This is a genomic window from Pseudoalteromonas luteoviolacea DSM 6061, from assembly GCF_001625655.1.
GTDB classification, from domain to species: domain Bacteria; phylum Pseudomonadota; class Gammaproteobacteria; order Enterobacterales; family Alteromonadaceae; genus Pseudoalteromonas; species Pseudoalteromonas luteoviolacea.
Genome location: NZ_AUYB01000081.1, coordinates 1 through 113,935, shown reverse-complemented (window position 1 = coordinate 113,935; position 113,935 = coordinate 1). Strand labels below are relative to the sequence as shown.

General features: G+C 41.1%; 89 protein-coding genes and 1 tRNA gene. 51 read left to right on the top strand and 39 right to left on the bottom strand.

The window, feature by feature from the left end:
- Positions 1-91 (bottom strand) — tRNA-Ser (locus N475_RS04590).
- An 86-nt stretch (positions 92-177) separates the two neighbouring features.
- Positions 178-549, bottom strand: coding sequence for a hypothetical protein (locus tag N475_RS04585; RefSeq protein ID WP_063364753.1), 372 nt, complete (start codon positions 547-549; stop codon positions 178-180).
- A gap of 456 nt (positions 550-1,005) precedes the next feature.
- Here N475_RS04585 and N475_RS04580 point away from each other — a divergent pair, with 456 nt between their 5' ends.
- From N475_RS04580 to N475_RS04570, 3 genes are all read left to right on the top strand, one after another.
- On the top strand, positions 1,006-3,270 hold the full coding sequence (locus N475_RS04580; RefSeq protein ID WP_155732538.1) for a TonB-dependent siderophore receptor: 2,265 nt from the start codon (positions 1,006-1,008) through the stop codon (positions 3,268-3,270).
- A gap of 278 nt (positions 3,271-3,548) precedes the next feature.
- Entirely contained in the window at positions 3,549-5,153 is a 1,605-nt protein-coding gene (locus tag N475_RS04575) for a trypsin-like serine protease (protein WP_063357200.1), read from the top strand.
- 92 nt (positions 5,154-5,245) lie between these two features.
- Positions 5,246-6,445, top strand: coding sequence for a hypothetical protein (locus N475_RS04570; protein ID WP_063357201.1), 1,200 nt, complete (start codon positions 5,246-5,248; stop codon positions 6,443-6,445).
- On the opposite strand, the gene N475_RS04565 is transcribed toward N475_RS04570, so the two are convergent.
- The 13 genes from N475_RS04565 to gyrA all read right to left on the bottom strand — a co-directional run bounded on the left by N475_RS04565 (position 6,446) and on the right by gyrA (position 21,469).
- A complete protein-coding gene (locus tag N475_RS04565; RefSeq protein ID WP_063357202.1) occupies positions 6,446-8,017 on the bottom strand; it encodes a cryptochrome/photolyase family protein in 1,572 nt (523 codons plus the stop codon).
- On the bottom strand, positions 8,017-8,166 hold the full coding sequence (locus tag N475_RS25055) for a DUF2256 domain-containing protein (RefSeq protein WP_081215924.1): 150 nt from the start codon (positions 8,164-8,166) through the stop codon (positions 8,017-8,019). The genes N475_RS04565 and N475_RS25055 overlap by 1 nt, the downstream gene beginning before the upstream one ends.
- 5 nt (positions 8,167-8,171) lie before the next feature.
- Positions 8,172-9,620, bottom strand: coding sequence for a cryptochrome/deoxyribodipyrimidine photo-lyase family protein (locus tag N475_RS04560; protein ID WP_063364752.1), 1,449 nt, complete (start codon positions 9,618-9,620; stop codon positions 8,172-8,174).
- Between the two features lie 4 nt (positions 9,621-9,624).
- Entirely contained in the window at positions 9,625-10,947 is a 1,323-nt protein-coding gene (locus N475_RS04555; RefSeq protein WP_063357204.1) for a DASH family cryptochrome, read from the bottom strand.
- Between the two features lie 161 nt (positions 10,948-11,108).
- A complete protein-coding gene (gene pyrF, locus N475_RS04550; RefSeq protein ID WP_063357205.1) occupies positions 11,109-11,813 on the bottom strand; it encodes an orotidine-5'-phosphate decarboxylase in 705 nt (234 codons plus the stop codon).
- A 36-nt stretch (positions 11,814-11,849) separates the two neighbouring features.
- A complete protein-coding gene (locus N475_RS04545) occupies positions 11,850-12,986 on the bottom strand; it encodes a lipopolysaccharide assembly protein LapB (protein WP_063357206.1) in 1,137 nt (378 codons plus the stop codon).
- Positions 12,983-13,198 carry a LapA family protein gene (locus tag N475_RS26015; protein WP_227008406.1) on the bottom strand — a complete coding sequence of 72 codons (216 nt, stop codon included), beginning with the start codon at positions 13,196-13,198 and terminating at the stop codon, positions 12,983-12,985. The genes N475_RS04545 and N475_RS26015 overlap by 4 nt, the downstream gene beginning before the upstream one ends.
- Before the next feature lie 69 nt (positions 13,199-13,267).
- On the bottom strand, positions 13,268-13,558 hold the full coding sequence (gene ihfB, locus N475_RS04535) for an integration host factor subunit beta (protein WP_063357208.1): 291 nt from the start codon (positions 13,556-13,558) through the stop codon (positions 13,268-13,270).
- 60 nt (positions 13,559-13,618) lie between these two features.
- Positions 13,619-15,286, bottom strand: coding sequence for a 30S ribosomal protein S1 (gene rpsA, locus N475_RS04530; RefSeq protein WP_063357209.1), 1,668 nt, complete (start codon positions 15,284-15,286; stop codon positions 13,619-13,621).
- A gap of 97 nt (positions 15,287-15,383) precedes the next feature.
- Positions 15,384-16,091 (bottom strand): (d)CMP kinase, encoded by a 708-nt coding sequence (cmk, locus tag N475_RS04525; RefSeq protein ID WP_063357210.1) that lies wholly within the window; start codon positions 16,089-16,091, stop codon positions 15,384-15,386.
- A gap of 152 nt (positions 16,092-16,243) precedes the next feature.
- A complete protein-coding gene (gene aroA / locus N475_RS04520) occupies positions 16,244-17,524 on the bottom strand; it encodes a 3-phosphoshikimate 1-carboxyvinyltransferase (protein WP_063357211.1) in 1,281 nt (426 codons plus the stop codon).
- Positions 17,524-18,606, bottom strand: coding sequence for a 3-phosphoserine/phosphohydroxythreonine transaminase (gene serC / locus N475_RS04515; protein ID WP_063357212.1), 1,083 nt, complete (start codon positions 18,604-18,606; stop codon positions 17,524-17,526). The genes aroA and serC overlap by 1 nt, the downstream gene beginning before the upstream one ends.
- 184 nt (positions 18,607-18,790) lie before the next feature.
- Complete coding sequence (gyrA, locus tag N475_RS04510; RefSeq protein ID WP_063357213.1) at positions 18,791-21,469, bottom strand: DNA gyrase subunit A; 2,679 nt, start codon at positions 21,467-21,469, stop codon at positions 18,791-18,793.
- Between the two features lie 181 nt (positions 21,470-21,650).
- Between gyrA and ubiG the strand changes: the two genes are divergently transcribed.
- The 3 genes from ubiG (at position 21,651) to nrdA (ending at position 25,626) form a co-directional block, all read left to right on the top strand.
- Entirely contained in the window at positions 21,651-22,361 is a 711-nt protein-coding gene (gene ubiG, locus N475_RS04505) for a bifunctional 2-polyprenyl-6-hydroxyphenol methylase/3-demethylubiquinol 3-O-methyltransferase UbiG (RefSeq protein WP_063357214.1), read from the top strand.
- Positions 22,358-23,005 carry an HAD family hydrolase gene (locus N475_RS04500; RefSeq protein ID WP_063357215.1) on the top strand — a complete coding sequence of 216 codons (648 nt, stop codon included), beginning with the start codon at positions 22,358-22,360 and terminating at the stop codon, positions 23,003-23,005. Before ubiG ends, N475_RS04500 begins: the two co-directional genes overlap by 4 nt.
- A 335-nt stretch (positions 23,006-23,340) precedes the next feature.
- Positions 23,341-25,626 carry a class 1a ribonucleoside-diphosphate reductase subunit alpha gene (nrdA, locus tag N475_RS04495; RefSeq protein ID WP_063357216.1) on the top strand — a complete coding sequence of 762 codons (2,286 nt, stop codon included), beginning with the start codon at positions 23,341-23,343 and terminating at the stop codon, positions 25,624-25,626.
- 296 nt (positions 25,627-25,922) lie between these two features.
- Here nrdA and N475_RS04490 read toward each other — a convergent pair whose 3' ends face one another.
- The 4 genes from N475_RS04490 to N475_RS04475 all read right to left on the bottom strand — a co-directional run bounded on the left by N475_RS04490 (position 25,923) and on the right by N475_RS04475 (position 30,569).
- The gene (locus tag N475_RS04490; RefSeq protein ID WP_063364751.1) at positions 25,923-26,711 is read right to left on the bottom strand and encodes a PhzF family phenazine biosynthesis protein; all 789 of its coding nucleotides are present in this window, start codon (positions 26,709-26,711) and stop codon (positions 25,923-25,925) included.
- Between the two features lie 130 nt (positions 26,712-26,841).
- Positions 26,842-27,837, bottom strand: coding sequence for an L-histidine N(alpha)-methyltransferase (locus tag N475_RS04485; RefSeq protein WP_063364750.1), 996 nt, complete (start codon positions 27,835-27,837; stop codon positions 26,842-26,844).
- Positions 27,837-29,111 (bottom strand): ergothioneine biosynthesis protein EgtB, encoded by a 1,275-nt coding sequence (gene egtB, locus N475_RS04480; protein ID WP_063364749.1) that lies wholly within the window; start codon positions 29,109-29,111, stop codon positions 27,837-27,839. Before egtB ends, N475_RS04485 begins: the two co-directional genes overlap by 1 nt.
- Before the next feature lie 396 nt (positions 29,112-29,507).
- The gene (locus tag N475_RS04475) at positions 29,508-30,569 is read right to left on the bottom strand and encodes a DUF4331 family protein (protein WP_063364748.1); all 1,062 of its coding nucleotides are present in this window, start codon (positions 30,567-30,569) and stop codon (positions 29,508-29,510) included.
- Positions 30,570-30,947: 378 nt separating this feature from the next.
- On the opposite strand from N475_RS04475, the gene N475_RS04470 reads away from it, so the two are divergent.
- A complete protein-coding gene (locus tag N475_RS04470; protein WP_063357221.1) occupies positions 30,948-31,922 on the top strand; it encodes an AraC family transcriptional regulator in 975 nt (324 codons plus the stop codon).
- A 174-nt stretch (positions 31,923-32,096) separates the two neighbouring features.
- On the opposite strand, the gene pssA is transcribed toward N475_RS04470, so the two are convergent.
- Complete coding sequence (gene pssA, locus N475_RS04465; protein ID WP_063357222.1) at positions 32,097-33,422, bottom strand: CDP-diacylglycerol--serine O-phosphatidyltransferase; 1,326 nt, start codon at positions 33,420-33,422, stop codon at positions 32,097-32,099.
- A gap of 256 nt (positions 33,423-33,678) precedes the next feature.
- Between pssA and trxB the strand changes: the two genes are divergently transcribed.
- The 4 genes from trxB to infA all read left to right on the top strand — a co-directional run bounded on the left by trxB (position 33,679) and on the right by infA (position 36,446).
- Entirely contained in the window at positions 33,679-34,629 is a 951-nt protein-coding gene (gene trxB, locus N475_RS04460) for a thioredoxin-disulfide reductase (protein ID WP_063357223.1), read from the top strand.
- A 95-nt stretch (positions 34,630-34,724) separates the two neighbouring features.
- On the top strand, positions 34,725-35,441 hold the full coding sequence (gene aat, locus N475_RS04455; protein ID WP_063357284.1) for a leucyl/phenylalanyl-tRNA--protein transferase: 717 nt from the start codon (positions 34,725-34,727) through the stop codon (positions 35,439-35,441).
- A complete protein-coding gene (locus tag N475_RS04450) occupies positions 35,434-36,138 on the top strand; it encodes an arginyltransferase (RefSeq protein ID WP_063357224.1) in 705 nt (234 codons plus the stop codon). The genes aat and N475_RS04450 overlap by 8 nt, the downstream gene beginning before the upstream one ends.
- Before the next feature lie 89 nt (positions 36,139-36,227).
- Positions 36,228-36,446, top strand: coding sequence for a translation initiation factor IF-1 (infA, locus tag N475_RS04445; protein WP_023401681.1), 219 nt, complete (start codon positions 36,228-36,230; stop codon positions 36,444-36,446).
- A 328-nt stretch (positions 36,447-36,774) separates the two neighbouring features.
- On the opposite strand, the gene clpA is transcribed toward infA, so the two are convergent.
- Together clpA and clpS are read right to left on the bottom strand one after the other, a co-directional pair.
- A complete protein-coding gene (clpA, locus tag N475_RS04440) occupies positions 36,775-39,039 on the bottom strand; it encodes an ATP-dependent Clp protease ATP-binding subunit ClpA (RefSeq protein WP_063357225.1) in 2,265 nt (754 codons plus the stop codon).
- A gap of 28 nt (positions 39,040-39,067) precedes the next feature.
- Positions 39,068-39,385, bottom strand: a complete 318-nt coding sequence (clpS, locus tag N475_RS04435; protein WP_063357226.1) for an ATP-dependent Clp protease adapter ClpS — start codon at positions 39,383-39,385, stop codon at positions 39,068-39,070.
- Positions 39,386-39,586: 201 nt separating this feature from the next.
- Between clpS and cspD the strand changes: the two genes are divergently transcribed.
- The 8 genes from cspD (at position 39,587) to N475_RS04395 (ending at position 48,149) form a co-directional block, all read left to right on the top strand.
- Complete coding sequence (cspD, locus tag N475_RS04430; RefSeq protein WP_023401678.1) at positions 39,587-39,805, top strand: cold shock domain-containing protein CspD; 219 nt, start codon at positions 39,587-39,589, stop codon at positions 39,803-39,805.
- 355 nt (positions 39,806-40,160) lie between these two features.
- Entirely contained in the window at positions 40,161-42,383 is a 2,223-nt protein-coding gene (locus tag N475_RS04425) for an NADP-dependent isocitrate dehydrogenase (protein ID WP_063364747.1), read from the top strand.
- Between the two features lie 113 nt (positions 42,384-42,496).
- Complete coding sequence (locus N475_RS04420) at positions 42,497-43,144, top strand: pseudouridine synthase (RefSeq protein WP_063364746.1); 648 nt, start codon at positions 42,497-42,499, stop codon at positions 43,142-43,144.
- Positions 43,145-43,222: 78 nt separating this feature from the next.
- Positions 43,223-44,323 carry a tRNA 2-thiouridine(34) synthase MnmA gene (mnmA, locus tag N475_RS04415; RefSeq protein WP_063357229.1) on the top strand — a complete coding sequence of 367 codons (1,101 nt, stop codon included), beginning with the start codon at positions 43,223-43,225 and terminating at the stop codon, positions 44,321-44,323.
- Positions 44,323-44,925, top strand: coding sequence for a high frequency lysogenization protein HflD (gene hflD / locus N475_RS04410; protein ID WP_063357230.1), 603 nt, complete (start codon positions 44,323-44,325; stop codon positions 44,923-44,925). Before mnmA ends, hflD begins: the two co-directional genes overlap by 1 nt.
- A 35-nt stretch (positions 44,926-44,960) precedes the next feature.
- Positions 44,961-46,331 (top strand): adenylosuccinate lyase, encoded by a 1,371-nt coding sequence (purB, locus tag N475_RS04405; protein WP_063364745.1) that lies wholly within the window; start codon positions 44,961-44,963, stop codon positions 46,329-46,331.
- Positions 46,332-46,408: 77 nt separating this feature from the next.
- Entirely contained in the window at positions 46,409-47,563 is a 1,155-nt protein-coding gene (locus tag N475_RS04400; protein WP_063364744.1) for a cupin domain-containing protein, read from the top strand.
- A gap of 127 nt (positions 47,564-47,690) precedes the next feature.
- Positions 47,691-48,149: a GNAT family N-acetyltransferase gene (locus N475_RS04395; RefSeq protein ID WP_063357233.1), complete on the top strand. Its 459-nt coding sequence runs from the start codon at positions 47,691-47,693 to the stop codon at positions 48,147-48,149.
- On the opposite strand, the gene N475_RS04390 is transcribed toward N475_RS04395, so the two are convergent.
- Entirely contained in the window at positions 48,133-48,576 is a 444-nt protein-coding gene (locus N475_RS04390; RefSeq protein WP_063357234.1) for a DUF4826 family protein, read from the bottom strand. The two genes, N475_RS04395 and N475_RS04390, sit on opposite strands and share 17 nt — an antisense overlap.
- Before the next feature lie 148 nt (positions 48,577-48,724).
- On the opposite strand from N475_RS04390, the gene N475_RS04385 reads away from it, so the two are divergent.
- From N475_RS04385 to N475_RS04340, 10 genes are read left to right on the top strand one after another with little or no spacing between them, the layout of a single operon-like run.
- Complete coding sequence (locus tag N475_RS04385; RefSeq protein WP_063357235.1) at positions 48,725-49,870, top strand: methyl-accepting chemotaxis protein; 1,146 nt, start codon at positions 48,725-48,727, stop codon at positions 49,868-49,870.
- Positions 49,871-49,877: 7 nt separating this feature from the next.
- Complete coding sequence (locus N475_RS04380; protein ID WP_039608997.1) at positions 49,878-50,246, top strand: response regulator; 369 nt, start codon at positions 49,878-49,880, stop codon at positions 50,244-50,246.
- 10 nt (positions 50,247-50,256) lie between these two features.
- Positions 50,257-50,532, top strand: coding sequence for an STAS domain-containing protein (locus N475_RS04375; protein WP_063357236.1), 276 nt, complete (start codon positions 50,257-50,259; stop codon positions 50,530-50,532).
- A 9-nt stretch (positions 50,533-50,541) separates the two neighbouring features.
- Positions 50,542-52,653 carry a chemotaxis protein CheA gene (locus N475_RS04370; protein ID WP_063364743.1) on the top strand — a complete coding sequence of 704 codons (2,112 nt, stop codon included), beginning with the start codon at positions 50,542-50,544 and terminating at the stop codon, positions 52,651-52,653.
- A 20-nt stretch (positions 52,654-52,673) separates the two neighbouring features.
- Positions 52,674-54,656 (top strand): methyl-accepting chemotaxis protein, encoded by a 1,983-nt coding sequence (locus N475_RS04365; RefSeq protein WP_063357238.1) that lies wholly within the window; start codon positions 52,674-52,676, stop codon positions 54,654-54,656.
- Between the two features lie 5 nt (positions 54,657-54,661).
- Positions 54,662-55,267, top strand: coding sequence for a chemotaxis protein CheW (locus N475_RS04360; RefSeq protein ID WP_081215925.1), 606 nt, complete (start codon positions 54,662-54,664; stop codon positions 55,265-55,267).
- Positions 55,260-55,805 (top strand): chemotaxis protein CheW, encoded by a 546-nt coding sequence (locus tag N475_RS04355; protein WP_063357239.1) that lies wholly within the window; start codon positions 55,260-55,262, stop codon positions 55,803-55,805. Before N475_RS04360 ends, N475_RS04355 begins: the two co-directional genes overlap by 8 nt.
- A gap of 9 nt (positions 55,806-55,814) precedes the next feature.
- Positions 55,815-56,618, top strand: a complete 804-nt coding sequence (locus N475_RS04350; protein ID WP_063357240.1) for a CheR family methyltransferase — start codon at positions 55,815-55,817, stop codon at positions 56,616-56,618.
- The gene (locus tag N475_RS04345; protein WP_063357241.1) at positions 56,615-57,688 is read left to right on the top strand and encodes a protein-glutamate methylesterase/protein-glutamine glutaminase; all 1,074 of its coding nucleotides are present in this window, start codon (positions 56,615-56,617) and stop codon (positions 57,686-57,688) included. The genes N475_RS04350 and N475_RS04345 overlap by 4 nt, the downstream gene beginning before the upstream one ends.
- 2 nt (positions 57,689-57,690) lie before the next feature.
- Entirely contained in the window at positions 57,691-59,313 is a 1,623-nt protein-coding gene (locus tag N475_RS04340; RefSeq protein ID WP_063364742.1) for a bifunctional diguanylate cyclase/phosphodiesterase, read from the top strand.
- A 1-nt stretch (position 59,314) separates the two neighbouring features.
- On the opposite strand, the gene N475_RS04335 is transcribed toward N475_RS04340, so the two are convergent.
- From N475_RS04335 to N475_RS04325, 3 genes are read right to left on the bottom strand one after another with little or no spacing between them, the layout of a single operon-like run.
- Positions 59,315-60,544: a lipoprotein-releasing ABC transporter permease subunit gene (locus N475_RS04335; RefSeq protein WP_063364741.1), complete on the bottom strand. Its 1,230-nt coding sequence runs from the start codon at positions 60,542-60,544 to the stop codon at positions 59,315-59,317.
- Positions 60,537-61,244 carry a lipoprotein-releasing ABC transporter ATP-binding protein LolD gene (lolD, locus tag N475_RS04330; protein WP_063364740.1) on the bottom strand — a complete coding sequence of 236 codons (708 nt, stop codon included), beginning with the start codon at positions 61,242-61,244 and terminating at the stop codon, positions 60,537-60,539. Before lolD ends, N475_RS04335 begins: the two co-directional genes overlap by 8 nt.
- Positions 61,237-62,439, bottom strand: a complete 1,203-nt coding sequence (locus tag N475_RS04325) for a lipoprotein-releasing ABC transporter permease subunit (protein WP_063357245.1) — start codon at positions 62,437-62,439, stop codon at positions 61,237-61,239. Before N475_RS04325 ends, lolD begins: the two co-directional genes overlap by 8 nt.
- A 156-nt stretch (positions 62,440-62,595) precedes the next feature.
- Here N475_RS04325 and N475_RS04320 point away from each other — a divergent pair, with 156 nt between their 5' ends.
- Positions 62,596-64,260, top strand: a complete 1,665-nt coding sequence (locus N475_RS04320; protein WP_063357246.1) for a SulP family inorganic anion transporter — start codon at positions 62,596-62,598, stop codon at positions 64,258-64,260.
- Here the strand turns inward: N475_RS04320 and N475_RS04315 are convergent.
- Positions 64,257-65,132 carry a LysR family transcriptional regulator gene (locus N475_RS04315; protein ID WP_063364739.1) on the bottom strand — a complete coding sequence of 292 codons (876 nt, stop codon included), beginning with the start codon at positions 65,130-65,132 and terminating at the stop codon, positions 64,257-64,259. The genes N475_RS04320 and N475_RS04315 overlap by 4 nt on opposite strands.
- Positions 65,133-65,229: 97 nt before the next feature.
- Between N475_RS04315 and N475_RS04310 the strand changes: the two genes are divergently transcribed.
- Positions 65,230-66,351 (top strand): S-(hydroxymethyl)glutathione dehydrogenase/class III alcohol dehydrogenase, encoded by a 1,122-nt coding sequence (locus N475_RS04310; RefSeq protein ID WP_063364738.1) that lies wholly within the window; start codon positions 65,230-65,232, stop codon positions 66,349-66,351.
- Between the two features lie 81 nt (positions 66,352-66,432).
- A complete protein-coding gene (fghA, locus tag N475_RS04305) occupies positions 66,433-67,281 on the top strand; it encodes an S-formylglutathione hydrolase (RefSeq protein WP_063357249.1) in 849 nt (282 codons plus the stop codon).
- Between the two features lie 100 nt (positions 67,282-67,381).
- On the opposite strand, the gene N475_RS04300 is transcribed toward fghA, so the two are convergent.
- The gene (locus tag N475_RS04300; RefSeq protein ID WP_063364737.1) at positions 67,382-69,283 is read right to left on the bottom strand and encodes a beta-ketoacyl synthase; all 1,902 of its coding nucleotides are present in this window, start codon (positions 69,281-69,283) and stop codon (positions 67,382-67,384) included.
- A 122-nt stretch (positions 69,284-69,405) separates the two neighbouring features.
- On the opposite strand from N475_RS04300, the gene N475_RS04295 reads away from it, so the two are divergent.
- The gene (locus tag N475_RS04295; protein WP_063357251.1) at positions 69,406-70,395 is read left to right on the top strand and encodes a GlxA family transcriptional regulator; all 990 of its coding nucleotides are present in this window, start codon (positions 69,406-69,408) and stop codon (positions 70,393-70,395) included.
- A 3-nt stretch (positions 70,396-70,398) separates the two neighbouring features.
- On the opposite strand, the gene N475_RS04290 is transcribed toward N475_RS04295, so the two are convergent.
- The 5 genes from N475_RS04290 to N475_RS25345 all read right to left on the bottom strand — a co-directional run bounded on the left by N475_RS04290 (position 70,399) and on the right by N475_RS25345 (position 77,761).
- Positions 70,399-70,875, bottom strand: a complete 477-nt coding sequence (locus N475_RS04290; RefSeq protein ID WP_063357252.1) for a hypothetical protein — start codon at positions 70,873-70,875, stop codon at positions 70,399-70,401.
- A gap of 63 nt (positions 70,876-70,938) precedes the next feature.
- Positions 70,939-72,828 carry a hypothetical protein gene (locus N475_RS04285; protein WP_063357253.1) on the bottom strand — a complete coding sequence of 630 codons (1,890 nt, stop codon included), beginning with the start codon at positions 72,826-72,828 and terminating at the stop codon, positions 70,939-70,941.
- A gap of 9 nt (positions 72,829-72,837) precedes the next feature.
- Complete coding sequence (locus N475_RS04280; RefSeq protein ID WP_063357254.1) at positions 72,838-73,914, bottom strand: hypothetical protein; 1,077 nt, start codon at positions 73,912-73,914, stop codon at positions 72,838-72,840.
- A gap of 57 nt (positions 73,915-73,971) precedes the next feature.
- Positions 73,972-77,046, bottom strand: coding sequence for a YhgE/Pip domain-containing protein (locus N475_RS04275; protein WP_063364736.1), 3,075 nt, complete (start codon positions 77,044-77,046; stop codon positions 73,972-73,974).
- A gap of 445 nt (positions 77,047-77,491) precedes the next feature.
- Positions 77,492-77,761, bottom strand: coding sequence for a hypothetical protein (locus N475_RS25345; protein WP_142048100.1), 270 nt, complete (start codon positions 77,759-77,761; stop codon positions 77,492-77,494).
- 504 nt (positions 77,762-78,265) lie between these two features.
- Between N475_RS25345 and ccoN the strand changes: the two genes are divergently transcribed.
- The 11 genes from ccoN (at position 78,266) to N475_RS04215 (ending at position 91,783) form a co-directional block, all read left to right on the top strand.
- On the top strand, positions 78,266-79,699 hold the full coding sequence (gene ccoN, locus N475_RS04265) for a cytochrome-c oxidase, cbb3-type subunit I (RefSeq protein ID WP_063364734.1): 1,434 nt from the start codon (positions 78,266-78,268) through the stop codon (positions 79,697-79,699).
- 12 nt (positions 79,700-79,711) lie between these two features.
- Positions 79,712-80,332, top strand: a complete 621-nt coding sequence (ccoO, locus tag N475_RS04260; RefSeq protein WP_063357258.1) for a cytochrome-c oxidase, cbb3-type subunit II — start codon at positions 79,712-79,714, stop codon at positions 80,330-80,332.
- Positions 80,333-80,338: 6 nt separating this feature from the next.
- Positions 80,339-80,524 (top strand): cbb3-type cytochrome oxidase subunit 3, encoded by a 186-nt coding sequence (locus N475_RS04255; RefSeq protein ID WP_046355371.1) that lies wholly within the window; start codon positions 80,339-80,341, stop codon positions 80,522-80,524.
- Complete coding sequence (ccoP, locus tag N475_RS04250; RefSeq protein WP_063357259.1) at positions 80,521-81,486, top strand: cytochrome-c oxidase, cbb3-type subunit III; 966 nt, start codon at positions 80,521-80,523, stop codon at positions 81,484-81,486. The genes N475_RS04255 and ccoP overlap by 4 nt, the downstream gene beginning before the upstream one ends.
- 130 nt (positions 81,487-81,616) lie before the next feature.
- A complete protein-coding gene (locus N475_RS04245) occupies positions 81,617-82,108 on the top strand; it encodes a FixH family protein (protein WP_063357260.1) in 492 nt (163 codons plus the stop codon).
- Between the two features lie 5 nt (positions 82,109-82,113).
- The gene (locus N475_RS04240) at positions 82,114-84,486 is read left to right on the top strand and encodes a heavy metal translocating P-type ATPase (protein ID WP_063364733.1); all 2,373 of its coding nucleotides are present in this window, start codon (positions 82,114-82,116) and stop codon (positions 84,484-84,486) included.
- Positions 84,483-84,656, top strand: coding sequence for a cbb3-type cytochrome oxidase assembly protein CcoS (ccoS, locus tag N475_RS04235; protein WP_063357262.1), 174 nt, complete (start codon positions 84,483-84,485; stop codon positions 84,654-84,656). Before N475_RS04240 ends, ccoS begins: the two co-directional genes overlap by 4 nt.
- Positions 84,643-85,314, top strand: a complete 672-nt coding sequence (locus N475_RS04230; protein ID WP_063357263.1) for a sulfite exporter TauE/SafE family protein — start codon at positions 84,643-84,645, stop codon at positions 85,312-85,314. The genes ccoS and N475_RS04230 overlap by 14 nt, the downstream gene beginning before the upstream one ends.
- A gap of 190 nt (positions 85,315-85,504) precedes the next feature.
- Positions 85,505-86,233: an FNR family transcription factor gene (locus N475_RS04225; RefSeq protein WP_063364732.1), complete on the top strand. Its 729-nt coding sequence runs from the start codon at positions 85,505-85,507 to the stop codon at positions 86,231-86,233.
- Positions 86,234-86,328: 95 nt separating this feature from the next.
- Positions 86,329-87,249: a universal stress protein UspE gene (uspE, locus tag N475_RS04220; protein ID WP_063357265.1), complete on the top strand. Its 921-nt coding sequence runs from the start codon at positions 86,329-86,331 to the stop codon at positions 87,247-87,249.
- A 439-nt stretch (positions 87,250-87,688) separates the two neighbouring features.
- Positions 87,689-91,783 carry a GEVED domain-containing protein gene (locus N475_RS04215; protein WP_063357266.1) on the top strand — a complete coding sequence of 1,365 codons (4,095 nt, stop codon included), beginning with the start codon at positions 87,689-87,691 and terminating at the stop codon, positions 91,781-91,783.
- Positions 91,784-92,235: 452 nt separating this feature from the next.
- Here N475_RS04215 and ccoG read toward each other — a convergent pair whose 3' ends face one another.
- The 6 genes from ccoG to dapB form a co-directional block, all read right to left on the bottom strand.
- Positions 92,236-93,618 carry a cytochrome c oxidase accessory protein CcoG gene (ccoG, locus tag N475_RS04205; RefSeq protein ID WP_063357268.1) on the bottom strand — a complete coding sequence of 461 codons (1,383 nt, stop codon included), beginning with the start codon at positions 93,616-93,618 and terminating at the stop codon, positions 92,236-92,238.
- 139 nt (positions 93,619-93,757) lie between these two features.
- Positions 93,758-95,197 carry a sigma-54 interaction domain-containing protein gene (locus N475_RS04200; RefSeq protein ID WP_063357269.1) on the bottom strand — a complete coding sequence of 480 codons (1,440 nt, stop codon included), beginning with the start codon at positions 95,195-95,197 and terminating at the stop codon, positions 93,758-93,760.
- 280 nt (positions 95,198-95,477) lie between these two features.
- Positions 95,478-95,954, bottom strand: coding sequence for a transcription elongation factor GreA (gene greA, locus N475_RS04195; protein ID WP_063357270.1), 477 nt, complete (start codon positions 95,952-95,954; stop codon positions 95,478-95,480).
- A 46-nt stretch (positions 95,955-96,000) separates the two neighbouring features.
- On the bottom strand, positions 96,001-99,219 hold the full coding sequence (carB, locus tag N475_RS04190) for a carbamoyl-phosphate synthase large subunit (protein WP_063357271.1): 3,219 nt from the start codon (positions 99,217-99,219) through the stop codon (positions 96,001-96,003).
- 18 nt (positions 99,220-99,237) lie between these two features.
- Positions 99,238-100,374, bottom strand: a complete 1,137-nt coding sequence (gene carA / locus N475_RS04185) for a glutamine-hydrolyzing carbamoyl-phosphate synthase small subunit (protein WP_063364754.1) — start codon at positions 100,372-100,374, stop codon at positions 99,238-99,240.
- Between the two features lie 210 nt (positions 100,375-100,584).
- Entirely contained in the window at positions 100,585-101,385 is an 801-nt protein-coding gene (dapB, locus tag N475_RS04180; RefSeq protein ID WP_063357272.1) for a 4-hydroxy-tetrahydrodipicolinate reductase, read from the bottom strand.
- Positions 101,386-101,775: 390 nt separating this feature from the next.
- Here dapB and N475_RS04175 point away from each other — a divergent pair, with 390 nt between their 5' ends.
- The 7 genes from N475_RS04175 (at position 101,776) to N475_RS04145 (ending at position 113,812) form a co-directional block, all read left to right on the top strand.
- A complete protein-coding gene (locus N475_RS04175) occupies positions 101,776-103,089 on the top strand; it encodes a Na+/H+ antiporter NhaC family protein (RefSeq protein ID WP_063357273.1) in 1,314 nt (437 codons plus the stop codon).
- 109 nt (positions 103,090-103,198) lie between these two features.
- Entirely contained in the window at positions 103,199-103,978 is a 780-nt protein-coding gene (locus tag N475_RS04170; RefSeq protein WP_063357274.1) for a hypothetical protein, read from the top strand.
- A gap of 166 nt (positions 103,979-104,144) precedes the next feature.
- Positions 104,145-104,639, top strand: coding sequence for a hypothetical protein (locus N475_RS04165; RefSeq protein ID WP_142048080.1), 495 nt, complete (start codon positions 104,145-104,147; stop codon positions 104,637-104,639).
- 689 nt (positions 104,640-105,328) lie between these two features.
- Complete coding sequence (locus tag N475_RS04160; protein ID WP_063364730.1) at positions 105,329-109,402, top strand: TOMM system kinase/cyclase fusion protein; 4,074 nt, start codon at positions 105,329-105,331, stop codon at positions 109,400-109,402.
- Positions 109,402-110,295 carry a BMA_0021/BMA_0022 family TOMM bacteriocin gene (locus tag N475_RS04155; RefSeq protein ID WP_063357277.1) on the top strand — a complete coding sequence of 298 codons (894 nt, stop codon included), beginning with the start codon at positions 109,402-109,404 and terminating at the stop codon, positions 110,293-110,295. Before N475_RS04160 ends, N475_RS04155 begins: the two co-directional genes overlap by 1 nt.
- A gap of 60 nt (positions 110,296-110,355) precedes the next feature.
- Positions 110,356-111,561, top strand: coding sequence for an amidohydrolase family protein (locus N475_RS04150; protein ID WP_063357278.1), 1,206 nt, complete (start codon positions 110,356-110,358; stop codon positions 111,559-111,561).
- 181 nt (positions 111,562-111,742) lie between these two features.
- Positions 111,743-113,812: a YcaO-like family protein gene (locus tag N475_RS04145; protein WP_063364729.1), complete on the top strand. Its 2,070-nt coding sequence runs from the start codon at positions 111,743-111,745 to the stop codon at positions 113,810-113,812.
- Positions 113,813-113,935 lie beyond the last annotated feature (123 nt).

Genomic DNA, 113,935 nt, shown 5'->3' with positions numbered 1-113,935 from the left:
TGGCGGAGAGATAGGGATTTGAACCCTAGATACGCTATTAACGTATGCCGGTTTTCAAGACCGGTGCTTTCAACCACTCAGCCATCTCTCCGTTGTTGGCGCGCATGATAAGTGTAAATAATACCTATGTAAAGTATTTTTTTGACTAATTCACAATTATCATGTTACCAACTTAACTTAGTAATACTGTTTAGGTCGTTTTGCCAACAAAGCACACAAAACACACACTGTTAAAAGAGAAATTAACAATGTGCCTGAATCAACTGCCATATGAATTAGCTGATCCCAACTATGCCAGCGTTGCTCAAACAGCGGCAGCATAGAAATTACACCAACTAAAATAAATATTTTCAGTGCTCTGATAAAATCAAAACGGCGGTTAAAGTTCATCCAAGCTGCTAACATCAGTAATATAAATATAGGTGCCAACATTACCCACCATACGTTATTCAATACCGACATCAACAGTTTGCTGGCAACAAGCCCCACAATACCCCATGCGACCCACACCCACCAATTTTCGCGTTGCTTTAGAAAAAGATCTCCCATAGCCTATCTTCTTATAATTATTGTTAGGTAACGATTTAGGTACTATACAAAGTAGCATTACAAGACTAACAAAAAGAGTTCAAAAAACAACCGAAAAAGGTAAAAATTGGGTATTTATTGCAATAATTCTACTGCGCCGTCGTCAAGCCAAAAATCAAAGTGTACAACCCCTACCTCAAGCCAATTTTTAAGCCAGAGATCTTCTAAGACGAATATATACAAGAAAAATTTAATTTAAAAAACCTATATTTATTAAAAACTTAATATGCATGCATTATTTTTCAATGACCATCATGTAGCCCTTGACTTTGCCCTCCTCACAACGATAATGCAAACCATTATCAGTTAAGGACCTAGATTGGTACAATCACTCTAAATCTGACTTGGTCTAAGACTACCAACGATTGCGCTGTATATATTTGCACAGCTTTTTTTGTTCTTCTGGAATAGGATTTTATGGACAATTCTAATTTGCTTTCTTCATGTAATAGACGCCCGACTCTTCGCCTAGCCCCCTTGGCTCTTGCTTTAACTGCTGCATTTACTGGGTCTCAAGCTTTTGCCAGTTCAATAGACACTGACAGCAACGCACAGTCAGCAAACGAAATCGAGCGTATATACGTTACAGCTTCGACTACTGGTAATTACTCAGATGCAGCGACAAAGTCCGCAACTAAAATGATTTTATCTCTAAAGGAAACACCGCAATCTGTTTCAGTTATAACCCAACAGCAATTAGAAGATTGGAAGTCGGTTAACATTAAAGATGTTTTACAGCATACGACTGGGGTCTACGCCAATAGTGGACGAAGTCATGATCGCACTCAATTTATTGTCCGTGGCGACAATGTAAACCTTATCCAAATTGATGGTGTACAGCAGTTCCCAGGTGGTCGAAGGGCTGACGTCAATGGAGACTCTATTGCTTATGAGCGTGTTGAGATATTACGAGGCGCTAATGGCTTGATGACCGGAGTTGGCTCCCCCACTGCCACAATCAACTTAGTCAGAAAGCGGGCCGTTAGTAAAGAGGTAGACGGTCACGTTGGTGTATTAGCTGGCCGCTGGAACAATAATCGCGTAGAACTCGATGTTTCTGCACCTCTTAACAGCGATGGCAGCATTCGCGGACGTGTTGCGGCTGCACATTATGATAAAGATTCATTTGTCGATAGATATGGTCAAGAAAAGACCTCAGTTTATGTCACGGCAGAAGGTGATTTGACTGACACAACGCTTATACGCGTTGGTTATGAATATGCAGATACTGCTTCTAGAGGGGTAATCAACTCCCATGCTGCGCCATACTATTTTGCCGATGGCAGCTTGTTTAATCCGAAAAGAAGTGACACAGGCTTAACAGCAAAAAACAGCTCTTGGCCTCTTGAAGAAAACACTTATTTTGCATCTATTAGTCACGGTTTTGACAATGGGTGGCAACTCAATTCAATTGCCACTTATAACACTATAGACATGGAAGGTGGAAAACTATTCTTCCTGTATGAAAACGGTTATTACAATCAAGACGGCTTCACTGATGACGGGTTTGGCATGAGTGCCGTCATCAGTAGCTCTAACGATGTTCAAAGAACTTTTGATATTAACTTACAGGGTAGTTTTGAATTTTTGGGTCAAGAACACGACCTAATTGTCGGTTACAATAGTTTTGACAGGGAAAGAACATATATTGGAAACAGTCATGAACAAGAAAAAGTACAAATCGGCGATATCGAAAAGATAAATTACTTTACTTGGAATGGCGATATACCGCACTACCCTTTCAGTAACACTGATCCAAATCGTCTTGAAACACATATCAGTAGCGGTTTTTACTTCGCGACTCGTTTAGCTATTACAGAAAATTTAAAAACCATCATCGGCGCGAGAAGAACCGATTGGGAATACAAAGAGTATGGCCAAAATGCAGAGAAAAATGGTGTAGATGTAAGCAGTCATTTAGTCAATCAAATTGAGAAAGAAACAACCCCTTACGCAGGGGTAATATATGATATTAATGACGAGTACAGCATCTACGCGAGTTACTCGGATGCCTTTGAACCTCAACTTGAATATGACAAGAATCAAAAGCTCCATGGGCCGATCATTGGAGACAGTTTGGAAGCTGGTCTTAAAGCCGAAATTGGCTTGTTAAACTTCTCATTTGCGGTATTTGAATCTAACAAAAAGAATGAAGCAATTGACGACCCAGCTTTTGATCGCCGCTATAGAATTGAAGGCACTCGTATCAATCCAACTATTGTGGTCGATACAGGCACTACTAGAGGTTTAGAATTTGAATTAAGCGGCGAAGTATCACCTGGTTTCAACATATATACCGGTTACTCTTATGCAAAAACTGAAGACCAAGATGGCTTGCAATTAAACACCGACGTACCCAAACAGCTTTTCAATTTTTACACCACGTACCAACCTTCGGATTACATTGAAAACTTAACAGTAGGATTTGGTATGAATTGGAAAGACGGTTACTGGGTTGAAAGTGGTAGGCCAAACCTACAAGGTAGAGAACGTCGAGATCACGGCTCAGTTACTTTATTTAACTTAATGGCGAGATATTACGTGACGGAAGAGCTCAGCATTTCAGTAAACATCGATAACGTGTTTGACAAGAGCTATCACAACGATATAGCACCATGGAGTGGTTCAGTAACTTGGGGAGAACCTCGTAATTGGAAACTGTCTGCTAGATATAGTTTTTAATAATTAAAATACAGTTCAAGCACTAGCGGGCAAAACGGCCCGCTTTTCATGATTAAAGATCAATAAATTATGTTTAGCAGAACTCTCAACAAATAAAAATTACTGTAAATTTTTTGTTACACTAAAACACCATTGAAAACAACTCACTACTCTTTTTGCTCTTAGTAAACCAAGAGCTCCTACCAGTGATTATTTTTCACTCAACTCTTGAATCAAAGGTGTATCTCAGATTATTCCTATAACAGCTCATTTTCGAGCCAATAAAGGAAAGATACATCATGAAAAAGGTTAAATTATTACTATCTGCACTCGCTGCTGCAAGCACATATGGGCAAGCAACTCCCGTTGTTGATGTTACCCCTAGTGTCGTAGGTGGCATAGAAACACCAGCATATTCAAGACCATACCAAGTAGCATTACTCATGAATGGCCGTCAAGGGTGTGGCGGCACATTGATCAGTTCAAACTGGGTTTTGACTGCTGCGCATTGTTTAGATAGCGCTTCTACTTCCAGTTTAACTGTTCGAGTCGGTGCACACTCAATTAGTCGTGGAGATGGTCAGACCCTGAGAGTATCTCAGATTATAAACCACGAGCGCTGGCGCGGTGCGAATGGGATCCGCTCTGGTTATGACATTGCATTATTAAAACTCGCCTCACCTGCTCCTAGCCAATACACCCCCGCAAAACTGCCCACTAGCGCTATTGAGTCTCAATATGCGAATGTCGGTAATTATGTAACAGTATCGGGCTGGGGGCTTACCTCTAATCGAGGGCGTCCAAGCGATGTGTTAAGAGAAGCTGAGCTCCCCGTAATTAGCAACAATAGTTGTAGCTCATTGCTAAACTTCTCCATCCCAGGGTCTGTGATATGTGGCGGGGGCGAAGGTGGTCGCTCAGCGTGTAATGGAGACAGTGGTGGTCCATATGCGGTGAAAGTAGGCAACGATTTTTATAGCATTGGTACAGTGAGCTGGGGTATTGCTTGCCAAGGCGCAACTGCCTTTACTCGTACAACGAGTTACTTAGATTGGATAAAACAAAAAACTGGGATCGGCGACATTCCAACGGACAATCCCCCTGTTGCTAACTTTACTTACTCAGTAAACGGCACAACTGTCAGTTTCGTTAACCAATCTGCGGATGACAACGCTATTACTCAATATGAATGGGATTTTGGTCAAGGCAATGCAACATCGTCTGCTCAAAACCCCAGTTTTGACTACGGCATAGCTGGCAATTTCAACGTAACGCTAACTGTAACAGACACAGTTAACCAAACAGGCACTGTTTCTAAAGTTATTATTGTTGGTACGCCGCCCGATTGTGCTCCTGGCTGGGATGCACAAAAAAGTTATGAACCAGGAGAAAAAGTGTCATTTATTGGTTCGGTCTATGAGGCTATTTGGTGGTCACAAGGAGCTCAGCCAGATCGATACAGTAACGTTTGGCGAAAAGATTCTGATTGCGATGGCTCTACCGATGTCAAAGCCGATTTTTCAGCTTCAACAAATGGTTTGAGCGTTTCACTTCAAAATACAAGCTCAGGTAGTACAAGCGCTGCATGGGATTTCGGTGATGGATCAACAAGCGCTGAAAACTCACCGAAACATACTTACAAGCAATCTGGCCAATATACGATAACTTTGGTCGCCAGCGATAGAGACGGAAATTCAGATACCATCAGCAAAACGGTTACTGTGAGTGACGATTCAACTGGTTGCAATGGATTACCTGCTTGGTCTTCAAGTGCCGTTTATTTGCAAGGTGATAGAGTTGCTCACAACGGTAACATTTATGAAGCCAACTGGTGGGTACAAGGCGAAGACCCTGCTCAGTCTGGTCCTTGGGGTCCTTGGAAGAACTTGGGTGCTTGTAACTAATTTAACTACAAATTTAGTTAATTGAGGACTTTCAAAACCCTTCAGTCCCATGTAATCTAAGGCAAATTAGGAAAGAGAACGCTTTTTAGAGCATGGGACTGAATCAAGAAGAAAAAACAGAGTTAACTCGCTTGGGTGAACGAATCCAAAAGACATTTATCGCAGTTAAATCGAGTTTAGCACACGAAGCCAATTCCATAGGTGGGTTTTCAAAACTGTTAGATTACAACAGGTCGAACAGCCAAAGGTTTTTTGCCGCTTGTAAGGCCAGTAACGGGTTAGAAGTTCTTCTTGAGCTTCCAGGAACACAAGCTTTGGCACTTTTAATAGAAAAAGTCACACATTTTATACCGACTTCATTACTAGGCCAGCTGAATCAAGTAGTACGCCTATTTAGCCAGTGTTTGAAAAGGCACGCAAAAAGTCATGCTCAGTTAAAGCGCTTAATCTCAGACGAAATTAAAACACCGCAAATACATCCTCAAGAACAAGACAAAAAGGCGCAGTTATATTATGCAGCTAAGTCACTCTTAAAGTTCAGTGTAAACGAAGTGTTTTGCATCTATATTTTACGTCAAAATAAGAACGATCCAAGATTCCTTCAAGAAACAGCGTTGATAAGCAAGTCTGGTATTCAAAGAGACGCCGGTGCTATACCGTTTGTGCAATTTTACACGCACCCTCACCCAGAAGACTTCGAGCCCCCTGTAAACATCACATGCCGTAGTAAGCTCAACTCACAAGCTTTTACGCTTGGAGTATCTAAGGAGTTTTCTACTAGTGGGTTTTTAGAGTCTTTTAGTACATATTCCCCCAGTAATTCTGGGCTCGTATTTGACCCATTGCCAAAGCCCAATTGTGATGTCACCTTTGTTTTTAATAACCCTGACGAAGTCGTCAATCCGCTAAACCAGAATAGTCCCTGCAGCTCTACCAGTTTATCAATCAAAAACCCGGTTAAAAAGCTCACAATGTTGGTGTTATTAGAAAAGCAGATTGATCGCTGTAGTACCGTTAACATTGGTTGCTATCACAATAATCAGAAAGTTGAAGAAGGTAAACTCAGGGCCAGTGATATGTGGACAGAACGGTTTCCTGAGTTTCCAAATCTAAGCATTACCTCTGTTGAAAACAACTTTGCACATAGTCAGCTAGACCAAAAACAGATCGATAAGCTACGCTATTTACTCGAGGTAAGTGATACCAAAATACAAGATTTTATCTGTTATATGACTAACGTTGATTTTCCAATTTGGTCGAGTACTTATAGGATTTACTTTGAACACCAGTAATCATATATCATCTAACACACTGAGGTAGTGCTGTGCCTTAGCAAGGATATTTTCTCTTTCCTCAGGCTGCTTCTTATGCCAGCTTGAGTAAATCATCTTATTGCGAGGATTATTAGAGAACTGCTCCTCATATTTACTCATAAAATGCCAATACATAGAGTTCATTGGACAAGCATTGTTACCATCTACAGACTTAATGTCATATTGGCACTCTGAGCAATAGTCGCTCATTTTATTAATATAGTTACCACTAGAAGCATACGCTTTGGAACCTACAATGCCGCCATCTGCAAATTGGCTCATTCCCCTTGTATTTGGCATTTCGACCCATTCAATCGCATCGACATAAACGCCTAAGTACCAATCGTCTACTTGATTTGGGTCTATGCCTGCTATTAGGCAAAAATTACCAGTGACCATTAACCTTTGAATATGGTGGGCATAAGCAAAATCTAAAGATTGTTTGATTGCATGTTTTTGGCAATTCATTTTAGTTTCACCATCCCAGAACCACTTTGGTAAATTCCGCTTCGCCCCTAATTGGTTTAACCGTGCATACTGTGGCATGTTGACCCAATAAATTCCGCGAACAAATTCTCTCCAACCAATGATCTGCCTAACGAACCCTTCTATTTGTGCAATATCCACTTCGCTTGAGTGCTTGTAATAGTAGTCAACAACTGTATCAACTACGTAAGCTGGACTTATTATTTTACTGTTTAAAGCAAACGACAACCTAGAATGATATAAACTCCATTGCTTTTTTGTATACAAATCATCAGCTTTACATGTCATCGCATCTTGGAAAAAGCCAAATTTAGACAACTGTGTTTCACAAAAAGCCGCTACTAAGTCCTTCGCCTGCTGTTTATTTATTGGCCATAAGAGCCGTTCATGGTATTCACCAAACGTAGTAATATTGTGTCGCTTAAGCCTTTCGAAAATATCTGCCACATCGTTCGCAAATACAAGTGGCTCTGGTATTTCAGGCAAGTCTTTTTGCTTCAATTTATTTCGGTTATTACTGTCAAAATTCCAAGTGCCTCCCAACGGTTTGTCACCGTCCATAAGAACATTAAAGCGTGCTCGCATTTTCCTATAAAACGCTTCTAGGCGATGTTTCTTACCTACTGTAAAATAATGACTTATCTCGCTATCTGAAAGATAAAAATGCTCTGTCTCAAAGACATTTGAAGCAATACTTAACTGATTTCTATATGCACTTAATTGAGCGCGAAGCCTATATTCATCAGGCAATTGGTACTCGAACAACTCTATTTGATGGTCTTTTATTAGACTGTTAAGAAGCTCAGGTAACTGCGAATAATCTTTGGTGTCATCCAGCGTTAAATACTTAACATTATGGCCTGCTGTTTGTAACGCCTTGCTAAAGGCTTGCATCGCTGCAAAAAATGCACAGACTTTTTGTATGTGGTGCTGCACATAATTTGCTTCTTGATGAAGCTCTGCTATTACGTAAAGCGTGTCATCATTTTTACTGGTATACCATGAATGACCGGCGTTGAGCTGGTCACCCAGAATAAGCCTTAGTGTTTTAAATGTGCTTGCCATTAAGTGGTTACCTTTAATTTACTATTTGTAGAACAACGTCTAGAGCAATACTTAACGTTCTCCCAGTCTCGCTGCCATTTTTTACGCCATGAAAATGGTCTTCGACAAACAACGCATATTTTCATCGGTAATTTCTGTTTTTTGTGCATGGCGTTTACCTAACATGGATTGATAAAACTCGTTTAGCCTCACGTGCAACATCGTCTCGATTCTTCCACTGCCAAAGCAGTTCCTGTGCTTTGGTATAACTTTCCTTTAAATCGACTATCGGCATGGGATAATCTACGCCAAGTTCAATCCCGAACATCATCTGCTCCATTTCGGTCAAATTCCATGGGCTGTGCACCAAAGGGGCTGGGATCTCAGATAGCTCTGGCACCCACTTTTTGACAAAAAGACCTTCTGGATCTTTGTCTTCTCCTTGTTTAACTGGGTTGTAGATGCGGATTGTATTGATTCCAGTCACGCCCGCTTGCATTTGAAATTGGCTGTAATGTATGCCTGGTTCAAAGTCTAAAAATAGCCTTGCTAAATGAGCAACGCCAGCACGCCAATCCAAGGACAAATGATGACACAGAAAACTGACTAGCATTGCCCTCATCCTAAAATTCAGATAACCCGTTGCAATCAAGCTCCTCATGCAGGCATCTATCATAGGAATGCCTGTGTTCCCACTCTTCCAAGCTTCTAACCTAATTTTTGCTTCTTCACCAGTAACTCTAGGCATATTTTCATAGGCGCGATTAACACATCTAAACTCAATGTCACATTCGCTTTCGAATTTTTGAATAAAATGGCAGTGCCAGTGTAGCCTCGAAGTGAAAGCAACCAGCGATTTGCGCCAATGTGGTTTGTTCCAGTTTTTCAGAACTTCTTGGTATACTTGTCGTAGGCTTAAATTGCCCCATGCGAGGTAAGTTGAAAGCCGTGAGCAATGTTCAGTGGCTTTATCGGGACTCGATAAAGAGTACGCATATGACTTGCCTCTTGAATCAAAGAAAGAATTGAGTACTTGCCACCCAACACCTTCACCACCCAATTGAAACGCTTCTTTATTCTGCACTCGAACAAAAGATAGTAAATCTAAATGCCTATTAAACATCTGATTTTCTGTAAAGAATTGAGTGCTTTCAATTTCAACGTCAATCAACTCATCACGCATCGTTTTTTGCCAGTTTTTGTCCCAATCGACTCTATTTTTGAGTCCTCTTATTACGGCACCTTGAGGAAATTCATGCCAAGGCACATTTTTCAACTTACACCAATTTGCAACCTGTTTGTCTCGTTTAAAAGTATATGCCAAACCAATTTCTTGATGGCTGAATAGCCCGCTTATCCCAACCATTTGGTGTATCTGTTCAATAACATCAATACATTCTCCATAGGCACAGTAAAGTGCTCCATCGGGTACTCGGTTCTTAATGTCTAATAAAGATTCACTGATAAACTTAAAATGACGCAGTGAAGAGTGATTATCTCTCAATGCAGAAGGTTCAAAACAATATAATAGAAGAACTGGATTTCCATTTTGAGCCGCAGTGAACAATGCCTGATGGTCAGACAGTCTTAAATCTCTTTTCAGCCAAACAAGATTTAAAGCCACTTGTTTATACCTCTTGGGGCCAATCGGCTATGTCCGTTTCTGAAATCCAGACAGACTTATTCGGGGACCATTTACGTACAAAGGCCCCATTTGGGTCATACATTTCGGCCTGCTTATTGATGTTAAAGTGTCTTCCACCTTTTGGGTCATCGCCGACCCCAGCAATATACTGCCAATTTCCCCAATTTGAAGCGACATCATAATCAACCAGTTGTTGTTGGAAAAACGCTGCGCCGTACCGCCAATCTACCTGTAACTCATTTACGAGACAACTTGCAACAATTTGCCTCCCTCTGTTAGACATAAATCCGGTCGCATTCAATTCTTTCATCAATGCATTTACCAGAGGGTAAGAAGTCTCTCCATTGCACCAACTTAAAAAGCGTTGTGGATAATATGTTGTTAGAGGGCGTTTACCTGACTCACCAGAAAATTCGAACAGTTTACTTCCTTTCAAGATGGCTTTGTGATGGAAAAACTCCCTCCACAATATTTCAAAGAATATCCAATATGTAGAGTCATTTGCGCCATGCTGATGTTCAAACCGTTTAAGGTTTGCAACTATTTCTCTTGGCGAGATATTTCCCAATGCCAAATAGGGGCTAAATTTAGTAGAGTTTGTATGCCCTTCCAATTCATTACGTGTTTGCTTGTAACTAAGCGCAGCATCAGTGTTAAAATAGCTTTCGACTTCTAATAACGCTTTGCGCTCACCGCCGCAGAAGACGCTTGGCCCTTTGCTACTATTGGACTCAAGATAAAATCGCCAGTGCTCTAATCTCTCCCCTTCATAGCTCAAAGGTCTTGGTAATGTGTCAGTTAGCACACTCTCTACTGGCTCATATACTGCTGTTTGTGCCGTTTTTTTTCGAAACTTGGAAAATGAACCATTCAATACATTTGGCTCGACCTGCTTGCTACCAAATAACAGATTATTGTTTTGGCATATAAACCGCTTATCAGGAAGCTGTGATTGCAAGATTGATAAGTTTCGCCTTTCGTATAACCCAACTGAATGATGACAGCCGATGATATCTACGTCATTTGTGGTTACAAGGTTTTTCAAGACGGTATTAGTCTCACCCCGAAATACTTGCAACTCATATCCCAACTGTTGTAACTGATCTGACAGGTCGGCCAGAGACTCTTTGATAAACTTTAATCGAATGTCGCCCACATGCACATGATTGTAGTTAGTCGGCTTTAAAAGGTATTCATCTAATACGTAGACAAATATGATTTCGTCACATGCATACAATGTGGAATTTAATGCAACGTTATCGTGTAACCGCAAATCTTCTGTAAACCAGTAAAGGGCTGTTTTCATTATTCAGCAATACCCTATTAGATAAACCTATAGAACAATGCTCAATACGTATAAAAAGAGTATTCAGATTAGTTGCGTATAAAAATTGAAGAAGGGAAGTAAGGCAAGAGAAGAAAGTGCCAATGCGTGATGTTACACATCGGCAATCATAAACGCATTTATTAAGCGATACTCAAGTTTATCGCTCTAAGTGCTTGTGCCGGGTCTTCAGCTTTTGTGATTGGGCGCCCAATAACCAAATAATCGCTGCCAGCAGCAATCGCTTTTTCAGGTGTCATGATGCGCTTTTGGTCACCAGCATCGCTTCCTGCGGGTCTAATCCCAGGTGTTATTAGCTTAAACTCGCTGCCAAGCTCTGCTTTTAACGATTCAGCTTCTTGTGCAGAACAAACGACACCGTCAAGGCCAGACTCTTTTGCTAGCTTAGCTAGATACAACACTTGCTCTTGTGGTGTTTTTTCAACGCCTAATTTTGATAACTGTGCCTGATCCATACTTGTTAGTACCGTAACAGCAATCAAAAGCGGCGCTTTGTCACCATACTGAGCCAACGCTTCTTTTGCCTTGCTCATCATTTCTGTTCCACCGCTGGCGTGCACATTCACCATCCACACACCTAACTCAGCCGCAGCCGTTACTGCTTTTGCTACCGTATTAGGAATGTCATGGAATTTTAGGTCAAGAAATACGTCAAAACCAAGATCCACAAGCTTTTTAACAAATTGAGGTCCAAAGTAGGTAAACATTTCTTTGCCAACTTTTAGACGACATTCATTTGGAGACAGCTGGGAAACAAAATCTAATGCCGCACTTTCGTCATCATAATCCAACGCAATCAGCACTTTTTTTAGTTCAATGTTTGACATAATTACCTTACTTTTATTCAAAAGAATCAATAAATACTAGTATCCATCTAAGCCGCGATTTGGAACAACCGATTCCCATGTTTTGCAAGATGGGCACAACCAGTACAGTTTATGGCTTGTAAAGCCGCATTTATGACACTGGTAGTCTGGTTTAGTCGCGATGTATGAAGTTACCAAATGATCAATCTCATTTAGTACATCCTGTATTTTGGTGTTTTTAGTACTTAGCAACTGGAGCAAGTAACTAAAGCCTCTAATAGATGGCTCTCGTTTTAAGCTATCTGTTAGAAACTCTATCGCAGCCGCTGTTTCGCCCGCTTCTACTAAGCCTTGGCAGTGCTTGATCTTTATAGTCACACCGCTAATTGGTAACAGCTCTTCTATCAGTTCATAGTATTCTAGTGCAATGTTAAGAGATTTATAGCAAGTTTGTAGGTCATTAATTATGAGCGGTGAAATTTGAGGATATTCAGAAAGAAGTTTACGCCAGTAATAAATAGCCTTTACGTTGTCTTGGCGTGTATAGGCATCTAAGCCCAGTTCATATAAAGGTCTGATTGCTTGATGGGCAAGTTTAGTCGCTTTATCTAACAGGAGTAGATCATCCGATTCTAACGCTGCTTCACAATAAAAATTGGCAATTGCTGCACAGCTATTTTTATCAATGAATAAATCTGAATAGGCTTCATACATGTTGATGCCCTTTTCCCAGTCCCTTGTTTGAGAATAAAGCTGAATAATTGGTTCTCTTGCATCTTCAAACCCTGCTTTTACAAGCACAACTAGATTAGATTCAGCACTATCTAGCAACCCTGCCATAACATAATCTTGTGCTAATTCTAGCCGACAAGACTTAACCAACTCAGTATCTAAGCTTGGTTGTTCAATCAATAATTCATGGATTTTAATTGCTCTATCTAACTCTCCGCGTTTTCTAAAAAGCGTTGCGAGTGTCAAATAGTGCTCTACGGAGTCGGCGGATACTTCAAGTAATTGAATTAGGTGTTCTAGACCTTGGTCTTCCTCACGATCCAGGAGAAATTTTAGGCCTTTACTGTATTCTGATGTGATCTTTCTATTTTGCTCATGCGCTAAATTTTTAGCACTATTTTTACCCATTACATAGCCGTAAGCCGCAGCAACAGGAAGCAACAAGAACAAAAGCTCTATCATGACTGGTTTTGATTTTTAGTCAGTAGTAAGTTGTTTGCCTTATGTAATTGACGATTTTTTTGCTTTAGCCTTAACAATGAAGTTAGGTTAAACAAAAGTCCTACCAAAATACCAGTAAAAAGACATAAGCTTAATAGTGTCGCCAAAGGCATTTCGGCACTCGCAACAATAAAGTTGACCTGTACAAGGTTTGGATTTTGGGTGCCTACCACAAAAGCCAAAAACAGCAACACTAACAATAGTCCTTTTTTTACAACTCGAACCAAACTAGGTTTCTCCAATTAACCTTCAATACTAGCGTTTACGCGATCTCTCAACTCTTTGCCAGGCTTGAAGTGTGGTACATATTTACCATCTAACTCTACTGTCTCACCCGTTTTAGGATTGCGACCCGTTCTAGGTGAACGGTAGTGTAGAGAGAAACTGCCAAAGCCACGGATTTCAATTCTATCTGAGCCAGACAGCGAACCCGCCATTTGTTCTAAAACTTCTTTTACTGCATTTTCTACATCTTTAACAGGAACATGCGCATGCTGTTCAGCAAGTTTTTCTATTAATTCAGACTTTGTCATAACGTTTCCTTAAGGTAAAAAAGAAGGGCAAAAGTGCCCTTCTTGTTTAGACTTTAAAAATTAGTCTTTTTGAGCGTTTTTGAAAGCCGCTGCCATTGCATTTTCAAATGCTGGCTCTTCTTTCTTAAGCTTCTCTAGCGCTTCTTTCTCTTCAGCTTCGAAGATAGCTTTAACAGATAGGCTGATCGCACGGTTCTTACGGTCAACACCTACAAATTTAGCTTCAATCTCGTCACCTTCAGAAACAACAGAAGTTGCATCTTCTACGCGCTCTTGAGCGATGTCAGCAACACGGATGTAGCCTTCAACGCCTTCGATAAGCTCAACAGTTGCGCCTTTCGCGTCAACTTCAGTCACTTTACCTTTAACAATAGCACCTTTTTTGTTTGCGTCTAGGTAGTTATTGAAAGGATCAGCTTCGATTTGCTTAACGCCTAGTGAGATACGCTCACGCTCAGGGTCAACCTGTAGAACGATTGCAGTGATCTCGTCGCCTTTCTTGTACTCACGTACAGCTTCTTCACCTGGAGTGTTCCAAGAGATGTCAGAAAGGTGTACAAGGCCGTCGATGCCGCCGTCAAGACCGATGAAGATACCGAAGTCAGTGATAGACTTGATCTTACCAGTAACTTGGTCGCCTTTGTTTTGTAGACGAGCAAATTCCTGCCAAGGGTTAGCTTTACACTGCTTAAGACCTAGAGAAATACGACGACGTTCTTCGTCGATTTCAAGAACCATAACTTCAACAGTATCACCTAGTGAAACAACTTTTGAAGGGTGGATGTTCTTGTTAGTCCAGTCCATTTCAGAAACGTGAACTAGGCCTTCAACGCCTTCTTCGATCTCAACGAAACAACCGTAGTCTGTAAGGTTAGTTACGCGACCAGTAAGCTTAGCGCCTTCTGGGTAACGACCAGCGATTGCTGCCCAAGGATCTTCGCCAAGTTGCTTAAGACCTAGAGAAACACGAGTCTTCTCTTTGTCGAACTTAAGTACTTTAACAGCGATTTCGTCACCAACATTTACGATCTCAGATGGGTGCTTAACACGTTTCCAAGCCATATCAGTGATGTGAAGTAGACCGTCAACACCACCTAGATCTACGAATGCACCGTAGTCTGTAAGGTTCTTAACGATACCTTTAACTTCTTGACCTTCAACAAGGTTAGCAAGTAGTTCTTCACGCTCTTGAGAGTTTTCAGACTCGATAACTGCACGACGAGAAACAACAACGTTGTTACGCTTCTGGTCAAGCTTGATAACTTTGAACTCAAGCTCTTTACCTTCAAGGTGAGCAGTGTCACGTACAGGACGAACATCAACAAGTGAACCAGGTAGGAAAGCACGGATTGAATCAACTTCAACAGTGAAACCGCCTTTAACTTTACCGTTGATAACACCGATAACAGTCTCTTGCTCTTCACATGCTTTCTCAAGACGGATCCAAGCTTCGTGACGCTTCGCTTTCTCACGAGAAAGGATAGTTTCACCGAAACCGTCTTCGATTGCATCTAGTGCTACGTCTACTTCGTCGCCAACAGCAACTTCTAGTTCACCAGCAGCATTTTTGAATTGCTCTGCAGGGATTGCACTTTCAGACTTAAGGCCTGCGTCAACAAGAACAATGTTGTTCTCGATTGAAATAACAGTACCTTTAACGATAGAGCCTTGCTCTGCTTCAAAACCCTTTAGGCTTTCTTCAAATAACTGCGCAAAATTTTCTGACATACTAAATACGTCTCATATATAAATGTACCAATAAGCGACCATGCTGCATGGGGTAGTTAAAAAAACACCGGCAGCCTTGCCAGTGCTATGAAATAAATTAGCTAACTTTTGGAAGTTTTCCTGCCAATACAGCATCTTCAATAAGTTTTAAAACTTTATTGAACACCTGCTCAGCATTTAGCTCCGTTGTATCAATATGAATAGCGTCTTTTGCTGGCACTAAAGGCGCAACAGGTCTATTCATATCTCTGTCATCACGAGCTTTAATATCTTCTAAAAGGCCCTCTAGTTTAACACTAAGGCCTTTATCCTTCAACTCATTAAAGCGTCTCTGGGCACGTTCTTCTGCACTTGCAGTCAGATAAATTTTAAGCTCGGCTGAAGGAAATACAACTGTGCCCATATCACGACCATCTGCAATCAGGCCATTTTCAGTGCTAAATGCTCTTTGCCTTCTTAAAAGCGCTTCTCTAACACGAGGAAGCATCGCAATTTTCGATGCAGTAGCGCCGACCTCTTCGTTTCGAATCGTATTGGTTACATCTTCGCCTTCAAGTACAATTCTAGATTTTTTAGTCTCACTATCAATCATAAATTGAACATCAAGGTTAGCAGCAAGTGGCACTAGTGCCTCTTCGTTATCTAACGCGATTTGATGATGTAAAACAGCAATAGACAGCACGCGATAAATTGCACCACTATCTAAAACATCCCAATTTAGCTTCTCAGCCAACAAACGACAAACAGTTCCTTTGCCAGATCCGCTTGGGCCGTCTACGGTGATTACGGGCATTGCAGCCTGCATTAATACCTCCTGAAATGCACACCTTATATAAATCGGCGCCTATTATACGCAAGTTTAATGAATAGATCCTTATCAACATGTAACTTTTTGTTCTGTTGATACATTTGTTTTCTTTTCAGGTAAGAGGTGTGCAATTGCACACCTTTATTTGATTAGTGTTCAGAGATAGAAGCAAGTACTTCAAAATAGGTAGGGAACGTTTTTGCAGTGCAGCCTGGGTCATTGATAACAACGGCTTTTCCACCTACTGCAACCATTGAAAAGCACATTGCAATACGATGGTCGTTGTAAGTATCAATTTCTGCAAGCTTAAATTCTGCTGGTGGTGTGACTTCAATAAAGTCTTCACCTTCAACAACTTCTGCACCTACTTTGCGAAGCTCTGTCGCCATCGCATATAACCTATCAGTCTCTTTAACTCGCCAGTTATAAATGTTTCTAATTGCCGTTTTACCTTCAGCAAATAGAGCGACTGTGGCCAATGTCATAGCTGCATCAGGGATAGCGTTGGCGTCTATATCAACCCCTTTCAACTTCCCTTTTCTAACAACAAGTTTTTCGTCAAACCAGTCTATTTGCGCACCAACTTGTTCCATCACTTTTGCAAAACCAATGTCGCCTTGAACACTAGATAAACCCACGCCATTTATTTCAATTTCTCCACCAGCAATCGCTGCAGCCGCAACAAAGTAAGATGCTGAAGATGCATCCCCTTCTACCATAATACTGCCAGGAGATTGATAACCTTGTTTGCCTTTTACATAAAACACTTGGTAGTTATCATGCTCAACAATGACCCCGAAGTGCTTCATTACACCTAAGGTAATGTCGATATACGGCTTGGAAACAAGCTCACCAATGATTTTTATCTCACTATCACCTTCAAACAAAGGAGCAGCCATTAACAATGCGGTTAAAAACTGACTTGAGATACTGCCATCAATTTCCACTTTGCCACCAGCAATCTTCTTACCAGCAATTTCTAATGGTGGGTAATGCGCATTCTTGAGATAAGTAACATCTGCCCCTAGCGCGGCCAAGGCGTCAACAAGATGACCTATTGGTCTTTCTTCCATTCGCGGTTCACCCGTTAATGTGAACTTGCCTTGGGTGGCAGCCAATACTGCTGTTAGAGGACGAAATGCCGTGCCTGCATTGCCAAGAAACAAAGGCTCCTTAGGCGTCAATAATTTACCGCCTGTGCCGTTCACTGTGGCTATTGTTTTGTCGTCGTTAAGCTGGACTTGCACGCCCATTTCACTCAATGCACCTAGCATATGACGGATATCATCACTATCTAATAAGTTTCGAACTTCCGTAACGCCGTCGCACAAAGCTGCGAGCAATAAAATTCGGTTAGACAGGCTTTTTGAACCAGGTAATGTTACTGATCCAGATACTTTTTTAATTGGTTCTAAAGAAAGTTGTTCCATCAGCTATTCTCCTGCGCAAAGCGTTTCATAAATGAAATCAATGCTTCAATACCTTCTTTGGGCATTGCATTGTAAATACTTGCACGCATCCCACCTACAAAGCGGTGCCCTTCTAATGCCATTAGGCCGTTTTGCTCTGCTTCGGTTAAAAACTTTTCATTTAAAGCGTCATCTTTTAACCAAAAAGGTACGTTCATCAGAGAGCGGCAATCTGCTGTAACCTTGTTGAAATAAAACTCTGAACTATCAATATAGTCATATAACAATGCTGCTTTTTCTCTATTGTGCTTTTCCATCGCTGGTACGCCACCGATTGATTCTAGGTACTTGAACACCTCCGCAGCTAGATACCAAGCATATGTCGGTGGCGTATTGTACATACTGTTTTGCTTGGCTTCGATTGCGTAGTCTAAGATGGCAGGCTTAGGCAGACCTTCTCTCTCCAACAACGACTTACGCACAATTGCGATGCTAAGCCCTGAAGGGCCTATATTTTTTTGCGCACCCGCATAAATCAGATCAAAATCGTCTACATTAATTTCGCGTGACAAAATCATAGAGGACATATCTGCAACAATCGGTGCTGTTGGGTGCTTAGGCACGTCAAAGATTTCTATTCCGTCAATGGTTTCATTTGGGCAGTAATGAATAAAGGATGCCTTTTCAGGTAACTGCCACTTGTCTACTGGTAAAATGTCAAATTGGCCATCTGTATCTGTCCTGATATCCAAAGACTCAACAGTTGTAAACTTAGCACCTTCTTTTGTTGCGCCAATTGACCAAATACCATTCTCCACATACACACCTGGCGCATCATCTAGATGCAAATTAAGTGGTACTGCCGCAAAATGGCCGCGGCCACCACCATGCATAAATAGCACTTCAAATTCATCTGAAATATTCATTAGCCTTCTTAGGCTAGCTTCACACTCATTTGCCAACTCAAGAAACGGCTTTGAACGGTGGCTAATCTCCATTACCGAAACACCTAAGCCTTGCCAATTAATGAATTCAGCTTGGGCTTTTTCCATTACGGCTGGAGGCAACATAGCTGGCCCCGCACAAAAATTATAAACGGTCATTTTTTCCTCATTCCAAATAAAAGACGTTATATAAGACGAATGCTCCGCAAGTTATACGCGCCGAACATAAAATAGTAGTCTATGAATTTACATCAAATACGATGATTGATGAAACAAAATTATCTGCTAAATAATTTAAATTAGTTGAATTTTTTTAATAAAAAAGCGGCCTAAGCCGCTTTTATTATTCTTCTGAACCTTGTTCAGGCGTATTTTCTGGTGTTTCCTCGCCAGTAGCCTCGTCGGTGACACCTTCTTCGATATCGTCGACTTCGATTTCTTCAATACGCTGAAGTCCGACAACTTGCTCATCTTCGATGGTACGGATCAAGATAACACCTTGCGTGTTACGTCCAACCGTAGATACTTCATTCACACGCGTTCTTACTAAAGTACCGCGGTTAGAAATAAGCATGATTTCATTGTTGTCTTCTACTTGAACTGCACCAACAACACTACCGTTACGCTCAGTTACTTTGATAGATACAACACCTTGCGTTGCTCGGCTCTTCGCTGGGTACTCTTCAAGTGGTGTACGCTTACCATAACCATTTTCTGTTACAGTTAAGATCGCACCATCATTTTTAGGCACAATCAAAGAAACCACTTTTACGCCGTCTGGCATTTTTATTCCGCGAACACCTGTTGCTGTACGACCCATTGGACGTAGCGCCAACATTTCTTCGCCAGTTTCTGGATCTAGTTTCACTTCACCAGTTTCAGAATCACGCAGTTTCTCATTAAAGCGGACAACTTTACCATGGTCTGTAAATAGCATGATGTCATTGCTGCCATCAGTAATATCTGCACCTATCAGGTTGTCACCTTCATTTAAATTGATAGCGATGATACCACTTGCACGCTGGCGACTATATGCTGTTAATGGAGTCTTCTTAACAGTACCGTTGGCAGTAGCCATCAACACATACTTGTCTTCTTCGTACTCTCGAACAGGTAAGATTGTTGTAATTCGTTCGTCAGCTTCTAGTGGCAATAAGTTAACGATTGGCTTACCACGTGCCTGTCTTGATGCCAGAGGTAACTGATATACCTTCAACCAATACAATCTACCAGCAGTTGAGAAGCAAAGAATTGTGTCATGAGTATTGGCAACAAGTAGACGCTCGATGAAATCTTCATCCTTCATCCTAGTCGCTGCTTTACCTTTACCACCACGGCGCTGTGCTTCGTAATCAGATAACGGCTGATATTTTACATAACCTTCGTGAGATAGTGTTACCACTACATCTTCTTCGTTAATAAGATCTTCTAGGCTAATGTCGTGTGCAGCAGCTGTAATTTCAGTACGACGTTCATCGCCATATGCTTCTTTTATTTCAACTAGCTCATCACGGATAACTTCCATCAAGCGCTCTGGAGATGAAAGAATGTGTAATAGCTCAGCGATCAAGTCTAGTAGTTCTTGGTACTCACCTAAGATCTTTTCATGCTCTAGACCTGTTAGCTTGTGTAGGCGTAAGTCAAGAATTGCCTGTGCTTGTTGCTCAGAGAGATAATATTGACCATCTCTGATCCCAAGCTCGTCTGCTAACCAGTCTGGTCTTGCCACATTTTGTTCACCAGCACGTTCAAGCATTGGTGCAACAGAGCCAAGCTCCCATGCACGCGCTGTTAATGCCGCTTTCGCTTCAGATGGCGTTGGTGACTTTCTAATTAGCTCAATGATCGGGTCAATATTAGCAAGTGCAATTGCTAGACCTTCAAGTGTGTGGGCTCTGTCGCGCGCTTTGCGCAAGTCGAAAACAGTACGACGTGTAACAACTTCACGGCGGTGAATAACAAACGCTTCTAGCATTTCTTTTAAGTTGAAACACTTAGGCTGATTGTTATCCAGTGCAACCATGTTCATACCGAACACAGTTTGTAACTGAGTTTGCGCATATAGGTTGTTAAGTACAACTTCACCTACTTCGCCACGTTTAATCTCAATAACGATACGCATCCCGTCTTTATCAGACTCGTCACGTAGTGCACTGATCCCTTCAACCTTTTTGTCTTTAACTAACTCAGCAATCTTTTCAATCAATCTTGCTTTGTTAACTTGGTAAGGGATTTCATTAACGATAATCGTTTCTTTACCGGTTTTCTCGTCAGTTTCTATCTCTGCACGAGCGCGGATGTAAACTTTACCACGGCCAGTTTTATAGGCTTGTTCAATCCCTTTTTTGCCACTGATGATAGCAGCTGTTGGGAAATCTGGGCCCGGAATATACTCGATTAATTCCTCTATGGTGATATCTGGATTTTGAATAATAGCCAGACAACCATTGATGACTTCTGTCAGGTTATGTGGTGGTATGTTAGTTGCCATACCTACCGCAATACCAGAAGAACCATTCACTAACAAGTTAGGTACTTTAGTCGGTAGTACATCTGGGATCTGCTCTGTACCATCATAGTTAGGTACATAGTCTACCGTTTCTTTTTCTAAGTCTGCTAAAAGCTCATGAGACATTTTAGCCATACGAACTTCGGTATAACGCATCGCAGCTGCTGAGTCACCATCAACAGAACCGAAGTTACCCTGACCATCAACTAACATGTAACGTAGTGAGAAAGGCTGAGCCATACGAACAATAGTATCGTATACCGCACTGTCACCATGAGGGTGGTATTTACCGATAACGTCACCGACTACACGAGCTGATTTTTTATATGGTTTATTCCAGTCATTGCGTAATTCGTTCATTGCGAAAAGCACACGGCGGTGAACTGGCTTTAAACCGTCACGTACGTCTGGCAATGCACGCCCTACGATTACACTCATCGCGTAATCTAGGTATGAATTTTTCAATTCATCTTCAATGTTGACTGGGAGGATTTCATTGGCGAGATCAGTCATTTGATACCACTTTCCTTCAGAGTCTTGCCCTTTTATGTCACACTATTGGTGCCAAAGGGTTAAGTTATTATTTATTCGGCTGTCGATATTAACACACATAAATCTAATTTGCAGTCGTAAAATGTCTGGTATTTTTATAAATAGCCAATACAATGCGCCCAGATAAACGAGGAAGCTTTTTATGACCGAACATCAAAATGTAGACCACGAAGAAATCGCAAAATTTGAAGAAATTGCCGAAAGATGGTGGGATACAGAGGGTGAATTTAAACCTCTACACGACATCAATCCATTACGCCTAGATTTTATAAATGATAAAAGCGCCGGGTTATTCTCAAAAAAAGTACTCGATGTTGGCTGTGGCGGTGGTATTTTAACCGAGAGCATGGCAAAGCTTGGAGCCGAAGCTACTGGCATAGATATGGGGCAAGAGCCGCTCAATGTAGCTAAGTTGCACAGCCTTGAAAGCGGTATTTCTGTAGAATATCGAAAAATCCCAGCAGAATTGTTTGCTGAAGAAAACCCAGAACAGTTTGATGTAGTGACGTGCATGGAAATGCTTGAGCACGTGCCTGATCCTTCTGCAATTATTGCTGCGGTGGCAAAGGCCGCCAAGCCAGGTGCAAGTGTATTTTTCTCTACTTTAAATAAAACGCACAAAGCATATTTATTAGCCGTTGTCGCTGCTGAGAAATTATTAAAGATGGTGCCTGAAGGCACACATGACCATAACAAGTTCATTCGACCCTCAACTTTAATTGGCTGGGCAGAGCAACATGGACTAAAAGTGCGTCACTGTGCTGGGATCAGTTATAACCCATTTACTAAAACATTCACATTGAGTGATGACGTCAGTGTTAATTACTTACTTCATTTCGAGAAGCTAGCATGACTAAAGCCGTTATTTTCGACTTAGATGGAACCTTGTTAAATACAAGTGATGACTTAGGTGGTGCTCTAAACCACGTGTTGCGCATTCACAATAAACCAACGGTTTCTAAAAGTGAGTATAGTCCTGCTATCTCTAATGGCGTAAAAGCATTACTTGAGGTGGGATTTGGTGAGGAACTTCAAAATTACGATGTAGAAACGCTCAGACAACAAGTCTTAGACAGTTACGCAAAAAACATTGCGGTGCACTCTCATTGTTTTGAAGGCATTGCCGAATTATTGCAAAAACTTAAATCAATGAACGTATCTGTTGGTATCATGACCAATAAACCAGGTTTCTTAACAAGACCTCTTTTACAACAGATCCCAGATCTTGCCAATATTGAAGTTGTTGTATGTGGAGATACACTAAAAGTCGCCAAGCCACACCCAGAACCTCTGCTTTTGGCGGCAGAACAACTTGGCGTAGAACCGACTCAATGTATTTACGTGGGTGATGCGCAAAGGGACATTGAAGCCGCCCACGCTGCCCAAATGCGTTCAGTGTCTGCACTATGGGGGTTCATACCGTCACTAGAAGACGCCATTTCATGGGGTGCTGAACTAAACCTAGAACACCCAATTGATATAATTTCGCACATATAGTGAAAAATTATAATTTGAGACACTACATATTGTGTCTTACACTTAATTGAGAAAGAAATTGAACATAAAAAAATCACTCAGGTTTTTTGCCAAAAAAAGACAAAAATCCTTGTATTGAAGTTGATTTTTTTAAGGGCGCAGACAACGTGGATAATTGAAGGTTAGTAAACACTAACGCTGTGAATTTATCCCAATGTTATCCACAATCTGGGCTCATTTGTTCTATTGCAAATTACAAATAACCACACTATCTTGTGATGCACTTTCAAATAGGCACCATATCTAGTGGTGATTTCCTAACCAATATAAAGAACTTGGGAATACAGGCATAGCTTATGAACCAACAATTATCTGTCAGTAAAAGAAACGGTCGTAAAGAACCGCTTGATTTAGATAAAATTCATCGTGTGATAACTTGGGCCGCAGATGGTCTAGATAATGTCTCAGTCTCTCAAGTAGAGTTAAAATCTCATATCCAGTTTTATGATGGGATCCGTACTGAAGATATTCATGAAACTATCATCAAAGCAGCTGCTGACTTAATCTCTAAAGATACTCCGGATTATCAATACTTAGCTGCTCGCTTAGCAGTATTCCACCTAAGGAAAAAGGCATACGGTCAATTTGAGCCTCCACACCTTTACGATCACGTTGTAAAGCTTGTGGAAGAAAAGCGTTACGATGAACACCTATTGAAAGATTATACGCGCGAAGAGCTCAATGAACTCAACGAGTACATTGACCATAGCCGCGATATGACTTTTAGCTATGCCGCAGTAAAACAATTGGAAGGAAAGTACCTAGTTCAAAACCGTGTTACAGGCGAAATTTACGAGAGTGCTCAGTTCTTGTATATGCTTGTTGCGGCAAGTTTATTCTCAGATTACGACAAAGAAACGCGCCTTGACTACATCAAACGTTTTTATGACGCTGTTTCTCAATTTAAAATCTCACTACCAACGCCAATTATGGCAGGCGTTCGTACACCAACACGTCAGTTTAGTTCTTGTGTATTAATCGAATGTGACGATAGCCTTGATTCAATCAACGCGACCTCTTCTGCTATTGTAAAATACGTTAGCCAACGTGCAGGTATCGGCGTAAATGCAGGTAGGATCAGAGCTTTAGGTAGCCCTATTCGCAACGGTGAAGCATTCCACACAGGTTGTATCCCGTTTTATAAACATTTCCAAACGGCAGTAAAAAGCTGTTCGCAAGGTGGTGTACGTGGTGGCGCAGCTACCCTATTCTACCCACTTTGGCATCTTGAAGTTGAAAACTTACTTGTCCTTAAAAACAACCGTGGTGTTGAAGAAAACCGAGTTCGTCACTTAGACTATGGCGTTCAGTTCAACAAAACAATGTACACACGTCTTTTAAAAGACGACTATATCACTTTGTTCAGCCCTTCAGACACTCCAGGTCTATATGATTCATTCTTTGAAGATCAGGAACTGTTCGAAGAGCTTTATACTAAGTACGAGCAAGACGAATCAATTCGCAAGAAGCGTATCAAAGCAATTGAGCTATTTTCAATGTTTGCCCAAGAGCGCGCAAGCACGGGCCGTATTTACCTACAAAACGTTGACCACTGTAATACACACAGCCCGTTTGATTCAAAAGTAGCACCTATTAGGCAATCAAACCTTTGTTTAGAAATCGCTTTGCCAACTAAGCCTCTAAACAATGTGAACGACGCTGAAGGCGAAATCGCACTTTGTACCCTCTCTGCATTCAACTTAGGGGCAATTAAAGATTTATCTGAGCTAGAAGAGCTGGCTGAGCTAGCTGTTCGCGCACTTGATAACCTACTTGATTTCCAAGATTACCCGGTACCAGCAGCACACACTGCAACAATGGGTCGTCGTACTTTAGGTATTGGTGTAATTAACTTTGCATATTATCTTGCAAAGAATGGTAAAAAGTACTCTGATGGTAGCGCTAACGCACTAACACACAGAACATTTGAAGCGATTCAATACTACCTGATGAAAGCGTCAAATGAACTTGCTAAAGAGCGTGGCGCATGTCCTAAGTTTAATGAAACTACTTACTCACAAGGTATTATGCCTATCGATACATATAAGAAAGATGTCGATAATATTTGTGATGAGCCGCTTCATTTAGATTGGGATGCACTAAGAGCAAGCATTAAAGAGTTTGGCATGAGAAACTCTACCGTTTCTGCACTAATGCCGTCTGAAACTTCTTCACAGATTTCAAATGCAACAAATGGTATTGAGCCACCTCGTGGTCACATCAGCGTTAAGGCAAGTAAAGATGGGATCTTGAAACAGGTTGTTCCAGAGTATGAAAAACTAAAAGAGCAATATGAGCTACTGTGGGATATTCCTTCAAACGATGGTTATCTTGGCCTTGTAGGTATCATGCAAAAGTTCATCGACCAAACAATTTCAGCTAACACAAACTACGACCCAACGAAGTTTGAAGGTGGAAAAGTGCCAATGAAGTTGTTGTTGAAAGACCTACTGACAGCGTACAAACTTGGTGTTAAGACACTTTATTACCATAACACTCGAGATGGCGCTGCTGATGCCCAAGATGAGTTAAAGCCAGAAGCTGAAGACGATGGCTGTGAAGGCGGCGCTTGTAAGATTTAATCAAGCTATAATTATTGAAAAAGCCCAGTATATACTGGGCTTTTTTACAATGGTGCCAACGCTTTCACCATACTAATTGTTTATAGACAATAAATATCAAACATCAGAAATTATGTCGTGCCCTATTTTTAAGCACTAAATATTGTCACCAATAAAGCGAGTACAGCTCCTGCACAAACCTACTTATTATTTTCCTCACAATTAATTTTATCCAAAATAACTATTAAACTGCGGATTATATTTTGGAAAATACTAACACCAGACTTATTTATACAGTGGGCTAAAAAAACTTGGAACTACCGTGGCTGCCTCACATGTCCATAAATACATACTGTACTTTGATTGTGTGAAACTTGATAGTAAGCACCTTTGGAGGATAGCTGATAGCAATTATAGATTTGATTAACTGGCAATCTCCAAAACGCAGCCAAAAGAGGGCCTGCGGACCCTGTGGCAGGATCTTCTTTTTTACCATATTGAGGTGCGAAATATCGAAAATACACACTCTTTGGCTCTTGTGCCTCGACAGATGTTACCAGTAATGCCCTACGGGTGAGTTGACTAAACTTAGCCTCATCAAAATCAAAGTTAAGTATTTTATCTTTATCCTGCAATTGCACAATGAGATATCCATCTTTAGGCTGTGTTTGTTTCAAGCTAATGGCTTTTGCATTAAGAGTTTCTAATATAGCGTCTGATGGACTACTAGGTTCAAGCTGGGCTTGGGGTAAATGCATAACGTATTGTTCTGCCGTTTTATGTGTAATGCAAATTTTATGATTTTTGGCCTGAAAATATTGTTTATTTTGATGAATGCTTAAGAGTGACTTTAATACGTCGGCTGCTGCGAGCGTCGCATGTCCACAAAATTGAATTTCACTATGTGGTGAAAACCAACGGATCAGGTGTGGGCCTGTGTCATTAACAAAAACGAAAGCTGTAGCCGGTGATGCGTTGCTAATTGCGACTGCTTGAAGAAATTTAGTATCTTCATACTCTGTAAGCCGAGTACATAAGTAAACAGAAGCTAAGTTGCCAAGGTAGGGGTCTAAGCTAAAAACTTGTCGAACAAAACACCTATCCATATAAATCCCTATCCCACACAGTTAACAAAGGTGTAAAGCCCTAAATATTACAAATATACCTAGACCCATACACCTATTGGCGTACCCATTCTGTTGCTAGGTTTATAGCTAATAAAGAAAGAATAAATGATTATTCGTCTTTATAAACCTGCCAAAGTGAGTCTATAAAGTGCTCATTGGCATCAGTAAAGTTCTTAATTAATTTAAATCCAGTTTGTTCACACAGGTCCTCGATATCTTTTTTGGTAAACTTAAATGAATACTCCAAGTGGATTGCTTCATATGCATCAAATTGAAATGTGCGTTGCAATGCCTTTATATAGACTGCTTGTTTTTCGGTTGATAGTACGTAGCTCTCCATTGCGCCAAGTATCGGGTTGTAAATGCCATAATGTTGAAACTTATCTAGTTTAAAGTTACCACCCAGCTCATGATTAATACGGTGCAACAAGTTGAGATTAAACCGTGCTGTTAACCCCGCCTCATCGTTGTAAGCAGCGGTCAATTTGTTAACGTCTTTTTTTAAATCGTACCCTGTTAAAATATAGTCTTGCGAATTCAAACTCATCCACAGTTTCCTCAAGAAACCTTGGCTCTGTTCGCGATTAAAGTTACCAATATTAGAGCCTAAAAAGAGCACCAGTTGCTTGTTACTCGATTGGCTTCTAACTAGCTTCAAGCCTTCAAAATACTCTGCGACGACACCATGAATTGCTAGTTTTTCATTCGGTACAATATTTTCTTGTAGCATCACCATGGCTTTTTCTGAAATATCGATAGGATAAAAATTTACTTTGCAGCCATTTTTCAAAAAGCCATCAATAATAAGCTGGCTTTTGCGTCCATCTCCCGCACCAAGCTCAATAATATCTATCTCTTGTTCGTCAATTAAGTGGGCTAATTGGCTACTTATTCGAGTTAGAATTTCAAACTCCTTTGCGGTCAAATAATAATCTTCGTGTTGAGTGATTTTTTGAAAAAGCTCACTGCCTGTATCATCGTAAAAGTACTTTGCAGATAAATGCTTTGGCTGTGCACTTAACCCTGTCAATACCTCTATTGCTAATTGGTCCTCTTCCGCATCTTGTCCATGCCCATTTTGAGTCAATAATCTAAAGTGTGTCATTAAATATCCTTCGCTAATCTAATACCTGAAAACATCCAACGTTGATGCGGTGCATAAAAATTTCGATAACTATGGCGATAATGAGATGGAGGCGTTGCTATACACCCACCTCTCAAGACAAACTGATTACACATGAACTTGCCATTGTATTCAGTCAGCATGCCCTGATAGGGCTTGTACCCTGGATAACCAGAATAGTGACTTTTACTCCAACACCATACTTGGCCAGTTTGAGCGTCTCCTTTGATTGGGTGATAAACACCAGATTCATCACCGTGCTTTTTTTCGTGCTCGTTTTCCTCTACCGAATCATCAATACTTGAAGCCAAATACACTTCCATTTCTTGCTCATCAGGTAACCTTACGCCTTTCCATTTTGCATATGCATCAGCTTCAAAATAACTAACATGTGTGACAGGCGCATTGAGGTCCAGTAGATTTAGGCCATGAAGCGTAAATTCATACCATTCATTGTCTATTTTTCGCCAATATAATGGATGACCTATATGATTATCATTAACCCACTCCCACCCTAGACTCAACCAAAATTCCGCATGACCATACCCACCACGGTCTATAAATTCGAGGTAATCACCGTTTGTCACCGTATTTTCACTGATTGCAAATGAATAGATGTAGTTCTTATGTCGTGGCTTTTCATTATCATAAGAAAAACCGCCGTCGCTGGCACCTACACTGTAAATACCTTCATTAAAAGAACGCCATATTTGGTTTACTGGTGAAGCAAACCCAAGGGGTTTTTCACTAAATACTGGTGAAGTCGGATTGCTGCCCAAAATAAATTTGATATCCATCAGCAATAGCTCTTGGTGTTGTTGCTCATGATGAAGCCCAATCTCTAGTAAAGACAAAACGTCATCACCGATTTCAGCATTGGACAGATAATTCACCATAAAGTTATCTACATAGCTTCTATAGCGGATCACCTCCTCTACTGTTGGCCTCGACAGTTCACCACGCTGGCTCTGTTTCCAATGTTGGCCTGCAGATTTGTAATAGGAATTAAATAAAAAACGATATTGTTGATGAAACCGAGTATATTCGCTCAAACACTTCACCAATATGATTTCTTCAAAAAACCATGTTGTATGGCCCAAATGCCATTTTGGAGGGCTTACATCCGCAATGGGTTGCACCGTGTAATCCTCAATCTCCAAACGAGAACACAGCGCTGTAGAAAACTCTCTTATCCGTAGGTATTCATCTATAAAATACTTGGACTTTTCGGTACCGCTCAATTGCTGCCAATTCATATCTTACCTAAAAAGAAATCTCTCAATTTCAGCTATCGCTTCCTTGCTCTACATTACAAGCCAATATCTATAAAGTTCACCATTTGCATCCTGGTTAAGGTATTTCTATATACTTTTCAATACATTGGCTTTGTAGGAGCACAGCTTTTGTTAAACAATATTAATCAAATTATATACATGCTAGTCATTGAAGATTGTATAGCGATGTATATGTGTCAAGTTCAGCCCTGAATTCATGGTAAAACTACCTCAAAACGTGAAACTGGTTTCAACTGCATAGCACACTGTATCTTGGGCGACTGCCAACGTTTCTACTTTAAGATCAGTCCGTATATTATTCATGGTGTTGCTAACATAATAGCAACACCCGCCTTTTGAAAAGTTGCATAAATTGCGTTATTTCACAGGTACTACATACGGAAATTTATTGGGGTGTCGATTAAAAGTATTTGCATGATCTGTTACTTTGCGTCCCATAAAGAGACTCAAAACAGCATCCATCGCATCGTCACTTGGCTTACGTCCATTGATATTTGAGTAACTATATTCGGCTCGACTCCCCACTGTATAAGAAATCATATCCGGTAATAATTGTTCCGCTACAGAGTCCGAATATTCCACCAAATCTTTTCGTTTTCCATCTAACGCTACCGCCCTTAAAACCATACCTGAAATGGCATATCTGCGCGATGCATCGCTATCGGGTCGATGGTGAACATGCTCACTGACTTCCATTTTGTTATTTGCTAGAAATAAATGTGTTACGAGCGGGTTTGCAACTCTATTAACTTGAACCCATTGGTCTACGTTATACATCGCACTGGTTGCATAGACTTGAATATTCTTCGGTAGCATTTTGTTTGGGACTTCAATGAGAATAATGCTACTTCTAAAGTCTTTAAATAAATCAACTCCCTTACTAAATTTTGATAATTCAAGTTTACCTTCACCAATCAAAGTGGTTAAAAACCCTATGATCCCCTCTGAATTTCCTACAAATGGGTCATGTGCTGCGCCACTCCAAACTTTAATACCATTCTTAAATTTTGAAGCCTTACCTATAGCTGCTCTGCCAAATTCTTTTCCTTTCATCCCGATAGCTTGATTAGCGCCATCAGCTAAACCAAATACCAACTGTTCTCCTTGGAGGTTTACAGTAATGGTGATACCGCCGGCGCTAAGTGAATTGCCATTCGCTATATGAAAACTATAAACCCCATTTTCGCCAAAATCAGCGCGATCCTTAGTTGTTGGGTTAACGTCCATCATAAAGGCGGTGTAACCTTGCCTTTGTGAATCAAAAACAAACATGTCTGTTAAATCAAATTGAGGATATTGCTGTGCAAGCTTGCTTTCAAAGTGATGGCTTGCAACTACTGGTGCCGAGTTTAGGCCAAACGTCAGTGCCAACAGAGCTAAAGTAGCTTTACTGAGTGGGATCTTGCGCGAATTACTCATGATGGTCTCCTATAAATCTTCATGGATGTAAAAAGTTCGTTGTTATTTTTATAAGCTGAATTTGCTTTTCACCTCCTCTATTTGCCCGGTGTATTTTAATGAAGATTAAAACTACACCCGCTGCAATTAGTTTTATGCTATGCCTTAAAACTGAGCTTATCTATGACTAAAGCGATTGAAATCTTGTCAGATCGTACAATGATGGTTAAAACTAAATACGGTAGTTGTTGTTAATTAGTCATTTGTATAACTGGTGTGAAGTGTTGAATGTTATGTTCAGCGATATAAGTGAACAAATGGCAGCGCTCAGCTAAAAAGACTGAGAGTGACAAGCCTCATATGTAGGATTTTAATGCCCTTTGCTATTTGGAGAGATAAATGCAAAAGCAAACATCGCGTAGTTTAGAATATTCCCTACCAGGGCAAGTTAGTTGCTATAAGGGCCAAGATGTATTGTCCGATATATTAAATGCAATTCGACTCCAAGCCAGTAGCTATTTTTGTACTGAGTTTTCAGCACCATGGGGAATACGGGAGCAGCAAACCGACTATGGGACATTTCACCATGTAGTGAGTGGTAACGCTTGGCTACGTACAACAGATGGCCGATATGAAACGCGTTTATCCAAAGGTGATATTATTGCTTTTCCGACTGGTTCAGCCCATCAAATCAGTGATGAACCAAACAGTTCCACAATGTCAGGTGATGAATTACTAAAAAAAATTCACAAGAACACGAACCCGTTTTCTGACGGCTCGAATAAAACCACCCTACTATGTGGCTATTTTAAATATCAGTCGCACTCGAATTTACCTTTACTAAGAGATATGCCCAATTTTTTGCATATACGGCAAGCAAAAGAAGACTCATGTATATGGCTTAATAGCCTTGCACACATTCTCGCCCAAGAAATTCGCTCAACTTTACCGGGCGGAGCTGTCATTGTAGACAGATTAACAGAGGCATTCGTTATTCAAATTTTACGCTGGCATATCAATAAACAACATGTTGATAAAAATTACTTTAGCGCTCTGGCTGATACACGCTTAAGCTGTGTCTTGAGCTTAATCCATAAAGAACCAGCTCAGTCTTGGACTGTAGATCGCTTAGCACGAAACGCCGGAATGTCTCGCTCTGCTTTTTCTAGTTTATTCCATGACGTTATTGGCATGACACCTATGTCTTATCTCACCCAGTGGCGCATGCATATTGCTCAAGATTTACTAAAGGAAAATAAGCAATCTATGGTTAGTATCGCCGAACAAGTGGGTTACCGCTCAGAAGCGTCATTTAGTAAAGCTTTTAAAAAAGTGGTTGGTGTCAGTCCGGGTCAGATTCGAAGATTACAATAAGGCGCTATATAGCCAGATAAACATATCATGCTGAAGAAGCTATGATTGGTTTTTTGGACAAGCGTAGAAAATCACCGTTAAAAAAATCGTCAGTAGATTTTAAAAGCCATTATCAGATAACACAAAGAGCTTTGTATTGACGTAAAGCCAACACAAAGCCTTATACATTAATTTCTAAATGAATTTTTTGATGATGAAATCTACTTTTACTCTTTTAGCTTGGCCTAGTATTTTCTGCACTGGCGCCGGATAATCTTGTAGGGTCTCGATATCCTCTGGCCCAGATAGCTTTCTACAATGCGCTAGAATAGATTCTTTTTCAGCATCAATGTAAGACTTTAACTCTTGCTCCCTATCTTCTATTAAGACGCCATTCTCAATGTCTAGTCCCCAAGCACGAGGGTTCAAGTTATGGCCAGTCATTAAGTGAACTTGATTGTCTTTATTGATACCTTTTAAATGAAATGAATTGTCTCCATCTTTCCAAAGATAGACGTTCAAGTTACCTTGCGTAATGTACTTTCTTTGCGATTTAAGAAATTTAAGCAAAATACTTTCATAAAGATAAGGCAATGCACCAATTCTACTAAACGGCTTATCCGGCGATATATAAAAGTCATTGGCTGTCTTATCACCGACAACAATCGTAATGGACTTACCCTGTTTCAGTAAACGCCTCAAAGATCGTAATAGCGGCGCAGGAAAGTTAAAATATGGAGTATATAGAATAAGCTCTTTTTCTGTTGTATCAAATAACGCTTTGATTAAACGGTTGAGTTTATTCGTCCTGCGACCAAACCCTAAGAATGCCCTTACGTTCAAACCTGAAAATTCATCACCTTCAGACATATCATAATTTGCACGCTTAAGTGAGCGCATTAACTTTTTTTGGGCCAATTTGATATCGATAAAAGATGGTAATGGCCTTGTGTCTAATCTTGGCACACCCTCTGAACTAACTAAATACTTGTCAATGAAACTGACAAAGCTATTCGCAAGCTTCGTATTTTCAATTAAAAAATACCGGTCTAATCGATACTTATCCGCCTGATGTAAATAGACATCGTTAATGCTTGCGCCGCTGTATAAAACTGTATCATCAATTACAAAGCCTTTTAGGTGAAGAACACCAAAAAGCTCTTTTGCTTTGACTGGTACGCCGAAAACTTCAACATTAGAGCCAAACTTTTCGAGGTAATCGCAATATAAACGCGCATTCCCTTCCGATTTTGCTTCACCTATAAGGCCACGTTGAGCCCTATGGAAATCAACCAAAACTTTTATTTCTAAATCTGGGTTTTGCAACGATGCATTATGTAACGCAGTCAAAACGCCCTGACCGGCGCTATCATCTTGCAAATACAAAGCGGCAATATAGATTCGCTTTTTAGCTTTACCAATTAATGATAGTAGTTCGCTATGATAGTGCTTTGCATCTGTTAGCACTGAGCACTTATTTGCCTCTAATGAAAAGCCAGCGTTGTCCTGCCAAAATGCCATATATACCTTTGATTCATGGGCCACCGAACTATTCGGCAGCAAAAAAAATTCCTTAAAACATATCAAAAAAAAATAGAAAGGTCATGAAGATCCGATAATTTACGCTTCGTTGGCCTACTTTTCCATCAAGTACAGTATTTTTGACAAGTTCTAAATTTCTCTGTTTGCTTTATTTGATTTTTATTTTACTTCTGGGTTGATTTACTTAGAATCGGCATCATTGTAATGCTAATACTAAATTTTAGGACAGAAATTAATGAGTGATAAGCACTGTAAATTATTGATTTTAGGCTCAGGCCCTGCTGGTTATACTGCTGCTGTATATGCTGCACGTGCAAACTTGAACCCAGTTTTAATCACTGGAATGCAACAAGGCGGACAGTTAACTACGACAACTGAAGTGGAAAACTGGCCTGGCGACGCTCACGGCCTGACTGGTCCTGCTCTAATGGAGCGTATGAAAGAGCATGCTGAGCGCTTTGAAACTGAAATTATCTTTGACCACATCAATAAAGTAGATGTGACAAAAAGACCATTCACATTAACTGGTGACCAAGGCACATACACATGTGACGCACTGATCATTGCAACAGGTGCATCTGCAAAGTATCTAGGTCTAGAATCAGAAACTAACTTCCAAGGTCGTGGTGTTTCTGCATGTGCTACGTGTGACGGTTTCTTCTACAGAGGCCAGAAAGTAGCTGTTGTTGGTGGTGGTAATACAGCTGTCGAAGAAGCATTATACCTTTCAAATATTGCTGATGAAGTTCACGTTGTTCACCGCAGAGATAGCTTCCGTAGTGAAAAGATCCTTTCAGATCGCCTATTAGAGAAAGCTAAAAATGGTAACGTTGTGCTTCACTTTGATCGTACTCTTGATGAAGTATTAGGTGATGACATGGGCGTAACAGGCATCAGAATCAAAGATACTCAGTCGGATGCAACTGAAGACTTAGATTTAGCAGGCGTATTTATCGCAATTGGCCATAAGCCAAATACAGATATGTTTGAAGGCCAGCTTGAAATGAAAGACGGATACCTAGTTGTTGAATCAGGCTTAAACGGCAACGCTACTCAAACAAGTGTTGAAGGTGTTTTCGCAGCTGGTGATGTATCGGACCATATTTATCGTCAGGCTATTACATCTGCGGGTACTGGCTGTATGGCTGCCCTAGACGCAGAGCGTTATTTAGATAACCTAAAATAATACGCTTAAGCACGCCTTTTTTGGCGTGCTTCCATTCTTATTTTGCTAAACTTAAACTACGTTTAGCTCTAAACTGCATTACTCAAAATTCAGATATGACGCAACAGCTGTTTCACCTATCACCGTCTGATTTTCTTTTTCCTCCATGCCATTTCGCGTTAAAAGACCCGGATGGACTTTTAGCTATTGGAGGTTGCTTAAGCACACAAAGACTACGCAAAGCATATCAGCTTGGTATATTTCCATGGTTTAATGAGCGAGAACCAATAATGTGGTGGGCGCCTAGCGAACGGGGAATTCTCGAACTTAATGATTTTCATGTTGGACGAACACTTAAAAAAGCCAAAAACAAACTCAATCCAACAGTTACAATCAACAAAGCATTTGAACAAGTCATCACAAAGTGTCGAGAGCAACGACTTAATAATGAAGGGACTTGGATCAATAAAAACATGGTTAAAGCATATTGCCAAGGTCATCGAGAAGGCTTTGCTCATAGCTTAGAAATATGGTCTGACAACCAATTGGTTGGCGGGTTGTATGGCATAATGGTATCAGGTGTATTTTGTGGCGAGTCCATGTTTCATACTGAACCTAATGCTTCAAAGCTGGCAATGTGGGCGCTAGTTAATTGGCTCAAAAAACATAATGCACACTTTATTGACTGCCAGTTAGACAACCCTTACCTTAGCTCTATGGGCGCAAAAGTCATTCCTAGAACTGAATTTTTGACTAGACTTAAAGAAGCAAGCAACTATTCGTCAGAACATGACATGTGGCAGCCACAAGAACTGAGGGCGATATATGACTGAACATTTCCCATCAAAAATTGGACTCAGTCAACAATTTGATTGCAGTTATTTACCAGACCGTAAAGAGCAACTGCTCGTAATACTCGACCATGAATGTTACTCTGCAGAACGCTTTGAAGCACTTTTATCTTTAGGCTTCAGACGCAGCGGCGACCAAATATATCGACCCCACTGCCCTATGTGCAACGCCTGCCAATCTGTCAGGGTGCTGGCACAACAGTACACCGCATCCAAATCTCAAAAGCGTAAATATAAAAAAATTAAAAACGGTTTCTCTATTCAAGTAAGTTACGATGAAAAACCAAACTACTATCCACTTTACGAGAAATATATCTCTGAGCGCCATCAAGATGGCACAATGTATCCGCCAAACAGACTACAGTATGAGAGCTTTTTGTTTTGCAGATGGATGCCTATTTCATTTATAGAATTGTGGCATGAAGAGAAGTTGGTCGCCATTGCGGTGACTGATACTATGCCAAATGCCCTGTCTGCTATTTACACATTTTTTGACCCTGATTATGAGCATATGAGCTTGGGTACAGTGATGATCATGGCGCAAATTGATTTGGCAAAATCTGAGAATAAACAATATGTTTACCTTGGCTATCAAATAGACGAATGCAAAAAAATGCGCTACAAAAAGCAGTTTTTACCTGCTCAACAGTTTAAAGAAGACGTTTGGACAAATATTTAAGCCACTAATTTAGGCTCTTACCTTTACTTATTGCGTGCTTTTGGGCAAAATCTCCAACGATTAACTTATATAGAGGTGATACGCTCCAAATGGCGAAAGAAGACGTTATTGAAATGCAAGGCACGGTCCTTGAAACTTTACCAAATACTATGTTCCGTGTTGAGTTAGAAAATGGTCACGTTGTAGTGGCTCATATTTCTGGTAAAATGCGCAAAAACTACATCCGTATTTTAACAGGTGACAAGGTCACAGTAGAGTTAACACCTTACGACTTAAGCAAGGGACGCATTGTTTTCCGTGCGCGTTAATTCTATTCGTCTCGCCAGCATCATGTAAGATGCTATAAGACGTATGTAGCAAAAAACCTAGCTTTGGCTAGGTTTTTTGCTTTAGGGCTTTTATATCAAAGCAAGCCCCTTCTTTACACTAACGACCTATTGCCAACTTTATTTTCTGCGCTTTGTTTTACATGGCAAGCGGTTAGTCTTTTGAAAAGTTACATTACTCTGAAGGCACATTGACTTCCTTACAGCTCACAATTGAGCCTCCGTAAAACTTCTAGCTATAAATAACCACCTTTTAAAAACGAAAAAGCCCACATATAGTGGGCTTTAAATTATCTATATTTCGACAAGATTAAGCTGGCACAAGCTCCTGCTCGAACGTGAACGACAGCTCGTTGCCTTTAACAGACACTTTTACATTGCCGCCATCAGCCAACTTGCCAAACAGTATTTCATTCGCCAGCGGCTTTTTAAGGTTGTCTTGAATGACACGTGCCATAGGTCTTGCACCCATTGCCTTGTCATAACCTGTATCTGCTAGCCAATCTCTTGCTTCGTTTGTCAATTCTAAGTTTACAGACTTCTTATCTAGTTGCGCTTGTAGCTCAACGATAAACTTATCAACAACTTGCAGGATGACGTCTTTTTCAAGATGGTTGAACCAAATGATATTGTCTAGTCTGTTTCTAAATTCAGGTGTAAACACCTTATTTATTTCCAGCATGGCGTCATGTGAGTGATCCTGCTGTTGGAAACCAATCGACTTTCTAACCGTTTCTTGTACGCCAGCATTCGTTGTCATGACAAAGATTACATTTCTAAAGTCAGCCTTGCGACCATTGTTGTCTGTAAGGGTACCATGATCCATAACCTGTAATAGGATGTTATAGATATCAGGGTGTGCTTTTTCAATCTCATCAAGCAACACAACTGCATGCGGGTGTTTAATCACAGAATCAGTTAACAGTCCCCCTTGTTCAAAACCAACGTAACCAGGAGGAGCACCAATTAAACGGCTCACCGCATGTCTCTCTGAATATTCAGACATATCAAACCTGATAAACTCAATACCCATGCACTTGGCTAGCTGCTTTGTAACTTCTGTCTTACCCACACCAGTCGGTCCAGCAAATAAGAATGAACCAATTGGTTTTTCTTCATTTGCTAAACCAGAACGAGACAACCTAATCGCTGAAGTAAGTGCATCGATTGACTCATCTTGACCAAATACCAGCATCTTCAAGTTTCTATCTAGATTTTTGAGTACTTCTTTGTCACTAGATGACACGTTTTGCTGTGGTATCCGTGCAATTTTTGAAACTATCTGCTCAATATCTGATACACCAATGGTCTTTTTGCGTCGAGACACTGGTAGTAGTCTCTGATTCGCTCCCGCTTCATCAATTACGTCTATTGCTTTGTCTGGCAAATGACGTTCATTAATATACTTAGCACTTAGCTCAGCCGCTGCTTTAAGTGCTTTTTGTGTGTAGCGAATTCCATGATGTTCTTCATAACGTTCTTTGAGGCCATATAGGATCTTAGCTGTGTCAGCAACACTTGGCTCAACAACGTCAATTTTTTGAAATCTACGAACAAGTGCTCTGTCTTTTTCAAAGATGTTTTTAAACTCTGAATATGTAGTAGAGCCTAAACAGCGAAGCTTACCACTTGATAGTAGTGGTTTAATTAAGTTTGATGCATCCATAACGCCACCTGAAGCGGCGCCAGCACCAATGATTGTATGAATTTCGTCAATAAATAAAATGGCGTTTGGCTTTGCTTGCAGCTCTTTTAACAGCGCTTTAAAACGCTTTTCAAAATCACCGCGATATTTTGTACCGGCTAGCAATGCCCCCATATCTAACGAATACACAACAGCATCTTCAATAACTTCTGGCACTTGATCGTTAACAATACGATACGCCAAGCCTTCTGCAATAGCCGTTTTACCTACGCCCGCTTCACCGACCAAAAGCGGGTTATTTTTCTTGCGACGGCAAAGTACTTGAATTGTGCGTTCTACTTCTTGATCACGGCCAACAAGTGGATCAATTTGGCCAGCTTTTGCCATCACATTTAAGTTGGCAGTAAAGTTTTCAAGCTTAGTTTTTTCTTCACTTTGAACTTCGCTGCCCTCGTCATTCAGATCTTCGTGCTCTTCCGGTTCAGGTTCATCGTCTGACTTTGATATACCGTGGCTAATGAAGTTAACGATATCTAGGCGACTTACGTCTGCTTTTTTAAGTAGGTATACAGCTTGGCTTTCCTGTTCTGAGAAGATCGCAACGAGCACATTTACACCAGTGACTTCGTTTCTTCCAGAGGACTGAACATGAAACACCGCGCGCTGTAAAACACGTTGAAAACCTAAGGTTGGTTGAGTCTCTCTGTCCTCTTCCAACTCAGGTATAATTGGCGTTGTTTCATCTATAAATTCGGAAAGATCACGTTTTAACCCTTCTGTATCCACGCTACATGCATTTAAGGCTTCACTTGCGGAAGGGTTATCTATCAGCGCAAGTAATAAATGTTCCACTGTCATAAACTCGTGACGACGTGTACGAGCTTCACGAAACGCGGTGTTAAGTGTTATTTCTAAGTCTTTATTTAGCATTGGCAACCCCCAACGAGAATAAATAAGGTCATTCGTGCTCACAGCTACACAAGAGCGGATGCTCATGGTCGCGAGCGTATCTGTTCACCTGCTCAGCTTTTGTATGAGCTATGTCTGCAGGATACATTCCACATACCGCTTTTCCCTCGTGATGCACTTTTAGCATCACTTCAGTTGCTCTTTCGCTATCCATGTTGAAAAATGTCATCAGTACCTCAATGACGAAATCCATCGGTGTATAATCATCATTATTTAAAATGACTTTGTATTTCTTAGGTGGCTGAAGTTTTTGCTTCTCTTGGTCTCTGACCTCTTCCAACACACCTGAATCTTTTATCCCACTCATAATTAAATATAGTCTTGTCTTATATACTCAAGCAAACTTGAATTAAAAAATAAATAAAATGTTAAAAAACTGCACTAAAAAACTTGACTGTATGGTTATTTAAACTACATTCTAGTCCTAGTTGTTCATGTTATGGACAGCTTAGCAAATTTCAAAGGTTAGATTAACTTAATTAGTCAACTTATAGAAGGATGTAGAAGTATGGCTTGCGGAAAAGTCAAATGGTTTAACAACGCCAAAGGGTTTGGTTTCATCGTAGAAGACGGCAGTGACGAAGATATCTTTGCACATTACTCGACGATTGTAATGGATGGATACAAGACGCTTAAAGCTGGTCAAGATGTAACATTCGAGCTACAGGAAGGGCCTAAGGGCTTACATGCTACTAACATCGCACCGAAAGTTGGTGAGATGGCGTAGAATATTCTCAAGGCTCTAAAGCGAGTTACGAGAGTACCTCGCTTCATCTCTTTTTTATTTCTCTCACAAAAAGCCCCTATGTAACATATTTATCTATATCTTAAGTAAATTGCATTAGCAGCATTGCATTTAGATTGGTACAATCCCTGCCGATGTCCAGGTCTGTTAGTTATGTTTATTGCTTTAATAAGTAAAAATAACTAACAAACTTGCTAATTACTACGAATTTAGATTTGATCTTACAAGCTAATTTTTTTTGTGCCCGTGCGTCCATATAACGTTGGGTAACAAAAGTTAGCAAGATTTTGCTTATGTTGAACGGTCTTAATTGGCCCAAAACTATCTAGGAATGATGATGACATCAAAAATTATTTATACAAAAACCGATGAAGCGCCAGCTTTGGCAACTTATTCTTTACTTCCTGTAATCCAGGCTTACACTAAAGCTGCTGGTGTTGAAGTTGAGACAAGAGATATCTCTTTAGCTGGTCGTGTGATCGCAAACTTCCCTGAGTTCCTTACTGAAGAACAAAGAATTGCCGATGCGCTTTCTGAGCTAGGTGAACTAGCAAAAACTCCAGAAGCTAATATCATCAAATTACCTAACATCAGTGCTTCAATCCCTCAGCTAAAAGCAACTATCAAAGAGCTTCAAGAAAAAGGCTACGCACTTCCTGACTACCCAGAAGAGCCTAAAGATGACAAAGAAGCAGCTATCAAAGCAACTTATGACAAGATCAAAGGTAGTGCAGTAAACCCAGTACTACGTGAAGGTAACTCTGACCGTCGCGCACCTGGTTCTGTTAAAGCCTACGCACAGAAAAACCCGCATTCAATGGGTGCATGGTCTGCTGATTCACAATCTTACGTTGCAAGCATGAGTGAAGGCGACTTCTTTGGCTCAGAGCAATCAACGACTATTGCAGAAGCAACAGACGTACGTATCGAGCACGTTGCAGCTGACGGTACTGTCAGCGTATTAAAGCAAAGCATTCCATTACTTGCTGGCGAAATCATTGATGCATCACGCATGAGTGTTAGCGCACTTCGCACATTCTTAGCCGCTGAAGTTGAAGCTGCAAAAGAGAAAGGTGTTCTTTTCTCTATTCACATGAAAGCGACAATGATGAAGGTTTCAGACCCAATCATTTTTGGTCACGCTGTTAAAGTATTCTACAAAGAAGTTTTTGAAAAGCACGGCGAGACATTTGAGCAATTAGGTGTTGACGTAAACAATGGTATCGGCGATGTATACAACAAGCTTGCAAATCTAGACGACGCTAAACGTGCAGAAATCGAAGCAGACTTAGCAGCTGTATATGACGTTCGTCCAAGTATCGCAATGGTTGACTCTGACCGTGGTATCACAAACCTTCACGTACCTAGTGACGTAATCATCGATGCGTCTATGCCTGCAGCGATTCGTACAAGTGGTCAAATGTGGAACGCGCAAGGTAAACAACAAGACACTAGTTTTGTTATCCCAGACCGTTGTTACTCAGGTGTGTACCAAGCAACGATTGACTTCTGTAAAGAGCATGGTGCATTCGACCCACGTACTATGGGTACTATTCCTAATGTTGGTCTTATGGCTCAAAAAGCTGAGGAATACGGTTCACACGACAAAACATTTGAAGCTCCTTCAAATGGTGTAATTCGTGTTGTTGACCAAGCTGATAATGTGCTTCTTCAACACGATGTTGAGCAAGGTGACATCTGGCGTATGTGTCAGGTTAAAGACGCACCAATCAAAGATTGGGTAAAACTTGCAGTAAATCGTTCACGTGCTTCTAACACACCAGCGGTATTCTGGCTTAACGAAGAGCGTGCACACGATGCAGAGCTAATCAAAAAGGTAAACGCATACCTTCCTGAGCACGATACTGACGGTTTAGACATTCGAATTCTGGCTCCTGTTGAAGCGACTCAGTTCTCACTAGCTCGTATGAAGGACAGCCAAGATACTATTTCAGTAACAGGTAACGTACTACGTGACTACCTAACTGACCTATTCCCAATCTTAGAGCTTGGTACAAGTGCAAAGATGCTTTCTATCGTTCCACTTATGAATGGCGGTGGTTTATTCGAAACTGGTGCCGGTGGTTCTGCTCCTAAACACGTTCAACAATTCGAGAAAGAAAACCACTTGCGTTGGGATTCTTTAGGTGAGTTCTTAGCGTTAGCGGCGTCTCTAGAGCACTTGGGTCAAGCAACTAACAATGCAAAGGCTCAAGTTCTTGCAGATACACTAGACGCGGCAACAGGTAAGTTCCTAGACGAGAACAAATCTCCATCTCGTAAGGTAAATGAACTTGATAACCGTGGTAGTCATTTCTACCTATCTCTATACTGGGCTCAAGCGCTTGCAGCACAAGAGAAAGATGCAGAGCTTAAAGCTAAATTTGAAGCAGTTGCTAAACAACTTACTGAAAATGAAGCTGCAATTGTTGCTGAACTTAACGACGTTCAAGGTCAAGCGATGGACGTTGAAGGCTACTTCCAGCCAAATGACGAAAAAGCATTTGCAGCAATGCGTCCAAGCAAGCTGTTCAATGATGCACTAAACTTAATCGCATAATTAACAGCGATATAGCTATAAAGGCAGCACTATGCTGCCTTTTTTATTTTAGGTGTCTCAGCGTATAAAAATTTGCTAAAATCTGGCTCCTAACGTTTCAGTCCAGTATCAAGATGTCACACAATAATCGTAACCGCTCATCTTCAAGTAAAAAGCCTTTCAATAAAAGACAAAGAAATCAAACAAGGCAAAAACCCCCTGTTAAGCCCGAAGACGTCAAGATTGTTCTATTCAACAAACCTTTTGACGTGTTGTGTCAGTTTACTGATGATCAGCATAGGAAAACCCTCGCAGATTTTATTGATATTAAATCCGTTTATGCCGCAGGGCGATTAGACAGAGACAGCGAAGGTCTTTTGCTACTGACTAATTGTGGTAAATTACAGCACAAGCTCACCGAACCAAAGAAAAACACCAATAAGACCTACTGGGTGCAGGTTGAGGGAGTACCCACCGAAGAACAGCTTAATGAACTCAGATCCGGCGTTAATTTAAAAGACGGTATGACCAAACCTGCAAAGGTCGAGGTCATGGCGGAGCCTGATGTATGGCCTAGAAACCCACCAATTCGAGAGCGCAAAAGCATCCCAACAACTTGGTTGAGCATTACCATTTCAGAGGGCAGAAACAGACAAGTTAGAAGGATGACTGCACATATTGGCTACCCTACTCTCAGGTTAATTCGCCACAGCATAGGCAAGTACACCCTATCTGGGTTAAATAACGGGCAGTATAGAGTTTTACAAGGAAATAAAGTCTAAAGTGTGGCTTTTGAGGGGGGCCAATTGCGTGCTATACTCACGGCCTTTCAAATATTCATATAGATTTACAGCGATATTATGAGCGATAACAGTAACATTAAAGTCATTGTCGGCATGTCTGGCGGCGTAGATTCGTCAGTTTCAGCTTACCTATTAAAAGAGCAAGGCTATCAAGTTGAAGGCCTTTTCATGAAAAACTGGGAAGAAGATGACAATGACGAATACTGTGCCGCGGCTGAAGATCTAAAAGACGCGCAAGCAGTCTGTGACAAACTTGGTATCGAGTTACACACGGTGAATTTTGCAGCCGAGTATTGGGACAATGTATTCGAATATTTCTTAGAAGAATACCGAGCTGGGCGTACACCAAATCCAGATATCATGTGTAACAAAGAAATTAAGTTCAAAGCATTTTTAGAGTTTGCTGCAGAAGCCTTAGGTGCTGATTATATTGCGACTGGACACTACGTACGCAGAGAAGAACGCAATGGCAAATTTGCGATGTTAAGAGGCTTAGACAACAACAAAGATCAAAGTTACTTTTTATACACGCTGAGTCACGAGCACGTTGCACAAACACTCTTTCCGGTAGGCGAAATTGAAAAGCCAGAGGTGCGTCGTATTGCTGAAGAGCAAGGCTTAATTACACATAACAAGAAAGATAGCACAGGTATATGCTTTATTGGCGAGCGCAAATTCAAAGACTTTTTGCAAAAATTCTTGCCAGCGCAACCTGGTAATATCGAAGATACAGATGGCAACCATGTAGGCGAGCATGAAGGTTTGATGTACCACACCTTGGGTCAACGTAAAGGCCTATTAATTGGTGGAATGAAAGAAGGTTCAGGTGAACCTTGGTACGTAGTTGATAAAGATATCGAGCGCAATGTACTCGTGGTAGGACAAGGCAAAGATCACCCTAGGTTATACAGCAATGGATTGAATGCCAACCAACTTCATTGGGTTGATAGAGAAGGCCCTCAAGGCACTACCCGCTGCACAGTAAAAACGCGTTACAGACAAGAAGATATCCCTTGTACGTTGCTAGTTGGCCAAGATGGCATGGCACGCGTCTTATTTGACGAGCCTCAAAAAGCAGTAACACCAGGTCAATCAGCTGTGTTTTATTCAGATGATGCATGTTTAGGTGGTGGTATCATTGAGTCGGTGATCAAATAATGCAGCCAAAAGTAGTAATTCCACTTGCCGCTATTTGCCAAATAGCAAAGCTAGTACAAAAATGTGCGCGATACGGTACGTTTAACGAAACAGAAGTGCATACTTTTTTACAAAGCATTTTGAATACTGCACCTAAAAACCCAGAAGATGTCTACGATGACCACTTTGCTCTTAAAGGAGGTTATCAAGCACTTGTATCGCAGCTCTCCAGTGAAGGTGAGAAAGACGTCGAAATAGTCAAGTACGTTGGGAGCCTTATGCAATTAGAAAGAGCACTTTCTAATAATCCTGACGTCTTTAATGAGTTAGCAAAACGTATCGAGCAAGTAGAACGCCAAACGCTTCATTTTAACGTCTATGATGAGCAGATTCTTGGTGCTTTCGCTGATATCTATACCCAAGTTATCAGTCCTGCGGGACCAAAAATTCAAGTATTTGGTAAACCAGACTTGCTACAACAGACGCATATTCAGCACAAAATTCGTGCTTTATTACTGGCTGGTATACGTAGCGCAGTACTGTGGCGACAATTAGGCGGCAAGCGTCGTCATTTCTTTTTTTCAAAAAGAAAGATTATCGCTACAGCGCAACAATTTATTTAAATATCGTTCAAAAAACCAATTAGTTAGGAGAAATTATGGAGCTTTCAGCGTTAACCGCTATCTCTCCAGTGGATGGTCGCTATGGTAGCAAAACCAAAGAACTGAGAAGTATCTTCAGTGAGTTCGGTCTTATCAAGTATCGAGTGACTGTAGAAGTTCGCTGGTTACAAGCATTAGCAAAAGCTGACGCAATCAAAGAAGTACCAGCGTTCAGCGACGAAGCAAATGCGCTACTAGACAGCATCGTTGACAACTTCAGCGAAGAAGATGCGCAACGAGTTAAAGACATCGAACGTACGACTAACCACGATGTGAAAGCCGTTGAATACTTGCTGAAAGAGAAAGTTGCAGACAATGCAGAGCTACAAGCTGTAAACGAGTTTATTCACTTCGCTTGTACTTCTGAAGACATCAATAACCTTTCACACGGTTTAATGCTTAGTGAAGCGCGTGATGAAGTATTACTGCCTTACTGCGACAATCTACTTGCTGCGATTAAAGAAAAAGCAATTGAGTACAAATCTGTTCCTATGATGACTCGTACTCACGGCCAACCGGCTTCACCTTCTACAATGGGTAAAGAGTTTGCCAACGTATATGTGCGACTTCAACGTCAACGCGAGCAAATCGCAAATGTATCTATTCTTGGTAAAATCAATGGCGCTGTAGGTAACTACAACGCACACCTAAGTGCATACCCTGAATATGATTGGCATGCGCATGCAGAGTCATTCGTTACAAGCCTAGGCCTGACTTGGAATGCATTCACAACTCAGATCGAACCGCATGACTACATTGCAGAGCTATTCGACGCAATTGCGCGCTTCAACACTATATTATTAGACTTTGATCGTGACGTTTGGGGCTATATTGCGTTAAACCACTTCAAACAAAAAACAATTGCAGGTGAAATCGGCTCATCTACGATGCCACACAAAGTTAACCCTATCGACTTCGAAAACTCTGAGGGTAACTTAGGCCTAGCAAACGCTATTTTTGCTCACTTAGCTCAAAAACTACCTGTTTCAAGATGGCAACGAGACCTTACCGACTCTACTGTTTTGCGTAACCTTGGTGTTGGTATGGGCTACGCGCTTATCGCTTACCAAGCAACACTAAAAGGTATTAGTAAGTTAGAAGTGAATGCGGATCGTCTACTAGCTGAGCTAGATGACAACTGGGAGCTTTTAGCAGAGCCAATCCAAACTGTAATGCGTAAATACGGTATCGAAAAGCCATATGAAAAGCTTAAAGAACTAACTCGTGGCAAGCGTGTTAATCAAGAAATCATGGCAGATTTCATCGATGGTTTAGAGTTACCAGATGCTGCAAAAGCAGAAATGAAGCTAATGACACCAGCAAATTACATTGGTCGTGCAGAAGCTTTCATCGACGAACTAAAATAATCTAATTCAAGTTAGATATAATTAAGCGAGAGCAATGGCGATACTGCCGTTACTTTCGCTTTTTTTATGGGGAAAATATGTATCAGCTCTCTATCAATGGCATGACTCAACAAGAGTTTTTGTCGAACTACTGGCAAAAAAAACCGTTGTTAATTAAAGGTGGGTTTACTAACTTTGAAGATCCACTGTCAGCAGAAGAGCTGGCCGGATTAGCAATGGAAGAAGCAATTGAATCTCGATTAATTACGAATCACGAAGGAAATTGGCAAGCTCATCACGGACCATTCGAAGACTTCTCAAAATTAACGGATACGCATAGTACGTTATTAGTGCAAGCAGTTGATCATTGGCACCCACCAGCGGCTGAGCTATTAGAGCCATTTCGCTTTATACCTAACTGGCGTATTGACGACTTAATGATTAGCTTTTCGACGCCCCAAGGAGGTGTAGGTCCACACTTTGATCAATACGATGTTTTTATTATTCAAGGACAAGGGAAAAGGCGATGGCGAGTTGGATTACCAGATACGAGCCTAAAGCAATTTACAAAAGACAAGGCCCTACTTCAAGTAGAACAATTTAACGCCATAATTGACCATGAGTTAGAATCTGGCGATATTTTATACATTCCGCCAGGGTGCCCACACGAAGGCTACGCGGTTGAGAATGCGCTTAACTACTCTGTTGGCTTCCGAGCTCCGGATCAAAAAGATCTCATTAGCAGTTTTGCCGACCACATCATTGACCAAGAAACAGGAAAACTGCGCTATGGTGATGCGGAATTAACCTTAAGAGAATCTCTTGGTGAAATTAATTTAGAAGATAAAAAAAGAGTCCGCGAACTCCTCAATTCACTAATCAATGATGAAGCACTTTATAGCCATTGGCTTGGTACATTCTTAAGTCAGCCTAAACATGAAATGGATCTCGCTCCACTTGATGACGCACTTGTAGCAGATATTTTAACAGATGAGATTACACCAGACGATGTCATTCACAGAGCGGGCGGCGTCAGGGCTATGTATCAAACCTTAGATGATAAAATACTCTTGAGTATCAATGGAGAAACATATCAAATCCCCTCCAAATACCTTGAGCAGGTAAAAGTGTTAACTGACGAAACATTTTTTTCATTTAATGAGGTAAAACCAGCTCTAAATTGCTTGGAATTCAAACAAACGTTAACTACTCTTATAAATGACGGGCTTTATTTTGTAGAAGCTTGGTCTTAATGCCTGACCTACAGGGTCACCCAAAGAATAAAGGTGCCATAAAATATATGGCATCTAATAATAATAGGGGTTGAAATTTCCCTTATTCGTCAGGACGTGTTGAATGATTTTTCGCTAAGAGGTAATCATGATTTATCACGTCGACAAAGTGAATTGGAAACAAACTCAGGGACAACTGCGCCAAATTCGTGAGCGAGTTTTCGTGTGTGAATTACACCTGCCAAAAGATGTTGAGTTTGATCAACATGACACAACAGCTGACCACGTTCTAATAAAGGACGAAAATCAGCAAGCAGTAGGAACTGGAAGGTTATGCAGCGACGGTCTAATAAGTAGAATTGCGATTGTCAAAGCACATCGCAACCGTGAAGCTTATCAATCACTCATTGGGTACCTTGCCGACTTAGCTCAGCAAAAAGGTCTCAAAGAGGTATTTGTGCAATGCATACTGGATGAAGTCCCGACTTTTCTTAAATCTGGTTTTAGCAAGCAAGGCTCGGTATTTATGGAAGCTGGCATTCCTAGGCAAAGACTTAAGTGCCCTGCTTCCATGATAAACTCAGAGCCGTTTACGATGCTTCACTAGGCCAAAGCTTGTCACTCTCGTACAAGTCATATAGGCCATGTGCACGGTTTACAAGCAGATTGGCAAAATCAAGTTGGGTTTTTTCTTTCACACCTGATGAAACAATACCATCGGCTTTCATCTGCCATTGGAAAGAGAAATAGCGTAACACATCTCTTGGGTTAGACGCCGCAGATTCTTCGGCCGCATCGGTAGGTACTTGACCTGACACAGCCCAATACCCTTTGCCTTTTTGGTCTTTAAATTTCCATATTGCAATTGCTGGTGGTAAAAAACGACAATCTTTCTCAACCACTTTCGTAGTAATAATACCTTTCTCAGCTAAGAACTTTTGCGCTGCTTGCAAGTTTTCTCTTTGCCACAAAACAAAACGCTCTTGCTTTTGCTCTTCGGTCAGCGTTTGCTCAACATTGTTATTTTCGCTCATTGTATTACTTCTCTAATTTTTTTCTTCACTCTATTAATTTCGTTAACTAGTTGCAACAAAGAAATGGCCAAGACACAAAACAAATTAAAGTTTGCACAATAATCATACTTTACTAGGCTAAAAATAATCCAACAAAGGATTTAGTAAAATGCTCTTGTTCGTCTCTTATGCAATGCCGATCATTATATTGGTAACTGGATTATTCTTTATAGACTCGTTGATAGTAACGATAGTTGTGAGCGCAACTTCTGCCTTGGGGTTACTTCTACAAAAGATTGCATTTTCGAGCCAAGAACAGAGTGAAAAGGAGCACGATTTAGACACAGTCAATAGTGCCTTCGAGTCACAGCAAAACCTGCAAGACGACTTAGCGTGTCTAGAGCAACTTAGCAGTGTCATTATTCCTCAGCTTATCGCCCAAGTCAGTAGTGCTAGAGATCAGACCAAAACATCCGTCGTCAATATGTCTGGTGAGTTCTCTCAACTGGTTACAAACATTTCTGAAACACTTGATCGAACCAATGCAGGCAACGGCAATAGTCTTCAAGAAGTCTCCGAAACGAGTCGAGATAAACTCAATGGTGTATTGCAGTATATCGAACAAACAAATGAATCTCAGGCACAAATGACATCAACGATCAGCGATTTGGTAATAAAGAGCAATGAATTGCAAACCATGTCTGTTGATGTTTCAAAGATTGCCGAACAGACTAACCTACTGGCTTTGAATGCTTCTATTGAAGCGGCAAGAGCCGGTGAGAATGGTCGCGGCTTTGCTGTCGTTGCCGATGAAGTTAGATCACTTGCTAACTCTAGTGGTGAGACAGGCGTGCGAATAGGCCAATTGGTAGAGAGCATTGCAAATGCAATGCGCTCATCCATGGATATGATGAATTCAGAACTTGAAAAAAAACAGGCATTGACTGATAAGTATCGCTCAGAGATAAATCAAGTCGTGGATGAGTGGTTAGAGCTTTCTCAACAAATGGAATCCCAAGCTGCTGAATTACACACCTCCAATTTGGATATCAGGGAAAAGATCTCTCAGATTCTTGTTGACCTACAGTTTCAAGACAGAGTTGACCAAATTCAAGATAGCGTAACAATCGCCTTAAATATCATGGTAGAAGAAATAGATCAGTTCATAGCCAGCAGAAGAGAGTGTAAATCTGCAAAATTTAACCATCAAAGAATTAGCCAAGAGCTGAAAAAAACAGCCGCTACCAACGAGCAAAGAAACATTTTGTCTAAAAGTGGTGGCGACGACACAGTCGATGACTTAACTTTCTTATGAGGAAATTATGAGCAAAACAATTTTAGTCGTAGATGATTCTGATTCTCTCAGACAAGTCGTAAATATCGCGCTTACGGGTGCAGGGTTTAACGTGGTTGAAGCCAGAGATGGTAAAGACGCGCTTACAAAGCTTAACGGCAACAAAATCCACCTCATCATTAGTGATGTGAACATGCCTAATATGAATGGGATTGAATTTGTTAAGCAGGCAAAACAATTACCACAATACAAGTTTACTCCAGTGATTATGCTTACCACAGAAAATCAGCAAAGTATGATGGAGGAAGGTAAAAAAGCAGGTGCAAAAGCTTGGATGGTCAAACCTTTTAAACCAGCTCAAATGCTACAAGCGGTTTCAAAGTTATTAATGATGTAGAGAGATTGGTATGTCTGAGTGCTTTAAGTTCCCTTCTGAACTCACCATTTATGAAGTTCAGGAAACCTTTAACGAAGTAAAGTCATATATTTCAGACAAGGAAGAAGTGTCCTTTGACTTTAGTGAAACCACTGAAGTCGACTCTGCAGGGTTGCAATTGATAATTTGGGTCGTTTATCACAGTCAAAAAGTAGGACTTAACATAGAAACAATCTCTACAAACGAACTAATTGAAGCACGGTTCAAAAAACTGGGTGTGGGTATTTCTACCCCCAAAATCGAGTAAGGGGCAAACATGTCTATTGATTTGTCTTCGGCCATTGCGACTTTCGTGACCGAATCGAAAGAGCTTTTGCAGGAAATGGAAAATGGACTTTTGGATCTGGAATCTGAGACTTCAGAAGAACATGCTAACGAAATCATCAACGCGCTTTTTAGAGCCATACACACCATAAAAGGTAGTGCCGGCATATTTGATTTTGAGCATGTTGTGACTCTGACCCACATTGCCGAAACTCTGTTAGAAGACGCCAGAAATGGCAATTTGCAGTTAGGAAAGGAGCTTATCTCTCTCTATTTAGAGACAAGAGATGCAACAGAAAGCTTAATTGTCCTTGCAGCTTCAGAAACAGAGCCTGATCAGGCACTGCTAAGTAAAGTGGATAATTTGGTAGCGAGCTTCTCAAAGTATATAGACGCTGACACTGAGCCCAGTAGCAATCAATCAACAAACGTAAGTACCAGTGATAACACACTGGATAATGAGCGCTGGATCGTCTTTTTTGTTCCAAACGAAAATGTATTAAGAAATGGTCTAGACCCCTACTCTTTTATTCATTATCTAGACTCTGAAACATCCAACCTAACAGTCAACACTTGGTTCGACGGCATGTTTGAGCCCCAAAATTTTGATCCAGAGTCTAATTATTTGTCATTTGTTTTATCCTTTGATTGCGATAAATCTGAAAGCGAAATTTTAGACGTCTTTGAGTTTATTCAGAGTGAGGCATACATTGCAGTACTTCCCCCTAAAGGCAGTATTGAGGTTTTAAAACACAGTATTCAGCGCTACCAAGATTTCGACTTTATCATCGATGCACTGCGAAAAGCTGACGACTCATTTTTGGATATCGTAAAACTCCTTAACAATGAAGCCACAGGAAGCGAACAAAAACCAGCCTCTCCTACCGACCTTTCACCAGCTCAGGCGCCTTCAAAAATACATAAAAGTAAAACGCTGCGTGTCGAAGCCCTAAAACTAGACAGGTTGATTGACCAAGTTGGTGAAATGGTTATTACTGGCGCACGTACCAATCTACTTGCCCATGAAACTGGAAACGAAACGCTTATTGAAGCGATGGCACTACTAGAGCGATTAGTTGAAAACATACGTGATAGCTCATTAAAGCTTAGAATGGTGCAAATTGGTGAAACGTTTAATAAATTTAAGCGCGTAGTCAGAGATATTGCTGACGAGTTAGGAAAGCAAGTTGACTTGACTATCATCGGCGCAGAAACCGAGTTGGACAAAACTTTTGTAGAAAAAGTCAGCGATCCACTTATGCATATCGTCAGGAACGCCATCGATCATGGTATTGAAGATCCCGAGACGCGCCTTGCTCAAGGTAAACCAGAGCAAGGGCAATTAACTCTAAAAGCCTATCATGACTCTGGCTCCATAGTAATTGAAGTAAGTGATGACGGAAAAGGTTTAGATCAAGAACGGATCCTTCAACGGGCTATAGATAGAGGTTTGGTGTCTGCAAATCAAACTTTACAAGAGAAAGATATCAACCTGCTCATATTTGAACCTGGTTTTTCTACTGCTGAGTCCATAACCAATATCTCAGGACGAGGTGTAGGCATGGATGTTGTCAAAAGAAACATTGATAGTCTGAGAGGAAGCGTCGAAGTTGAAAGTATACAAGGCCAAGGTTCCACAATTCTGATCCGCCTGCCACTGACACTCTCCATCATTGATGGTTTTATGTTTGAAGTACATAAAGAAAACTATGTTATCCCATTGGATACCGTTGTTGAGTGTTTAGAGCTACATGAGGTCGTATCAGAGCAAGACATACAAGACAAAAGTTATATTAATTTGCGTACTGAGGTACTCCCATTCATTAGATTGCGGACCTTATTTGGGATAGAAGAACAAATTGACCACACCAGAGAATCATTGGTAATTGTTCAATTTGGCACCCTACGCGCAGGTTTAGTTGTTGACTCTCTTAAAGGCGAGTTTCAAACGGTTGTTAAACCACTAGGAAGGTTGTTCGAAGGACTCAAATGTATTAGTGGCGCAACGATTTTAGGCAGCGGCAATGTGGCAATCATATTAGACGTCTCTGCATTAATAAAATCAGCCATTTCAGTATATGAAGCATTAGAGAAAAAACTTTAGGCGATACCCGGAGAACGAACATGTTTAAGAACTTCACTATTCGCAATAAAATTATCCTTGCGATGTTTACCATGGGGCTATTGCTACTCGTGATAGCCATGTCGGTCCAACTCAAAAATGGCGAAATTGAAGAATTTGCTGTTGACGTCGGAAAGGTCGATATTCCAGAAACAATTTATGCGCTCAACATGCTAGATGAGTTGGGTGATATGAATAGCAACGTACTTGAATATATCGCTGGTGAGTCTGATGAGAGTGAAGACTTTAGGTCAAATTACAACGAATTTATTCGTTATCTAGAAGACTTAAAACAATTGGGGACAGTAAACAACTCTATGGTTCGCCAACTAGAAGAGTTAATTACTCGCTACGCTAACGAAAATCAAGAGCTTATCTTTGACCGCTTTGACCCATTACTCGAAGATAAAGCAATAACCAAATACGACTACCTCAATAAAGAATTCGCAATTCCGCTTGAACAACTGCTCGATACCTTGAAAGAAGAAGAAGTCGCTGATGCTGGTAGTAGTGGAGACTTTAATGAAGTTGTAAACGATGACCTACCAGGTGTTCGCTATTACCTTGAACTCATCGACGAGCAAGGCGATATGATGAGCTCCCTTAATGCATATATGCGCGGTGCACTTGGCGCAGATGCAGCTTTTGAAAAAGACGCTAGAACTTTCACCGGATTTTTAGCAGATTTAAAGCCACTTGAGCGGAAACCGCCTGAGATTAAAGCACTTAGTGAAGTAGAAAGAATGTACAACGAATTATACAACGGCGGCAAAGAAATATTCGCCATGTATGACCCTCGCAACAAAATCAAGGCATCTAGTGATGTAGACCGATTGGAACATGAGGTTTTCAACAAAATTGAGGATTTACTTGAAGAGATATCAAACGAAGCAATTAAAGAAGGAGACGACTCTTTAAATGCGCTTGTAACGGCTGCTAGAGAGAGCATATCGCTAGTTTGGGCGCTACTGGTTGTCGCAATTATTTTGGCTGCTGCCACTGCCGCATTTTTAATTCGCGGTATTGTTATTCCAATCAACGCGCTTGCAGAAGCCGCTGAGGACTTAAGATCAGGTGAAGGCGATTTAACGCGTCGCATCCCAGATTTTGGTAATGATGAAATTGGTGAAACAGCAAGAAGCTTTAATGGATTTATTGAGCGGCTACAGAATATTTTATTGGATATTCAAGAGTCAGTAGAGTCCATTGCACATAGCACCAATGAGGTGGGCACCACTTCCAGAATGTTAAGTTCAACATCAAATCAACTCGCAGCAAGTGTTGAGGAAACTTCCGCTTCTCTTGAGCAAATGAGCTCTTCCATCTCAATGAACACAGAAAACTCTAAAGTCACGAACGATATTGCTAAGCAATCTAGTAGCGAAGCCAATGACGGTGGGCGCGCAGTTAAAGACACCGTCAAGGCCATGACTCAAATAGCTGAGAAGATCGGTATTATCGAAGACATAGCCTATAAAACTAACTTACTGGCCTTGAATGCAGCAATAGAAGCGGCGAGAGCCGGCGAGCATGGTAAAGGTTTTGCGGTTGTTGCCGACGAAGTTAGAAAACTTGCTGAACGCTCACAGGTTGCCGCGCAAGATATAAGTACCCTTGCAGACAATAGCGTAAAAATTGCACAGCACGCTGGTGGAATGCTGGATAGAATGGTGCCCAATATTGGAAAAACAGCTGACCTAGTTCAAGAAATTACCGCAGCATCTACAGAACAAAGCACCAGTGTTGCTGAAATAAACAGAACGGTTTCACAGTTAGATGAGATTGCGCAACAAAACGCTTCAGCCTCTGAAGAACTCGCTTCCACCGCTAAAATGGTTCAAGACCAAACCAGTGACATTCGCTCAACGGTTAATTACTTTAAACTTAGCAATGACAGACAGATGATGAAAATAAGACGCTCTGTACAAGAAGGAAAGTCGTCCAGCTCTAGGCCCGAAGAAGGCTATACACCATTTGATGAGTAACGATTATGACTGATCATACAACTCAAAGTAGCTTTGTAGATAAAGACAAGTACTTGGCTTTTGAGCTGAATCACGCTTCGTACTCCATCAATATTTCTTTAGTAAAAGAAATCATGGAGTACGTAGAAGTTGACCCGATACCAATGGCGCCAGAGTTTATTATCGGCGCAATTAATTTACGGGGTGAAGTAATCCCCGTATTTGACTTATCTTTGCGGTTAGCGAAACAGCCACAAGAGATCACGAATAGAACTTGTATAATTATCGCGGAGTGTTTGTTTAATGAGCAGCAAATCACCATTGGCTTAAAAGTTGACATGGTTACAAAGGTGCTTGATATCTCTGCTGCAGACATCGATAAAGTGCCCAGTATTGGTGGGCAGTTTCACAGCCGATTTGTTTTAGGGCTTGCCAAACTCCCAGACAAACTAATGACCATTCTAGACATTTCTAAAATTCTTACACTCGATGACATGAAGCTAATTGAAGACTTAAACAATGCACAGCTCAGTGAAAATGTTGAAGATGGCCAAGATGACGATTGTGGCGACGACACGAACGCCGAAGGCACTCAATGCGAGAGTGATGAAACAGAGGTAACCCATGAATGAATCTCAAACAGATATCGAACACCTCCAGCAAAAAGGCGAGCTAAGGTACTTATTCGTTAAAGTCGGACATGATCATTTTGGTATCCCTATTGATTCTGTGAAAGAGGTTATTGAATTGGTAGAAACGACTATGGTGCCAATGTGTACCGACGTCATTCGAGGTGTTATCAATGTGCGTGGGAGTGTTATTCCGGTTTTAGACTTGCAAAGCCGGCTAGGCCTGAAATCCACGACACCTTATGATAAATATAGCTGTATTGTTCTTTACGATTTTTATGACCAATCATTGGAAGAATCAATGACGCTAGGGATGCTAGTAAATAGTGTCGTATCAATTGAGTTTATCGATCTGAACAACTTAGAGTCTTCTCCCTCTTTTGGTTCAAATATCCCTCGCCACTTTGAATGGAAAATGGCTAAGATAAATAACAAACTCACTACCCTATTAGATATCACTAAAGTCTTAAATGTAAACGAAATTAACTCTTCTCTTAAACATGAACAAGAGCAGTTTTTTATTGATTACTGTCAGAGGTAAACGGCTTATATGTCGATCAACAAGCTTGAGTTCAATCAACTGAACCGCGTGTTAGACCAACATACAGGAATACGTTTGAGCTCAAACAAGTCAGACATTATGGCAAGTCGTTTGAGCTCTCGTTTAAGGGCCACTCGCTGCGCTTCCTATAATAAATACTACCAGTTAATTATCAGTCCAGACGGTAAGCATGAGCTTGATATCTTCATTGACAAAATGACGACACATGAGACTTACTTTTTCCGCGAACAAGCCCAGTTTGAGTTTATGTACGATTATTTTCGGCAAAAAAAAAGCCGCAATGTGCCAATTAGAGCTTGGAGTGCCGCATCATCTACTGGGGAAGAAGCATATTCAATTGCAATGATCTTAGATGATTTATTTTATAATGGTAACTGGTCAGTCACTGGCACGGATATATCTCCCACTGCTGTTGAAATGGCCAAAGAAGCCTGTTTTGCACTGTCTACCGTACAAAAAATTCCCAAAAAGTATCGCCGCGCATATTGCCTAAAAGGAACCGGTAAAAATGAAGGGACTTTTACAGTTAATAAAGCCATCCGACATCATTGTAATTTTAATGTTGACAACCTTCTAAAGCTTAGAACCGTCGACTACTCTTTTGATATTATATTTTTACGTAATGTCTTGATTTACTTTGATGAAACGAAACAAAAAAAAATAGTCGACAATATTATTCATCGGCTCAATCACGGTGGACTGTTATTTTTAGGTCACTCAGAATCACTTAGAAAAAAACGCCTCGGCATCGAATTAATACAGCCCTGTATCTATAAGAAGGTGCGATTATGATTAACGTATTTATTGTTGACGACTCAGCCGTAATGCGTCAACTCGTAGGAGAAATCATTAACCATGATAGAGAACTGAAACTGATTGGCAGTGCGCCTGACCCTGTACTGGCAGAAAGAAAAATGAAAATGAATTGGCCAGATGTCATTTTACTTGACGTTGAAATGCCAAAAATGGATGGCATTACCTTTTTAAAGAAAATTATGCAAGAAAGGCCCACGCCCATCATTATGTGCTCTGCCTTGACTCAAAAAAATACCGAAACAACAATGGAAGCGCTCGCATCAGGTGCTGTGGATGTCATAGCCAAACCTACTCAGGGCCTAGCTGACTTTATTAATAATCAAGGAGTCACACAGATAGTTGATGCCATAAAAGCGGCGGGAAAAGCAAAAGTAAAGCCCATGCGTTATCTTTCGGAAGAATCAGTCAGACACAACCACAGTGTGGATGAAATGATACCGCCACCAGATCCTACTGAGCTTAAACCGCCTATTACCTCAGACAAAGTCATCGCGGTTGGTGCATCAACTGGAGGCACTGAAGCTTTAACGGGGTTTCTGTCTTTACTGCCCCCAACAACTCCGCCCATCGTTATTGTTCAACATATGCCTAGCAAGTTTACTCATGCCTTTGCTCAGCGTCTCGACACCATTACACGCCACGTGGTGGTTGAAGGTGAAACGGCAATGCGATTGAAAACCGGGCATGTGTACATCGCCCCGGGCGGAAAGCATATGTTGGTAAAACGACAAGGTAGCGACTACTATTTAGAAATACGGGATGGGCCTCTGGTAAGTAGACATAGACCTTCGGTAGATGTCTTATTCAGATCAGTTGCGCAAGCAGTTGGTCGAAATGCCATCGGTGTGATCTTAACAGGAATGGGCGACGACGGCGCTTCGGGGATGTTGGATATGAAACAGGCAGGCGCAATCAACTTCGCAGAGAGCGAATCTAGCTGCGTTGTTTTTGGTATGCCCAAAGAAGCAATTGCAAGGGGTGCTGTTGATAAAGTGTATTCTCTTAGCAACATTCCGTATCAAATTTTAAAAGTGTTAAGGTGTTAGATATGCAAAAAAGCCTCATAGAGCTGCTCAACATTATCTACGTTGCTTATGAAAATGACGGAACCATTACCGGCATTTCAGATAAAGCGAGCGACCTTATAAAACTTAAAGTCGGCGATAACATAGTAAACTGCCCTACGTTGAAGTTCTTTGACGAAGACTTTGCAGAGCTAAGCAGCAATGAAATACTTTTTGAGCCATGTTTTGACCAACTTGAAGTCGGCGTAAGTATAGACAACAGTAATGTGCATTGGGTGCGTTTTTCTTACACTCGTAAAAATACCCTAACCTTTGTAAAAGTCGAATTAATTGAAGAACTGGTAGCCATTCGTAGGCTTAACAAGCAGTTAGCTATTCGAGATCCTCACACTGGATTACTCTACAGAGAAGCTTTTGTCTCTAAAGTCCAAGAGCTAGATACGTATGGCATTATGTGCTGTATTCGTATCTGCAATTACCAGCGTATATCCGAAGTTTGGAATATTGGCGTCGCTAACCTTGTTTTTATGGAAGTTCTTTCCCGATTTCAAGGTGATTTTGAACAAGGGATTTTCTCTAAACATTCATCCGACTGTTTTTGCGTTTTCGTACCTCACACTACTCCCATCAATATCGAAGCTTTATACAACCACCTTAACGAACCTTTTGAATTTAATGACAGCAGTTTCTACAGTAATGTTGCGTTAGGTTACTACAAAGAAAGCCATAAAGATGATCATGAGTTGAGTCTGAATAAAGCAGAAATGGCCACATTTGATGTGCTATCAGACAAGCTTAGACTGGTCGAATTTCAAGAAGGCTTGGCAAGACAAATTGAGCGGCAGAATAAAATTGAAACCGCATTGAGAGACTCTTTTCACCAAGATCTAGACAAAAGCTTCACTGTGGTTTTACAGCCTTTGCACGATACCAAAACTGAGTGCCTTATTGGAGCTGAATGCCTGATGCGCTGGACACTGGAAGGTAAACCTATCTCACCAGCAGAGTTTATACCTATAGTAGAGAGTACGGGTGACATTAACAAGCTGACCTTGTTCACACTCTCTCAAATACGAAAAACCGTTGAGCATTTACAAAGCGAAGGAATGGACTGCAAACACTATATGTTTGCTATTAATATCAGTGTCGTAGAAATTCTCGACGTTAAATTCGAGAGCAAATTACTGGCAGCGCTTGCACAGCACAATATTGACCCAAAGCGGATCAAATTAGAATTAACAGAATCAGCCTTAATTGACAATTTTTCCTATGTCAATGAAGTGCTTGTTTCACTTCAATCCAAAGGGTTTACAATATCAATTGATGACTTTGGTACAGGTTTTTCGAGCCTTAGCTACCTCTGTAAACTGAACTTTGATGAAATAAAAATAGACCGCTCATTCGTCACCAACGTCGTAAAAGATAGCAAGCTTCAATCTGTCTTTAACTCCATTGTTTCTCTGGCCAAAAACCTTGATAAACCTTTGGTCGCAGAAGGTGTTGAAGACATGGAGCAGATGATTTATGCCAAAGCAAAAGGCGTCCAATATGTACAGGGGTACTACTACAGTAAACCCCTGCCCATCGACGCCTTTGTTGAGTATGTACTCGAGGACAAATCGAGCTATTTACATTTTGAGAGCTGAACTAGCCACCACCTAACACGCGTGCAGGCTCAACTTTTGTAGCCTGCCAAGCAGGATAAACGCTCGATAATATTGATATAATCAATGTAGCTAACAACACAACCACAATATCACTTATGACCAATTTACTCGGCAGAAACTCAATAAAATAGACTCCCTGTAAAGGGTTAGCCCCATCCAGTGAAACCCAAAGCGAAAATAACTCTGTAATACTTAATGCGATCACTGTCCCAAGTAACATGCCAAAGAAAGCGCCAACCAGCGCGTAACTAAGGCCTTGTACTGCAAAAGTCATAAATATTGTTTTATCTTGTGTGCCCATGGTCTTAAGGATTGCGATGTCGGCTTGTTTTTCTTTAACTTCCATAACCATAGATGAAATGATGTTAAAACTCGCAACAGCAATAATTAAAAACACCACTAAATAAACAATGGTTCTCACCATTTGAATATCTTGATACAAACTCCCTTGTGTACGAAACCAACTCTGAACGTATACGAGATCAGGTAAAGCCCTACCCGCACTCATTGCAATTTGATGTGCATTAAAAACATCATCTACCGCTAGTCTCAGCCCAGTTACTGTATTCTCACTTAATGACAACGCACTTTGGATTTCAGCAAGATTAACTATTACTAAATTTCTATCTACCTCACCGCCCATCGTTATAAACCCAGCGACATTAAAAGACACTCTTTTAGGCGCTGCTAATGCATTTTTTGCATGTTGATTTGCAATCAATACGGCAACTTTGTCACCTTTTTTCACATTTAATTGAGTAGCAATACCACGACCAAGCAAAATCTCATTACTGGCTAGCTCGCTTAATTCAAAAGGCTTAGTATAAAGCCCGATACTTGATACATTCTGGTGTAATTCAGGTACAATTGCTTTAAGCTGTGCAGCTTTTAACTGTCCTTTGTGCTGGACCATAGCCGTCAAATTTATCTCCGGCACAGCTGCTTTGACACCGGGTTGAGACTCCAACAACCTTACTTTTTCAGGCCAGTTTTCAATTGGATCATAAGGGGCTTGATAGCTTACCTGAGGTACTACTGATAGAAGCCTCTCTTTTAGCTGATGTTCAAAGCCATTTATCACTGATAGCGCCACGATGAGAACAGTGACGCCAAGAAATACCCCTATTGTGGATGCTTTACTCAAAAAACCAAATAACCCACTATGATTTTTAGACTCTCGCAGGCGCTTGCTTAAAAATAAACTAAGCATGCCTCACTCCATCTGCCCCTTGGTACTCTACTAAAACTCCATCATCAAGCTGCACCACGCGGCCAAGTTTCTCTGCCAGCTCCAAGTCGTGGGTAACAACGACAAAACTAGTATCAAACTCTTTGTTCAACTCGTTCAACAACTCATAAATCTTCAAAGCATTGTGCTTGTCTAGGTTCCCTGTAGGTTCATCTGCTAGCACTAAAGATGGTTTTGTTACCAGCGCACGAGCGATCGCTACACGCTGTCTTTCGCCCCCAGACAATTCTGAAGGACGGTGTGAAGCTCTATGGCCTAAGCCAACTTTGTCGAGCATATCAGCAGCTTCTTTTTTCGCTTCAGCTTTTGTCTTTCCTGCTATAAGCAAAGGCATCGCGACATTTTCCAACGCACTGAAGTCCATTAATAAATGATGAAATTGATAAATAAAACCCATGTGACGATTACGAAAATCAGCTTGCTTTGCTCTAGAAAGCTTTTCAACTTCTACGCCTTTTATTTTTAGACAACCGTCAGTCGCACCATCTAAAGTGCCCAATATATGAAGCAATGTACTTTTGCCAGAACCTGAACTTCCTACGATTGAAAGTGTGTCACCTTGTTCAAGTGATAAATTCACACCTTTGAGGACCGACACCTGAGAGCCAGCTTCTTGATAAGATTTGCTTAATTGCTGACACTGAATTACGGGATCACTCATATCTTAATACCTCGGCTGGCATCACTTTAGCTGCTTTTTGAGCAGGATAAAGTGTTGCAAAAAAACTTAATAATAAACTCGTTACAATAATGAAAGTCAGGCTTACTGAATCAAACTTAACAGGTAAGGCCATTCCTCCTAGTAGTGAAAGGCCAACCAAATTCAATACTTCATTAATATTCGCCGCTAGCGCAATGCCCAAAACAGAACCTATTGCGGTCCCCACAACACCGTTGTACAAGCCTTGGATCATAAATACTTGAGCAATTTTACTTGGTGTAAACCCTAACGTTTGAAGGATTGCTACTTCACCCTGCTTTTCACTTACCATCATGGATAATGCAGAAACAATATTAAAGACCGCGACAATAACAATAAGCGCCAACAACAGAGACATCACACGCTTTTCCATCGCTACAGCTGCGAACAATGCGCCTTGCTGTACTTGCCAATCTTGGTACTCAAACTGAGACAATAAAGCCTGGTTTGCTTTTTTAAACTCGGCAACAGAAAAAGCATCATCTAGCGTTAAGCTTAAATCAAAGCTGTCTGGTTTTTTCTTCAGAAGTTTAAGCAGGCTTTCACCATCAGCAAACGCTAAGCTCGTATCAGCCTCACTCGCCGAATTGTATATAACAGCAACAGTAAATAATCTCTGTTTTGGTACTCTTCCAAGTGGTGTATAGCTGGTAATGTCAGGAAAAATGACGCGGACTTTACTACCTAGCCTAACGTCGAGTTTATTTGCCAAAAAGCGGCTTAGTGCCAGCTGATAACGGGTGTCTTGCAATTTTTTTACAGATCCAGATTCGATATGTTTACTTATGGAAGTAGGATAACCTTTGAATGCGCCTTGTAATCTGACTCCCACTAACTCTTTGTTTGTTTGCAATATTACGTCAGACGTAACGTAAGGTGTCACTCGCATTACACCTGGTAAGGTCGCAAACGACTCTGGTTGCAGTGGCGCTTGTTCTTGAGATGTTCTTGAAAGTTGCACGTGAGGTACTAAGTCCAGCATGGCGTTTTTTAAACTTTGCTCAAAGCCATTCATTACCGAGTTAACCGTTATCAACGACATAAGACCCAATGCAATCCCAGCGATTGAAAAGAACGATATAAAAGAGACAAACGCGTTGCCTTTAGAGGAACGACTGTACCTCAGCCCGACAAAAAGGCTAACTGATTGAAACATATCAAAAATTTATTTCATTAATTTCACTTAGGCGCTCATCCTAACACAGATAAGAAATTACGGTCACATCATCAAGTGTAAAAAATTTTTAATTATCCGCTACTTAATGTCTCGATTTAGTGTAAAATGCGTGAAATCTTGCGGTATGGAAGTTCTATGTTATCCCTAGACAGATATAAGCATATGAATTTAAAAGGGGATTTGTTCGGTGGTGTGACCACTGCGATTATTTCTCTTCCCCTAGCCCTCGCCTTCGGGGTCGCTTCTGGTGCCGGTGCAGAAGCAGGTATGTGGGGCGCTATTCTCGTCGGTCTTTTCGCTGCCTTATTCGGCGGTTCAACCTCCTTGATTTCTGAGCCAACAGGTCCGATGACGGTTATAATGACCGCAGTTTTGACCACTATGATGGCCCAGTATCCTGAAAATGGTCTCGCAATGGGCTTTACTGTCGTAATGATGGCAGGCGCATTTCAAATCCTGTTGGGCACATTAAAATTAGGCAAATATGTCACCTTAATGCCTTACAGTGTTATATCTGGATTTATGTCTGGAATCGGGGTCATTCTCATCATTTTACAACTTGCTCCATTGCTTGGACACCAAGCGCCCGCAGGCGGTGTGTTGGGCACTTTAAGTGCACTCCCCAGCTTAATACTGGACTTACATTTTGCTGAGCTATTTTTAGGTATCGTTACTCTTGGTATCTTGTTTTACTTGCCACAAAAGTATCGCCAATATGTACCAGCACAGCTTGTTGCCCTCGTAGCAGTAACCCTCGTTTCTATTGTCATCTTTGATAAAGACAGCATTAATCGCATTGGAGAAATTCCAAGTGGCTTACCCTCTGTAGTTTGGCCTACCTTTACAACAGAACAATTCACTTCTATGGTGATTGATGCTCTTGTATTGGGTACACTGGGTTGTATAGATACATTACTAACTGCAGTCATTGGGGACAGTTTGACTAGAACTGAACATGACTCAGATAAAGAGCTACGTGGTCAAGGTGTCGCCAACATGATTTCTGGACTATTCGGCGCATTACCAGGTGCAGGTGCAACCATGGGCACGGTTGTTAATATTCAAGTTGGTGCAAGATCTCCATTAGCAGGAATTATTCGTGCATTAATACTCATGGCTGTCGTGTTTGTCGCAGGTAGCCTCACCGAGCCCATTCCGATGGCTGTACTAGCTGGCATTGCTGTTTACGTAGGTTACAACATCCTAGATTGGAGTTTTATCCAACGCGCCCACAAGCTAAGCATAAGCCAAATGACCATTATGTATGGTGTTATGCTGCTTACTGTATTTGTTGATTTGATAGTTGCTGTAGGATTAGGTGTTTTTATATCTAACATTATGGTTATTGAAAGACTTAGCCGCGTACAAGAGCAGCATGTAAAAGCAATCAGTGACAGTGATACGGATGAAGATGTCCCACTGAGCAAACACGAAAAGTCATTACTTGAAAAAGCTCAGGGCAAGTTATTATTCTTTTACTTGTCAGGGCCAATGATATTCAGTGTTTCGAAAGCTATCGCGCGTCAGCACCGCCAAATCAGTGAATACAAAACAATGGTTTTGGACTTAAGTGATGTTGCGATGCTCGATGTTACGGTGAGTCTAGCTATTGAAAATGCAATCTCAGATGCCGTTGATGCGAACGTTCAAGTTTTTATTTATTCACCTAATCAAGAAACGACCGAAAAACTTAATAAAATTAATGTTCGCGAAAAACTCGGTGATGATGCATTTTGCCAAAGTCGCGAATCGGCATTAAATAAAGCTTTGGAGGCGATGTCTATACAGCAAAAGGACTAAGGCACCGCCAACCCTTTTGCTAAATACTCTAGCAACTCCCTTACCGAAGTGGGTAAATATCGTCTGGGTGGATACACCGCCCAGATCCCCTCTGATTCTGGCTTAAATTGGTCAAGTACTTCCACTAATGCGTTACTAGATATTGCTTCTTCTACATAGTAGTGAGGCAATTGTACCAGCCCCAGCCCCTGAATTGCGGCATCAACGAGCGCCCACCCACTGTTGCATCTAAGTCGGCCTTTAGCATTAAAATGAGTCTCCTTTCCTTGTTTAACAAACCGCCAAATGCTTGACTTACCAAGCAAGCAATAATGTTGTTCTAAATCTTCCAAAGTATTCAACTTCGGCGCATTGGTTAAATAGCTTGGCGCAGCACATACCAGTGTCTGACGATGAGCCAGCAACCGTGCTCTAAGTGAAGAGTCTTTTAAATTTCCTAGCCTAATTGCAAAATCAAAGCCCTGCTCTATCAGATCAAGCTGGTTGTTGTTTAGCTCCATGTCGACCTGAATATTGGGATATATGGACATAAACTGATTGATTAGTGGCATGATGTATTGCTCACCGTACATTACCGGGGCTGTGATTTTAATCTTTCCGGCTGGTTCTGCGTCCCTCTGTCTGAGTGCCGATGTCGCATCATCAAGCACATGCTGCAAATGTTTCGCATGAGACAAGAAGACATTTCCCTCTGTTGTCAGAGATAGTTTCCGCGTAGTTCTATTGAGCAGTTGATAACCCAGTGTGGCCTCTAATGCTTTAACACGTCGGCTAACTTGCGCTACAGAAGTATTTAATTGGTCCGCTGCGCCAGTAAAAGAACCACATATGGCCACAGCAACAAATTCATCAATGCCAACCCACCTATCCATTATTACAAATCCGTAAAAGTATTTTATTATATTAGAGATTATCAAAATAACATTAAGGGTTATACTAAGCTCATCTATAAAAGTAGGAAAAAACAAAATGGCACAATTTATTAAATCAAAGGCAGCGATCGCTTGGGGCCCTGGTAAACCACTCAGCATCGAAGAAGTTGATGTGATGATGCCTCAAGCGGGCGAAGTTTTAGTAAAAATTACTGCTACCGGCGTCTGCCATACTGACGCATTCACTCTATCAGGCGAAGACCCTGAGGGTGTATTCCCTGCAATTTTAGGACACGAAGGCGCCGGAATTGTCGAAGCTGTAGGCGAAGGTGTTACAGGAGTCTCAGTCGGCGACCATGTGATCCCTTTATATACACCAGAGTGTGGCGAATGTAAGTTTTGTACATCAGGAAAAACGAACCTTTGCCAAAAGATCAGAGAGACCCAAGGTAAGGGCCTAATGCCCGATGGCACGACCCGCTTTTATAAAGACGGAGAGCCAATTTACCATTACATGGGTACATCTACATTCTCAGAATACACAGTATTACCTGAGATCTCACTTGCAAAAGTGAATAAAGAGGCCCCGCTCGAAGAGATCTGTCTGCTAGGCTGTGGTGTTACAACTGGCATGGGCGCAGTTTTGAATACAGCAAAGGTTCAAAAAGGCGATACAGTCGCGATTTTTGGTTTAGGCGGAATTGGTCTTTCAGCAATCATTGGTGCAACAATGGCCGGAGCTGGCCGTATTATTGGTATCGACATAAACACAGACAAATTTGACCTTGCAACTAAGTTGGGCGCTACGGACCTTATTAACCCAAATGACTACGACAAACCAATCCAAGAAGTGATTGTTGAAATGACTGATGGCGGTGTTGATTTTTCCTTTGAGTGTATCGGTAACGTCAACGTAATGAGAAGCGCACTTGAATGTTGTCACAAAGGTTGGGGTGAATCGGTTATTATTGGTGTAGCTGGCGCTGGACAAGAGATATCGACAAGGCCTTTCCAACTTGTAACTGGACGAGTTTGGCGAGGAAGTGCTTTTGGTGGCGTTAAAGGTCGCTCAGAGCTTCCTGAAATCGTTGAACGCTACATGGCTGGTGAGTTCAAGTTAAATGACTTTATTACTCATACAATGGGACTCGAAGAAATTAATGAGGCCTTTGATTTAATGCACCAAGGTAAAAGTATTCGTTCAGTAATCCATTACTAAACATCATAAGTGGCAACATGGTATCCATTGTTGCCACTGTGCTCACTTTTATGCAAATAACCAACAGGTAGTTAAGTAAGTATGGAATTAATCAGCGAAAACAGAGTTTTTGGCGGATGGCATAAACGCTACAAACACGCTAGCCAAGTAAACAATTGCGATATGACCTTTGCAGTGTATCTTCCAGAACAAATCGAACATGGTAAAAAAGTTCCCGTATTGTACTGGTTATCTGGGCTAACATGTAATGACGAGAATTTTATGCAAAAAGCTGGCGTTTTTAAGTATGCCACAGACCATGGTATCGCCATCGTCGCTCCTGATACTAGTCCTCGAGGTGAAGGCGTCGCCGATGATCCTGATGGCGCATATGATTTTGGGTTAGGGGCCGGATTTTACGTGAACGCCACAGAAGCCCCCTTCGCTCGCCACTACAACATGTATGATTACATTACAAAGGAATTACCCAGTCTTATTGAAGAACACTTTCCGACTAGCAGCAAAAAAAGTATTAGTGGCCACTCAATGGGTGGACATGGCGCTTTAACAATTGGCTTGCGAAATAGCCTTGCATACGAAAGTATTTCTGCTTTCGCTCCAATCGTAAACCCCATTGATTGTCCTTGGGGACAAAAAGCGCTTAGTGGCTACCTAGGTACAAACAAAAGTGCATGGTTAGAGTATGACGCAACGGAGTTAATGAAAGCGACCGCATATGCTAGAAAATTGCCTATAAAAATCGATCAGGGTAATGCCGATCAGTTTTTAGAGGCGCAGCTAAAACCAGCACATTTCTTGGAAGCTGCCAAAAAGAATGGTTATGACGTTGAATTCGAAAGTCATGAAGGATACGACCACAGTTACTTTTTCATCTCGTCTTTTATCGAACAACATATCGCGTTCCATGCTATGTGTCTAAATGAAAAGTAGAGGTTGATTGAAGACCTGCTTGTTTTAGTTGCCAAGTGTAAAAACTAGAATGAAAAAAGGCGCTTTTCCCTAGCGCCTTTAACTGCTTAACATTATTCTGTTACTTACTAATATCTTGATATTGGTTTAATCCACTCAAAGATATAGCTTGCTCAAAGCCAGGTATTTGAAGTGCGCTTTGGTCGAGCGTTAATTCAGACTCATCTATCATCCCATTTCCAAAACGATAGATAAGCTCGTATTGCCCCTTATCTGCTGCTAACTTATAGGCTTGCTGACTGTCAGTCGTATCACGTAATTTCAGCTCGTAAGAAGCTATTGCATCTTCGCCGTGACGCTTATGCAACAATTGTTGTGTTACTTTTGGTGAAAACACAGTAGCAGTTGCATTGTTACCACCAAAGCCTTTTGAATTGATGAATGCAACATCCATTTCACCACATTCATAGTGTTCAGTACGAATGTCAAGGTGCTCACTCCAAACATCATCTGCAACTTTATCAATGGTAGTGATACCAGGCATAATTTTGTGGCTAAACACACCCAATGCCATAGCAAGCTGGTCACCAGATGCAGGTGCAATTGTATGGCCAACAAACGCTTTCGGCGCAGCTAGCTTCCAACCTTCAATCGAGAATGCTTCTGCAACTCTATGATAAATAGCTGATTCAGTGACACGATTTTGCGGTGTACTTGAACCATGAGCAAGTATAAAACTGCGTTTTTGAAGCGATTCTGTGCCAACAATTTGTTGTGCCAGTGCTACAGATTTAGCCATAGTAATGTAGTTGCCTGGACCCGGAGCTGTAATTGACTTTTTAACGCCATCAGCATTAACAAAGACGTCTACAACCGACCCCATAACTTGTGCACCTAGCTCTAAAGCCAACTTGTCATCCATTAAAATAGCGACTTGCGCACCTTCACCAATAGTAAAACCACAGTTTTCGCCAAACGGACGACTTGTCCTGCGATGATCTGCCACATCCGAGTTATCAAGCTTTTTAAGACCTTCTTCGTTGGCAAGTGCACCCATATTACCAAAACCTTCGATAACTTCTGGTGTAAGCGCACATTCCACACTTGCAACAACCGCAATACGAGTACGCCCAGCTTGAATGTCATTGACCGCTGCTCTCAAGTTATACAAGAATGTTGCACATGCTCCGGTTGTAGAAAAAGTTGTACCAACACTGCCCGTCACGTAGGCGTTGATGAAATCAGTTGACATCGTATTCAAGCCTAAAGCTAATTGCTTTGTGCTGACACGATCACCTTTTAATCGGCTACGAACAAGGCCACCGAGGCCTTCAGCGTCCATTTGACCCGCCACAGATGCTGAGTATGTACCAATCTCGTCAGGTCTGACGCTATTCATTACAAAGTCCCAATCTAAGCCAGTAGACTTGATTGCGTCAGTTGCAGCGAAAATAGTGGCCTGTAAGCCACGTGGCTGATATCGGCTATTGTACATATTGGCTGGTTCAAAACCGGTTGGTAATTGACCAGCAGCTTTTATAGGATTGTCTCTATAGCTATCATGTTTGATTTCAAGTTGCTCTGGTACCCGAACACTCACCGTTTTCGGTTCGATTTCCTCAACCACCCAGCTACTTGGCAATGGTGATGGTAGGTCTCGCTTTCTGCATGTGAAGGTTATCCCTTCATTGCTATTTGCTGTAATAGTTAGTTTTTGCTGCCAATGCGTTGCATCAACATCAAAATGATTTTTTTCAATTTTTCGGATTAGAGTGCCATCAACTACCTGCTTACCAAACTTGCTTTCTATATCTTTGGCAGTGATGAACTCACCATCTTGGGTTACTAACTCGCCATCTTTAAAAGATACAAGGTTCATCAACGTAGCGAGGCCAAGAAAAGTCTCTTCTCTCGCAGCATCATCAAGTTTATCAAGTATAATTCTTCGGTATCCTTGGTGAAACGACGTACGCCCTGCTGCGTTAATGCCGCCCATACCGACAATGATAGGTAATGCTGTCATATATAACTCATTTAATACTTATTTGTTGCAATAATTCTAGAATGAAGTAGATAATATAACTTTACATATTCCGCCACTATTAGTTCATTTTTCGCCAACACCAAGAGGTCAGATGAGTTTGAATGGATCGTATTAAAATAGCACTCACCTTATATGAACAATTATTGATCACCAGTGTGACCTTACCCATCGAAATGCTGCGAGCAGGAGAAGCTTTTGCAAAACGTCACAACCGAGAATCATTTACTCCTCTTGAAATCAGCTGCTTAAGTCAAACTGGCGAGTCAATAAAAACACCTATTGGGCTCTCAATGGAGGTGCACTCTGACTTCATTGCCTTGCAGGATTACGATTACATAATTGTGCCAAGTATTTGGCGAAACCCTAGGCCAGTTGTCGCACATAACCCTGAACTTGCAAATAACTTATCTAAAGCGTGGTATCACGGTGCAACCTTTATTGGAGTCGGTACAGGCGTTTGTTTTTTGGCAGAATCAGGCATGCTTGACAGCCATTCAGCGACAACGCACTGGCATTACGCAAAGCAATTCACCAAAAGTTATCCACATGTAGAGTTAAAACCAGATTACTTTATAACTCAATCAGATAGAATATATACCGTCGCGAGCCTCAATGCGCTTGCAGATGTGGTGGTACATTTAATCGGTCAATTCTATGGAAAAGATGCTGCGAATCACGTCCAACAGAACTTCTCTCATGAAATTAGAAAACCCTATGAAGAGCAACGCTACCTTGAAGGGGCTGTTGATAGACACAGTGATGAACAAATTGCAGCAATTCAATTTTGGCTTAAAAATAATGCAAGCTCTGTTACCTCTCTGAGCGATGTAGCTGAGCAATTTGATATGAGCTACCGAAGCTTTAATCGTAGGTTCAAGTCAGCGACTGGGAAAACAGCCATAAGCTATATTCAAGAAGTGAGAATTCAGCAAGCATCTGAGTTATTATCCTCAACCAATTTGAGCATTCAGGATATTGCGCTAACTGTTGGATTCACTTCTCAAAGCCAGCTATCGCGAGCGTTTAAGGAGCAAATGAATCAAACTCCCAGTAGTTACAGACAAATAGTAAGAAAAAAGCTATTTTCCTAGCTGTTACAATATGGCCTCAACATAAAGAACTTGTGTGCGGCCATTAAAATTAAACTCAACTTCATCATCTAAACGTTTATTTTTAATAGCTTGCCCTAAAGGTGACTCTAAAGTTAAAACAAGTACACGTGTTTGCGCTATCTCAATTTTTAGGCCACCTTCTGTTGGCCCAATGTAGTACCAACTTGTTACATCTGACTCATCAGATAGCTGAACTAATGTTCCTTCTTTTACACTGGCTTCAGCATTCATGCTGTAGGACTCTTCAAAGCGTTTAATAGCTTGAACTACCTGCTCTACCCTCTCACTTTGACCTTCAGCAAGATAACCAGATTCGATACTTAAAGAATCGTACTGAGTCTCCGCTGCACTTTGTTCATGTATTGCATCTTGTCGCGCACTATTTGCAGCTGCTTTAGCTTCATATAGCTTACCTTCCAGCGCAAGCTTCAAGGCTTCTATAACAACTATCTTTTTCACTATGCTCTCTTTAAAAATTAAAAAAGGGCCAAATGGCCCTTTAAAGAATCGATATATTTTATATTAAAATAAAGACTCAAAGCTACCGTCGGGGAATAAAACCCCTGGTACACGCCGGATTGTCCTTACATCACCGACTAGTTTGTCTCCGAAATAGAACCCACCAGTAAATAGCGTATCTTTCTTCTTAATGTCTATCCAATACCCATTTTTACCACGTACGATTAAGTTTATATTGCCACCAACATTGGTCACCGTAAGTTCGCTCACATGACCTCCCAAAATCATCGCAATGTTTGCAGTGCCAAAATTTGAGAAGGTATCTGGCTCACCGTCCAGCTGCATACGAAGGTCTTTTCCACCATTTAAAGCAAGCTCTAATTGCACACCAAACGTGAGATCAAGATCCTCATTAAGGGAGAGCGGAGAGCGCTCATTTGCGTAAATTCTAATCGGTGTATTTTGATTAGGCGTGTTTAGCACACCATTTATCGACAGATAAGGAACGATTGTTTTTGTTGATTTGATACTTAATGATTCACGAATTAAGTCCAAGTCAACTTTGCCCGTTAAAACAGCATTTTGCTGGGTCAGTTCCAAGTCTCCTTGTGCAGAAGAAATACCTACTACCTCTTGGATATTACTCGGGTCAAAACTACCAGTGGTGACAATTTCAAATCGTTCAAATTGCACTTCTAAATTAGTGCCCGGCTTAGTAACCGTGCCACCACCTGTACCGACAATTTTATCTCCAAGCGTCGGGCTAATACGCCACTCTGGTACAGTGATATCTAAGTTAACTTCATAGCCACGACGAACACCTGTAACCTGCCATCTGAAACTTGGCTGAGTTTCATAGGTAATATCTAAACCTGGTAGTTCATACTGACCATCAGCAGAACCCTCAAAAGGTGAAACATGCTTTACAACATCACCAATAACTTCACCAATGGTGACAAATGCTTCTTGAGCATCATTGCTGGCAATATTTTCAACATCTTCGAGCTTTTGTTTAAGCTCCTCACTGTATTGCTCTTCTTGTAACCTTAAGACACCTAAAGCATTTCTCACTTCAACAAGTAAATCTTTGCTGTATGGGGTTATTGATTCTTCATTCTTTCCTAACGCTCTCAAGTTAAATAACTCATTAACTTCGAGTAGAGTTCTAGCTGAATGTTCACGATATAGGATATTTGTTTCTTCCCCCATCAAAGTATCTAACAGATACTCATTTGCAAATGCAGCGTAAGAAGTCCAAGTCGCACTATCTTGTGACATCGCGTCGTTGAATGTATCAACAAACAAAGATGAGTTAACCACTCCAGAAGAATACTGCTGCATTATGTCAGCATAGGCCATTGCGTTTGCAACATATTCAGCTTTTCTTTTTTGAAACGCCGTATTGATAGTCAGTTGATAATGTGGAGTAGCAGTTAAAGACAATGGTCGACTATCATAATTGTCAGCAGAAACAGCATGTGAGAATGACGAGAAAAATAGCTGGTTCAATCCTGGAACAGGTAATGCAACGAGCTCCAGATTTATTTTGGCGTCTACAGGCTCACCAAAATCTATTTCATTATTTCCATTTAAGTCATTGGGATCATTCAACTTTGAGCGCCCACAACCTGTGGTCTTTGGACAATAAACTTGGTCGCTCTGCGGCTCAAATTTAAAACGATATTGCCCTCCGACAGTCAGTACCGTGCTGAATTGATTGAGTGACTCTACTTGATGAGTTGAAGACGTATTATCTTGTAAATTCGTAATGACCAATTCACCTTTTTGAGTCATAAAAGGCGGCATGTAAAAATCTATATTTGCCTCGAATTGTTCATTGATATCGTTACCAAAGCCTGGCTCAATATCTGAAACTCGGGGAGCGTCTGCACCACTCCCCCCACATCCTACCAAAGCAATAGACAGGGCATATATTGCACTTAACTTTTTCATAATTACTCCCTAGAACGCCAATTTCAAAAACCAATTAACGTTTGCATAATATGCATCGTCTAAATCTAGCTTGTCAGTTTTAATAGAAGCGCCAAAGTACTTATTCGCTATCCCTACTTCCACCGCTTTAGAGTGGGTTTCATAGCCTGTAAACACTTTCCAGTCGTCGTTAAAGTAATAATTTACGTTACCTTGCACGAAGGTATCGTTATTGAAGAATCGTGTAAAAAGATCAAATGAAAACTGGTTATTGTAGCGATATGACACGTCGAAGTAATATCGCGCATCATGCTCAAAGGAATATTCGATTTCTTGCCCAAAAGCAGACGTACGAAGACGTATAGAAGGTTCAGTTACAATGCTATCGCCTTGTTCGGTAAATGGCACATCTGTTGTAAAACCATTTACAAAGCCTGCGCCTTCATACTTAGTCTCATTGACTATATCTAGCCCTCTAAGCGATACAAACAGATCCTCAGTTACTTGCCAATTAATCGCTAAATCAAAGGAGTAACCCTTCCCTTGTGGTCTTTCTTCTGGTGTAAAAGTCTTAAACAGTATATCTCGTGAAAAATAATATTCTGTTTCCAAAGCTCCTTTAATTTCATCACTGAAAACGGTGCCGTCAACAACGGCATCTTGAAAATGGGCACTTTGGTAATAGGTAATCTTAGGTGTAATTGTCAATCCGTGGCCCAGTACATCAATGTCATATGCTAAAAAAACGCCATGGGTCGTTGATTGTTTACCCTTTAATAAATAACGGTAGTCCCTTTTTTCAAACGGTAAATCATTTTTTTCTAAATAAGTAAATAATGCAGTATCAGGGTCGAATTCCAGCACATAGTTGTATCTACTTTGTGCTCCCAAAGAAACGCCTTTGTACTTCACACCAAGTTCAAAAATATTGTAAGTAAATGCGCTATCACCAGAAGTTAAGGGGTGGTCAAATTCATCTAAAAAAGACTTAACTGGTTGCGCTTCAGTATAGATTTCAGAGTCAAAGCTATGAATAAGCTCTATATCTGCTGCGAATGCGGTTGATGCGGTAAACAACGCTAAAGTAGTAAAACTGGTTTTAATCATAAGCGGGTAAAACAAAGGCGGAACAAGTTCCGCCTTCCCTTTGTTATTATATTATTTCTAATTGCCTGACTGGCCTAAAAAGTCGATGTTTGTATAGTCTATAGACACTCCATCAAGATACGTGACTCTGAAGCCATTCTCGATTTCAAGCACATCACCCACTTTTAAAGGTGTAGTATTGTTGTTAATAGACACTTCACCAACGAGTGGTGCATCAGTATCAACAAGATTCACGTTGAATGCATAACCATTGAATAGGTCAAGCATCACTTTAGCCATACCCAGTTGATCGTTACCATTCTCGTTTCTAAGGTCTAGATCAATACTCATTGCTAAACCTTCAGTGGTACCACTGATATTAACCTGTGCGATTTCAACAGCATCATCTACAAATAAAGAAGTTGGATTGCCATTTAAATCTTCAGATGTCATGACAGCGTGCATTGTGCCACTGAAGCCAAACGGTCCATCGATAAACTCTACGATATTGAAAGTCTCTGCTTTAGATGCTTCAAAATCTTTAGCGTCTTCTATCGTCGAAATATTTCCATCTATTGAAATAACAGAGCAAGATGCGTTCGGTGATGCGATTGTGCCTAATGCCCAACGCTCACATTCTGCAAGATCTGGTGATTTTACTTCTGCAGTTTGCCCATCGGTGGTTTTCAATACACCACTCCAAGTTAGGATGATTCGGCTTGATGCACCAGAGTTAACCTGAGCAACAGCAGACATTTCAGTCCCTTCTTGCGTGTTTTTCAGCTCAATTTGATAGCCATCCGTGTCATATGTGTAGGTCCACTCAGGGTAGTTTGGCGCTGTGCCAGAATGCTGACCAGAGCCCAAGTCTTGATCCCAAATATCTCTGACTACATCGTAGACGACTTCACCAGCATTAAATACTGAATCAGCGCCTTCTTTTGTGACAAAGTTAATAGACGTAAGTCTTGTTGTACCCTCTTTGCCTCTTGCTATGTCAAAATTAGACTCAATTTGAGTTCTCAACGCTCGAATTGCCTGCTCTTTCGCTCTGAAAGCAGTTATGTCTGAATTCAACTGGGTTTCTATCGCAATCACTTCCGCTAGAATTTGCTCAGCTTCTTCTTTTTGAGCGTCTGAAGCAGATGCAACGTAACTTTCTGCACGCGTTTTGGCCAACGCCAAATCGTCGGTTATCGCACCGATAGTGCTATTTATTTCACTGAATAATTCAATGGCACTTTGCGCCGTAGCTAAAGCAATTTGAAGGGAGCTTGTATCAGTGGCTCCAGCGAGCTGACTATTTGCATCTTCAACAGTGTTATCTAATGCTGTATTTTGGGCATTGAATGTAGTCTGAGTTGCCGCAATTCGCGCTAGAGCTGTCTCTGCGAGTACTTTGTCTGCGTTGCTTCCATCACCAATAGCATCAGTTGCTTTTTGTAATTCAGCGTTTGCACTCGCAATTAGTGCAGTATAGTTTGTACCTAACGTTTCTGAACTCTGCAACAACGTTTGTGACGTAGTAACTATTGTTTGAGCTGCATTGGTTAAGCTAACAAATGATTCGGCACTACTTAAAATTAAAGTCACTTCAGCTGTTAAGTTAGTAATATCTGAAGCTAATTTATTAGATGCTATTGTAACCACCAGGCCATCTGCCAGCTGTAAATAAGCCGCTTTTTGCGCATCAGTATCCAATGTTTGACCTGCAGTAACTACACTCGCTAAAGCTGTATTCAGTGCATCAAACTGACCATTCAAAGTCGTAAATCTAGATTGCGCACTATTCAAAGCCTCGTTAAGCTGAGTAACCCCTTCATTAACAAATGATTGGTCATCTGTATCACACGCATCTCCAGTACAACCCAAATCTTCTACAGCTTTCTTCGAATCCTCAGCTGCATCACCTAAAGTTGACTCGTCGGTCGCACCAGAATCAATTGCGTTATCACGTGCTTCTTTCGCCTTATCTGCTAAATCAGAAACCACATCATCGCTCAACTCAGGGGCAACCTCTTTCAAGGCTTCTTTAATTGCATCAATATCACCGCTCGCGATAGCAACAAATACTGTCGCGGTTTTATTCACTTCCTCTTGAAGCGTATTCGCAAGTGATGCAACAGCCTGGTTGTTACTACCTTTGACTGCGCCCCCAGTCACACCTTCTTTTAACGTGCCAATCACTGTATCAAGAGTCGAATTACTCCCACCGTTTGAAGCAATATTTTGTAGAGTTGAAGCAACATTGATAAGCGCAAGCGTACCTGCATCGATAACATCTTCTGAATCAACATTAGTAAAGTCGACCGCGCCGCCATTAGAAATATCACCGGCTAGTAAGACTGCTTCTTTTGCAGCATCAGGGCCCAGCAACAGCAACAACGTACTTAAACTCGCTTGCGAAATTGCTGCGCTAGTAATTTCATTGCCGTTTTGAGACTCTGATTGTAATAATGCAGACGCTAGGCTGGTAAATATAGTGGCATTTGCTGTGTAAGCCTTGGTAGTACCCTCTGCACCTTTAGCTTTTCGATTTGCTTGAGCTGTAATTTGCTTTACAACATTGAGCGTTAGGTCGTCTTGATACCACTCATCAAAATCCACTTTTAAGTTTGAGTTAACATCAAGGCTAGAAGCTTCTGTAAAACTGCCACAACCTAAAATTGCATCACACTTGATAAAACCACTCGTTTTCGTCGTTTTCACCGTAATGTATAATGAACCACTAAAGCTTTGATCGATATAAAACCCATAGGTTCCATCATCACCTGTCTGTAAAGAGCTTGGGCTACCGGCTATTATCTGTGCATTTGCCTTTTCAATTGCAGCATTTTCAGATGTAGAAGTTGCTTTCTCCTCAACACTACCCAACTCAGCTCTAAATGCGACGTCCACCAACTCACCATTTTTGAGCTCTTTCACAGTCAACTCAGCATTTCTCATTGTTCCTTTAACTGCTTTACCTGAAACAAACACATTGAACTCAGCTGTTGCTGTACCTTCTACATCTGAAGGGTCCACGGGTGTTACAGGATCTACAGGTACAATTGAGGCACCATCTTCGCTATCGAATAAACTACAACCAGATAAGCCGAGAGTTAACGCTAGCGATGCTGCTACTGGGGTAAGGTAAATTTTTTTATTCACCACTGAGGCCTCCTTAATATGCCCAAGATTTTTCTTTTAATTATGTAAAGCGTAGTTGCAAAAGAGTAAAACTCTAGTACTGAAGTATATTTTTTTGTTGGTTATTTAATACTTAGCTATATTAACAAGGTTGTTTTTACAGCAAAACCAAACACCAAAAACCCCCATTAAAGAAACAATTGAAACAAACCTCGCAACAATTGACTTAATAAGATAAAAATAACCACAAGCCTGCTATCTTAATGAAAACAAATTTACATTAAAAAGGCAATAAACAGATTTAACAAACATTTGAATTTAACTGTTAACTTTAATGGGTGCATGAAAACCAAAATAATTACAAACTTAGCGCAAAATAAATAAAGTGCTTACAAATCAGCTTGCATTGTGATTTTTTGACTAGGTGCATTACTATTGGTGTCCAAGTAAAGCACCTTACTTAGGAAAGCTATCGATAGGTATAAATACTAGGAGAGAAGTTCAACTCGTCATCATTGCTATCGAAAACCCGTAGCTTCCACTGCATTTCTGCAAGATTACACGAACCCACCATAGCTTCTGCACGCCATTTTCCCGATTCTTCTTTTACAAACGAGACTGGTATTTTGCCCATGTACATGGAAACCCCTTCCAAATAAGCAGTTTGGATATCAATAGGCTCTTCAAACTTAAACATAATACCGAAAGGAGTCTCTGGTTTTGGCGTATCAGCATCCACCCAAAATTTAACTCCCTTCTTTATAAGACATGGATTTATAGATGTGCAGTTTTTAGATTTAATTGAACGTTCACTTTTTTCTGAACTTTCATGTATACTTATACTATGGTCTGAACAAGCCGCCAGAAAAGAAACTAAAAATACCACTGCGAATGTTGAAAAATAGCGCATAATTTAAACAGACATCAGGCTTATAATTTAGCTCAATGTTACGCTTTTCGACTCCTTTGGGCTAGTGAAGTTTAGGTGATGTCTAGATTGCGAGCTTTAAAACTCGGCGCGCGTTATCAACTCACCAAAAACTTGATTGATGTCATGCTTTAGGGTGTTTTAGGTATCTTTTATTTTGCAAAAAAATTATTATTTCCTTGCAAAAATAAGGGTTTCTCGGGTTTGCTTTGTCACTTTTAGCGTACTCAAAGCGAGCCTGTTGAAATATAAAAATAGGGCCTGTTTAACAGGTTATTCATTTCTAATCGCATTAACTGCAGCGGAATCCAGAAAATGAGCCAAACAGTAGCATCACAAACTGAGTACAATTATAAAGTTGTACGCCAATTCGCTATAATGACAGTGATTTGGGGCATCGTTGGCATGGGTGTAGGTGTCTTTATCGCAGCGCAACTCGCTTGGCCTGCTTTAAACTTCGACATTCCATGGTTAACTTACTCTCGACTTCGTCCGTTACACACGAACGCTGTTATTTTCGCATTTGGTACAAGTGCATTATTTGCAACGTCTTATTATGTCGTTCAACGCACATGTCAAACGCGTCTATTCTCCGACAAATTAGCTTCATTTACTTTTTGGGGCTGGCAAGCAATTATTGTTGCGGCCGCAATCACTTTACCTTTAGGCATAACAAGCTCAAAAGAATATGCTGAGTTAGAGTGGCCGATTGATATCGCAATTGCTGTCGTTTGGGTAACTTATGCTGTGGTGTTTTTCGGCACACTTATAAACCGAAAAGTATCCCACATTTATGTTGCTAACTGGTTCTATGCAGGTTTTATCATTACTGTTGCTGTGTTGCATATTGTTAACAGCATGGCTGTTCCTGTATCACTTACAAAATCATACTCGATCTACGCAGGTGCTGTAGATGCTATGGTTCAGTGGTGGTACGGACACAACGCAATAGGTTTCTTACTTACAGCGGGTTTCTTAGGCATGATGTACTACTTTGTTCCTAAGCAAGCAGGCCGTCCAGTTTACTCTTACCGTTTATCTGTTGTTCACTTTTGGGCATTAGTATCTCTTTATATTTGGGCCGGTCCTCACCACTTACACTATACTGCCCTACCTGATTGGACACAGTCACTAGGTATGGTTATGTCAGTTATTCTATTTGTCCCTTCTTGGGGTGGTATGATCAACGGTATTATGACACTTTCTGGCGCTTGGCATAAGCTTCGTACTGACCCAGTACTTAGATTCCTTGTGGTGTCGTTATCATTCTATGGCATGTCGACTTTCGAAGGCCCAATGATGGCTATCAAGTCAGTTAACGCCCTATCTCATTATACAGATTGGACCGTTGGTCATGTTCACTCTGGTGCACTTGGTTGGGTTGCGATGATATCTATTGGTGCTATCTACCACCTAATTCCAGCACTATTCGGCCATTCAAACATGTATAGCGTTAAATTAGTCAACACCCATTTCTGGTTACACACAGTAGGCGTTGTTTTATATATCGTAGCTATGTGGATATCTGGTGTTATGCAAGGTCTGATGTGGCGCGCGGTAAACTCTGACGGCACATTAATGTACAGCTTTGTACAGTCTCTTGAAGCCTCTTATCCGTTCTATGTTATGCGCTTCCTAGGTGGTGTGTTCATTGTAGTTGGTATGTTAGTTATGGCTTATAACGTATACCGCACAGTTACAGCAAAAAGTGGCTCTTTGGCTACTGATGCAAACACGCAAATGGCTTAAGGGGTACCGATTATGAGCAACAATGGTTCTACTAATAAACACGAAATTGTAGAAAAAAATGTCGGCTTGATGGCGATTCTGACAGTGTTTGCAATCAGCTTTGGTGCGCTGGTCGAAATCACGCCGCTTATGTTCCAAAAAGACACGACTCAGCCGGTAGATGGGCTTCGCCCCCTGACCGCTCTTGAAATGGAAGGCAGAGATATTTATGTGAGAGAAGGCTGTTATAACTGTCACTCGCAAATGATCCGGCCTTTCCGTGATGAGGTTGAACGCTACGGTCATTACTCTGTGGCAGGTGAGTCAGTATGGGATCACCCTTTCCAGTGGGGTTCAAAACGAACAGGACCTGATCTGGCCCGTGTTGGTGGTCGATATTCAGACGATTGGCATTATGCACACTTAATTGACCCTCGTTCAGTGGTTCCCGAGTCGAATATGCCTGGCTACCCATGGCTAGAAGAGAACGTTCTGGACGGTAAATTAACCGCCAAAAAGCTTGAAGTCTTTAAAAACTTTGGTGTTCCTTACACCGATGAAGATATTCAAGGTGCAAAAGCTGCTGTTGAGGGCAAAACAGAAATGGAAGCTCTCATAGCGTATTTGCAACAACTTGGCACGCATTTGAAGTAATTGATTATGGATTACGGCACATACAGAGGCATTTTAACTCTGGTAATTTTAGTACTGTTCATTGTGATTGTTGTGTGGGCTTACAGTAAGCGTACAAAAAGTCGTTTTGATGATGCTGCAAAAGCAATTTTTGACGATGAAATAAAACATGACAACACGATCTCAAAAGAGGAAAAGGAGTCTGAAAAATGACTAGCTTTTGGAGTATTTGGGTCATTGTACTGACCCTAGCATGTCTGGCTCTGATATTTGGCCTGCTTATTTGGAACCTGAAAAACTATACAGGAGTCGAAGAAGGCGAAAGTTGTGGCCACGAGTTTGACGGTATCGAAGAATTAAACAACCCGCTTCCAAAGTGGTGGACGTATATGTTCTTCGCAACTTTTGTTTGGTCTGTATATTACCTAGCAATGTACCCTGGCTTAGGTAACTTTGCAGGACTGCTTGGTTGGACAAGCTCTAACCAAGGGGTGACATCAATTGAGCAATCCAAACAAGCAGTTTTAAACGCACAAGAAAATGGCCAATGGGTTCAGCTTGATAAAGAATTTGAAGCAGCTGAAGAGCGCTTTGGACCTATATTCAAAGCATTTGCTCAACAAGATGTTCTTGCACTTGCAAAAAATAGCGAAGCCCTTGAAATTGGCCAACGTTTGTATGCACAAAACTGTGCACAATGTCATGGTTCAGATGCTCGTGGCGGATTAGGTTTCCCTAACTTAACTGATAAGGATTGGCTATACGGTGGCCACCCTGACCAGATTAAAGAAACTTTGTTAAATGGTCGTGTAGCTGCAATGCCAGGTTGGGAAGCTGCACTAGGCGAGCAAGGTGTTAAAGAAATGACAGCTTATGTACTTAGCTTGTCAGGTCGTAAGGTTAACCAAAAAGACGCAGATGCGGGCAAAAGCAAATTTGCAATGTGTGCAGCATGCCATGGTATGGACGGAAAGGGCTCTGTGGCTCACAACCTGCCATTTGGTGCACCTGACCTAACGGACAATATTTGGTTATATGGTGGTTCTCAGCGCGCAGTTGAAGAGTCGGTACGCCATGGTCGTGCGGGTGTAATGCCTGCATGGAAAGACATCTTAGGTGAAGATAAAGTTCATCTTTTGACTGCTTACGTTTATAGCTTGTCACAAGACAAGTAAGCTGTCCCTAAGCAATTCAGTAGGCCTCCGGTAACGGGGGCTTACTTTTAAAGTAACAAAAATCTAAACTTAACATAGATATACAAACGTACTTTAAGTACATAACAACATTGTAAAGTAGTGAACAATTATGAATCCAACTCCGTGGTATAAAAATTTTTGGCCTTGGTTTTTAATGTTTTTCCCGCTGGTTACGATTATAGCGTGCGTAATTTTGGTAAGTGTTGCCGTAGGCAATGGACCTGACATGGTTGTAGATGATTACTACAAAAAAGGTAAAGCCATAAATTTAGAGTTGAGTAAGTTCAATAAAGCAAAAGCACTATACTTGCACGGAGATCTCCTTGTCGAAAACGACAGGGTGAGTTTTAATTTTACAAAGGGCGATCACAGTAAAGTTAACGCGCTTAAAGTTTCTTTTTATCACCGCACAATTAAAGAATACGATTTTTCCCTCACCTTACTAGCCAACGCAAGTGGCACATTCACTGGACTTCTCGAAAAAGCGCATCAAGGCGCATTTACCGTCTTTATCGAGCCGATGGATAGCAGTTGGAAAATGAAAGAAAATTTACAACTTCCCTCAGAGAGCTCAGTATCTATTACACCTCAGTATAAGTAGGCAATATGGCGAAAAGTTGTTTTCATTGCCTTGAGCCGGTCCCTACTGGTTTTAATGGCGAGGTTATTTTTGAAGGGGTATCAAACCCCGTTTGCTGTACAGGCTGCCAGGCTGTCGCACAGACCATTCTCGCTCAAGGCATGAGCGATTATTACAAGTTTAGAACGCAAACCAATGGTAAAGTAGAAGAACTTGTACCTGAAAAGCTAAAAGAATTAATCAGCTACGACAACCAAGATATACAAAAAGACTTTGTTGGCCAACAAGGTGACCTTAAAGAGGTATTGCTTAGTGTAGAAGGCATCAGTTGCGCCGCCTGTGCATGGCTAATTGAAAAGCAACTCCTTGCGATTTCTGGCGTGAAACGTGTCGATGTGAATACCTCTACTCACCGAGCTATGATTTTATGGCAAGACAATGATGCTAAACTGAGCGAAATCATCGCTTCATTGATGCAGATTGGCTACAAAGCCTACCCCTTTCAAGCTGATGAAGAAGCAAGCCAAAAGCAGGCGGCTGCTAAAGCATATATGAGGCGCTTAGGTGTTGCAGGCCTAATGACCATGCAAGTAATGATGTTTGCATTTGCAATGTACTTTGGCATGTTTTCAGGCATGGATGAAGGGTTCGAACAGTACTTTAGATGGATAAGCTTAGTGCTGGCCTCTCCTGTTATATTGTATTCTGCACTGCCATTTTTAATAAATGCTGTAAAAGGCCTCAAGAGCAAACAGCTCAATATGGACTTGCCTGTATCTCTCGCTATATTTGGCGCATATGGTGCAAGTTGTTACGCAACAGTGATGTCTGTTGGAGAGGTCTATTTTGAATCTATTTGTATGTTTACATTCTTGCTGCTACTAGGGAAATATTTAGAGTTCAGGGCTAGAATGAAAGCCAGTGAATTTACCGCAAACCTGCAGAAGCTCCTGCCACTTACAGCCAGAAAGTTATCCGGCCAACTTGAAGAGATCATAGCAGCAAAAAGTTTACAGCTAAACGACCTAATACTAATAAAACCTGGTGAAACCATTCCAGCTGATGGATTAGTTGTTGAGGGCAACAGCACCGTTGATGAGTCAATGATGACGGGTGAGCACCTCCCTATCAAAAAGTTTAAGAGCCACCAAGTCTACGCTGGCACCTTGAATCACGACGGCGTAATTACGGTCAAAATTAATAAAATTGGGCAAAACACTTTAATAAATCAAATTATCAAGCTTCAGCACAATGCTTTGATGAAACGCCCCAAAATTGTCGAGGTGACAGATAAAGTCGCACAATGGTTTGTTGCCTGTTTACTGGTATTTGCTTCTATCACTGCAATAGGTTGGTACCACATCGAACCAGAACACGCATTTTGGGTCACCATCGCAGTGCTAGTAGCAACCTGCCCATGTGCGCTGAGTTTGGCCATTCCAACCGCTCTCACATGCGCAGTGGCAACACTAACGAAAAAAGGCATCTTAATAAAAGAAAGCCACGTGCTTGAAACAACCCCTAAAGTAACTAAGTATGCATTTGACAAAACAGGCACGTTAACTGAAGGGCGTTTCTCTATTACCAAGACAGTCGTTATCGACGCAAATTATACTGAAGAAGACGTTTTGGCGTTTGCTGGTGCACTAGAAAGATTTTCAGAGCACCCTATCGCAAAAGCATTTGTGTCTAGCCCTAATATCGTTTTTGACGTTTCTGCTGCAACGGTCAAAACAGGATTTGGGGTGAGTGGTCAAATCAACAATCAAGAAATCGCAATTGGAAAACCAACTTGGTTTAACAATCACGCCTCATTTGCGCAAGCGACCTTATTTATTGAAAAGAAGCCAGTCGCAGATTTTTACCTTCAAGATAAGGTACGTAACAGTGCACACAAAGTTGTTGCTTATTTGCAGAGCAAAAGCCTTACTTGCCACATGCTAACTGGGGACAGCTCTAATGCAGCAAAGGATTTAGCCGACGAGCTGGGTTTAGATTCATACAAACAAGCTTGTTCTCCTGAGGACAAACAGCTAAATGTAGAACAATGGTCTCGTCAAAGTGACATAGTCGCAATGGTTGGAGATGGAGTAAATGACAGCCCAGTATTTAACAGTGCGCACCTTTCCATCGCGATGGAAACAGGCGCTGATATTTCAAAAAATACAGCCGATGTAGTACTGTTAAACAGTGATTTGAACTCGCTACAAACACTGCAAAAAGTTGCTGTGAAAACGAAGCAAATCATCAAACAGAATTTGACAATTTCATTGCTCTATAACGGTTCAATCTTGCCATTAGCTGCAATGGGGATGGTGCCGCCTTGGCTTGCTGTTATTGGCATGTCAGCAAGTTCTATTGTCGTTATTTCAAACTCACTAAGGTTGCTGAAACTATGAGTATTATTTACGTATTGATCCCCATAGCCATTCTTTTCGTGATAATTGCTATTGGCGTCTTTTTTTGGGCAGTTCGCAGTGAGCAATTTTCGGATTTAAACAAACAAGCACACAGTATCTTGTTTGAAGACGATAAAGAGCAGCACAAAAAGAGTAATGATGGAAATTAATTTGGCTAGCGCTTTTTTCATGGGGCTAGCAGGGAGTGGACATTGTCTTGCAATGTGTGGAGGTGTCGCCTCTAGCCTTCAATTGGCACAAGATAAACAGCACCCATTAACTGTTGCTTTTTTATACAACCTAGGCAGATTGTTAAGCTATGCAACCGCCGGAACCTTGGTTGCTTTACTCGGCACCTCGTTTGCAAAGCAAAATACCTCGTTTGCACTTGGCCTATCGTACTTAAGTGGCATTTTTATGTTATTGGTCGGTCTATATATTATGCGTTTTGTAAGCACCTTAAATTGGCTAGAAAAACTGGGAAACTTTGTTGTTTGGCAAAGAGTCGTCAAGCTAAACAAATATATACTTCCCATAGATACCAAGAAGAAAGCATTAGCTTACGGTGCGCTTTGGGGCTGGTTGCCGTGTGGGTTGGTGTACAGCGCTTTGGTTTGGAGTTTGCAAGCTTCTAGCCCACTCTATGGCGCTTTAACGATGGTCGCATTTGCACTAGGAACCTTTCCTGCACTGATAGTTGCGGGCCAATCGGCACAAGTTTTGAATCAGTTTTTAAACCACCCAGTCACAAGAGTAATTCTAGGGAATCTATTTGTTTGGTATGGGTTTTACTTGATTATTGTTACTACCAATAAATTAGTACTTTAATCTGGTTTTATGGCTAGCATTATATGATAATACTAGCCATACATTAGGCGATTGGAAGCAGGAGTTTTTATTCGCCTGAAACGTGAAAGTTCTTATTTAAAGACGGGAGAAGCTTAAAATCTGTCTTTATTTGTTGTTAACTTTTTGAATTTGTAATTTTTTATGTGCGTCTAAGAGTAATGGATTTATTATGGATTTAAATAATCGCTCCAAAAGTCAGTGTACAATCAGTTGTACAAACTGCAGTATTAGTCAGCTGTGTTTGCCCTATTCTCTCAACGGGAATGAAGTGGACAAACTTGATGAAATCATTGAACGAAAAAAGCCTTTGCATAAAGGAGACTTTTTGTTCGAGTCAGGTTCTAAACTTGAAGCAATTTATGCTGTGAGGTCTGGCTCATTTAAATCTTACACCCTATCAGAACAAGGCGACGAGCAAATTACAGGCTTTCATCTAGCTGGTGACTTAGTTGGTTTTGACGCTATTAATAAAATGCAGCATCAAAGTTTTGCACAAGCGCTAGAGACTTCTATGGTGTGTGAAATCCCATTTGATACGCTTGATGAGCTAGCTGGCAAACTGCCTAAATTAAGACAGCAAATAATGCGCTTAATGAGTAGTGAAATCAATTATGATCAAGAAATGTTGCTATTACTCAATAAGAAAACAGCCGAAGAAAGACTAGCAACTTTTATCTATAACCTATCAAATCGCTTTGGTGAAAGAGGATTCTCAAGAAAAGAGTTCAGATTCACAATGACTCGAGGTGAGATTGGCAATTACTTGGGCCTAACCGTTGAAACAATCAGTCGACTTTTAAGCCGTTTTCAAAAAGCGGGCTTGATTAAAGTAGAAGGTAAGTTTATTACTATCATAGAAGCTGAAGGGTTGGCGAGCGCTGCAGGTATTAGTAGTTGATCTAAACCAATTTTTCCATCGAAATACCTTTATACCTTGGCTATATCAGTTACACTCAAAGTAGATTGATTAGCCAAGCGACAAAGGAGACTACGATGGATAAGATAAAACGAATTCTCACAGTCATTGACCCAACAAAAGAGCAACAAAATAGCCTTGAACGCTCAATTAGCCTGGCAAAGAAAACAGGCGCTCAAATAACTGCGTTTTTGTCTATCTATGATTTCTCATACGAAATGACCACCATGCTCTCTAGAGATGAGAGAGAAGCAATGAGGCTGGCGGTTATAAAAGACAGAGAGGCGTGGATAAGCGATCTCATAACCGACTATGAAGGCCTTGAAATAACGGCAAAGGTCGTGTGGCACAACCGACCTTATGAAGCAATTATCGAAGAAGTACTCAAAGCTCAATTTGATATTGTTATCAAGTCTACACATCAACACGATACATTGAAGTCAGTCATTTTCACACCTACCGATTGGCACTTAATCAGAAAATGTCCAACCCCTGTGTTACTAGTTAAAGACCAAGCATGGCCAGAAGATGGCGAAATCATTGCCGCTGTCAATGCAGTAAGTGACAATGAGCAGCACCAAACTTTAAACAAACGTATTATCAAAGACGCGCTATTTATATGTGATCTAGCAAACGCATCTCTGAGCTTAGTAAACACCTACCCGGCTACACCAGTAAACATTGCAATTGAAATTCCGGAGTTTAATCCCTCTCAGTACAGCGAAGCTGTCAAAAAACACCACGAAGACGAAACTTGGTCATTAGCAAATGAATTTAACCTTGCTAAAGAGACCTGTATTATTGAAGAAGGTTTGCCTGAGGATGTGATTCCATCCATTGCCCAGAAAAAATCAGCGGAACTCGTTGTGATTGGCACGGTTGGACGAACAGGCCTAAGTGCCGCTTTAATCGGAAATACAGCTGAACACGTCATAGATAGTCTAGACTGTGACGTCTTAGCGCTTAAACCTGATGGCTATAAAAGCCCACTAGAATAATAGGCACATAAAAGTCCGATATTATTATCGGACTTTTTTACTCCCAAATACTCGAATTACGATACCTCAATGAACTCTGTGTAACTCTCTTTGTAACTTTTCCGCTTTCTGCATCCATTAATAGCTCCTTTTTATAGGTCTTTTTTGAATTTTTTTTAAACAAGTACCTAAATCGATACCCTTTTGATTTTGTTAATAAAAAAGGAACCAAAACTGGGTGTTCTTGTAACAATTTGAAATTTACATTGATAAAAATTCAACAAAATCATGTACAAAAACGAATAGCATACTATATATTGTATACAATCATACTTCATATACTGTCATGAAAGTATGGTATGCAAGAGGTAAGCAATCAGATTTTCACCGCTTTTTGAACCTCTTTTAACAACATGTAAAGCAAATTTGCTTTACTCATACTCGTTAAAGGAAAGTTACAGTGCAACAACAAAACCAATTAAAAAAGTTAGCTCTCGCAACGGCTATCACTGTTTCGTTTTCAGCATCTGCTCAAGAAACCTATCTTTTTGATAGACAGATCAGTTTTGATAACGAAATCCCACAAGCGATACAGTCATCAGCAAATGAACCAACACAACCAAGAGCAAAGCAGATTTTAAATGCTCTTAAATTAAACAGTGAACTAGATGCAAACCTACATGTAGGCAACTCATTAAAATTAGTCATTGATGGTCAGTTTGTGCAAATCGAACTAACTGAAGTTACCAAACAAAGCAGCAAAATCACGTATATCAATGGTCGCTCAACCGATGGCGTTGCAAGGCTGTCGATGATAAAAACAAATAGTGGCTATAGTGCAAAAATTTACATTGGTAACACTGGGTATTTATTAACCCCCTCAGAAAATGGGTTATACAAACTAAGTAAGTTTACTCAAGATAACTCCCCTATCGACTCTACCAAAGACAGACCAGGTTTAGAGCACGGTGATTCATCTCACGGATTGATTGGTCATGCAGAGGTCTCTCCTTTTATTCGCACCTCAACAGTTAATGCTGCCAACGCAGACACAGAAGTAACAGTGGTCGTTGCATACACCGACAAACTCGCTGCTGAGGTTGGAGATGTAGACGCGTATATTGCTCTGATGGAAAAAGACACAAATGACAGTTACGCTGCCAGCGGCATCAATGCCAGCGTAAGGGTTATTCACTCTTATCAAACAGGATACGTGTCTACTGGTGATATGTCTGAAGATAACTCTCTTCTACTTAATGAAAACACCAGCAGTTGGCTATCTGAACCAAACCCACTAGCCCCTAATGGGTTTGGCGTAGAATTAAAAAGTATTCGTGATGAGTACAAAGCTGATATAATGGTATTTCTTGCGGATCAAAACGCGAGCTCCCCTTGGGCTGGTTGGGCAGGCCAAATAGGTACGGATGCTGAAAGCGCACTATTTACAATGAGTAGCTGGGGCACCTTCAAAAATACTTTCGGTCATGAACTTGGGCACCTTTACGGCGCAAGGCATGACAACGACTCAACTACGACCCCATTCTCTTTTGGCCACGGCTACTGTAATGACTCAAAAACGTGGCGTACATTGATGGCCATTAGTGATTGTGGCGAGCGACTAAATGTGTGGTCGAATCCTAATAAAAACTACCAAGGTGAAGCTGGTGGAACCGTTGAAACAAATGACAATGCTCGAGTACACAATGAACGCGCTACTTTTATGGCAGCTTTACGTACTGCTGCTCACAACGCACCTAGCGCAACAATTACTCAAGCGACAATTACACCCGGTAGCTTAACAGCGAACTTTACAGGTCAGTCAAGTGACAGCGATGGTAATATTGTCTCTACATTGTGGGACTTTGGGGACGGTGTATATAATAATAAGCCCTATGCGCAGGGTGATACCGTAACACATACATATCTCTTCCCCGGCACTTATATCGTCAGATATACGGCAACCGATAACCAAGGCCTTATTCACTCTGCATCGCAAGAAGTCACTATCACTTCAACACCAGGCTCAAGCTATTGCGCCGCAAAAGGAACCAATGCAATATACCAGTACACACAGAGTGTATCAGTCAATGGTAAAGCCCATGAGTCTGATAGGAGACAGTATACAGATCATACCGCATTAGAACCTTTCGTTGTGTATAGTGGTTCGACAACAGGTATAGAACTACAACAAGGTACCCGAGGTAGTAAGTTTGGGCCATATTCGGCTTATTGGGCCGTCTATATAGACTTAAATCAAAACAATAGCTTCGATGACCCGGGAGAGCTAGTTCATTTTTCTGAACCACTAGCTAAGTCTTCACCAGAACCCATACTTGCCAATATTACTATTCCAGATAACGCATTGGCTGGCACAACTCGTATGCGTGTTATTCACTCAAATACGCTGCGTGATGGTGAAAACCAATTAGCTGCGTGTGGCGACTTCAAATTTGGTGAAGCCGAAGACTACAGCGTTACCATTATCAAAGAACCAAACCCCGCTGAATTTACAGTATCAACAAACAATGATGACTTTAACGTTGAGTTTTCTGTGAACCCTAACGATGTCGAATCTGTAAAGTGGGATTTTGGCGATGGGTTATATAGCGATTCAAGTACAAGCACTGCATTCAACCCGAGTCATAAATATGTTTTTGGTGGCGAGTATACAGTTACACTTACAGTCACCTTGAAAAATGGAGAAACATACACGCATACCAAAGTTATAACCGTATCGGCACCAGCAGATCAGGACTATTGCCGTGCATATGGCAACCAACCCAAATATCAATACAATGCTAACGTCACTCTTAATGGCAACAGCGTCACATCTGGCTCAGCAAATTACACCGATCACACCGACAAGATCTTAGGAGCAGTTAAAGGCGACAATATATTGTCTGTGCGCCAAGGCGCGACAGGGTCAAAAACTTCTTACAATGCAGAGTGGCGCGTTTACATAGACATGGACCAAAATGGCACTTTTGAGGACTCCGAAAGCGTTTGGTATTGGGTCGGAGCTAACACCGCAAATGATATTGAAAAAACAATTTCTATTCCTAACTCAGCTCTTACAGGCAAAACCAGAATGAGGGTATTGCAAAGCTATGAAGAATTGAAGTCTCCTTGTGGCCGCATACGATGGGGAGAAGTTGAAGACTTCACAGTAGACATTCAGCCAAACAACCCTGCAGATTTTACTGCTGATGTAACCACAAATAACCTGACTGTCACATTTGCAGACTCTTCAAGCAGCAATACTAATATCGCATCAGTCGAATATGATTTTGGCGACGGGGCAGTTAATCCAAATCATATCGGTTCACAAGGTAACCCAACTCATACATACCTGTATGCAGGTACATTCCCAGTTAGGTTGAAGGTGACTCTGAACAACGGCATTAGCTATATGCGAGAACAGGATGTTACCGTGAGCGGCCCTGCTTATTGTGTTGCATATGGAAAATCTACAACTCAATGGACAAGTAAAGTACGTGTTGGCAGCCAAAGTAACAGTTCTGACAAAAGTCAATTCAGTCACTATGACAATACAGGCTTTAGCTTTAAAAAAGGCGCTGCGACAGAAATTGGACTGACTCACGGATCAAACGGTCCATACCTTGCGAATTGGGCAGTGTATGTCGATCTAAACCAAAACAACCGTTTTGACGATGCCGGAGAGCTGCTTACAGAGACAAGTGCAACTACATTCGATGAGGTTGTTAAATCTGTAACCATTCCAGTAACTGCAAACAATGGTTCTACTATCATGCGCGTAATTCAGTCTTACGAATTGACAGACGGTAAATTGCCAGCATGCGGTACTTATGACTGGGGTGAAGTTGAAGATTACTCAGTTACGATTACCGATGAGCAAGTCCCTGATTCAGATCTAATGAATGGCGTAACCAAGACTGATATTTCAGTTGCGGCTAAAGAGTCAAAAACATTTAAATTCTTCGTGCCAGAGGGCGCTACTAACGTTAAAGTCGAAATGGGTGCAGGAACGGGTGATCCTGATTTATACGTTAAATTTGGCGATTCTGATACGGCAAATAATTGGGATTGTAGACCATATACTAGCGGCAATAGAGACGAGACATGTGATAGTAGTAAGCTTACTCAATCAGGTGGTATTTACTATGTTTCAGTTGTCGGTTGGACAGCATCCGACAACGTAACGTTGACAGGTTCATATACAGAAGGTGATGTAATTGAGCCGCCTGTAAACGCTTGCGCAACCAAGTCGCCACAAACTCGTGGCAACTTAACAAATGATGATGCTATCTGCATGGGCAGCAATACAGTCTACGTAGCGATTAATGTCCCGGTTGGTCAATCAAAACTGACAATTACAACCACTGGTGGTGATGGGGATGCAAGTATTTACCAAAACGCAGCTGGTTGGCCAAGTGCAAGTAGCTTCCATAACTCGGCAACCACCCAAGGTAGCAGTGAAGAACAGATTGTGGTAGCCAACCCCAGCTCTGGATGGCACTACATAATGGTGTCTGGCCAAGGCTCAGGTGCACACCTAAACGCAAAATTTGAATAAAAAATTATCATCTCCCTAGCCAAAGCCTCTTAGTAATAAGAGGCTTTTTTATAGAGTAAACAGGTATACAACCCCTAGCCCACATAAACAAAACAGCACTTTCATCAAAAGACTTAACCCCTTATTTTTATTTGACATTTCATTTTTCCTAATGCCTTTAAGAATGCGTGCGTTTTTGCTAGACAAACCTTTACAGTGCGGGCACTCAGGTTGATCATCACTCACTAAAACACCGCACCTTTCACATGGGCTACTATACTTACTTTTATAATTAAAAAACTGGAACCACATCTTTTCTCTTAGCACCTAAAGTAGAACTACAAGCTGAATTCCAAAGCACTGCTTAGCCAAGGAGTATGCAGCTATCGACTGCCGAATTGTACAGGTAATTTCGAAAGAAATAAAAAAGGGCCAAATGGCCCTTGAGGAATAACCCAGTGCTCTACTAAACACTAGTTTTTATAAAAATAGCTCTCTTTCGTTATCGAGATACTGCTATCTTCATCCGCGGAAATTGTGAAGGTAATTGGTGTTCGCTTGCCCTTTAGTCCATAGCCATCTGTCGCAATTGTGACCGGGATTAATAACATCTTACCTGCTTGTATTTCAATCTTTTCAGGTGTAGTTAAGTGTGCATTATCGATGCCACTGAAACTCACGTTATACTGCATAGCTTGCTGAGTTTTGTTAATCACACTCAACGTATATGGATTCTCTACAAGTCCCTCATAATTGACTCTATAAAGCGCATTTCTGTCCCTAATTACTGAAGCTTCAATAGGCGTCCTATTAAAAGCCCAAATGGTCATTGTAACGAGAATTGCTACAAATAAGCTTGCATACCCCAACAGCTTAAGCCTAAATGGGCTAGACTTTTTACCTGCATCTTGGTTTTCGCTGGTATATTTTATAAGCCCTTTAGCGTAACCAAATTTACCCATGGTATCATCACAAGCATCAATACATAGCCCACAGTTGATGCATTCGTACTGCAATCCATTGCGAATATCAATCCCAGCGGGACAGACTTCTACACATAAATTACAATCTACACAGTCGCCCAACCCCTGCGCTTTGTGATCAGATTTACGTTTGCGCCTACCTCTGTTCTCGCCTCTCAGTGCATCGTAAGCAACGACTAATGTGTCTTTGTCAAACATCACAGACTGAAAACGCGAGTATGGGCAAGCAACTGTGCACATTTTCTCTCTCAAAAACCCAGCATTACCATATGTACAGAAAGCAAATAGGAACACCCAAAAGCTCACAAGTCCGGACCACTCCAATGTAAACATTTCTATATATAAGGTTTTTGCCGGTACGAAATACGCCATAAAGGAAGTTGCAGTAAATACCGAGATCACAAGCCAGACCGCATGCTTGGCTACCTTTCTAACCGCTTTTTTTGTACTCCAGTCTGACTTATCTAACTTGATCCGCTGATTGCGTGTCCCTTCAATTCTATGCTCTACCCAAGTAAACATGAGCATCCAAATAGTTTGCGGGCAGGTATAACCACACCAAACACGACCAAGCCAGTTTGTAACAAAGAAAAGGCCGAACGCGCCGGCCATAAAAACCCATGCAAGGATCATAAAGTCATGGGGAAGGAAGGTTTGACCGAAAATTCGAAACTGTTGACTAGCGACATCCAACAAAACCGCTTGTTGATCCTTATAAGGGATCCAAGGAATCGCAATAAATACAAACATGAGGATCCAACCAAGGTAACGACGGATTTTTTGGAAGAAGCCTTTTTGTTCACGGATATAAATCGGGCCCTCTTGTTTGTAGGGCTTTATGATCATATCCTCTTCTTTAATATCAAACTTCATATTACTTGCTTATGTTAAGTGAAACACCCTTAACACTTTGCAACTTTCAGACCAAACTGAAACTTTATTAATACATTGATTTTATTGAATTTATTAATTATCAAAAACCCTAGTAATCGTGATATATCACGAGCAGACTCTAAATATCACGATTTTTTGCAATACCGAGTTTCTTCATTTTAGATCGCAAGGTACTTTCGTTTAGGCCTAATGTGTCTGCTGCTCCACCTTTTCCAGAAATTTTCCACGCGCAAGATTCCAAAACCTGTGTTATGTGTTGCTTTTGAATTGACTCCAAACTTTGGCTTTGCTCTCCTTCTCTTACTGTATGCCCATCTAAATTCAATGGCTGAGACAAATGCAAAGTATGACTATGAGATAAAATTGCTTCACGCTCTAAAACATTTTGTAGCTCGCGAATGTTGCCCGGCCACTGATATGACTTAAGCTTTAACAAAGACGACTTTGCAATACCTTTGATCTGCTTACCGAGACGCACATTTAACTTACTGATCATATTGGCACATAACATGGGCAAGTCTTCCTTTCGGTCACGTAGTGGAGGTACTTTTATGGGAAATACATTCAAGCGGTAATACAAATCCATTCTAAAACCCCCTTCTTCGACCATTTTCCATAAATCTCTATTCGTGGCGGCAATCACACGTATATTGACTGAAATTGTCTTACTTCCTCCCACTCTCTCAAACTCTTGCTCTTGAAGAACGCGCAATAACTTGCTTTGCGCCTCTTGTGGTAATTCACCAATTTCATCTAAAAACAATGTGCCATTATGAGCAAGTTCAAATCGCCCTTTCCTTTTATCATGGGCACCAGTAAAAGCGCCTTTTTCGTGGCCAAACAATTCAGACTCAAGCAAACTTGGCGAAAATGCTGCACAGTTAACTCGTACAAATGGCATTTCTGCCCGCTCACTTAGGTAGTGTAGATTTCTGGCAACTAACTCCTTACCAGTACCGTTTTCACCTTGAATAAGTACAGTACTATCCGTTTTACTCACTAGCTTTATTTGCTCGAGCATTCGATTAAACACATGGCTTTCTCCAACTAAACCCGACCCTTGCCAATTTTGATTTATCTCGGAAAGCAAATAGCTGTTTTCATCTTTCAATTGTTCGGATAGACTTTGAACTTGCTTCAATGCATCTCGCAACGCCTGCTCAGTTTTAACTTGTTGTGAAATATCGCGAAATATGGCGACTGCACCTATAATTTGCCCGTCTCGATAAACAGGAGTCGAGGTATACTCAACAGGGAAGCAGGAACCGTCCTTTCTCCAAAAAACCTCACCTTTAACATAACGTGTTTCGCCATCAAACATGGTCTTGTATATCTGACACTCGTCAGCGGGATAATCACTGCCGTCTGCATGGCTGTGATGATGATACTGATGTATTTTTTTTCCAAGTAGCTCATCCGCCCCCCACCCTGTCATTTTTTCTGCCGCAGGATTGATGAATACTGCGTTTCCCGATAAATCAAAGCCATAGATCCCTTCGCCCACTGCGTTAAGTAATAACTTTGGATCATTTAAAAAGTGTTTAATTACAGACGACATAGCCATTCCTCGTGATATTTCACGAACAATAGTAACGTAATGATATTAGTCAAAAAAGCTTAGTCTTAGTTTGTATGATCTTGATCACGTTTATTTAGAACTGAGCGCGTCTTTGAGGTGTAATAAGACAGGGTTATTTATAGATTTGTAAGCTAAGCGCCTTTTTTCCGGAAAAGGAATTAAAAAGTAATGATGATTATTGTCTTTGAAAGTCTAAACATCTTGCAATAAAAAAGCCCAACGTTTTACCGCCGGGCTTTTGGTCTATAGGTTAGACAAATTAGATATATTCAACTTCGATGATTTCGTATTCAACAGTACCGTTTGGAGTTTGAATATTAACTGAATCATCTAGCTCTTTGCCAACTAAGCCACGAGCAATTGGTGAGTTTACAGAAATTAAGTTGTTCTTAATGTCTGCTTCGTCATCACCAACAATCTTGTAAGTTACTTCTTCGTCAGTATCTACGTTAACTATGGTTACCGTACTACCAAAGATTACCTTACCATTGTTAGCCATCTTGGTGACGTCAATTACTTGAGAAGTCGATAGTTTAGCTTCGATTTCTTGAATTCGCCCTTCACAAAAACCCTGTTGTTCACGCGCAGCATGATACTCAGCGTTTTCTTTTAAGTCACCGTGTTCACGCGCTTCTGCGATATCGGCAACAATTTGGGGACGGACCACTTTTTTCAGATGGTTCAGTTCTTCACGAAGCAGTTCTTCGCCTCGCACAGTCATCGGAATTGATTGCATAAGTCTCTCACTTACCACCAAGGCCAAAGGCCTTGGCTTATATCCATTAGTTCAATCGCTGGTGTAATTCTTGTACAGAGTTTACAGAGCTTCTGTCATCTGCGGCATGCGCAGTACAGTTTGCAAACGCTGCATTTAGCGTGGTGGTGTAGTTAGTCTTATGCTGAAGTGCACCACGACGTAACACCTTCGAATCTTCAATCGCTTGGCGACCTTCAGTGGTATTAACGATGTAGCTGTACTCACCATTCTTGATACGGTCAAGAATATGAGGACGACCTTCAAATACCTTGTTCACGCGGCGAACTTCAATACCTGCTTCTTCTAATGCTTTAGCTGTACCGTTCGTTGCGTCAAGCTCAAAACCGATAGCTTTCATCGTTTTAGCAAGCTCAACAACGCGTGATTTGTCGCTGTTACGGACAGATAGTAACGCGCGACCGCCACGTGGTAAAGCGTTTGATGCACCTAATTGTGCTTTCGCGAATGCTTCGGCGAAGTTTTCACCAACGCCCATGACTTCACCCGTTGAACGCATCTCAGGACCACGGATTGGGTCAACACCTAAGAACTTAGCAAAAGGAAGTACAACTTCTTTAACGCTGTAGTATGGTGGAATAACTTCTTTCGTTACGCCTTGGCTTTCTAGAGATTGACCAACCATACAACGAGCAGCTACTTTCGCAAGTGGTACACCAGTTGCCTTAGATACAAATGGTACTGTACGCGCTGCACGAGGGTTAACCTCGATCAGGTATACTTTGCCATCTTTCACTGCAAACTGAGTATTCATTAGGCCTACAACACCTAGCTCTAGCGCCATATCACGTACTTGCTTGCGCATAACGTCTTGAATATCTTGCGATAGAGAATGTGCTGGTAGTGAACATGCCGAGTCACCTGAGTGAACACCTGCCTGCTCAATGTGCTCCATGATACCGCCGATAATCACGTTTTCACCGTCACAGATAGCATCAACGTCAACTTCAATTGCATCGTCTAGGAAGCGGTCAAGTAAAACCGGTGCTTCGTTAGATACAGATACCGCTTCAGTCATGTAACGACGTAAGTCATCTTCGTCATATACGATTTCCATCGCACGACCACCTAGTACGTATGATGGACGAACAACTAATGGGAAGCCGATTTCTTGAGACTTGGCAACGGCTTCTTCTAAAGAAGTCACTGTCGCATTCTCAGGCTGAAGTAGGTCAAGGCGCTCAACAAGCTGTTGGAAACGCTCACGGTCTTCTGCACGGTCGATTGCGTCAGGAGAAGTACCAATCACTGGCACACCATTCGCCTCAAGATCACGTGCTAGTTTAAGTGGTGTTTGACCACCGTACTGAACGATAACACCTTTTGGCTTTTCAACGCGTACGATTTCTAGCACATCTTCAAGTGTAATTGGTTCGAAGAATAGACGATCTGAAGTATCGTAGTCTGTAGAAACTGTCTCAGGGTTACAGTTAACCATGATAGTTTCGTAACCATCGTCACGCATTGCAAGCGCCGCGTGTACACAACAATAATCGAATTCAATACCTTGACCGATACGGTTAGGACCACCGCCGATAACCATGATCTTGTCTTTGTCAGACGGTGCTGCTTCACACTCTTCGTCATATGAAGAGTACATGTAAGCCGTGTCTGAGCTGAATTCTGCTGCACATGTATCAACACGCTTGTAAACAGGTAGGATTTCTAACTGATGACGCTTTTTGCGGATTTCTTTTTCAGAAACACCTGCAATTTCAGCGATACGCGCATCAGCAAAGCCCTTACGCTTAAGGCGACGAAGGAAGTCTTTGTTAAGACCTGCAAGGCCTGCTTCTGCAATTTTATCTTCATCTTTGATGATGTCTTCAATCTGAACTAAGTACCAACGGTCAATCTTAGTTAACTCGAATACATCTTCAACGCTCATACCGTGACGCATTGCATCTGCAATGTACCAAATACGCTCTGCACCTGGCTCGCGTAGTTCACGGATGATTGTTTCTTTTGCTTTAGGGTCATCAAGAGCAACAATTGGGTTGAAACCCGTTGCGCCCACTTCTAGACCACGAAGTGCTTTGTGAAGAGACTCTTGCTGGTTACGACCAATCGCCATAACCTCACCAACAGACTTCATCTGAGTCGTAAGACGGTCATTTGCACCAGCGAACTTTTCAAAGTTGAAACGAGGGATTTTAGTCACAACGTAGTCAATTGAAGGCTCAAATGATGCCGGTGTCGCGCCACCAGTGATGTCATTTTGAAGCTCATCTAGCGTGTAACCTACAGCTAGTTTTGCTGCAATCTTCGCGATTGGGAAGCCTGTCGCTTTCGATGCAAGTGCAGATGAACGAGATACACGTGGGTTCATCTCGATGATAACCATACGACCATCTTTTGGATTCACACCAAATTGAACGTTTGAACCACCTGTTTCAACACCAATTTCACGCAGTACCGCCATCGAAGCGTTACGCATTAGCTGATATTCTTTGTCAGTTAATGTTTGCGCTGGTGCAACTGTGATTGAGTCACCAGTGTGAACACCCATTGGATCAAAGTTTTCGATAGAACATACAATGATACAGTTGTCGTTTTTATCACGAACAACTTCCATTTCGTACTCTTTCCAACCCAACAAGCTCTCATCAATTAAAAGCTCGTTAGTTGGTGAAAGGTCCAAACCACGTGTACAGATTTCTTCAAACTCTTCCATGTTATAAGCAACACCACCACCGGTGCCACCCATAGTGAAAGAAGGACGGATGATACATGGGAAGCCAATACGCGTTAGTACGTCTTTTGCTTCGTCCATTGAGTGTGCGATTTCTGCACGAGGACACTCAAGGCCAATGTTTTTCATCGCGATGTCGAAACGCTCACGGTTTTCTGCTTTGTCGATTGCATCTGCAGTTGCACCGATAAGCTCAACATCATACTTAGCCAGTACGCCGTGCTTGTCTAAATCAAGCGCACAGTTTAGTGCAGTCTGCCCACCCATAGTAGGTAGTACTGCATCTGGCTTTTCTTTTTCGATAATTTTTTCAACAACTTCCCAGTGAATCGGCTCGATATACGTCGCATCAGCCATTTCTGGGTCTGTCATAATCGTTGCAGGGTTCGAGTTTACAAGAATTACTCGATAGCCTTCTTCTCTAAGCGCTTTACAGGCCTGAGCACCAGAGTAGTCGAATTCACATGCTTGGCCGATAACAATTGGGCCTGCGCCCAAGATTAGAATGCTTTTTATGTCGGTACGTTTTGGCATTGTTACTCCAGTAATAAATTAGGCTTTGCGTGCTTGCATTAATTCAATGAAGTGGTCAAACAACGGCGCAGCGTCGTGAGGACCAGGACTTGCTTCAGGGTGGCCTTGGAAACTGAAAGCAGGCTTATCAGTGCGGTGAATACCCTGTAACGTACCATCAAATAGTGATTTGTGAGTTGCTCTAAGATTCTCAGGCAAGCTCTCTTCGTCAGCAGCGAAACCATGGTTTTGCGCTGTGATCATTACTACATCACGGTCTAGGTCTTTAACCGGGTGGTTACCACCGTGGTGACCAAACTTCATTTTTACTGTTTTAGCACCTGATGCCAACGCCAGTAATTGGTGACCAAGACAAATACCAAAGATTGGAGTCTCTGTTTCAAGGAAAGACTTAATCGCATCAATTGCATAAGTACATGGCTCTGGGTCACCAGGTCCATTTGAAAGGAAGATGCCATCTGGGTTTAGTGCCAGTACTTCTGCAGCGGAGGTTTCTGCAGGAACAACCGTTAGCTTACAGCCACGGTCAACTAGCATACGTAAAATATTTTTCTTTACACCAAAATCATACGCAACAACATGGAATTGCTCTTCACCCTGCTCCAGCGTTTTAAAGCCTTCGCCTAGTGTCCAGCTGCCTTCATTCCACTGGAACGAAGATTCTGTAGTTACAGCTTTCGCTAAATCCATTCCTTTTAGGCCAGGAAATGCTTTAGCCGCTTCAAGCGCCTTTTGCTCATCGATGTCATCACCTGCGATGATACATCCGTTTTGAGCACCCTTATCACGCAGGATACGCGTCAATTTACGCGTATCGATATCCGCTATCCCTAAAATATTACGTTCTTTCAAATAATCACTTAACGATTGCTCGTTACGAAAATTACTTGCTAGTAATGGTAAGTCACGAATCACTAGGCCTTTTGCCCAGATTTTGTCCGCCTCTTCGTCTTCACTGTTTGTACCAGTGTTTCCGATGTGCGGGTAAGTTAAGGTGACAATTTGTTCCGCATAAGACGGATCTGTCAAGATTTCTTGATATCCTGTCATAGACGTATTAAATACTACCTCACCAACAGATATACCGTCGGCGCCGATGGCAGTACCGCGAAACACCGTACCGTCTTCAAGGACTAACAGAGCGGATTTAGTCAAGTTAACCTCCATAGATATAAAAAAACGGGATAAGCAAACACGCTTTTTTCCCGTCTACAAAGCGCTTGGTAACACGCAGATATTAAATTTTTGGCAAATTCGTTATAGTCTACAGCACTTTCTCAGATTCGTCTAATAATAAGAGTAAAAAACTTAAAAATAAGCTCTTAAAAGTGTTTTTTAGGCGAAACCGCCAAAAAAATAAACAAACTACTTTAAACCGAGTACATCTTGCATGTCATAAAGTCCAACTGGCTTATTTTTCAACCATTGCGCAGCCCTTACAGCACCTGATGCAAACGTTAGTCTTGAAGCTGCTTTGTGGGTTAATTCTAGTCTTTCTCCCATGGTTGCGAAGTAAGCGGTATGTTCACCAACTATATCTCCTGCTCGGAGGACTGAATAGCCAATTTCATCTTGACTTTTTGCTTCATGCACATTAGAGCGGTCATATCTTGCTACTTCATCATGATCCCAGCCTTTAGCTTCCGCAATTGCTTCACCGATTGCCAAAGCGGTGCCCGATGGTGCATCTATTTTGTTTCTGTGGTGCGCTTCAAATATTTCGATGTCCATTTCATCAGCCAGCTTCGTCGCAGCCGTTTGAACAAGATTTAAGAGCAAATTTACGCCAACACTAAAATTGCGAGCAAACACAATAGGTATTGTCTTTGCTGCTTCTCTCAATTGGTCCATTTCTGCTTCAGTTAAACCTGTTGTGCCGATCACCATAGGTATTTTGCTTTCAACTGCACTTTGTAAATGTGTCAACATCCCTTGTGGTAGGGTAAAATCTATCAATACTTCCGCGCGCTCTACACCACCCTCCTCATCTGCAAATGCAAGCTCTGACGAGTGAGCTGGCTGTAACGCTCTTACTGGGGTATCTAAAAAAGGCGAGCTTGATCTTACAAATGCAGCAGCCAGTTGTGCTTCTTTTTCTATCTCTACAGCTTCTATTAAAGCTTGACCCATCCTGCCATTGGCTCCAAACACACCTATTTTTGTCATTATTTTCTCATTCCTAGTTCTAAACGTAATTATTAATTTGGCAAAAAACGCACAGGCAATATTACCCAAGCGTACATGCTACAAGCATTCGCGAAGCAAGTGCTTGGCTACACTGCCGAGTAAAATCACTAAGTTACATTACTTGTTGTATTTTTCTCAAGCTTTGTCAGGCCTAGAGTTTAGCCCATCTCTATGTCATAGTCAGTTATTGAATAATTATAATAAACACCATTGGACTTTAGACGTCTAAATGTTTAAACTTCCGCATTCGCCGATTTAAATTATTGCGGGCGTAGAAGTTTAAATACAGCTAATAATGACCCTGTTGGCTGTGGTTGTATCTACTTTTACAGGTTTATTGTAGGTAGATAATGGTTTTTGGGGAGTGCTATGCAGCCATCTTTTGACAACTCACGAGCAAAGTTATCTTTGCTACCTTTACTTACTTTCGTTGCCCTATTTTTAGGCGCTGGACTTTACTTACATTCGCAAGGTGTCGATTACGCTTTTTATCAATTGCCTGCACCAGTCGCGATTTTGCCGGCTATTGTTTTAGCATTTTGGCTAAATAAAACATCTATTAATCAAAGTGTAGAAACGTTTATCAAAGGCGCAGGACACAGCAACATCATCACTATGTGTTTGATTTACTTACTAGCAGGTGCATTTTCAGCCGTGGCCGGAGCAACTGGTGGTGTCGATGCAGTGGTGAACGCAGGTTTATCACTCATCCCTCCTGCATTTCTATTGCCTGGTTTATTCTTGATTGCCGCAGTAGTGTCTACTGCTATGGGTACGTCGATGGGTACCATAGGTGCAATCGGACCAATTGCATACGCGGTTTCCATCAAAACAGGAATAGATCCTGCGCTAATGGCCGGCACAATCGTGTCAGGTGCAATGTTTGGTGACAACCTTTCTATCATCTCTGACACAACCATTGCTGCTACTCGCACGCAGGGCTGTGAAATGAAAGACAAATTCAAAGAGAATTTAAAGATTGCGTTGCCAGCAGCACTGTTAACCGTGCTTCTTTTAGTGTTCTTGACGCCTGAGCCTCAGGCTGTTGAAACGAAGCCATTTGAATGGCTGCTCGTTCTACCTTATATATTCATTCTTGTTTTGGCAGTTATGGGTCTGAATGTATTCGCTGTGCTATTTAGCGGCATTATATTTGCGGCAGCTGTTGGCTTTGCTGGCGACTATGAAGGCGGTGCATTCGTGAAAGACGTATATAAAGGCTTCACTGATATGCAAGAGATCTTCTTATTGTCTATGTTTATTGGCGGCTTGTCTGAGTTCATTAGAATTAATGGCGGACTAGAGTACATTGCTAAAAAGATACATAAACTCACAGCAGCCCTTGGCAAGTTTAATACGAAAGTGGCCGATCAACTTGGCATTGCAGCACTAGTTCTAACCAGTAACATGTGTATTGCAAATAATACGGTCAGTATTATTGTAGCGGGGCCTGTCGCCAAAAAACTTGCAGAAGATAGCGATATTTCACCAAAGCGCTCAGCAAGCTTACTAGATATTTTCGCTTGTGTGATGCAAGGTTCACTCCCCTATGGAGCTCAAGCTTTATTACTTGGAACTACATTTGGCATCAACCCATTTGAAGTATCTATGTCTTCTTTCTACTGCTTCATTCTAGCGATTACCGCTGTAACAGTTATTGTATTACGCCGAAATAAAGCTTAACCTTGAAAGCGCCCTGTTATTGGGCGCTTTCAAATCTCTTCCGTAAATTCACATAACTTCATGAATTAATATATAATTACAAAGTTTCTAAACTTTGAAGAATTAATTAATGAATAAAAAGTTATGTCTAACTCTCCCTGTTGCGCTGTTATCTTCAACCACTTTTGCAGCCGATTGGAGCAACACTCAGCTTCATATCAACAATGGTGACTTTAAAAACCCTTTTAGCCGAGCGGAATCCAATACCACGGTATACTCTCTGCAGCATAGCTCAGGTTATGCCTATGGTGACAATTTCTTCTTCATTGACTATCTCGTTGATGATTTAAATGATGATTACCAAGACAGAGACTTTTATGGAGAATGGTATTCTACATTTAGTCTAAGCAAACTTGGAAATGTAAAGTTTGACAGCAGCTTAATAAAAGATGTGGGTATTGTTGCAGGCTTTAATATGGCAGGCGACTCAAAAGTCATGAAGTACCTACCAGGTGTTAAAGTTTCTTGGAATGTTGAAGGTTTTTCATTTCTTTCGACACTCTTTACGGCATATATTGACGACAGTGAAGGTTTAGCTAAAGGTGGCGCACCTGCACAAACGAATAGTTGGATGATTGACGTAGCGTGGGGTTATCCATTCACAATAGGCAGTCAAAAGTTCGAAGTTACAGGCCATGTGGAGTATATTGCTGAACGAGAGAGTGAAACAGGCAGCGATGTCAAAGGCTGGCTTTTGGCCCAGCCTATCATTCGCTGGGATTTAGGTCATGCATTGGATATGTCATCTAATCAACTCTATTTAGGACTTGAATGGCAATACTGGCGCAATAAACTTGGTACCGACACGAACGAGTCTGTACCTCAGATTCATTTGGCTTGGACATTCTAGAGTACATACCCTCATTTGGGCGTATGAAAAAGCGCCCAAATGTAAGCCATCTACAAATTATCTGCACATTTAGCTATAAATTTTCTAAAGAATTTGCCCATCGAGCCGATTAAGTTTTTGGCAAGTACGCTCGTCTATTTTTACAAACAGTTATATCAAGGAATTTATGATGAACTTATTACACGAAATGAGCGTGGCGTATGGCTACAAACTCGCTACTGAGCTCAAGGCAAAAGCACAAGAAAGAGAGCAAGCGGAGGTAGAGCCAGAAAAATCAGAAACAGCTCCCCAGCCGGTCGAAAAAAAATCTGAACTTGAAGGAACGCACAAACTTTCAGAAGAAGAAAAAGAAAAACTTTCTGGCCGCGAAGCTAAAGAAAAAAATGAAGACAAATATGGAGATTTACCAGCACACATAAGGAGAATGCTAGAGCGATTAGAGGAAATGAAAGAAGAATTAGATGTCTTAAGGCAAGAAGTTGCCCAACTAAACGCAAAAATAGACCACAACAACGAAACTGAGAAAGCCTTATTTGACCAAAAAAATCAATATTTCATCCAACTTCAGAATCAGTATTTTGACATGATCAAAAATGTCAAAGAAGCAATGAAAGAAGCAGGAGTGACTGATATGAGTGTATTACTAAAAGCGATAGCTTGATGTATTTCATAAACCTGAACTAAAAGCATTCTGAACAGGATTTAAACACCCAAGATAATTTCAATACAGGAAATAATCATTTATACAAGCTTAAATTGATAATTATTTTTTTATTGCAATGCAAAGCACAACTCTCCCACTTTACTAAATAATAGGTAATTATAAAGTAGCTGTTAACGTGATTTTCTATTCCTACACTCTTTACTTATAGAAAATGAATAGGCTCAACTCGATTTTTGAATTCATCAACACAGGACCAACTGTAAACACATATAAATCAACCGCACCCCCCCAATCGATAAGGAATATTTAATTATTATCCACTACAAAAGGCTTAACTAAAAGCTCATATTCAGGCTTTCCGGAAAAGCAACTGCGGCATTACACCTCATTACACCAATGTTTACTCACGCTTATTGATGGCGTATTATCAGAGCTTGATACCCACTCATTATAATTGCATTATACGGGACTATATAAGCTTGAAATTATTACGCAGCCTCTTTTTAATTTAACATTCATAGTTTAGATTATACCAATTATCAAAAACACTAGTTTTAGCCCTAGCAGCAGTTATAATTGTGTTGTTTAGACTAATATTGAACAACAATTGATTTGGCCATTTGTTACCACTAAGTAATGAGTGTTTGCCACAAACGGATATTTATTTAGAGAAGCTAATTACTATTATGTCATTAACTCAATTTTCAGATTCATACATCTACGATAGCTTTGAGTCCTCACATTACGAGTTACTCAATAAAGTTGGTGAAGGCGGCTTCGGTAAAGTTTTTAAAGCTAAACAAAAAAGTACAGGCCAGTTTGTTGCTATCAAATTTCTAGCTATAGAACCTCATTGTGAAGAACAAAAAAAACAAAGATACATTGAGCGATTTAAAAGAGAGACATCATTAAGTAGCCAGTTACAGCACCCTAATATTGTAAGGCTGCTGGACCAAGGTCAAATCAATGATGATTTACTCTATGGTGTTTTTGAGTTTGTTGAAGGGCATTCGTTACGCGAGCACCTGTTACTAGAAGGGCCATTTAGTGCCCCGGAAGCAACTGATATTATGTCTCAAGTGCTAGATGCCCTCATTCACGCACATAGTAAAGGTATTGTGCATAGGGATATTAAGCCTGCCAACATTATGCTAAGCAAAACTGGCGCTAAGCTGCATGCAAAAATTCTTGATTTTGGTATTGGAACACTCACTCACGATAGCCGCCAAGCAGATTTTCGTACTTTAACTCTCACGCAAGAAACGCTTGGTACCCCTTCATATAGTGCGCCTGAGCAACTGCGAGGCGAACCTGCTACAACCAAAACAGATCTATATGTATGGGGTCTTGTTTATCTGGAATGCATTACAGGTGCCCCAGCAATGAATGGCACAAGTGTCGCATCTATTTATCATAAACAATTGAGCGACGCACATATTCCAATGCCTAGTGCATTGCTTGGACATCCATTGTCCGGGCTTTTACGTAGAGTCCTAAATAAAAATGCCATAGAACGTGTAATCACGGGAGAAGAAGCGTTTAATGAGCTTAAATCGATTAATGTCTCAAACTTAGTTGGCAAAATATCTCTCAGCTCTTCATCACAAGTTGCTGAGGATGAAACCATAGTGATGAGAAACGACCATGACACAGTTATTGCACCACTTGGTTATACCTCTCTAACCGAACGGAAGCAAATTACCGTACTAGCTTTACGCTTTAGTACATCATTTACCGATGCTAGAGAACACGACCTTGAAGTTATCGACACTTTATTTAAATCTCAGCGGAACTACTGTTTAGATATCGCAATTCGATTTGGTGCATTTCATGTAGGCAGTGTTGCCGATGTCTCTTTGTTTTACTTTGGCCACCCAACAGCGAGCGACAATGATACTAGGCTGTGTGCAAGGAGCGCCTTAGAAATTACAAGTGAAATCTCAAAACGAAATGCGTTGATGAAGGACGCGCATGGCGCTCAACTAAATGTACATATCGGTATTCATACAGGTGTTTTTGTTACCTACGCCAATTCTACCCCAGAGGGACACGTTGCTAATGCGGCTATGACGCTTGCAAGAACTGCACGGGAGAAACAAGTACTTTGCAGTAGTGAAGCAAGAGCGATACTAGATCCTTATAGTGAATTTGAAGGCTATGTCGAACTAAAACTCGGGCAAAGTTACCGACCTGAGCCTGTCTATGAGCTTAAAGGTGAACGCCAAGTTGAAGCTTTTGGCTTTATGAGAGGAACGCGCAACAACCATGAGCTCATTGGACGAGAAGAAGAGCTTAATCAAGTTAAAGCACAAATCAACAAAGAAGTGCCTAGTGAAAAGCATACACACATATTTGGTGAAGCAGGTATCGGAAAGTCAAGGTTACTTCAAGAAATCAGGGTGCACGCACCTAAACATCAACACCTCATTGCACAGTGCTTACCAGAGCATCAAAACAATGCGTTATATCCAATATTGACTTTAATTCACAATCTATTTAACACACATAAACTCAGCGCTGAAGCTGTCACTGAAGAATTTCACAAGCTCCTCGATAAGTATTTCAATGGAGATTTGCCCAACGATGCAATCCCTATTCTTTTAGTATGGTTAAATATTGATCTAGGAAAGAACTATCAGCCATCGATGCTTCCGGCCGATATCCAGAAACAAATTTTGTTCTCTTGCTTGCAAGCACTCCTCGTATCGCAAATACATAGCCTTAATGATAATAAGCTGTTTGTTTTTGAGGATATTCATTGGTCAGATTCAACAACCCTAGAGTTTATAAATTACTTTGAACACTCCTTAAGTACACAGCATTTTATAATAAGTACGTCGCGCAATGATATTCCTACTTCACTTTCAAGAAATAAAATAAAGCCGATTGAGTTGAATAAGCTTGACGAAAAAGCAACTGAACAGTTTATTTTAAAGCTGTTTGATCAAAGACCTGTAGCGCAAAATGTACTCGATGTACTCATTGCACGAACGGATGGTATACCACTGTTTATTGAAGAATTAGTTGCAATGTTGATTAACAAACAGCTTGTCGACATCAACGAACATCCAATTGACTTTATTTCTCCAGAAAGATTAGATCAGGTCCCCAGCAGTTTAAGAGAATCTCTTCAGCAAAAGCTCGATGGCCTGAACCATGCTAAAGAAACGGCTCAATTGGCAGCAACAATTGGACGAGAATTCGAGTATGAGCTTTTAGTAGCATCTTCAACTTTAAGCGAAAACCAAATTCAAAACGATTTGAACGAACTCATCAAAAATGACTTGATTATTAAACAACGTCGCGTGAATCGTGAAAGCTACATTTTTAAGCACGCTTTAGTAAGAGATGCCGGTTATGAAAGCATGTCTCGACAAGTTGCAGAAGAAGTGCATGGCAAGCTTGCAAATACACTTGAAAGCCTGTTCATGGAGCGCGTCGAAAATAACCCTCATGAAATAGCGCATCATTTCGCTAATTCAAAATGTTTTGATAAAGCCATTAACTATATTCTTAGAAGTGCAACTAAGCATTTGGACTTTTCCGCAAGTAGTGATTGTATTGAAGAGTGTCAATTGGCGATTCAGTGGAGTGAGCCTTTAGAAGATAAGCTGAAACAGAAATATACGCTAAATGCCAATATTCTTATAACATTGGCGTTGATGAATAAGGATGGGTGGGCAGGAGAAAGTGTTTCTGATTACGCTAATCAATGTCTTAAGTCGGTTGACTCTCTGTATTTCAATAGTGATTTGTCAGGCTTCATAGAATCGGACGAAAACATTGAATCAGATATTATTGAGTTGCTTGTACAAATTTATTACTCGGTAATTTTGCACAATATTGTGGCGGGCAACCGCGGGACCCTGAAAGGGTTTGAAGGGAAAACACTTCAAAATACTGTCTATGAACTAGAAAAAATAGTTGAAAAGTATCCTCATGTTGAATGTGCCGCACACGCAATTCTTGGTTACTACTATTACACCAAAGGTGATTTTGCAAAAGGTAGAGTTTTATTAGAGTCAGTTATCAACTGCTATGATGAATCCTTGCATCGAAACCATGGTGTATTGTTTGGGTTTGACTCAAAAGCTTGGTCAGCCGCAACGCTTGGACTACTTTATTGGTTAATTGATGAAGAGCAATTAGCAATTGAACATGCAAATATGGCTATCGATTTTGCCGAACAGCTAGGTCATATGCCTTCCCTTTGTATAGGACTGATGTACAAGAGCATACTGTATCAATACATGGTTCAACCTCATGTGGTCTTTGACACTGCGTCCGAATTAGTCAGCAAAGCAAAGCTGCATTCATTACCTGCACACGAAACCTATGGTGCCATTGTTTATCAGTGGGCTTTAGCACAGACAAAACAACTTTCCGAACAAGAAAAAGAAAACGTATTAAACAATGCACTTCAGCCTGTGTTAGGGCTAAAAGCCATGGGATGTTTTCATGCAGTTGCGTTCTTTGAGTCGTTACTTGCAGATATTGAAATTAGCCAGAATAAATTACAAGAAGCACATGCACGATTGGCGTACTGCGAAGACTTGTGTCACGAAATAGGCGAGCATTATTACCAGCCAATGTTACCTTACAGGCGCTCACAACTAGAACTTATTATGGGACAGAAGGAGCAAAGCATCGAGTCGCTAGAGCGCTCAATGAAATGGTCACAAAAAACAGGTATGAAACGCGTCACTCAAATGTGTAATAAACAAATTAAACTGTTTAAAAACCGTAAAAAGGAGCAATAATGAAAGCAATTATATCAGACAGTTCTCTTCTTGAGCTTAGAACTGCTTGGATTAAGTCCGTATCAACAATATGGACAGCACAAGAAAATGGAACTGTTGAATCCAACCCATTCTGTAATGAGCTGATTAAAAAAGATTTTAACAGTTATCCAGATCAAGAGATTGGTGCAATGGCTGTGCTAGAAAAGTATGGTTTGTGTGGTGACTCTTGGGGGATACAATTACAAGTCACAGAATCAGACGAAGCACCATATTGGAATCCAGGAACTGGTGAATATGATGTAGAGAACTCAGAGAAAATTGAACAAGTACTTATCTACATTCCAAAAAAGCCAAAGAATAACCCGACTGAAGCTGCCGCCGCTTTTTATGCAAAAGCACCTTCTATTTTTGGGGGGTTTGATAATGGTGCAGCTCCAGACAGTATGCCTAGCACTAGTCGTTTTAATATCGGCAATGATATGGGCACACTTTATGAGTTCGGTACAGTATTAATGGATGCTTTGTCACTGTCTTGGATGGATGAGCAGTTCAAAGAGCGTTTAATCACAAAAGATCCAATTGATACAGAAACAGGCAATCTAAAAGTAGAAGAAATTGGTAAAGCTGCAAAAGTACTTAAAGAGTCGTTCGGCTACGACTTCCCTTGGGCATTTGATCTTATCATTGCAGAAGATGACGATGCTGAATTTTTAGACTCTACACAACTTGCGGAGGAGTTTGGCTCTAAATCAGTGCCGCCTCAAGCTCTAGTTCCAAGATGGGTAAAAGCTAAAAGATCAAGACTCGTTTTAGTGGTCCCTCAGCGCCCATTATCACTTGAAAATTATGGCCCTATTGCCTTGGCATCATACAATGCTGGGGGTTCGAAATACCCATTCAGCTGCGGGTAATACGTCCATTTAGTTACGCTAGGTGCCTTTTGCTTTAGCACCTAGTTTATGAGGAAACGAATGAGAAACAACACATTGATTGTCGATATGGACCGCCATGTCAACGAGCCACCAAATTTGTTCACCACTTATTTATCGAAAAAAGAGCAAGCTTTATACCTTCCTACTGTAAAAAGTATGGCGCCAGAGGGTGAAACCTTTTCCGAGCGATTAACTCGACTTGATGAATACGCATGCTTTCCAGCGCCAGATCAGATCATGATTAATGACTCTCCTCTTTGGCAAGCAATGAGCGAAAAAGTAACTATTGAGCTTAACATACAGCAGCAATCCCGAAGCGCTGATATTGAGTCAGCAACCTTTGCTCAAGGTCACTTGGATGACATGAATAGAAAAAACATAGATATCTCTGTTTTGCTACCAAATCATGGGTCTTATTACGTTTATAACGACAACATAGATGCGATCCAATCTGCCGCATACGCGAAAGCATATAATCGTTGGTTAAAAGATCTATCCTCAGTAAATACAGATAGGCTACATGGCGCAGCTTTGATTTCACGGCATGACCCGCAAAAAATGGTTGCCGATGTTATCGAAGCCCACAACCAAGGCTTTACCAGCGTCGCACTTCAATCATCACCTGTTAAAGGCATCCCGCTAGAAAGCAAAGCGTATTTTCCATTTTGGAGAGCATGCGAAGAACGTGAAATCTCGATTATCTTCCATTCTTTTACACATTCGAATGTGCCAATTCTTGGTTCAAACCTTTATGAGTCGAGATTCGGTAAGTTTTCTTGCTCCCATATCATGGAAGCCATGAGTGGCATTTTGTCTTTGATGACTTCGGGCACACTTGAACACTTCCCTAAGCTTAAGTTTGCCTTTCTTGAAGCTGGATGTGGCTGGTTACCACATTGGTTATGGCGACTAGATGAGCTGGCTTATCCGAGCTTAAAAAATGAAGTAAAAGAGAATATTAAGCAACTTCCTTCAGAATACTTCGAAAGGCAAATCTGGTTAGCAATCGAGCCTGATGAGCTTATGCTTAAGGAATCAATTCAGCACATTGGAGCGCACAAGCTTCTATTTGGTAGTGACTTTCCTCATATGGACCATGAGTCCGACAATATTCAAGAAGTTCAAAAGCTTGAAAACCAAATTGGTAAAGGCTCTGTAGACAAGATCTTAGGCTTGAATGCGTTAGATTTTTTTGGAGAGTCCTATAAATCATCGCTCGACCTAAGTAAGTTCATGAAAGCTTAATTAAGTGTTATCAAGCTAAGCTGACATCCCAAGTAATTGATGGCGATGTCGGCTGAAATGTATCTTTTGAACCTTAAACTGCTGAAAACTATAAAAGAACTGGCTTACCTCGTAGAAAGTTAAGTATTATATTTCAATTAGGAAGTTTAGCTTCAAAGCCTAGTGCACAGGATCTCGTACAATGACAGAAAAAGTATTAAGCTGGCAACCCAACTATAGCGTAATTACTTTGCCGAATAATAACCTAATCGTTTTGGCTTCTAACGGTGAGTTTCTGTTTGAATACAATGCATTTCCATTGTTTAACCTGATTGATGGTAAAAAGACTCAAAATGAAATTGCAAGTAATGCAAAGAGCCAAGAAGAAAAAATGCGATTTTATTCTATATGTGAGTATTTCCTTTCGAAAAATCAATACATAACAGACACCGTAGATACTGAAAAGCAAGCGCTGGCAAAGACAATAACCTGCGTTGGTAATCGACTATATAGCAATTTAGACTTTGACTTTGGTCCACTCTTCTCAAATATTGAGAATGTGCAATTGATCATTACTGATAACCTGCTCACTGCAAGTCAAGAATTACAGCATATCAAAGGGCTGGCAAGTGACTTGCCTATATGTATTGTATCTATTACAGATACAACCACATTGATCAGCCCGATTTTATCCAACGTACAAGAAGCTGAAACGCTGACACAAACACTCGAAGCCAATAAACCGGTTTTGAAATTCGTAAAAGCATATTCTGGTACAGACTTGACTATACCGAGCGCTACTCAACTCGATGTAAGCACTAGCGATCTATTAAATAAGCTAGCTAAGATAATACAACAACATTTGGCTCAGCCAGAGCGAAGTTGTAGCCTAATTGAATATAACAACAAAACGAATCACTTAGAAAGTCATCCGTTTAGCCCTATATCTGTAACACGTAAACTTGATTCAAAAATATCTCTAAACTCTCAAACCATCACATTTGACAATGACGGCGGCTCTCGATGCCTCTCTGCTCAGCAGACAGTAGAAAAATTAAAACCATTTATCAGTCCAATAACTGGTCAGATTACCCATATTGAGAAACTTCCAAAAACTAAGGGCAGTTCAATTTCTATCTTTAAAACCGCATTTTTCAAATCTCCTCCAATTAAGAATGCAAACAATATAGCTAACGACAGTTTTGTGCAGATTTGCTTAGGTAAAGGCGTAAGTGAATCCCAGTCAATGGCCAGTGCTTTATGTGAGACCATAGAGCGAAAAAATGCTCAATATCGATATATTACCCCCACTGTATTCGCACACCAGTCTGAACTATCTCATCGCAGCTATAACTTTAATCAGCTTGTGCCGTACAGCAAACAACAATATAAAAGGTTCTCTGATCCGCATAATAAAGAGTCAAACAGAACTCAGGCTGCAGTTGAATTTGATAGTAGGCAGATCAATTGGCAGCAAGTGTGGTCTTTGAGCCACAATGAACCGGTATATATTCCATATGTCAGCTGCTTTGCAAATACCCCCTATGAAGAAGATCAGTTTGGCAAGTGGCACTCAAATGGCTGTGCTGCAGGAAACAACCTTGAAGAAGCTATCATGCAAGGGCTGTTTGAACTTCTAGAACGCGATGCTGTAGCGATATGGTGGTACAATAAACTACTTCGTCCGCCTTTTGACCTCACAAAGTTGGACACAGGCCATTTTGCACCTCTTCACCAAGCTATTTCTAAAGACTATGAGTATTGGGTTCTTGATCTCACCATAGATACAGGTGTTTCAGTAATGGCCGCAATTGGCAAAAATAAACTTACTTCTGGCTGGGTATTTGGTTTTGGCTGCCATTTAAAGCCTCAGATGGCAGCTCAGCGAGCTTTAACTGAGTTATGTCAACTTATTCCAATTCGCGACCAAGGTGACGCTTCTTTTGATTTTGATGCGATTACACATGAAGAGTTTTTGAAACCCAACAATAATTCTCCAGCCTTTTCGCCTCAACTAGAGCCAAGTGGAGACTTAAAATTAGATATATTGGCGGTTATTGAGCAACTTCAAAATTTGGGCATGGAAACACTAGCCTTAGATTACTCCCAAGAACCGATACCTATCAAAACAGCCAATGTGTTTGTGCCTGGGCTATGTCATATCTGGCCACAACTGGCTAACTCAAGGTTATATGATACGCCAGTTAAATTGGGCATACACAGTACACCTTTAAATGAATCGACAATCAATCAACAAGGTTTATATATATAAATTCCGCTTTATACAAAGTAGTTGAATAAGATTTCTTTTTGCTCATTTGGCTACTTGGTACAACTTGATGAGCAAATACCCCTTCGCTCTTATTTAATTATGCTGATCTTCCCCTGAATCTCT

What these genes read in the sequence shown, in the direction of transcription:
- N475_RS04170 (WP_063357274.1), top strand. Translation starts at nt 103,199, where the DNA reads ATGAATAAAAAGTTATGTCTAACTCTCCCTGTTGCGCTGTTATCTTCA.
- N475_RS04350 (WP_063357240.1), top strand. Translation starts at nt 55,815, where the DNA reads ATGTCGATCAACAAGCTTGAGTTCAATCAACTGAACCGCGTGTTAGAC.
- ccoN (WP_063364734.1), top strand. Translation starts at nt 78,266, where the DNA reads ATGAGCCAAACAGTAGCATCACAAACTGAGTACAATTATAAAGTTGTA.
- ccoG (WP_063357268.1), bottom strand. Translation starts at nt 93,618, where the DNA reads ATGAAGTTTGATATTAAAGAAGAGGATATGATCATAAAGCCCTACAAA.
- clpS (WP_063357226.1), bottom strand. Translation starts at nt 39,385, where the DNA reads ATGAGTGGGATAAAAGATTCAGGTGTGTTGGAAGAGGTCAGAGACCAA.
- N475_RS04570 (WP_063357201.1), top strand. Translation starts at nt 5,246, where the DNA reads ATGGGACTGAATCAAGAAGAAAAAACAGAGTTAACTCGCTTGGGTGAA.
- N475_RS04385 (WP_063357235.1), top strand. Translation starts at nt 48,725, where the DNA reads ATGCTCTTGTTCGTCTCTTATGCAATGCCGATCATTATATTGGTAACT.
- purB (WP_063364745.1), top strand. Translation starts at nt 44,961, where the DNA reads ATGGAGCTTTCAGCGTTAACCGCTATCTCTCCAGTGGATGGTCGCTAT.
- N475_RS04575 (WP_063357200.1), top strand. Translation starts at nt 3,549, where the DNA reads ATGAAAAAGGTTAAATTATTACTATCTGCACTCGCTGCTGCAAGCACA.
- N475_RS04555 (WP_063357204.1), bottom strand. Translation starts at nt 10,947, where the DNA reads ATGAAAACAGCCCTTTACTGGTTTACAGAAGATTTGCGGTTACACGAT.
- rpsA (WP_063357209.1), bottom strand. Translation starts at nt 15,286, where the DNA reads ATGTCAGAAAATTTTGCGCAGTTATTTGAAGAAAGCCTAAAGGGTTTT.
- N475_RS04380 (WP_039608997.1), top strand. Translation starts at nt 49,878, where the DNA reads ATGAGCAAAACAATTTTAGTCGTAGATGATTCTGATTCTCTCAGACAA.
- N475_RS04360 (WP_081215925.1), top strand. Translation starts at nt 54,662, where the DNA reads ATGACTGATCATACAACTCAAAGTAGCTTTGTAGATAAAGACAAGTAC.
- egtB (WP_063364749.1), bottom strand. Translation starts at nt 29,111, where the DNA reads ATGAATTGGCAGCAATTGAGCGGTACCGAAAAGTCCAAGTATTTTATA.
- N475_RS04450 (WP_063357224.1), top strand. Translation starts at nt 35,434, where the DNA reads ATGACTGAACATTTCCCATCAAAAATTGGACTCAGTCAACAATTTGAT.
- hflD (WP_063357230.1), top strand. Translation starts at nt 44,323, where the DNA reads ATGCAGCCAAAAGTAGTAATTCCACTTGCCGCTATTTGCCAAATAGCA.
- clpA (WP_063357225.1), bottom strand. Translation starts at nt 39,039, where the DNA reads ATGCTAAATAAAGACTTAGAAATAACACTTAACACCGCGTTTCGTGAA.
- N475_RS04370 (WP_063364743.1), top strand. Translation starts at nt 50,542, where the DNA reads ATGTCTATTGATTTGTCTTCGGCCATTGCGACTTTCGTGACCGAATCG.
- infA (WP_023401681.1), top strand. Translation starts at nt 36,228, where the DNA reads ATGGCGAAAGAAGACGTTATTGAAATGCAAGGCACGGTCCTTGAAACT.
- N475_RS04240 (WP_063364733.1), top strand. Translation starts at nt 82,114, where the DNA reads ATGGCGAAAAGTTGTTTTCATTGCCTTGAGCCGGTCCCTACTGGTTTT.
- N475_RS04230 (WP_063357263.1), top strand. Translation starts at nt 84,643, where the DNA reads ATGATGGAAATTAATTTGGCTAGCGCTTTTTTCATGGGGCTAGCAGGG.
- N475_RS04355 (WP_063357239.1), top strand. Translation starts at nt 55,260, where the DNA reads ATGAATGAATCTCAAACAGATATCGAACACCTCCAGCAAAAAGGCGAG.
- N475_RS04175 (WP_063357273.1), top strand. Translation starts at nt 101,776, where the DNA reads ATGCAGCCATCTTTTGACAACTCACGAGCAAAGTTATCTTTGCTACCT.
- N475_RS04585 (WP_063364753.1), bottom strand. Translation starts at nt 549, where the DNA reads ATGGGAGATCTTTTTCTAAAGCAACGCGAAAATTGGTGGGTGTGGGTC.
- greA (WP_063357270.1), bottom strand. Translation starts at nt 95,954, where the DNA reads ATGCAATCAATTCCGATGACTGTGCGAGGCGAAGAACTGCTTCGTGAA.
- uspE (WP_063357265.1), top strand. Translation starts at nt 86,329, where the DNA reads ATGGATAAGATAAAACGAATTCTCACAGTCATTGACCCAACAAAAGAG.
- nrdA (WP_063357216.1), top strand. Translation starts at nt 23,341, where the DNA reads ATGAACCAACAATTATCTGTCAGTAAAAGAAACGGTCGTAAAGAACCG.
- N475_RS04580 (WP_155732538.1), top strand. Translation starts at nt 1,006, where the DNA reads ATGGACAATTCTAATTTGCTTTCTTCATGTAATAGACGCCCGACTCTT.
- N475_RS04475 (WP_063364748.1), bottom strand. Translation starts at nt 30,569, where the DNA reads ATGAGTAATTCGCGCAAGATCCCACTCAGTAAAGCTACTTTAGCTCTG.
- N475_RS04145 (WP_063364729.1), top strand. Translation starts at nt 111,743, where the DNA reads ATGACAGAAAAAGTATTAAGCTGGCAACCCAACTATAGCGTAATTACT.
- N475_RS04425 (WP_063364747.1), top strand. Translation starts at nt 40,161, where the DNA reads ATGACATCAAAAATTATTTATACAAAAACCGATGAAGCGCCAGCTTTG.
- N475_RS04325 (WP_063357245.1), bottom strand. Translation starts at nt 62,439, where the DNA reads ATGTTTCAATCAGTTAGCCTTTTTGTCGGGCTGAGGTACAGTCGTTCC.
- N475_RS04285 (WP_063357253.1), bottom strand. Translation starts at nt 72,828, where the DNA reads ATGAAAAAGTTAAGTGCAATATATGCCCTGTCTATTGCTTTGGTAGGA.
- ccoO (WP_063357258.1), top strand. Translation starts at nt 79,712, where the DNA reads ATGAGCAACAATGGTTCTACTAATAAACACGAAATTGTAGAAAAAAAT.
- N475_RS04160 (WP_063364730.1), top strand. Translation starts at nt 105,329, where the DNA reads ATGTCATTAACTCAATTTTCAGATTCATACATCTACGATAGCTTTGAG.
- N475_RS04490 (WP_063364751.1), bottom strand. Translation starts at nt 26,711, where the DNA reads ATGGATAGGTGTTTTGTTCGACAAGTTTTTAGCTTAGACCCCTACCTT.
- N475_RS04485 (WP_063364750.1), bottom strand. Translation starts at nt 27,837, where the DNA reads ATGACACACTTTAGATTATTGACTCAAAATGGGCATGGACAAGATGCG.
- ccoP (WP_063357259.1), top strand. Translation starts at nt 80,521, where the DNA reads ATGACTAGCTTTTGGAGTATTTGGGTCATTGTACTGACCCTAGCATGT.
- ubiG (WP_063357214.1), top strand. Translation starts at nt 21,651, where the DNA reads ATGACCGAACATCAAAATGTAGACCACGAAGAAATCGCAAAATTTGAA.
- trxB (WP_063357223.1), top strand. Translation starts at nt 33,679, where the DNA reads ATGAGTGATAAGCACTGTAAATTATTGATTTTAGGCTCAGGCCCTGCT.
- lolD (WP_063364740.1), bottom strand. Translation starts at nt 61,244, where the DNA reads ATGAGTGATCCCGTAATTCAGTGTCAGCAATTAAGCAAATCTTATCAA.
- N475_RS25055 (WP_081215924.1), bottom strand. Translation starts at nt 8,166, where the DNA reads ATGCACAAAAAACAGAAATTACCGATGAAAATATGCGTTGTTTGTCGA.
- pyrF (WP_063357205.1), bottom strand. Translation starts at nt 11,813, where the DNA reads ATGTCAAACATTGAACTAAAAAAAGTGCTGATTGCGTTGGATTATGAT.
- N475_RS04365 (WP_063357238.1), top strand. Translation starts at nt 52,674, where the DNA reads ATGTTTAAGAACTTCACTATTCGCAATAAAATTATCCTTGCGATGTTT.
- N475_RS04225 (WP_063364732.1), top strand. Translation starts at nt 85,505, where the DNA reads ATGGATTTAAATAATCGCTCCAAAAGTCAGTGTACAATCAGTTGTACA.
- N475_RS04340 (WP_063364742.1), top strand. Translation starts at nt 57,691, where the DNA reads ATGCAAAAAAGCCTCATAGAGCTGCTCAACATTATCTACGTTGCTTAT.
- N475_RS04245 (WP_063357260.1), top strand. Translation starts at nt 81,617, where the DNA reads ATGAATCCAACTCCGTGGTATAAAAATTTTTGGCCTTGGTTTTTAATG.
- carB (WP_063357271.1), bottom strand. Translation starts at nt 99,219, where the DNA reads ATGCCAAAACGTACCGACATAAAAAGCATTCTAATCTTGGGCGCAGGC.
- N475_RS04335 (WP_063364741.1), bottom strand. Translation starts at nt 60,544, where the DNA reads ATGCTTAGTTTATTTTTAAGCAAGCGCCTGCGAGAGTCTAAAAATCAT.
- N475_RS04320 (WP_063357246.1), top strand. Translation starts at nt 62,596, where the DNA reads ATGTTATCCCTAGACAGATATAAGCATATGAATTTAAAAGGGGATTTG.
- N475_RS04500 (WP_063357215.1), top strand. Translation starts at nt 22,358, where the DNA reads ATGACTAAAGCCGTTATTTTCGACTTAGATGGAACCTTGTTAAATACA.
- mnmA (WP_063357229.1), top strand. Translation starts at nt 43,223, where the DNA reads ATGAGCGATAACAGTAACATTAAAGTCATTGTCGGCATGTCTGGCGGC.
- dapB (WP_063357272.1), bottom strand. Translation starts at nt 101,385, where the DNA reads ATGACAAAAATAGGTGTGTTTGGAGCCAATGGCAGGATGGGTCAAGCT.
- serC (WP_063357212.1), bottom strand. Translation starts at nt 18,606, where the DNA reads ATGACCGTTTATAATTTTTGTGCGGGGCCAGCTATGTTGCCTCCAGCC.
- N475_RS04545 (WP_063357206.1), bottom strand. Translation starts at nt 12,986, where the DNA reads ATGATAGAGCTTTTGTTCTTGTTGCTTCCTGTTGCTGCGGCTTACGGC.
- aat (WP_063357284.1), top strand. Translation starts at nt 34,725, where the DNA reads ATGACGCAACAGCTGTTTCACCTATCACCGTCTGATTTTCTTTTTCCT.
- cmk (WP_063357210.1), bottom strand. Translation starts at nt 16,091, where the DNA reads ATGCAGGCTGCAATGCCCGTAATCACCGTAGACGGCCCAAGCGGATCT.
- ccoS (WP_063357262.1), top strand. Translation starts at nt 84,483, where the DNA reads ATGAGTATTATTTACGTATTGATCCCCATAGCCATTCTTTTCGTGATA.
- ihfB (WP_063357208.1), bottom strand. Translation starts at nt 13,558, where the DNA reads ATGACAAAGTCTGAATTAATAGAAAAACTTGCTGAACAGCATGCGCAT.
- N475_RS04375 (WP_063357236.1), top strand. Translation starts at nt 50,257, where the DNA reads ATGTCTGAGTGCTTTAAGTTCCCTTCTGAACTCACCATTTATGAAGTT.
- N475_RS04300 (WP_063364737.1), bottom strand. Translation starts at nt 69,283, where the DNA reads ATGACAGCATTACCTATCATTGTCGGTATGGGCGGCATTAACGCAGCA.
- N475_RS04400 (WP_063364744.1), top strand. Translation starts at nt 46,409, where the DNA reads ATGTATCAGCTCTCTATCAATGGCATGACTCAACAAGAGTTTTTGTCG.
- N475_RS04310 (WP_063364738.1), top strand. Translation starts at nt 65,230, where the DNA reads ATGGCACAATTTATTAAATCAAAGGCAGCGATCGCTTGGGGCCCTGGT.
- N475_RS04200 (WP_063357269.1), bottom strand. Translation starts at nt 95,197, where the DNA reads ATGTCGTCTGTAATTAAACACTTTTTAAATGATCCAAAGTTATTACTT.
- N475_RS04420 (WP_063364746.1), top strand. Translation starts at nt 42,497, where the DNA reads ATGTCACACAATAATCGTAACCGCTCATCTTCAAGTAAAAAGCCTTTC.
- gyrA (WP_063357213.1), bottom strand. Translation starts at nt 21,469, where the DNA reads ATGACTGATCTCGCCAATGAAATCCTCCCAGTCAACATTGAAGATGAA.
- N475_RS04395 (WP_063357233.1), top strand. Translation starts at nt 47,691, where the DNA reads ATGATTTATCACGTCGACAAAGTGAATTGGAAACAAACTCAGGGACAA.
- aroA (WP_063357211.1), bottom strand. Translation starts at nt 17,524, where the DNA reads ATGGAACAACTTTCTTTAGAACCAATTAAAAAAGTATCTGGATCAGTA.
- N475_RS04295 (WP_063357251.1), top strand. Translation starts at nt 69,406, where the DNA reads ATGGATCGTATTAAAATAGCACTCACCTTATATGAACAATTATTGATC.
- N475_RS04315 (WP_063364739.1), bottom strand. Translation starts at nt 65,132, where the DNA reads ATGGATAGGTGGGTTGGCATTGATGAATTTGTTGCTGTGGCCATATGT.
- N475_RS04565 (WP_063357202.1), bottom strand. Translation starts at nt 8,017, where the DNA reads ATGGCAAGCACATTTAAAACACTAAGGCTTATTCTGGGTGACCAGCTC.
- cspD (WP_023401678.1), top strand. Translation starts at nt 39,587, where the DNA reads ATGGCTTGCGGAAAAGTCAAATGGTTTAACAACGCCAAAGGGTTTGGT.
- N475_RS04150 (WP_063357278.1), top strand. Translation starts at nt 110,356, where the DNA reads ATGAGAAACAACACATTGATTGTCGATATGGACCGCCATGTCAACGAG.
- N475_RS04470 (WP_063357221.1), top strand. Translation starts at nt 30,948, where the DNA reads ATGCAAAAGCAAACATCGCGTAGTTTAGAATATTCCCTACCAGGGCAA.
- N475_RS04165 (WP_142048080.1), top strand. Translation starts at nt 104,145, where the DNA reads ATGATGAACTTATTACACGAAATGAGCGTGGCGTATGGCTACAAACTC.
- pssA (WP_063357222.1), bottom strand. Translation starts at nt 33,422, where the DNA reads ATGGCATTTTGGCAGGACAACGCTGGCTTTTCATTAGAGGCAAATAAG.
- N475_RS04155 (WP_063357277.1), top strand. Translation starts at nt 109,402, where the DNA reads ATGAAAGCAATTATATCAGACAGTTCTCTTCTTGAGCTTAGAACTGCT.
- fghA (WP_063357249.1), top strand. Translation starts at nt 66,433, where the DNA reads ATGGAATTAATCAGCGAAAACAGAGTTTTTGGCGGATGGCATAAACGC.
- N475_RS04390 (WP_063357234.1), bottom strand. Translation starts at nt 48,576, where the DNA reads ATGAGCGAAAATAACAATGTTGAGCAAACGCTGACCGAAGAGCAAAAG.
- N475_RS04255 (WP_046355371.1), top strand. Translation starts at nt 80,339, where the DNA reads ATGGATTACGGCACATACAGAGGCATTTTAACTCTGGTAATTTTAGTA.
- N475_RS04345 (WP_063357241.1), top strand. Translation starts at nt 56,615, where the DNA reads ATGATTAACGTATTTATTGTTGACGACTCAGCCGTAATGCGTCAACTC.
- N475_RS04280 (WP_063357254.1), bottom strand. Translation starts at nt 73,914, where the DNA reads ATGATTAAAACCAGTTTTACTACTTTAGCGTTGTTTACCGCATCAACC.